Source organism: Cyclobacterium sp. SYSU L10401 (assembly GCF_010993705.1).
Taxonomy (GTDB): Bacteria; Bacteroidota; Bacteroidia; order Cytophagales; family Cyclobacteriaceae; genus Cyclobacterium.
On the sequence record NZ_WOFO01000012.1, the window covers coordinates 59,112 to 150,287 of the forward strand.

Below are 91,176 nucleotides of genomic sequence, written 5' to 3' on the forward strand. Positions count from 1 at the left end.
AAGTTTATCCCGACGGACGACCTGAGGAGACCAAGTCGGGGAACCCCAGCGGGATCACCAAGTTAGAAAAGGTTGCATAATAATATGCGATCTTTTTTTATTTAAATATTTCATGGGGTGAGAAGTTTATCCCGACGGACGACCTGAGGAGACCAAGTCGGGGAACCCCAGCGGGATCACCAAGTTAGAAAAGGTTGCATAATAATATGCGATCTTTTTTTTATTTAAATATTTCATGGGGTGAGAAGTTTATCCCGACGGGCGACCTGAGGAGACCAAGTCGGGGAACCCCAGCGGGATCACCAAGTTAGAAAAGGTTGCATAATAATATGCGATCTTTTTTTTATTTAAATATTTCATGGGGTGAGAAGTTTATCCCGACGGGCGACCTGAGGAGACCAAGTCGGGGAACCCCAGTGGGAGGACATGCCGTTTAGAAAATGTCCCTTAGGACATTTTTAGGCTTGGGCCAGGATGCAGGGCAGGTCTGTAATTATTTTTAACCTTGTTCTTCGGAGCAAAGTTTTCTTGATTTAAGCAATTTGACTGGGCGAGAAGTTTATCCCGAAGCAGGGCTGCCCAGTGGGAGGATTCGGGAAGCCCGAGCGGGAGGACAAGCCGTATAGAAAATCTCCCTTAGGGCATTTTTAGGTTTGGGCCAGCATGCAGGGTGGGCCTGTATTTATTTAAAACCTTGTTCTTCGGAGCAAGGTTTTTGTATTTTTAACCAACTGTCTGAGAAGTTACTCCTTCATCACCTTAAAGGCATGCCGTTCACTCCCCGCCTGAACCTGTAGCAGGTACAATCCCTGTGGGAAATCGAAATCCATGACAAACTCCACTCCCTGCTGTTCCTTATTAAAATGGTTTTGCTGCCTTAGCCGACCTGAGCCATCCACTAGGCGTACATCCACTTCTCCCCGGTAACCATTGTTGATAAAGAGGGAAAGCCTTTCATTCACCGGATTGGGCCCAATGGCATAACCCGCCCTTCCGGCAAAGGTTTCATCCCCGGTACTGGAAACTACCACTACCCCCGATAGCCTGTTACACTGATCATCTATAACGGCTACCTGATAGGCTCCGCCATCTTCTACCATGTAGCTTCTTTCTGTGGCGCCTGCTATGACCTGACCATCCCTGTACCACTGATAAGCACTTGCAGGGATCCTGGAGCTCAACTGGGATCCATTGGCCACAATTTCCGGTCTTCTCAGGGAATTGGCAGTAATGGTGATATCCCTTTCATACCTGTTGACTCCACCAGGCCCGCCTATCTCAAGGGATACCCGGTAGGTCCTGGCGTTATTGAATATAAAAGTAGGATCAGAATCAGTAGAAGATCCAAAACCCCCAAAATCCCATTGGTAAGAGGTAATATTTCCTTCAGAGAGGTTCACGAATTCGGATAGCCCACCGGCACAGTTGAATACCACTTCAAAATTGGCCAATAAAACGTTTTCACAAGATATATTACTCCAATTGGCTGCGTTGGTTACCGTAGAAAGGGGATCCAGATTTATGACAGACTCACCCTGTAAATCTACATTTTGCACACTCAGTCCTTCGAAACAATATTTCTTGTAGGGCTCATGAGTCAAAGTAGCTTTACCCGGCGAACGGATAAGTGTCTGTGCGCCAACGGCATCCGCATGACTGATGTTTTCATTCACTATCAGGGACAAGCCATCGGCAAGAATCAACTCTGCCCCGGTCCCCAGATTCAGGGAATTCACTGCGGTCATGTCCTGGTTTATTTGCGTTGCGCCATTTAGCTCGAGATTACGGATGGTACCGGATGCATTTACCTCCAAAATTCCACCTGCATTTACCAGACTTTGTATCTCGGAGGCGGAAAAATCTTCATAAACGCCATTTTCCCCTGAAAACACCATGTTCAGGGACTCTTCTATGATGGCACCCGGATCAGCCCTAAAGCCTTCTTCAAATTCCAGTCTGGACAAGCCTCCACGTAATCTGGTCCCTTCAGACAGGGTAATTTCATTCACAAGCAGTCTCTCCATACCAAATTCTACGTCAGCACTGCTGATTTCCAGCAAATCTATACCGGGCATGGAAAGTACCCTCCACCTGCCTTCATCAAACCAGACATTAATTTCTGAAAAGTCCAGTTGCCCAAAGTCAAGTATATTTTCATTTTGATCCCTACCTTCGAAGTGGATCAGGCCATTTCTTACATTGGTGAGGTTGTTGCTGGACCTGAAGCCATTCCTGATCAATAGTTCATTTTGGTTTAAATCCAAAACCAACGGTTCCTGGCCAAAAATATTCAGGCTAAAAACATCTGTGTTTCTGGACAGGTTGATGGTTTGGCCTGCCACAGATCGGTCTATCACCACCCGGGTCCCTTCGTCAGGTATTAAATTGGCACTGGGTCCATTGCTGTTTTCAGACCAGTTACTGGGATTATCCCAATCCCCATCGCTGCCTATCCAATACAGCGTGCTGGATTGTCCATCTGACACTCCGGCTGAAAAAACCAGACTAAACGGCTGTTGTCCATGGGTTAATTCTCCCTTATGACTGACCTGCACGGTATACCGCTGTGGTGTCGGGCTATCTATGGAGACCTGCTCCACATTGTCCCTGAAATTATCCACACTATTGCTGGCGATGGCACTGGAACCATCATTGGGGTTTAAGGTCCAGGGAAAAAAGGTGTTTCCATTTTCGTCAATTATCCTCAAGTCCAGGTCATTTACCAACATCAAATTGGTGGGATTTACACTGGGTGACGGAGAAGTCCCGGCCGGGTCGGTCCAGGCGATGGTAGCTTTTACGGGGTCCACCCCATTGGAAATAAATTCAAATTCATAGGTCTCTCCCTCCCGAAGGTTTAGCTCCCGGATGATTTTCGAACTACCATCCTCATCAATGATCATTTCGGCCGCAGCTTCTGTATCCAGCAGCCCCCATCCAAACATGTAATCAGGGCCAGGGTTCATTCCTGCTTCTTTCGCCGTTTGGATGCTCAGTGCTTTCAGTGTTGCAGAATGCATGTACCTGCCAGCATTTCTATCATTGAACAATTCCTGAAGCAGCAATAAGGAACCTGATACGTTGGGTGCGGCCATGGAAGTACCACTCAGCGAGGCATAGCTGTCAGCCCCATTTTCGCTGAGCACTGCCGAGGAGAATACATTAACCCCCATTCCGACAAGGTCGGGTTTGATTCTCCCATCATCTACGGGTCCCCAACTGGAAAAGGAGCTCATGGCTATATCTGAAGGATCGGTGTATTCACCCTGCATACCAACCGCCCCAATGGTAAGGCTGTTTTTGGCCACACCTTCAGGACCGATAGAATCATCCGGCCCGTCAGCATCCCTTGATCCATCACCCACATCGGACCGGTCATTTCCTGCTGCCCAAACAATGGTATAAAAAGGTTTGGCAAAGGCCAGTTCATCTATTTGCCTGGATTTATTCGTGTAGAATCCAAACCTGTAATCCTCACTTGAACTGATGCTTTCATTTCCTGCCCAGCTCCAGTTATTGTTGCTGTCGCGGAACCAGCCCATCAAAAAACCATAAGAATGGTTGGAGATGAGATGCCCTTCAGGGTTTAGGTCTGGATCATAGCTGTTTTGGGTCATTTTGGAAATATCGGCATCCCAATTAAAGGCCCAACCGGTGGCTTCATTTGCCATACCCCGGGCATTACGGTTGTTTCCTGCTGCCAGAATGGTACCTGTGACATGGGTGGCATGGTTACTGATTTCCTCCGTCGATCCATCAATCTGGGTGACCCTGTTACCAAATTCATTGTGAGTAGCTTTGGGCCTGGTCTGATCGTAGATACCAATGACCATATCTGCACCTGCCAGGTTCAGGTTTAAATTCCCTCCCGCCTGTAAAGCACTGGTACCAGTGGCTGCAGCAGCATTTACATTATGTGTTGTGTAGTAAACCGGATGGTTTTCCTCATCCAGGTATTGGAATACAGCGACTCTTTCCCGGGAAAGGTTCATGGTGAGCGGAATTCCCAGCTCCTCAGCCAGGACTGATTTTTCTTCAGGTTTTAAGCTATATTGCCTGACATTATCCTGTAGCCTCTGGAATACTTCTGATCTGACTTTCTGCATTCCTCCCTGAGGTACCTGGGCAAATCCCACTTTTGCAACCAAAAGAAGGATGACCAAAAGAACATTTTCTTTCATCCGATTTCTACCATTTGTTCAGGAGCTGGTAATCCAGGTAATTTTTCCTGGACCCTGCTCAAATTCTCTTTATTCTATCACCCTTGTCAGGGTCGTAACACCACTTTCTTCTGCTTCTTCATTCCTCCAATTGATCCTAATGGTGCCATCCTCGTTTACCCTTCCCGTACCATTGAAAGTATCGTCTCCAAAGACCAGGTCAGGTTGATCCGTAATGGTTATTTCACCGCACAACTCGGTAAACACCGCTGGGTTATCTTCTGCTCCGAACACCTGAGAATAAACCCCGCCCGTGATATCAGAAATCCTATAGGTAAATGGCTCCAATTCGGTAATCACCACCTGATAATTTACGGTTCCTCCGGTACCTACGGTAACCGTACTGTATTCTCCGGCCAAATCAGAAGGACAAGATAACCTGATCTCTAGGGTCAATTGGTTGTAATTGGTGCTGATTTTCATATCACCGGCATCCAATATGGTCAAGGTCAGGTTGGGGGATTCTTCCGTGCCCAGATTTCCGGTAAGAATTTCCAGGGGCATGTCCACAAAACTGCTGTTGGCAGGAATGGTGACCTCATTGTCTACCAAACGGTAATGCACCCCTGCTATGGCCGTGGATTCCGGGTCTACTCCTACCAAAATGGTAACCGGTTCTGACAATTGCTGACCAACCAGGTTTAACCTTACCACTTCCTGGTCTACCTGGTTATCATTGGTCTTGGTCATGATCTTACGGATGGTACCATTTGGTCTCGATGCATCTTCAAATTCAACTTCCAAACCTTCCCAAACGATATTGAACCCGGATTCCTCCATACAAGCTGATAGCCACAGGGAGGAAAAAACCACCAAGACCAAAACAATTATTTTTTTCAATGCTTCCATATTTAATATCCCGGGTTTTGCTCAAGGTTTTCGTTTAACTGAATCTGCTCCAACGGAAGGTTTCCCAGAATCCTGTAATCTGTGTAGGGTACTTCCAGAAATTCTCCATGCTTACTGATATCCCTCCCGTTTCTTTTCAAATCGAAAAACCGATGTCCTTCCAAGGCAAATTCCAGTCTTCTTTCCAATAAGATCCGATTTAGCAACGCCTCCCCCGAAAGGAGATTGTCAATGGCTCCCAGGCCCCTTTTGGAACGAAGGGCATTGATGTCTTCCCTGGCCCCGGCAGGGTTGCGCTGATACCTGGCTTCGGCCCTGATCAGGTACAATTCCGCTGCCCGGATTACCGGAATATTTTCCAGAAAATCACCCTTATAACCCGTCCATTTTCTGCTGGCATATACCGGACCCTCAATCCCTTCCCTTGTCGTTTCTCTCCAACAATTCCTTCTGACATCCCCTTCCTCATAGGCGGAAATCAATTCATTGGATGCCCCAATGATAAATTGAGCAGCCGGTTCATTATCTGCAACCAGTGAATTGAGGGAATTGTTAACCCCATCTACACTGCTCCAATCCACCTGCCTGAGTTCAAGCTCAAACAGGGACTCAGGGTGGGGTGCCCTGGAAAAACCCTGTACATACTGACCGGCCTCCGACAAACCGTCCCCGTTGGTTCTAAGGCCCAGGAAGTCCATGGCAGAAGTGGCTGCGGCCTCCGCCTCTTCCATGCGATTCCAATACAGGTAAAGCCTGGCCAGCAAGGTCAATGCTGCCCCTGCATTGGCATAATAGACCCCTTCCGAGCCTATGGGGACAGCCCCTACCAGGGGTATCGCTTCTAGTAAATCACTTTCAATCTGCTGGTAAACCTCCTCCACTGTAGACCTGGTTCTGAAATCGGCATCTGAGGCTACCAATGTGGGGGTCAATCGCAAAATTGGCCCCAGGTTAAATCCATCAACCTCCCTCCCTGGCTCATATCCGTATACCCGGCAAAGGTCAAAATAAAACAATGCCCGCATAAAATAGGCATCCCCTTTGATAAAGGACTTTTCCTGTTCTTCTCCTGAGACAGTTTCATCATCTATACTTTCAATGATGAGGTTAGCATCGTTGATGCCTCCATAGACCACACTGTTCCAAATGGCGATGTGATCCCGGTCTCCATTGGATTCTTCTCCCTGATACCTCCCTGTATTGGCTACAATCCTTAAGTTATCAGCCAATATTTCTGGAGCAATCATCATTGTTTGCCCATAATAACTGAAGCTTGTCGCCCGGTTATACATGGAATTGGCCACAGATTGAAAGCCAGAGACATCATTAAAAGCTACCTCTGGAGTAAGACTTTGTCTGGGCGTGGTATTCAGGTCTGTACAGGAAAACACTGGTAAAGCAAGCAAACCTGAATAAAGTATGTATTTTCTGATCATCTTCATCTCTCTCTTTATCAAAATGTAAGGTTGATACCTGCAGTAATTTGTCTTCCTATCGGATAGGTACCATAGGTATCTCCAATGGAATTTACTTCCGGATCCAGACCATTGTATTTTGTGAGTGTCCACAGGTTTAATCCCTGTACGAATACATTCATTTCATCTATTCTTGCCTTGGAAAGCAAGGTGGTGGGCAGGTTATAATTGAGGGTGATTTGCTTTAGCCGGATATAGCTCCCGTCTGAGATTTGTTTGGTAGAAAACTGCTGGTATCCGGAATGCCCCGGGATTCTTCCACCTTCATAGGGCTTGGGAACATTCGTGATCTGTCCGGGCGTTCTCCAGAAATAAAGCTGATCGGTGGTTTGGTTGTCCTGCCCTATGGATCCCGCTTGTGCCATGTTGTACAAATCCTGATTGAATGCCAGGTTTCCGTACTGATACTGGAAAAACACTTCCAAACTTACCGGTCCATAGGATAGCGTATTGGAAAGGCCACCATAATTCCAGGGCAATGCACTTCCTATGTATTTCTGATCATCGTCACTGAGCAGGTAAGTATATTCACCGTTTTCATCGAAGTACATGGGAGCACCATTGGCTGGATTGACCCCAGCATACTCATAGGCATAATAAAAATCTATGGGTTTTCCTACGATCAGGTCGTTGCCCAGGCGATCCAGGCCTTCGTATAGCTCCAGAAGTTCATTGGAAAATATAGAAGTATTGAAAGCAGTGGTCCAACGAAACTTGCCATAGATCAGATTAGTGGTCTGCAAGTCAAAGTCTATCCCCTGATTCCTCACCTTCCCGGTGTTTCTGGTAATTGACCCGAATCCTGAATCTATGGGTAATTGGGTTTCAAAAAGCAATTTGCGGGAATCCTTTCGCCAAACATCCACTGTAGCAATGATCCGCCCATTAAAAAAAGTACCATCCACCCCAAAGTTCATGGAAACCGACTCCTCCCAGGTCAATTGGTCATTCCCCAACTGCACAAAACGCAAAGCTCCTCCTCCCAGATACTGTCCGGCGGAACCAACCAGGGTTCTGGATTCGAAGTTGCCTATGTTGGAGTTTCCTGTAATCCCATAAGAGGCCCTTATCCTCAGGTTATCCACCCATAAAGCGTTCTCCATAAAGCGCTCTGATGAAATCCTCCAGCCCGCAGATACGGCTCCAAAATTACCCCAGCGGGTATTGGTTCCAAACCTGGACGAGCCATCCCGCCTGATGGTCAAATCAAAGGTATATTTGTCATCATAATCATATTTGGCCTGACCAAAAAAACCGGACCTGATGTATTCCGTGTAGAAGCCACCCACCTGAAAAGGTTGAGCCGCATTCTGCAAATACCTTAATACCGGGTTGGGAAACCCCCTTCCCGTGGCAGAGGTGTTTTCCTGGGTTTCCATCTTGTACTCGTATCCCAGGATACCGGATAAGGTATGGATATCATCAAATTTTTTGTTCACATTGAAATTGGCGTTGGCATTGGAATTGACAATCCTCCGGTCTGTGAACGTGGAAGAGCCGCCATAGCTGGCAAAGGCAGGAATGGTGGAAGGCCGGTTGTTTTCGTCCCGATTGTCAGAAAAGTCAATGCCTCCAAAAGCAGTAAAACCCAGCCAGGGCAAAAATTTGTAATTCAATTGCAAATTGGAAACCGACTGATAACTGGTCCCTTTTCTAAGCTCCTGCCTTACTCCCTGAACAATGTTATATCCAAAAAGATGTTCGGAGGGATATTCTGCGAAACTACCATCTTCATTGTAAATGGGAACATTTGGCCGGGAAACATATCCTGCCACAAAAGGGCTGTTGACAAAATTACCCCGGTCAATGGCGCCATTGGTTATCTGCCTGGATAGTGACAAGTTGGCATTTATACTGAACCTGTCGTTTACCCGATGGGAAAGGTTCATCCTTCCAGTGGTTCGGGAATAATCGGACATGATGATTTGGCCCTGCTGATAGGTGTGAGAACCGGATATGAAAAACTGGGTACCTGCATCACCTCCTGACAGGGAAACGTCATAGACACTCATTCTCCCATCCCGGAACAACTCTCCCAGCCAGTCTGAATTCTGTATGCCTGTGTCGGAAGGACTCCCAAAAATATTTTCTGCATCTTGAGGGTTAAGTCCCGCATTGATATATGCCTGCCTTTTGATAGAAGCCAGTTGATTTGAATTCATCACATCATAGAAGCCCAAAGGCTGCACCAATCCTTCCTGTGCAGAAACCCTTACTTTCGTCTGGCCCTGCTTTCCCCTCTTGGTGGTGATCAGGACCACCCCATTGGCCGCCTGCGCGCCATAGATAGAAGCAGCGGCTGCATCTTTAAACACCTCTATGGACTCTATATCGTTGGGATTGATGGAGGCAAGTGCATTCTGAGGTCCCTGACCTGATAATCCACCGGAGGCTACCTGTACGCCATCCACGATATATAAAGGCTGGGTACCCGCATTGATGGAACCTACACCTCTGATTTGGACGTTTAAAGTGCCTCCCGGCTGGCCCGAACCTGAGGTCACCTGCACACCGGCAACCCTACCCTGCATGGCCCTGTCAAAGGATTGCATGGGAAGATCCTGGAATATTTCTCCTTTGACGGAGGCAATCGCCCCGGTGACTTCCCTCCTGGTCTGGTCGCCATAGGAGGTGACTACCACTTCATCCAGGGCGGTAATATCCGGGCTCAAAATTACATTGATGTTGTTTCGGTTTCCTATGGTTACCTCCTGAGGCTGTAATCCCACAAAGCGGAAAATCAAGGTGTTTTCTCCTTCGAGTACCTCAATCTGGTAATTCCCGTCTATGTCTGTAACCGTTCCCGTGTTGGTCCCCTTTACCAAGACCGTCACTCCTGGGATAGGCAATCCGGCTTCTTCATCGGTAACAGTACCGGTTATTGTCCTGCTTTGTGCCAGGGCCCAGGTGGACAGGGAAAGTAAAATCAATACCAGTGGTAGGGCTTTATTCATAAATTTGATTTGAAGTTAACAATCAATCAATTTTATACAAATTCTGTGGATATTCCAATCAATGGCAGGAAGTAAAGCGGATGATCTTGGATTTCCAACAAATTATAAACGCTTTAAAACCAATTCAGTTTATGCAAATCGGATATTTCTGAAGGAAACTATTGGATAACAACTTCAATCCTTCGATTGTATGACCTGTTTTCCTCTGTATCATTGGGGCGGAGAGGGGATGAAGAACCTTCTCCACTGGTGTCAATTCTTTCCCCAGGTATTCCTGAATCAATCAGAAATGCCCTGACTTTTTCCGCTCTTCTTCTGCTAAGGGACACATTATAGGTGTCATTGCCCACATTATCAGTGTGCCCTGCAATCAAAATGGATACTGCAGGATGATCTTCCAAAAATTTCACCAGCCGCTTAAGCGAACTGATGGAAGCAGGTTTAAGGCTGGTTTCATCAAAATCAAAAAATACATTCTCGAATACAAAATAATTTCCGGAGGCGATGGGTTCCAGATAGACTTCCAGGTTTTTTCTGTTCTTCAAACTATCACGATCCACATTGAAAATCTTAGGCATAAATCCCTTTTTTTCTACATACAGACCTGAAAAAGCCTTGTCCGGATAGATCATGGTGAAAGCCCCGCTTTGTCCATCCGCATTAAATCTGTATAAAGTGCTATCCGTGTCCAGGTCTACAAGAGAAAGTATAGCATCTACAGGTTCACCGGTTTCCTCATTGACTACCTTTCCTTCGGTCACGATTATTTTTTCACCCAGATCGATCTCCTGCGGAAAATCAAATCTATACAAATAAGAACTATCCACCCTTCCCGATAAGTAACTGTTTTCCGTGTAATAGGCATAATCCTTTTGTGCAGCAATAAACAGGGCTACCTGATCCTTTTGGTCGTTTATGGGATAACCCAGGTTTTCTGGCTTTTCAAACCCTCCGGTCCCATACCTGCTCAAAAAAATGTCCTTTCCCCCGTATCCTTCATGTCCGTCTGAGGCAAAGAAAAGGACTGTATTGTTAAAAAACACAAATGGAGAGACTTCATTTCCACTGGTATTCACCTCATCTCCAACATTTTTTGCCTCCGACCACTGGCCATCTGCATGGCTTTCGGTATACCAAATGTCGTTTTCCCCCTCTCCCCCTGGGCGATTGGAAGAAAAAAACAAGGTACTGCCATCGGCAGAAAGGGAGGGTTGTGAATCCCAAAACCTGGAATTGACATTTTTCCCCATGTTCTCCGGTTTCTGCCAGGTACCGTTAACTTTTGCTGTAAGGTAAAGATCACAGCTTCCAAAGGAATCCGGGGTATCGCAGGAAGTAAAGATCAGGAGGTTACCATCCGCAGAAATGGTGCAGGTACCCTCGTTGTAGCGGGTATTAATCATCACCGATATGGGTTCAGGAATGGTCCACTTCCCATCCTCCGAATTGGAAAAATAAATGTCTTCGTGGTCTCTGGGAGCTATTCCATCCCTTTTGGTGAAAAAAATCCGCTGTCCATCGGCTGTCAACACCGGAAAATACTGTAACCTGAATTGATTGAGAGGAGCGGCCAACTTTTCTTTGTTCAGCTTTAATGGGTTATTGATTCCTTCCGCAATGAGCTCAAGTTGGCGCTGCTTCTTCTGATAAGCGTCTGAAGACAGGAATTCAGGAGTGAAATAACCCTTATGCTCCTCCACCACATCCAATGCTTGCTGAAAATCCCCCATTTGCAGGTGTATCTGTCCCTGCAACCAACCCATTTTCCCTCTAAAAAAATCACTATCCTTGATGGCAAGCCGACTTTGCCCCATTTTTATTACCTCCAAGGCCTCGGTAGCCTGACCACTGCTCAGCAAAACCTGGGCGTGCCGAATATACGCTTCATAAAAATCCTTGCTTCTGGAATAGGCCTCCCGGAATTTCTCCCTCGCTTCGGCTAATTGCTTCCTTTGAAGAAAACCCTCTCCTTCTTCAAAATACCTGATGGCCCGCTTGTCGATAATGGAATATTCCTGAGCCATCCCCTGTACACAGGCAGCAACCAATAGCAAACAAAGCAACACCAACCTCAACATATCTTTCTAGGGTATTTCCATGTATTTATGGGTTTGCAATGAAACCCTCCAGGAAGGATTTTCTTTAACAAATTCGATGATTAAAGGGGTCATCTTTGCTGCCCTGGACCATTCAGGCTGCAGCAGCAGGTGGCATTTATCCTGGACCAATGCGGCATGTTTCAAGGCAAAATCAAAGTCACTTTTATGGTTAATGATCACTTTCATTTCATCGGCGCGTTCATAAATACCCAGATCCGGAGCTTTAAACTTCTTGGGTGAAAAACAGATCCAGTCCAGACTTCCGGATAAGGGATAAACCCCAGAGGTCTCCAAGTTGATTTGGAACCCCTTTTGTTTCAGCAGTCTGGTAAGCAAGCTTAAATCATACATCATGGGCTCTCCACCCGTTATCACAGCCAATCTTGAAGGATAGGACGCTGCTTCTTCCACTATCTTTTCCACCGGAACCAAAGGCCAATTGCCTGCCTCCCAGGAGGATTTTACATCACACCAGACACAACCCACATCGCATCCACCCAGGCGGATAAAGTAGGCGGATTGTCCTGAAAATATTCCTTCTCCCTGAATGGTATAAAAGGCCTCCATTAAAGGCAAAAGCTGCCCTTTCTGAACCAATTGCTGTTCTTCTTTCATAATTTTTGATTGAGCGGGTTATTGAACCGCTGGTTTACAATAAATTAAACGCTAAACTCAGGGATAAATTTCTCCCTTTGCCGCCAAAAGCGTATTATATAATAGCGAAGCAATGGTCATCGGCCCTACTCCCCCTGGTACCGGTGTGATGGCTGAAGCCTTTTCGGCAACTTCATCGAAAACCACATCGCCTACCAGTCGGTAACCGCTTTTCTTGCTGTCGTCTGCGATACGGTGTATGCCCACATCTATCACCACTGCACCGGGCTTTACCATATCCCCAGTCACAAATCCAGCTTTTCCAATGGCCACGATCAGGATGTCTGCACTGGCGGCGATTTCTTTGAGGTTTTGGGTGCGGCTATGGGTGAGCGTTACCGTACAATTGCCCGGATAATCATTCCTGCCCATCAATATACTCATAGGAGACCCTACAATGTGACTCCTGCCGATCACCACGCAATGCTTACCCGACGTTTCTAATTCATACCGCTTCAGTAACTCTACAATGCCATTGGGAGTGGCAGAAATATAGGCCGGCCAGCCAAGCGTCATCCTTCCTACATTTGCCGGAGTAAAGCCATCTACGTCTTTTTTAGGTTTAATCTCTGCGGTAACCTTATCCACAGCTATGTGCTTTGGTAGCGGCAACTGTACAATTAATCCGTGGATACCAGGGTTATCATTGATTTTCCGGATCTCCCTGAGCAATGCCTCCTCGGACACCTCTGCACCCAGCCGTACCAGGGTGGACTTAAAACCAACCTGCTCACAGGCCTTTACTTTTGCCGCAACGTAGGTCTGGCTGGCGCCATCCTCGCCCACCAATATGGCAGCTAAATGAGGAGGTTTTTTACCTTCCCCCGTCATTTGGGCTACCTCTGCGGCTATTTCTTCCTTTATGGTAGCCGAAATTTTTTTTCCGTCGATTTTAACAAATCCGTTCTTTTGTTCCATAAGTATTTTTTTCAAAAGCAGTTCCGGAATCAGGTGACCCGGGTTAATTGAACAGGTGTAAAAAAAAGAGTTGCTAGTCTAATTTCAACACGGCCATAAAGGCTTCCTGAGGCACTTCCACATTGCCTACCTGCCGCATCCGTTTTTTTCCTTTTTTCTGCTTTTCCAATAATTTCCTTTTCCGTGAAATATCACCTCCATAGCATTTTGCCAATACATTTTTCCGCAAGGCTTTAACCGTCTCACGGGCAATTACTTTCGTTCCAATGGCGGCCTGAATGGCGATTTCAAACATTTGCCTGGGCACCAGCTCTTTCAGTTTTTCGCAGAGTCGTTTTCCCCATTCGTAGGCCTTGTCCCGGTGAACAATCGCTGAAAGGGCATCCACAGGTTCTCCATTGAGCATGACATCTAATCGAACCATGTGCGACTGCCTGAAGCCGATCAGTTCATAATCCAGGGAGGCATAACCTCTGGAAATGGTTTTGAGTTTGTCAAAAAAGTCAAAGACAATTTCCACCAGGGGCATATCGAAGGTCAATTCCACCCTGTCGGAGGTCAGGTAGACCTGATTTTTGATCTGCCCCCGCTTGTCCATACAGAGCTGGATCACCGGTCCTATATAATCTGCTGCCGTGATGATGGCTGCTTTTACATACGGCTCCTCAATGTGCTTGAATAAATTGGGCTCAGGCATATCTGAAGGAGCGTTGACAAAGCGGTATTCATCGTTGTTCATCAATGCCCGGAACTGAACCGAGGGAACAGTGGTGATCACCGTCATGTCAAATTCCCGTTCGAGCCGTTCCTGAATGATTTCCATGTGCAGCATTCCCAGAAAGCCGCAGCGAAAGCCAAATCCCAGTGCTGCAGAAGTCTCCGGCTCCCAAACCAGGGAGGCATCATTCAGCTGGAGTTTTTCCATAGAAGCCCTCAGTTCTTCAAAATCGGTAGTCTCCACAGGATATATACCTGCAAATACCATGGGTTTTACATTTTCAAATCCCTGAACCGTCTTGCTGCAAGGCCGTTTTACGTGAGTAATGGTGTCCCCTACTTTTACCTCCTTGGCCACTTTGATACCGGAGACCAGGTAGCCTACATTACCGGCCTTCAGTTGCTGCTGGGGTTTTTGCTGTATGCCCAAAATTCCAATTTCATCGGCATGATATTCCTTTCCGGTATTGACGAACTTGATCCGGTCTCCTTTGTTGATGGTCCCGTTGAAAATCCGGAACAACACTTCCACTCCCCTGAAGGGGTTGTACACGGAGTCAAATATCATGGCTTGCAGCGGTCCCTCTTCATCCCCCTTGGGGGCCGGTACTTTTTCCACCACCGCATTGAGGATGTCTTCGATGCCTATCCCTTCCTTTCCGGATGCCAGAATGATGTCTTCCCTATCGCAGCCTATCATTTCCATGACCTCATCGGCCACCACCTCCGGCTGGGCACCGGGCAGGTCAATTTTATTCAATACCGGAATGATCTCCAGGTCATGCCCTATGGCCAGGTAAAGGTTGGATATGGTCTGGGCTTCAATTCCCTGGGAAGCATCCACTATCAATAAGGCTCCTTCACAGGCAGCAATAGAGCGGGAAACTTCATAAGAAAAGTCCACATGTCCGGGCGTATCAATCAGATTGAGGGTATATTCTTCTCCCTTGTAGGGATATTTCATTTGGATGGCATGAGACTTAATGGTAATCCCCCGCTCTCTTTCCAGGTCCATACTATCCAATAGCTGGTCCTGCATCTCCCTATCCGTCACGGTATTGGTAAATTGCAGGAGCCGGTCTGCCAGTGTACTTTTGCCATGGTCTATATGGGCAATGATACAGAAATTTCTTATTTTTTGCATGTTCATACTGGGTGCAAAATTAGTAAATCCCCGGCGTTTTTATAGGTTTTGATGATTTTAATTAGAAGTAGGCCTTTCTATTGGTTCACCGCCCATTTACACTGATTTTCACAGATTTTTTCTGATATCTCTAAACTGCGAATAACTGACCCTTATTCTGTGATTTATCTGTGCAAATCAGTTGTGCAACTTTTTTCACCACAGATTTTCCTGGTATATATCGCATAATCTGCAGTGGGACCATTTTGAAGGTTGGATTTGTTTATAGAATCGCAGATATTTGGGATATATTGCAAGCTGGTCGGTGAAAATGACCCTTTTTGGGCCGTGCAGTTGGCTCCCCATCCATTTGGAGGAAGGTAGAGGAATCACCGCTCATAAGAAGAAATACGGGAGTTTAATGAATAGAAATGCTTTTCTGTGTGTGGCAGTCGGACTGTTATTTTGTGGCAGCCTGCTTTCGGGGTCGATTCCCAAAGACCCGCCCAAAAGGGGAAAGGTAACCGTCTCTCCCAACCGCACGCTCAATTGGGAAGATTTTAAAGAGGTGGAAGTCATCCGCGGCAAAAGCAGTATCAATGCCATTTGCCTCAGCACCTGCGAGGTGGAGATCCTGAAGCTGCATACCTATCCCGACCACCTAAAGCTGGAAATCAACGCCAAAATCCACCTTCAGAAGGACCTGTCTCAAGTAAGCCGGGATTTTCTGAGCCGCTCGGACGAGTCCACAAAAAAACAGGTTTTACACCACGAGAACGGTCATTTTGCCATTGCCCAGATCATCGGTTACCGAATCGTCCGGGATGTGAACGGCCATGCATTCGATCCCAGCCAGTACAAAACCCAACTTAACGGGATCATCCGGGAAAATTTCAAAAACTGGAAAAGACTGGATTCCCAGTACGATGCCCAAACCACCAAACCCAATAATGCCGAGGCTCAAAAACGCTGGGATGAATTTTTCACATCGGAGCTGCTGGAACTACGGCAGGCAATCTACCCTTAAGCATGAAATCCATCGCAGAAAAAAAGAAAAACGAGCACCTGATCGAATACATCCTGTACCTGTATCGCATGGAAGACCTTATCCGTGTCTATCAGTTTAACATGGAAGATCTGGAGCAGTATGTATTGACGCACAAAAACGTAAGTCCCCGGGATCGGGCGGAAAGCAAAGCCTGGCTGGAAAGATTGGCCGATGGCATGAAACGGGCCGGAATAGAGGAAAAGGGGCACTTACCCGAAGTGCAAGCCCTGGTAGATCGGCTGGCAAAATTCCACTGGAAATTACTCAAAACGGACCCGGTTTACCTGTCCCTGCACCGCAAAGCCCAGCCACACTTACTCACGCTGCTTTCCGACCTAAACGATGAAAACCCAGGCCACGAAATTCAGATTTTTATACACACCCTCTATGGATTGTTGCTGAGCAAATTAAACGGTAAAAAAGCCCCCGAATCCGTTGAAGCCGCCGCCGCCCGGTTTGGAGAAGTGCTTTCCTACCTGGATGCGCAGTTTAGAGCTTCTGAACAGGCCTGATACCAGGCCTACTGCCCGCCATCCCAGTACTCGTACACACTGTGGTAGCAGTCGTTTGCCTGCACGTGATCCAGGAAGGACTGGTAAAAAGGATGACTGCCGATGGTGGCGCTATCCCCCAATACGATGAGTTTCCGCTTTGCCCGGGTAAGCGCCACGTTCATCCTTCGGGTATTGCTCAAAAAACCGATTTCTCCCTGGGGATTGGAGCGGGTGAGGCTGATCAGCATGATGTCCTTTTCCTGGCCCTGAAAGCCATCTACCGTACTTATCGTTATGCGATCGCCCAATTGTTTCAAATAAAGCCAGGTTGTGTCCTCATTGAGCATTTCCCTGAGCAGGTTTACCTGGGCCCTGTAGGGAGCTATGACACCTATATTCCAGGGCTCATTTTCTACCATGCCCGGCCCCATCCTTTTCAGCAGGTTTTTCAATAGCCGCAGCGCCATGATGGCTTCCTCCTTGTTGCTGATACTAAAGGTTTCCTTGTCCTGATATTCCATAAAACCGCTTCCTGCGGTGTCAATGTACTCCATTACCGCTTCATCCGCCTGGAGGTAATGCGATCTGGTATTTTCAGCCGCCTTGAGTGCTCCCCCATAAAAAGTACTGTTCGAAAAACCCATGATGGTTTCCGGCATGCGGTATTGAAGGTCTAGCATATGGGAAGAGAGTGGGTTGCGGGCAATGGCCTTCTCAAAAAGGGTCACCTGTAATCCCTCAAAGGCTTCCCTGGATTTTATGGTGGGTGGCAGCTGACAATGATCCCCCGCCATCACCACTTTTTCGGCTTGCAGGATCGGTATCCATGTAGCAGGCTCTAACCCCTGCGCAGCTTCATCCAAAAATACAACAGGGAAATTTCTACCTTTCAGTAAGGATGAAGCTGCCCCCACCAAGGTACAGGCAATCACCTGACTGCTTTCTAATACCGTCTGCACCATGTAATCGTATAACTGTCTGGCTTCTCCAAAACAACGGTTGGCTTCATTCATTTCCATCTTTCTTTTTTCCCTTTCGGCAGGGCCAAAATTCCTTTTGAATTTCTTCGCCTTTCTTCTGGCTTCTTCACCGGTTTTTTTGAGCTTTTTATAATCTTTGTAGGCCGGATGTGCCAGCACCTTGGCATCCAGGGTTTGCTGGAAAATACCATCCTCCACCCTCGCAGGATGCCCCATCCTAAGTACCTGTACCCCCTCTGCCAGGAGCTTTTCCACCAATACATCTACAGCAGCATTACTTGGCGCACAAACCATAACCTGGGCATGGTACCGGAGGGTAGTAACAATACCCTGAACCAGGGTGGTGGTCTTACCGGTTCCGGGGGGGCCATGTACAATGGCGAGGTCCTTTGACCGGTGCATCAGTGCCAATGCCTGATTCTGGCTTTCATTTAGCCCTTCTACCTGTACCTCGTCCATTTTTGATATGGCCGCATTTTCCTTTCCCAACAATACATCTCTGAGATAGGCCAGCCGGTTGTTTTCTGCCTGAAGCACATTTTCCATGGCTGCACTCATGACCTTATAGGAGGTTTCATCAAACATCAGGTCCAATCCCAATTTCCCCTCATTGATCCAGTCTGGCAAATGGCCGGCATTCAAACTAAGGGTCATTTGATTTCTATGGACATGGTTTACCACTCCATTTACAAAACTGGCCCGAAGGTTGTTCTCCACGTTGTTGGAAAAAAGACAAATGGATTTTCCAGATTGAAACCTGTGGTTATCCTGTGCTTCATGAACACTTACTTCTATTATCAGCTGTTCGGAAAAAGTATATTTTACCTTTACCAAATTCACTGGGTACCAACACATTCCGGAAGCAATTTTGTCTTTGATGGATTTGCTATAGGTAAGTTGACGAAACTGCCTGCGATCTTCTTCCCATTCCTGTTGTAAAAGTTTGCTGGTATATGCTATTTCTTCTTTTATATTTGCCATTGGTATTTTCTTTTTCACAGGGCCAAGATTAGGAAAAACATTTCTATTTACTATCAAAACAGCCTAAAGACCGCATGAATTTTCTTGCACATGCTTATTTATCATTTGATCAACCCAAAATACTGGTCGGTAATTTTATCGGAGATTTTGTCAGGGGCAATCTGGATCGTCAATTCGAAAAAGATATCGTGAAGGGTATATTGCTACACCGGGAGATTGATTCGTTTACCGATAGCCACCCATTGGTAAAAGAAGCACAAAGCCTGCTCAAACCGGTATTTAAAAGATATGCCATGGTGATTACGGATATGTATTTTGATTATTTCCTGGCAAAAAACTGGCAGGAGTATGATGATCGGAGTCTTGAAAGCTTTGCGCAATGGGTTTATGAAGTAGTAAGGTCCCACAAAGAAATACTTCCGGAAAAATTTCAATATCCCTTTAAATACATGCAGAAAGAAAACTGGCTGGTGGCTTACGGAACCATGGAAGGGCTTCAGCGTTCTTTTACGGGGCTGTCCTACCGCACGGCCTTTGACTCCAAAATGGAAAAAGCTCCGGGCTTTCTTAGACTACATCACGAAGAATTTGAGCAATATTTCAAACCATTTTTCCAGGAATTGATTAATTTTTCAAAAAACAAATTAAACCAAATTTCCCTAAAAGATGGTAAGTTGTAAACCTAAAAAAAGCACCTATTTAAGCCTGGGGCTGGTAGTTGTGATACTTTTTTCCGGATTGAGTTTTCTTCTGTACGACTTCTATGCCAACAGAGATTTCCCCTTTTGGTTTTACCTGCTGGGAAGCTCCATCGTAACAGTCGTTTTATTGCTGGTACTGGTAAAAATGATGGCCGGCTTTAAATTTCTGGCAGCAGGAAAAGACAAAATAGAAATATGGCTTCCCCTTAAAGGACAAAGGAGAAAATATGCTGTAATGGACATTCTGGCGTGGCAGGAGGAAGAAGTAAAAGCCAACCAACGGGTTTTCAAGCAACTGATATTGGTTTTTTCAGATAAATACTCCTTTTCTATCAGCAACCATGAGCACCTGGGCTATGATGGATTAAAAAAATATTTGGTAAAGAAAGTATCCAAAAAACGGGTGAAGGGCTAAGCCCCCTATCACCGGTGATACCTTAATCAGGGATGCCAATCAAAACTGTGCATTTCTTCCAGACAGGCCTTAAGCAATTTAATGCTTGCTGCCACATCAGACTTATGGGCCATTTCGATCACCTGATGGAGGTGTCTGGTGGGTATGGAAATGGCACCTGCTATGGCACCCTGTTTGCCCATACGCTGCACTCCTGCGGTATCCGTACCGCCAGCCGTAAGAATTTCTGTCTGAAAAGGAATGTTATTTTTGGAGGCTGTTTGCTTCATAAAGGCTACCATGCGGTAATCGCAAATGGCGGAGGAATCCATGATCTTTATGGCAGTCCCTTTGCCCAGTTCGGTGATCTTTTCATGGGCTGCTGCTCCCGGTAAATCGAAAGCAATGGTAGTGTCCAGGGCTATACCAAAATCCGGGTCTATGTGGTGTGCAGACACCTGGGCTCCTCTAATTCCCACTTCTTCCTGAACAGTAAAGGTAGCGTACACATCGAAAGCCGGGGATTCTAATTCTCTGAGTGTTTCCAGTAATATAAAAACTGCGATTCGATTGTCAATGGATTTGCAATTGACACAGTCACCCATTTCTATCAAGGCTCTTTCTCTGGTGACCGGATCTCCCACCTGCACCCATTTTTCCACCTCTTCCTTATCCATCCCCAGATCAATGAAATAATCGGTAAGTTTGGGAAGCTTGGTTTTTTCTTCCTGGGTCATCACATGGATGGGTTTACTTCCCATCACGCCTACCAGGTCTTTTTTTCCATGAATAATTACCCGCTGAGCTGTTAGGGTTTTGGGGTCAAATCCTCCCAGGGGGTGAAACCTTAAAAATCCTTTATCGTCAATATGGGTAACAATAAATCCAATTTCATCCATATGGGCAGCCACCATGACTTTTTTATTGTCAGGGTTATTTTTGCCCTTCTTAATGGCGATGACATTTCCCAAATTATCTACCGAAACTTCATCTGCGAGGTCTCTGACCTTCATCAATATAAAATCACGGATTTTCTTTTCAAATCCCGGTGCTCCGGGCAATTCACAAATCTGTTTTAATAAAGCGATATCAATCATGAAAATGTGATGTTTTTTGTATTTTCGGCTAATAAGCCCTGATTACTTTTCCCTCCATGTAGTTAACAAAGGCCTTATTGACTACACGGATACCCCCATCAGTAGGAAAATCACCTGTAAAATACCAGTCACCCCTATGGGCAGGACAGGAAAGTTGGAGGTTTTGAACGGTCTGATAAATCACATGCACATCGGCTTCGATCTTTTCAGAGGTAATAATTTGTGCGATTTTATTGGATATTTCCTGATCTGAAAACGGAGCATATATTTCGTTCACAAAGTTGACCTGAGCATCGGGTTCGGCAAGGCATTTTTCATAAACCTCCTCCAAAACGTACTCCATTTCCCTTTCTTTCAGTAAAGCTACTGCTGCCCGAAAAGCAATAAAATCCTTCATCCTGGACATGTCTATGCCATAGCAGTCCGGAAATCTGATCTGGGGTGCTGACGAAACAATGATGATCCTTTTGGGTTTGAGTTTATCCAGGGTAGTCAGGATACTTTTCTCCAGGGTGGTCCCCCGCACGATACTGTCATCTATTACTACAATGGTATCCACACCGGAGCGAATCACTTCGTAGGTGGTGTCATAGACATTAGAAACCATCACATCCCTGTCGGAGTCATTGGTAATGAAAGTTCTGAGTTTGACATCTTTACTCACCAGTTTTTCTACTCTCGGACGGAAATTCAACAAGTCCTCCAAGTCCTCCAGGTGTGGCTTTCCTTCAATAAGAATCTCGCGTCTTTTGGCACTCAGATAATCCTCCAGTCCTTCGATCATTCCATAATAAGCAGTTTCCGCAGTATTGGGAATATAGGAAAAGACCGTGTTTTTCAAGTCAAAATCAATGGCCTTGAGAATTTGGGGCACCAGCGCCCGGCCTAGATTTTTCCTTTCTTTGTAAATATCCGGGTCAGTTCCTCTGGAGAAATAAATCCGCTCAAAACTACAGGATTTTTTCTCTCTGGGAGGAATGATTTCGTGCTCACCAAAGGAGCCGTCTTTGTTGAAAATCAGTGCATTGCCGGGCTGAATTTCTTTTATCTGCTGGTAGTCTATGTTGAATGCTGTTTTGATAGGCGGTTTTTCTGATGCTACCACAATAATTTCATCATCTGCATAGTAATAGGCCGGTCGTATACCGGTAGGATCTCTGACCACAAATCCTGCCCCATTACCGATCAATCCTGCCATGGCATATCCCCCATCGAAATCCCTGCAGCTTCTTCTCAGGATTCTGGCCACATCCAGTTCCTGTTCTATGATTTCCGTGATTTCCCGGTTGGTAAAATGTCCTTTATACTTATCAAAAATGCGTTGGTTTTCTTCGTCCAGAAAGTGTCCGATTTTTTCCATGACCGTAACGGTATCTGTCTTCTCTTTGGGGTGCTGCCCCAGCTTCACCAGATTATCAAAAAGTTCTTCCACATTGGTCATATTGAAGTTACCTGCCATGACCAGGTTTCGACTTCGCCAGTTGTTTTGCTTCAAAAACGGGTGACAGGTTTCTATGCTGTTCTGCCCATGGGTCCCATACCGGAGATGCCCAAGCCATACTTCTCCGGTAAAAGCGGCGTTATCCTTGATCCATGCAGCGTTTAAAAGATCCTCCTCGGTACCGGTCTTCTTGGCCTTTTTGTATTTTTTATTTATTTTCTGAAATATTTTTGTGACTGCTTCTGATTCCACCGACCTGTACCTGCTGATGTATCGTGTCCCGGGAGGGGTATTGATTTTGATATTAGCCAGGCCTGCACCATCTTGGCCCCGGTTGATCTGTTTTTGCATCAACACATACAGTCTGTTCGCAGCATAGAAGGGCGTTTGGTACTTATCAATGTAGTATTGTAACGGTTTCCTTAGCCGGATTAGGGCAATCCCACATTCGTGTTTGATCTCGTCACTCATAAGTATTAGCGGGGTAAATTAAGTTACAAAGTTAATTCTTTTTTCAGGAATAAAACCCTGTATGCCACCAAACTTAAGCAAAGGAGAAAAAAAGGACCGGAGCGGGTAATAGCCGGAAATTGGAAAGAAAACCGTCAAAAGCTATTCCCATAAGGGGTACTTTTGAAGTTTGATTTGTTTGCCAAAGAATAATTTGGTTGTTTCCTCAAATGAAACAGTGTAATCGGAAACCAGAAATTGATCCTCACGACCCGAAACTTTCTTTGCCAAAAGCTGGTGGTATCCCAGAAAGGAAGCTACAGACCCGGCAACTGTTTCGGAGGCATCTATCAGGTCTATCTTGTTTTTATAAAAAGCCTGAATTTGTGTTTTTATCAGGGGGTAATGGGTACAAGCCAACACAAGCGCCTGAATATCTCTCAACACTGGTTGGGAAAGATAGGAAGCAATGATGTCATTGCTGATGTTCTCCTTATGAAAACCCTCCTCAATCATCGGAGCCAATAAGGGTGTAGCCAGGGACTTGAGGACGATTCCTTCACCTAAATCATTGATTTTCTGCAAGTACACCCCGGAGCTAACGGTTTGCTTGGTACCAATCAAACCCACTTGCTGGCCGGGATGAACTTCCCTGAGGTAATGAACTACCGGGTCAATGACATTGAAAACGTGCGCTTTTGAAGCCACATAGGCTTTTACCAATTCAAATGCTGCTGCTGAAGCAGAATTACAGGCAATTAAAATCAACTTGCAATTTTCCTTGATCAGTACATCTGCTATTTTAACCGAGTAGGCCTGGATGGCTGCTGTACTCTTATCCCCGTAAGGTAAATGGGCTGTATCCCCAAAATAAATAATCTGCTCATCTGGGAGCAGCTTTTTTACCTCCTTTGCTACTGTGAGGCCTCCTATCCCGCTGTCAAAGATTCCTATAGGTGCCTGTGCCTTTATACCCATTGATTGCTCATTACGAAACGAAAAAAGATTTTTTACCGGTTATGACAGATAAAACCCCCGGATTCACGCACCCGGGGGTATGCAAGCGAAGCGTTTAAAGTTAATAATAAGACAAAGTTAATAAAGTTTTCTGAAGCCACAATAGTTACCGATTATACGCAATTTGGGTATTTTCTACCCAAAGTATTTGCGATTTTGATGTCAGGGTGAATCATTTAATGGTGGCACAGTTACTGCGGATTAATTCATCAAACGGTTGTGTTATGAAAGGCAATTTAAATACATTTACAGGTGGAATCATGGGATGCTTTATTTGTGTCCTCATTTTTTATTTTAGCGTCCCCTTGAAGAATTTAGAAGGGGATTTCAACAACTATCCCGTCCAAAGCCACGTATACGAAACTAAAGGCACTGATACAGTATTCATTGCCGCCCAGGAATTACCGCCTACTGTCAAACAGGTAATTCAAACTGATAGTCTCATCAATGATTTAAAAATCACTGTTGTGAAAAAAATATCCCAGAAGAATGACGATTACTATGACGTCTGCTTTCTGGACACGGACAACTTCAACATCATGGTTTTATATGATAAAAATGGTGGTGTTATTCTCCAGTAGATAGATCAGAAATACAGCTAAGCCAACGATTACCAAAAAGCACTGATTGTGAAATCGGTGCTTTTATTTTATATTTATTCTATTAACACTTGTTTGGATAAAATACATGGCAAAAATTCTCTTGATAGAAGACGACCTTACTTACTCAAAAATCATAAAAAATTTTTTGGAAAAAAACGGGTATGAGGTATTGAGCAGTACGAAAGTCACCGATGGATTGAGTCATTTTGAAAAACACGAAATAGCCCTTACCATAACAGATTACCGGCTTCCGGATGGAACTGGCATGGATGTTTTGGACAAAATCATACACGATTACCCTGATACTCCAGTGATTCTGATCACCAATTATTCAGACATTCGTACCGCTGTAAAATCGATGAAGATGGGAGCATTCGAGTACATTACAAAACCTATCAATCCAGACGAGCTGCTTCTCACCGTACAACAAGCACTAAAAAAAGATTCGGAAAGTAAGGAGGGGGATAAAAAACCCAAAAAAGCAAAAAGTCCAGGCACTTCTTCTGAATTGGACTACCAGATCGGGCAGAGTAAGGAGGCACAACAAATTGAAGCACACATAGAGCTGGTGGCACCAACTGATCTAAGCATCATCGTCTTGGGAGAAAGTGGCACGGGCAAAGAGTATATTTCGAAAAGGATCCACCTGAAATCCAAAAGGTCAGAAGGGCCTTTCGTTGCAGTAGATTGCGGGGCTTTATCTAAAGAATTGGCAGGCAGTGAGCTCTTTGGGCATGTCAAAGGGGCTTTTACAGGAGCCATTGACCATAAGACAGGGCATTTTGAAAATGCTAACGGTGGCACCATACTGCTTGATGAAATCGGCAATCTCAGCTACGATATTCAGATCAAATTGCTCCGTGCCATACAGGAAAGACGGATCCGTAAAATCGGGGGCAATAAAGACATTGCCATTGACGTCAGGATCATAGCCGCCACCAATGATGATTTACAGGAACTTGCCAGATCAGGGCAATTCAGAGAGGACCTTTTTCACAGGCTGAATGAATTTAGCCTTAAGGCACAGCCACTGCGGGAAAGAAAAGAGGATCTCCTTTTTTTTGCACGCCTTTTCATGGAAAAAAGCAATGCCAGTCTGGAAAAAAATGTGGCCGGATTCAGCCCTGAAGTAGAAAAAATCTTGTTGCAATACCATTGGCCGGGAAACCTCCGGGAGTTGAAAAATATCATCCGCAGAGCTGTTTTACTTACCGGTGAAGGATTGATTCAAGCTGATGTTATTCCCACGGAGCTTCTGGATAGTGAGCCTTTCCAACCTGCAGATATACATTCTGCCAAAGACTTGAAATCATCCTTCGAAGAACAGGAGAAATTGCTGATTATCAAGACCCTGGAAGAATTAAAATTCAATAAATCAAAAACAGCAAAAGTACTGAATATGGATAGAAAAACCCTTTACAATAAGCTTGAAAAATATGGACTGGACTAATCGGCAAAGGCATATCCAAACCTTTGGGCCAATTCTTCCAGTAAGCCATTTATTTTCTCGGTCAGGTTCCAGACTTTTTCCTGAACCCCCTCCGTCCTTCCCTCTTTGAGATCCAACTCAATACTTCTGGCCAGGTTCCTTTCCTTGAATTTCAGCTGCCCCAGTCTACTGGAAAGCTGGTGAGCTATGGCTTGTACCTTTTGGAAATCTCCCTCATCTGTAGCCTTATTAATTCTGATTAAATCCAGTCCTGTCTGGGTATAAAAGCCTTCCAGAATTTCTTTCAATAAATGCTCATCACCCATGCAAAATTTCTTGATTTCGGTGAGGTCATATTCCCCTGAATCGGGCTCGGGGGATTTGGCTGTTGGTAAATATTGCTTACCGGCCTTTACCGAAGGCATTTCCTTTTTGTACGACTTTAGTGATGAAGCTATTTTCTCTACCAATTCAGCTTCATTAAAGGGTTTTAATAAGAGCCCGTCAAAACCAAACTTAATTAAACTTTCCTTTTCCCTGGCAAAAACATTGGCAGTCATGGCCAAAATAGGAACACCCTTGTACTTTGGATTTGCTCTTAATTGGTCATAGACCTGATAACCGTCTACCTCCGGCATTTGAATATCCAATAATATCAGATCGAAATCTTCCTCTTTAAAATTATTTTTGAAATCCACTCCTCCTGAATGGGTGATAATATCAGCACCCAAGCCATCCAGCAAAATCTTTACAAACTTCAACCCCATTTCGTCATCATCGATCAATAAAATGCGGAGTCCTTCAATACGCTCCAACCTGGCAGCAGGTATGGGCGATTCCTCCTTCTTCTCCAGTAAGGTGGATGGCAAAGAAACAGTCATGGTAGTACCGTTTCCAGGTTCACTCTTTACTTTAATTTGTCCCTCCTGCAGGTCAACCAGTCTTTTGATAATGGCCATCCCAAGACCTGTGCCTCCATATTTTCTGGAAACGCTGCCATCACCCTGATTAAATTCCTTGAATAAATTTCGCTGCAAATCCGCAGACATGCCCATACCGGAGTCTATCACCTGTAAGATAAGATCGCCCTTTTTCTCAAAATAAACCCTGACCAATACCTTACCCTTTTCGGTAAACTTCACTGCGTTGGAGAGGAGGTTATTCATAATTTGGTTGATTCTCAAATCATCCCCCAATAAAAATTTATTTACGGGCAATAGGACTGAAAAATCAAGTTGAAGGCCTTTTTCTTGTGCTTTTTGCTTATAAGATGAATGGAGGTTTCTGAAGAATAGGTCCGGATTGATGATTCCTTTTTGAATTTTAATCTTTCCTGCTTCCAGTTTTGAAAAATCCAGGATATCATTGACAATACCCAAAAGTGTACCCGAAGCGAGCTGTATCATCCGCACGTATTCCTGCTGGTCAGGATCCAGGGAAGTTTTAGCAATGGCATCGTTGTAACCCTTGATTACATGCAAGGGATTTCTGATCTCGTGACTCATACTTGCCAAAAAATCCTGCTTGGTTTTGGCCAGGTTATCTGATCTTTTCTTGGCCTCTGCAAGTTTGGTTTGATAGGATTCTGATTTCTTTATCTCTTTGATAATACTGAAAATAAATCCGGAAGACCCAATCACACCCACAATAATCAACAGCCCAAGTAAGAGTGAAAGCTTGTAGGTAAGTTGGTAGGCAGATTGATTCTCCGCTTCGGATTTCAGCAAGGCTTCTTTCTGCAATGAAGAGACAATATGTTGGATATTGATGATAAGGGCACGGTTTTTTTCATTCAGTTCCTGTTCAAGCTCGCTTAATCGGGAACGAAGAAATTGCTCTTCATTGTTAATGTCCAGGACCATTTGCCTCACGGCATAAATGATAGAGTCTGAGCTGGAAAGGGTATGATTATCCACCTGGTTGATCCTATTAAGGTTTAGCCGAAGCATGCCCAGGATTTTTTCCATATCTTCCTTCCCCGCCCCGGCCAGTACATCTCCAAAGTCCTCCTGCTTTTTGGGTTGGATCGGTTTTACTTCAGTTTTGTCGCTTTTCTCTCTGGATGGAGGATTGATACCTATCCGTATCTTACCCAAACTTTGGAGCCGGCTCAATTCCTCTTTTCTTTTTATTTTTCTTTCGATATTGTAGAGGGCTTCTTTGCTAAAGTTCCTGTTGTAGAGGTTGGCTTTTACGTCCTGTAAACCCTTATATACGACCATCAATTCATTGACACTGTAGTTGATCCGCTTAATCTGCCCCATTTCAGCAGTGTCTGCAGCCATTCCCTCCAATTTTCTGATTTCTTCCTGGATTCGATTGTAGTAGTCCAGATTTTGGCTGGAATCTTCCTCTGCAAAAACACTACGGGATTTGTCAAGCTGATAAATGTCAGCCAGTAATTCATTCAAATTTCTAAGCTTTTCGTTGGGTTCGGAAAGGGACTCTACTGATTCGAGTAATTGCGTTACACTATAATAAGTAATGGCTCCAGCTCCTACAATCAGGCATATCGCCAGAAAAAAGCCAAGGATTACTTTTATTCTCGCATTGAATCTCATAGACATGGCTATTTTAAAAGGTTACTATCAACCTTGGTTGGATTTCAGGACTTAAATGTAACCATAAATTACAGGTTTTTATATATAACCTGTTGTGAATGAACTTGATTTATAAACCATTATTTCCCTCACCAGGGTATTAAAAACGCATGCGGTAGCTAAATTCTTGAATTGATTCAGTCGATTTCTACGGATACCTGATGAGAAATGGTTTCAAACACATGATAAATGGCATAATAAGTGACAGGAACGGAAACTACCAAACCTATGCCAAAAAGCAATGCCCCTGCCATATTGATGACCGCTAAAAATAATCCGAAGATGAAAAATTTCAACCATTGTTTGTGAATAATCTTCCGGCTGTACTCCAGTGATTTCCAGAAATCCAAACCAAAGAAAATGCTGATAATTATCCCAAACATATAAGCCACCAACAGGTAAATGCCCGGTAAAATCAAAGCAAGAATACCCAGGACTGTCAAAAACTGTCCAACAATCCAAACCAAAATAACCGGTATATAGTAGCCAAAACCCTTAAAGAAATCAGGATAATTTACCGGCTCTCTTTGGCTAACCTTATTGGCCACCAAATAAAATCCGGCAAATAAGGGGCCTGCCAGAAACAATGAAAACACAAATAAAAAATCAGGTGCATACAGCATAAATAAGAACTGAAGCGAAAGGATCAGCAAAGTAAAGGAAATTGAATAAAGGCTTACCTTTTGGTAAGTATCCCAAGCTTTGATGAAGGCTTCTCTGATGTCAAATTCGTAATTCCCGGCTGTTAAGAGTTCCAGATGTCTTTTGTCCATTGTGCGATTTCCCTAATTAACCCAAACAAAATTACCTGGTAATTGCCTCTAAAATGTCATGCTTGGTGATGATGTGTACCCGGTGTGCCTCATCCCTTACCAAAACGGCCTTTTCTTTTTCCACCATGGAAGAAAGCACATCCAGGGTGCTATCCAAAGCAACAAAATGCATGGAATCTTCCATCACCTGATCCACGGTGGCATCTTTCATTTCAGGGTTTTCAATTATTTTTAAGAGCAGTTTATTGTCTGTCAGGCTACCTACCACCTGTCCGTCCTCCATTACCGGAATCTGAGATACGCTATTTTCATTCATGATGCCTATGGCGTGCCTGACTTTATCTTTTTTACGAACTACCACCAGTTGGTATTCCTCACTCCTGGCGTTGACAATGTCCCTGGCCGAGCCAAAGGTTTTATTTTCCATAAAACCATGATTTCTCATCCAGTCGTCATTGTAAACCTTACCCAGGTACCTGGTACCGTGGTCAGGCAGCAAAATCACCATTACATCCCCTTTTTTCAGGTTTTCTTTGGCATATTCCAATGCACCGTGCACAGCAGATCCACAAGACCAGCCCACAAATAGTCCCTCTTCCCTGGAAAGCCTACGGGTCATCACAGCAGCATCCTTATCTGTCACCTTGATAAAATGGTCTATAACCGAGAAATCAACATTTTTGGGTAAGATGTCCTCTCCAATACCCTCTGTCAGGTAGGGATAAATTTCATTCTCATCAAATTCTCCGGTTTCCTTGTACTTCTTAAATACCGAGCCATAGGTATCTATACCCACGGAAACCAAACCATCAAACTTTTCTTTGAGGAATTTGGCAGTACCTGACATAGACCCGCCGGTACCTACCCCTGCAGCAAAATGCGTCACGGTTCCTTCCGTATCCCGCCAGATTTCAGGGCCTGTAGTTTCATAATGTGCCTTCCAGTTGGAAAGGTTGTCATATTGGTTGGGGTAAAATGAGTTAGGAATATCCTCATTCAGTTTCCTGGCCACGGCATAATAGGATCGGGGATCATCCGGCGACACATTCGTCGGACATACGATCACCTCCGCTCCCACAGCTTTCAGAATGTCTATTTTTTCTTTGGATTGCTTGTCGGCCATGGTAAAGATACATTTGTACCCTTTAGCAATACCTGCCAAAGCCAGTCCCATCCCTGTGTTGCCACTGGTGCCTTCTATGATTGTTCCACCCGGCTTCAAAATACCGGCTTTTTCGGCATCCTCTACCATTTTTATGGCCATCCGGTCTTTCATCGAATTTCCCGGATTAAAATATTCGACCTTTACCAATATTTCACCAGCGATGCCTTTGTTCAGCTTGTTGAGCCGAACCAATGGTGTATTGCCTATCGTTTCAATAATGGAGTTATAAATCATGAATTCTTCTTAAAGCAATTTAACATAAATGAGCTGTCTAACAGAAGCCTGAGCCACTTACCCTAAAGGGTGAAACGTTGGAATCCTAAATTCCTTTATTTCACCCCTAACTTATTTGACACCCGCCAGCAGGTAAAGGACTGCCATTCTAATGGCAACTCCATTTTCGACTTGTTGTAAGATGATCGCATTGTCTGAATCAGCCACATCTGAATTAAGTTCCACACCTCGATTGATCGGGCCTGGGTGCATGATGACGATTTCCTTGTCCAGGCGATTCAATAGCTTTTTATTGATTCCAAAATAAAGGGCATATTCTCTCAGAGATGGAAAATATTTGATTTGCTGTCTTTCTAGTTGAATGCGCAAGACATTTGCCACATCACACCATTGAAGGGCTTTAAAGACATCCTGCTCTACCTTTACTCCCAGTTCCGCAATATGTTTGGGCATCAGGGTCACAGGTCCGCAGACCATCACCTCAGCTCCCAATTTTTGAAGGCAAAATATATTGGATAGTGCCACCCTGGAATGAAGAATGTCACCAATAATGGCTACTTTTTTTCCTGCCACTTCACCCAATTTCTCCCGAATGGAAAATGCATCCAGCAAGGCCTGCGTGGGATGTTCATGGGTCCCATCACCCGCATTGATAATATTGGCCCGTATATGTCTGGAAAGAAAGTGAGGAGCCCCTGGGCTAAAATGCCTCATGACTACCATGTCCACCTTCATGGCCAGGATATTATTTACCGTATCGATCAGGGTTTCTCCCTTCTTCACAGAGCTACTTCCTGAAGCAAAATTGACTACATCGGCAGATAGTCTCTTTTCTGCCAATTCAAATGACAATTTGGTCCTGGTTGAATTTTCAAAAAACACATTGGCAATGGTGATGTCTCTGAGGGAGGGCACCTTTTTTATAGGGCGATTCAATACCTCCTTAAAATTATCTGCCGTTTCAAAAATTAGTTGAATGTCTGCTTCAGTGAGGCCTTTGATTCCTAACAAATGTCTGGTGCTGAGCTGCTGCATGGGCATTAATTACTTTCTTTTTCAGTGATCCATATGGCGTCCTCCGGAAATCCCTGAGATTGCCACTCTACACTTACATATTGGCTTTCCAGGGTATTCACCTGCCTCCCGTAATAATTCGGTCTGATCGGGAAATCCCTGGTGTATTTTCTGTCAATCAACACCATCAATTCCACCTTTAGCGGCCTGCCATACGCTATCATGGCATCCATGGCTGCCCTCACAGACCGACCTTTATACAATACATCATCTACCAAAATGACTTTCTTGTTTTCAATCAAAAAATTTATTTTAGTCTCGTTGGCTCTGAGGGGAATGTCCCTGCGCCTGAAATCATCCCTGTGAAAAGTCGCATCTAAATAGCCATACTTCAGGTGGAGCTGCCTGATTTCCTGCATGCGCTGAACGATCCTATCCAGCACCAAAGCTCCTCTGGGTTGAAGACCTAAAAGCACGGTATTATCAAAATCATCGTGGTTTTCGATCAATTGGTGACAAAACCTGCTGATGATGATGGATATCTGGGTCTGATCAAGAACAAGTCTTTTTTGCATGATTAAACTTTGAGGCAAATATATAAATAATTTATTTGGACGAGGCCGACCTAAATGAAATCATCGACTTTTATTTTAGTGAAAAAATTTACCTCTCTGCTTTTTGCTTTACCATCTTCCCCCTGATAGCGTATCCTTTGTTTTCCACTTAACAGGTAATAATCAGCGTACCACCATAGCAACTGAAGGCTGTCTTCCCGGGTATCGGCAATGCGTTCGTTTTCGTTGATGAGTTCAATCTCAAAAGGCTCATTTTCCATGACCACTTCTCCCCGCTTGATTTGGCTGAGGAGGATTTCCGTTTCATCCAAGTACATGTAAAAAAGATTGTCCCCGCTAAAACTCATTTCACCGAATTTTACCGGCTCTCTTTTACTGGCATTATCCAGATTCAGGGTATTGTCCCAAACGATATTTCCTTCCTCATCCAATAAAATAAATTGTGCTGCCAGATACTTGTACTGGTTGGTTACCTGATTGCTCCTGAATCTGGGATCCATCCACAGTGGATTATACATGCCACTGTAGCCCCCCATCATGGGATTCAAACGGTAAAAATTACTGGCATACATGCCATCTCTGGGTATAGACCTGGAAGTTGAAGAAATAAAATGATCATTATAAATTAAATAATAACCATCTGAAGCATTGATTTCCCGGGTTACCACTACATTCCTGATGGGGATATTTTTTTCTCTGTTGAGTTGTCTTTCCACTTTTTTCAACCTTCTCTCCCTGGTTTTTTCAGGCAAATAATTGTAAAAGTTTTCAAAATCAGATACGGAATAAAACTTGTTTTCATACTCCCCAAACTCGTTGATTTTGGAAAAGTACAAGCCCTGGTAAGCTTCCTTCTTTCGCAATCCGTAGGGTCCGATAAGCGCCTGTTTGTAATTGTAGGAGGAGGTAAGCAGTCCTTCTACAATTTCCATGGAAGGGTCTTCAAGATCATCAATCTTAACTTCCCTCAACTTGTTGCCATCCATATCAAAAGTCAGGATGGATACAATTTTCTTCTTGTAAAAATCCCGCCTGCTCATGACCACATCAAAAACATTGAGGTCAGGATCTTTTCTCATTTGCAATATTTTGGCATCTTTCTCGAATAAACCCGGAACGGTAACCACCTCCTTACTGGGTATATCCAAAATCTGTATCACCGGTCTGAAATCATACTTGCCCATGAAAACAGCCTTTTTATTGAAAACCAAAAAATCCTGCAGTTCCATCTCCAAAATGCTAGTGAGCGACATTTCACTTAACGATTCATCTTCCAGATTAATCTCAAAAATCGCTTTTTCAGGGTTATACTGAGAACCCTTATTAAACAGAACATACAGGAAATCCTCATCCAAATCAAACCCTACCAATTCATGAAAATCCTCCAATTTAATTTGCCTGGCTGAATCTGCTTCTAACTGAAAGTCGGACTGCAGGTATTCGAAAATGTTTTTAACCCCATAGGTGGTTTCAGACTTCATCCGAAAAGCAACCATACCATCCTGTCTGGGCAGCACAAAAAAATCGTCCTCTGACCAATTTGTTTCCACTTCCAGTCTCTGGGTAAATTGAACCTGACTGTAAATGGCACCAAAAAAGAAGCTTAAAGCCAAAGTGAACACTAAGGTCTTGTTAATCATATCTGAGGCGTTTTTAATGAATTTTTGCTTTCCCTAGTCTTAAGGAAAAGCGGGAATTGGATAAATGAGATCAAACCATTAAGCTGGAAATAATCCCCAACGGATTTATGGGTAAAACATCGGCAAATAAAACTTCCGGCAATGATTATTGGTGATGGTTTTACCAGTTTCTTTTTTCTTTCCCGGCCAGGAAATGTTGGTTTAAAATATTCAGTCAATCCAAACAGAATACTCCTAAATGTATTAAAGTAAACAAAATCCAAACCTGCTAAATTCCTTCGTGCAGTAAATTTTTCCATCTGATGCATCCGCATTGGGCATGGGTAACTTTCTCCATTTTCCATGGGGAAATAAAAATATTTACCTCTTCTTATTGTAGGAGTAGTGAATCTCAGTTTTTGCATTGCCAGCATAAGATAAGGCGAATGATTTTATTTTAAAACAAATATTATGGACATTTGTCCTGTAGTCACAACAACGCAACCTGCCTTGGATAACAAACAAATAGTAAGTGTTTTAAAATTGACCATGCAGCTCATGGAGTTGCATGAAGAAAATGCTTTTAAAATAAGAGGCTACCAATCAGCCATCAATAGCATAGAAAGGGAGGGCAAGCCCCTTGCTGACCTTGACCTTACGCAACTTCAGGAATTTTCAGGGATCGGAAAGAGCATTGCGGAAGGCATTGTTACCATCCGGGAAACGGGAACACATCCCCCATTGGAAAAACTGCTGGAGAAAACCCCACAGGGTATCCTGGAAATAATGGAAATCAAAGGATTGGGGCCCAAAAAAATCAAAGTCCTTTGGCAGGAGCTGGAGATCACCTCCACCCATGAACTTATGGAAGCCTGTCAGTCAGGTCAGGTGGCTAAAATCAAAGGTTTTGGCGAAAAAACCCAGGAAAGTATCCTGCAGGCACTGGAATACAGGGCTTCCAATAAGGGAAAATGGTTGTATGCCGATGTGGAAGTACTGGGAGAGGAATTGCAGGCTGAATTGGAAAAATTAGAGGACAGGGAGTGGATTGGCGCAGTAGGCCCCTACGGCAGAATGTCTGAAATCGTGGACAGCATTTCATTTCTGATCGGAACTGATCAAGCCCAATCTACCCTAAAAAAGATCAATGATTTGGATGGTTGGGAGCAGGAGGCGGCTTCGTCAAGCCCTTACAGGTGGCAGGGGTATTGGAAAGGTGAAGACATCCCTGTAATTATTTTTCTGAGCACAAAGGCTAATTTTCTGAGGCAAAAACTTCTTAAAACATCAAGTTCGATGCACCTACAAGCTCCGGTTGACGGAGGGCAAACCCTGGGGCAACATTTTTATCTGGCTGGTTTTACTTCTGAGCAGGATGCCTATGAAAAAGCTGGATTTTCGTACCTTCCAGCCCCTTTGCGGGAAGGAAATGGTGAACTGGAATGGATAAAATCTCATGCAATCAGCGAATTATTAACGGTAGATGACCTTACAGGTCCGCTACACAATCATTCTACGTACAGCGATGGCAGGCATAGCTTGAAAGAGATGGCCGAATATTGCCGGGACGCAGGCTTTTCCTACCTGGGCATTGCTGACCACAGCAAATCAGCCTTCTATGCCAATGGCCTGGATGAAGACCGAATCCTGCAGCAGCACAAAGAAATAGATACCCTCAATGAGGCCCTTGCACCATTTCGTATCTTCAAAGGCATAGAAAGTGACATACTTATTGATGGCAGCCTGGATTATTCAACAGATGTACTGGCTTCCTTTGACTATATCGTGGCTTCCATTCACTCAGGTCTGAATATGGATATCAATAAAGCGACTGCAAGGCTCATCAGGGCCATTCAGCATCCATTTACGACCATTTTGGGGCACCCGACTGGCAGACTACTGCTTCGGAGAGAAGGCTATCCCATAGATCACCGCGCTGTGATTAATGCCTGTGCAGCATATAAAGTAGTGATTGAAATCAATGCCAACCCCTGGCGATTGGACCTGGACTGGCGCTGGGTGAGATATGCCATGGACAAAGGGGTATTGCTGTCTATCAATCCTGATGCCCATGAGAAAAAAGGCTTTGCTGACATGAAGTATGGTGTCATCGCCGGTAGAAAAGGGGGACTGACGAAGGACATGACCCTGAATACAAAAACTACCGAAGAACTGGCTCAGTATTTTGAATCCCGAAAAAATAAAATCCAATGAATTGGAAAGAAATGAACGTGGATAGCTTGCTTCAGAAATCCTTCCTATTTGGATTGGCGGGTATAGTAAGTTGTATGGTCCCACTAATTACGTTGGCTATGCAATGGGGAGAGAACAGGTATATTCATTTATTTACTGGGCTGGGGCTGGCATTGCAATTGTTTGGATTGAGTTTGTCCGTATTGGTACTGAGAAGGAAGAAGATAGGAGATATACAAAAAGAGAAAGCCAAAAAAATGGTTTTGGTCCTTGCTGTAGCCCTGTTGTTTTTTATTTTGGTATAGATGATAAAAACCCTAACCCAGGTCAGTTGCTTGGTTTTGGTATTACTCGCACCATGCTGCCAGTATAAACCCGCTGACTTTGATTGGAAAGAAGGAGACATACTGTTTCAGGATGGCGATTGTGGTGAGTTTTGTGAGGCCATCAGAAAAGTAACTTCCGGCTATGATGGCCACCACTTCTCTCACAATGGCATAGTCCTAAAGGAAAACGGAAGATGGATGGTAATAGAGGCCATCAGGGATGGGGTTATCCTGACTCCCCTGGACACTTTTTTAAATCGCCACCTAACTGCGGATGGAAACCCGAAAGTGCATGTTGGCCGTTTGAGGCATCCCTATAGGGAATTGATACCGGAAGCTTTGGAATACAGCAAATCTTTACTGGGTAAACCTTATGACATGGCTTTCGATATGAGCAATGAGGCCTACTATTGCTCAGAACTTATTCATTTTAGTTTCAAAAAAGCCAACAAGGGTATTGGCATTTTCAAAACGCCGCCCATGACATTCCTTGACCCGGAAACAGCTGAGGTATTTCCTGTGTGGAAAAAGCATTTTGAAAACCTATCCTTGCCTGTTCCCGAGGGAAAACCAGGACTTAACCCGGGAGGAATGACCCAAGATCCTATCATTGAAATGATTTTTAATTTTGAATCTCCGTAAGTTTGGTGGAAAATTTTGGACAAAATACTCCAAAGCCTTAACTTGTATTGACAAACTAACCTGATAAACCCTGAATGAATCGAAGAGCATCGTTTAAAAAAATCCTGGCCGTGGTAGGTACCGGATTGGCAATCCCTGAAATCCTGGCCTCCCATCAATTCTCCCCAATAAAATCAAAGGCATCCCCGGGCCCACTTTATTTGTTCACCAAGGTCCTTCAGTGGCTACCCCTCCAGGAGGTTCCGGAAACGGTAAAATCCCTGGGGTTTGATGGAATTGACCTGCCGGTCCGGAAAAATGGTTTTTTCGACAAAGATGAAATTAAGGGTAAATTACCGGGTATCGTCCGTGCCAGTGAGAACCTAAATCTCAGTAGACCGGTGCTCACCACCGACATGAATGTGTATCAATTGAATGAAATGGATGAATTTTTAAGGATACTGGCCGGGGAAGGTATCCGGGATTACCGGATGGGATACCTTTCCTTCACCTCCAAAAACGTTTTAAAAGAGCTTCAAACCCTGAATGGCTCCATGAGAAAATTGGCTGAGTTACATGAAAAACACGGGGTCAACGGGCATTACCAAAACCATGCTGGCAAAAGGGTCGGTGGCTCTGTTTGGGAAATTCACCACCTACTCGAAGGCATACAGCCCAAACATATAGGTATTCAATTTGACCTGCGCCATGCGACTGTGGAAGGATATCAATCTCATGAAAATGCCTACCAGCTGATTGCAGAAAAAATCAGAAGTTTTGACCTGAAAGATTTCGTTTGGGGAAATCCTGATGGGAAAGGTGACAAGCCTGTAAATGTACCCATGGGAGAAGGACATGTTAATTTCAGCTTACTGAAAGAACACCCGGGTTTTAACGGAACACTTCCTAAAATACTTCATGTAGAATATGATCTGGGAGGTGCGGAGCATGGACATGCCCGTCCTTCCGTAAAAAGCAATGAGATCCTTTCTGCCATTGAAAAAGATGTCGAAGTGTGCCGGTCCCTGATGTCCTGAATTTACAGTTAGGTCAAAGCTTTGTCCAGCAATCGTTTCGCTTTAGGAGAATGAGACATGGAAAGGGCTTTCTCCTTGCCTTTGTCTGACATCTTGTTCCAGGTTTTCTGAAGTATGCCTACCAGTTTTGATTCTTCATCCTCATGTTTGGAAATGAAGTCTTGAAAATAATATTTCAAAAAAACCAAACAGATTACATCTTCCAAAGCCTGCGTATCGGGGTCAGTTTTTAGCCTTTTTTTGTTTAAAAGGTCCTCCACTTTTTTAATTTCTGCTGTGGAATAACCATTTCTCTCCATGATTTCCCCGGCCAGTTCACCATGAAATTGTTTGAGCCTGGTCCTCCAGAGCAAATATCCCTTTCTGTCCATGGGGTAATCTTCCCTGGGAATGGCCCAGCGTTTGATATGCTGGCTCCTGGCAGCCAGGCGGAGCAACTCATTCGAATCCGGATAGGTTTCCATCAGCATTTCAGACATACGGATACCATAAATCAACTCTTTCGCAATAGGTTTTTCATTTACCAACTCTTTATGGGGATCCTCTGCGTTGACGGCATCAAAATCTGAAATTGTAATCTTGAACCGCTCTTTCAAATTATCAGTCATTGGTTTCCTTTTTTTGAATAATTAAATGTAGTAAAATAAATGGCAATACCAGGTATTACACAGTGGAACCCTTGATCTTGCAAAAGGAAAAATATAAACTGATACAGGGAGGTTCTTTAATTTATTTACGACATCAAGTGCGGGGAAATACCATTACTAACTCCATTCTGATTATGCGCCGGCCAGGTTAAATGAAGCTTTCTCGTGCATCTTTAAGAAATTTGTTTAATTTTGCACCAATTTAGCCAAATGTAAAGCACTTCAAAAAACCTCAACATGCCAAAAGACAGTAGCATCAAACATGTCCTTATTATCGGAAGCGGTCCAATCGTGATCGGACAGGCCTGTGAATTTGATTACGCAGGATCACAAGCAGCAAGATCTCTAAGGGAAGAAGGCATCATTGTAACCTTGATCAATTCAAATCCCGCCACCATCATGACCGATCCGGTAACGGCAGACAATGTGTACTTGTTACCCCTGGAGAAAAAATCCATTGTCCAGATTTTGAAAGAACATCCGGATATTGATTGTGTATTGCCCACCATGGGAGGTCAGACGGCATTAAATCTGGCCATTGATTGTGACAAAGCCGGTATTTGGGAAAAATTCAATACCCGCATGATTGGTGTAGACATTGACGCCATTGAAACGGCAGAAAACAGGGAAAAATTCAAAGCCCTGATGGGAAAGTTAGACGTAGAAGTATGTATCGGGCGTACAGCTACCTCCTTTTTGCAGGGCAAGGAAATCGCACAGGAGATAGGTTTTCCGCTGGTGATCAGACCATCCTACACTTTGGGAGGAACCGGCGGGGGATTTGTAGACGGACCGGACAATTTTGAAAAGGCGCTGAGTGCTGGCTTACAGGCCTCCCCCACCCATGAGGTGCTCATCGAGCAAAGTATTTTGGGATGGAAAGAATATGAGCTGGAAGTATTGCGGGACAATATCGGCAACATGGTGGTCATATGTTCTATTGAGAACTTTGATCCTATGGGGGTACATACGGGAGATTCCATTACCGTGGCCCCGGCAATGACACTTCCAGACACGGTTTATCAGAAAATGAGAAACATGGCCATCCGGATGATGAATGGTATCGGCAATTTCGCTGGCGGATGTAATGTACAATTTGCCGTGAGCCCCGATAACCAAACCATTATTGGTGTAGAGATCAACCCCCGGGTATCGCGCTCCTCTGCTCTGGCCTCTAAAGCCACAGGATATCCAATTGCCAAGGTGGCTGCCAAATTAGCTGCGGGCTATAACCTGGATGAGTTGAAAAACTCCATCACCGGCAATACCTCGGCTTACTTTGAGCCAGCCATTGATTATGTGATTGTCAAAATCCCCAGATGGAACTTTGATAAATTTAAAGGTTCTGACAGGAAACTGGGGCTATCCATGAAAGCTGTTGGCGAAGTAATGGGCATTGGCAGAAATTTTCAAGAGGCCTTGCAAAAAGCTTGTCAATCCCTGGAAATCAAAAGAAATGGATTGGGTGCGGATGGCAAAGAGCTCAAAAACCAGGAAGAAATATTGTATAGCCTGGCCAACCCCAGTTGGAACAGGCTTTTTCATATATATGATGCCTTCAAACTAGGGATTTCATTCCGAACCATTCAGGACCTGACCAAAATTGACAAATGGTTTCTCAAGCAGATTGAAGAATTGGTCCGTTTGGATATTACGCTGGCCAACGAAACGCTGGAAAGCATTAGTTTTGACCTGATGAAGAAAGCCAAGCACAAAGGCTATGCGGACCGGCAAATAGCCCATTTGTTGGGTTGTCTGGAAAGTGAGGTTTTTTATAAAAGAAGGGACGAAATGGGGATCAAAAGGGTATTTAAATTGGTGGATACCTGTGCGGCTGAGTTTGAAGCTAAAACCCCTTACTTTTTTTCCAGTTTCGGGGATGAAAATGAATCTTTGGTCTCTGACCGAAAAAAAGTGGTAGTTCTGGGATCAGGCCCCAACCGTGTCGGACAGGGTATAGAGTTTGATTATTCCTGTGTACATGGTGTATTGGCCGCCAAGGAGTGTGGATACGAAACCATCATGATCAATTGCAACCCTGAAACGGTTTCTACGGATTTTGATATCGCAGACAAGCTCTATTTTGAACCTGTTTTCTGGGAACACATTTATGAGATTATACTCCACGAAAATCCCATTGGGGTAATTGTTCAATTAGGCGGGCAAACAGCTTTGAAGTTGGCGGAAAAACTGGACAAATACAATATTCCCATATTGGGAACCAGCTTCAGGGCATTGGACCTGGCTGAAGACAGGGGCAGTTTTTCTACCTTACTTAAAGAAAACAACATCCCCTATCCGGAATTTGGCACCATTCACAGTACGGATGAGGCATTGGAACTCTGCAAAACCATAGGCTTTCCTCTTCTCGTCAGACCTTCTTATGTATTGGGCGGGCAGGGAATGAAAATCGTTATTAATGAAAAAGAACTGGAACAACATGTAGTAGATGTTCTGCGTGATATCCCCAATAATGAAATTTTGCTGGATCACTTTCTAGAAGGTGCCATAGAAGCTGAAGCTGACGCCATCTGCGATGGTGAGCATGTCTACATCATCGGAATCATGCAACATATTGAACCGGCAGGTATCCATTCTGGGGATTCATATGCTGTGCTCCCTCCCTATAATCTTGGAGATCTGGTCATACGACAGATAGAAACCTTTACAGAGAAAATTGCGCTGGCATTGGAAACCAAAGGCTTGATCAACATACAGTTCGCCATCAAAAACGATAAGGTGTATATCATTGAAGCCAATCCCAGGGCTTCCCGAACAGTCCCATTTATCTGTAAGGCTTATCAGGAGCCCTATGTCAATTATGCCACCAAAGTAATGCTCGGAGAGAAAAAGGTCAGGGACTTTAATTTTGCCCCCGTCAAAAAGGGCTATGCCATCAAAGAACCTGTTTTTTCTTTCCATAAATTCCCGAATGTCAACAAAGAATTAGGGCCTGAAATGAAATCTACGGGAGAAGCCATCTATTTTATCGATGACTTAATGGATGATTATTTTCTCAAGATTTTTGCTGAAAGAAACCTTTACCTCAGCAGGTAAGCCTCATTAAATTCCTTTGACCCGGTCCCCTGAAGCAGGACCGGGTTGTTTTTACCCATTCCGTTTGGGATCAATCCAATTGGTTTTTATATAATTTTTCCCTTAATATTGAATGGTAGAAAGGAATTTTCCGTTAGAAAAATAGGTTGGTATTTAATCAGCGACCAGTTTCAGTGTATTTTCAAAATTGATCACCATGATTTTAAAAATAATTATTTTCTTTATTGCTTTGGGTTGGATATTCTCCAGTTTGGTCCGGTACTTTTTGAATAGCAAACTCAAAAAGTTTGCCGATCAGGTTCAGGAAGCCCAAAGAGAAGAAGCCCGGAAAAGGAACAAGCCTAAAGATGGAAATGTGAATGTTGATTTTGTTCCCGGAAAAGGTAAAAAAGGTTCTTCCGGCAACATATCCGGTGGTGACTATATTGACTATGAAGAAGTTAAAGACTAAATTTTCGATAATAATTTATTTTTTTAATACCTGCATCCCAAAATTTCCTTAATCCATTTTTTTTCATAGCTTTAGGTTTATAACCCTAAAGATGAGGCCATTTATTGCCATATTGCTATTATTTTGTTTCGTTGTCTATCATTTTGGATACCATTTATTTCATAAGGTTTACCAGAATCAAATAGAAAAAAATTGGTCTGAGAGGGTCTTTCAGGAAGACTTTATCGAAAAAAAGGTCATGAAAATCCCCATGAAACTGCCTTATTCCTTTGAAGAGGAAGGATTTCAATTGACCAATATTCCATTTACCAAAGATGGTAAAGCCTACAGGGCCATTCAAAAACGCTTCAGAGATGACACCTTTGAATTGGTATATGTTCCCGACATGGCCAGAATTAAATTAGAGATCAATACCCGGCAATGGATCCTCTCATTGATACCGGCTGCACATTCAAGTGCTGAGCAGGACCATATTATTTCCCAATCCTCCATTAAAGACTATATCAAACCTATATTTCGATTCCTACCCCTTCAACCATTAACCGAATTCATGGATTGGAATAAATTTTTTATCTTATTCTGGATAGAAACCATCCTGCCTTTCCCCACTCCTCCCCCCAGGTTGGTATAACAAAATATCGTCGAAATTATAAGTAGCATGATCTCTCCATACAGATCCTGCCTTCCTTTTCCCCTGCCTTTGATGAAAAAAAGTGACAACATCGGCTTTCCAACGAGGGGGCATGCTGCCGACTCTATGGTATCATCAATAGTCTGCTCATCTTCCATCGAATGGTGGCAACCTCTTGCTATCCTTTATTTCGGGATAAAAAGCCATTTCAAAATGCTGGGTAGCATGGGCGAAACAGCTTAATCTATCCTGGAGCAAGTCCCTGTAAATGGGTAAAAAAGAGGTCTGAATGGATGAATTATCAATATCTAACCTCCTGGGTGTTATCATAGCTAATCACAAGGCATATAAAAAGTAATTGGAAAATAAATCTCCGAAGAAATCAATCATTTAAACAACTAACCAATGAACCGTATATACAAATTGACTCTATTATCAGTACTGCTTTCCGGAATAATTCTGGAAAACCACCTGAATGCCCAGGGCTGTGTCGCCATTCGGCAGTTTTCAGGAGTAGGAAATGCCCTGAATCAAGGTGAACTGCTTCAAAAAGGCGACTGGAACTTGGTCAGTAATTACCGCTATTTCAGGTCTTTCAGGCACTTTAAGGGAACGCATAAAGAACCAGACAGAATCGCCAATAACACCGAGGTAATCAACTGGTCACATGCAGTGGATTTTAATATTAGCTATGCTTTCAACAACCAATTATATGGGGCCCTTTCCTTACCATTTGTCTATAATGAAAGGAGCTCTCTTTACGAACATGGCAGAACAGAAAGACATGTAAGTTATTCCCAGGGAATAGCAGACATGAGAGTTGGCTTGGGGTATTGGTTGTTTAAAGGCGAAAGTGCAAAAAACGGCAATATGGCATTTGGCCTCAACCTAAAACTCCCCACTGGAAATTATGACGCCCATAGCACTTTCTTCAATGTCGGTCCTGAAGGAGCGCCTGAAAGGCGGCCAGTGGATCAATCCATCCAACCCGGAGATGGGGGAATAGGGATGATCGTCGATATGCAGGGATTGCGATTTCTGGGAAAAGAATTTGTCCTGTTTTACGATGGATTTTACCTGATCAATCCCAGAGAGACCAATGGTACCAGAACATTTCGGGAGACGTTAAGCCCCATCCTATCCAATGAGTCCGTTATGGCAGTACCAGACCAGTTCGCTTTAAGAGCAGGGGTTTTCAAATCCCTGTTTGTACACGGCTTGGGTCTTTCCCTTGGTGGAAGGATTGAGGGCATTCCTGTAAAAGACTTAATCGGAGGAAATGAAGGCTTTAGAAGGCCTGGTTATGTGATATCCTTCGAGCCGGGTATCAGTTACATGATCAATAATTTCACCATTAACGTCAATGTGCCGGTAGCTTTGCACCGCAACCGTACCAGAAGTGTGACGGATATAGCGGCCAGCACCCCTGACAATTTCCGCCATGGGGATGCTGCATTTGCAGATTACCTGTTGAATGTAGGTCTGGCCTGGAGGATCGTCAAAAAAGAAACGCCGGTTTTCAATGAATTTTAATCATCTTCCCGCCCTATCAATCAGGGCGGGAATTTTATCTCCCCCCATTGGCCCGGAGGTCATTCCTGCAATTCTCATCCAGTTCGGGCACGGAATTCTGCATAAAATTGAGTACGTTACTGGTTTCCACTGCCCAAAACATCAAACAATCCTCATTGTCACAATGGAATTTATGATCTTCATCCGAGGCTTCGTGAGGAGTCACCATTTCACTTCCCACATTCACCAACCCTAAAAGGTGTCCCAGTTCGTGCAGGGCCACCGTAGCTTCCAGGTTTCCCCTGCCCGGCCTTCTGAATCCTCCGGAATTTTCAGCTATTCGTTTTCCAAAAAGTGCCATGCTGGTATTTCGGTAAGCAGCGCCAATGGTAAAATATTCCTCCTCATTTTGCCTGAAATAGCCATCTACAACCAGTAAAAAAACTGAAACAGTATCGCCCTCGTTGTAACTTTCCCGATAACGGTTTTCCAGTTCAGAAAGATGTGCGGTAGTATAAAACTCCTCTCCCTCTGCGGGTATTTCTTTTTCGATAACATGGATTCCATCAGGTTTCAGGGTAAGGTCCTGCAGGAAATTCGTCATCTCATCCATCATAAAATTCGTAGGCCGGAACCCCTCCATATAAGCAATTTCAATTTCCATGGCCGTAAACCGGTCGTCAGAGAGTAAAAAATTGGCGGATTTTCCCACATCCCATCTCGCAGCGCCCACTCCCACAAAGGGATCTTCTCTCATCGGTTCTTCACAGGCGAAAACCAAAAAGGCTAGAATTGGTAAAAATAATAATCTCTGAAATGTACCTTTCATGTGTCGTAATTGCTTCTTAATGGTCATGATCTATCTCTCACCCAAGGTTCAATAGCGCGTCCCGATCGTCCATCGAGAGAACCTCAAATTAATTCCCTCCAAGTAGTTGTCGGGCCTATCAGGGCATCTCTCTGTGGTTCGCCTCCCTCACCCCTGCCTGGTAGGCAGACTCGACTTTATGTGAAAAGAATTTAAACAGTAACAAAGACAGGCATCGGATATAAAATAAACCTGAACGTTTTAACGACAAAACCTTCCAGATGCATACATGGTTTCGAAAAAACTCTAAATTCATGACCCATACCCATTCAAAAGTAGTTTAATATTGGTTAAAAAATGACTATCAAATTATACTAAATTGCCGTAAATTTTGTTTTCAAAGTAACTGATTCAAATTTTCATTTTAAATCCCAGCACATGAAAAAAGTATGGATTATTATCTTTCTATTGAGCTTTGGACAATTGAATGCGCAGGTATTGTCGATTGGACCTAAGTTAGGCGTTTCTCAGGGCGATGTCAGCGTTACAGATGGCTTTAAAGGAGAAGATTCCATGATGGGTTACCATGTCGGAGCCTTTGTCAGGGTAAATTTACCAGTCATCTACTTGCAACCTGAAGTTTTATATACCAATACAGGTGGGTCTTTTTCAGACAACACCTTCAATTATGACGTCAATTTTGACCGGTTAGATGTCCCATTAATGATAGGAATGAAGTTAGGAGGGCTTTTCAGGCTGCAAGCCGGGCCAGTAGCCAGTTACCTGATCAACGGAGACATGACTGCTGACAATGGTACCAGACAAAAAATTATTCCTCCCACGGAAGAATTTACTTTTGGATACCAGGCAGGAGTAGGTTTTGATATAGGAAATTTCCTGATGGATTTAAAATACGAAGGAGCACTGACCAACTCGGTCAACAATTTCGGACAGGTCCCCACCGATCAAAGACAAAATCAGCTTATCCTTTCCTTGGGATTCAACCTTTTTTAGCACCCTCACCAAAGAGATCCACCATTAGTTGATTACCATTAATTAACGGTGGCATTATTTCCCTTATTAAGCCATTTCTTTTACTTCTGTTTCTTTGGTAAGGCTTTTTCTCGCTAGAATGATCAAAGCAAAAGAAAGCACAAATAAAATGGCAGCAATGACAGACAAAACATAGGCATCTTTCTGATAATTCTGCCAGGCAAATAAGCCCAGGGAACTAAGGGTTACCGTAAACATGAAAAACATGGGAATGGTAACAAAAGTAGGATTGATTTTCTTCTTGATTAACCAAACCGAAATGGTCAACAATGCCAGGGCTGCCAAAAGTTGGTTGGCAGAACCGAAAATTGGCCAAAGGGTAGCAAAACCTCCGCTTCCCAGGAGCAAAACAGAAAGTACCACTACTACGCTGGTAGAGAGGTACCTGTTTTGGGATAATTTTTTACCAATGGGTTGTTCCACATCCTCAAAATATTCTTGCAGGGTAAATCTTGCCAGTCTGGTACAAGTATCCAGCGTAGTCAATGCAAATGCTGACACGGTCAAAGCCACAAAGCCGATGGCAAATGGTTCGGAAACACCCATCGAGGAAATGATGTTACCCAAGCCATCTGCAAATAATGGCACAGGTCCTTCCTCCCCAAGTCTGGACAAATAATCAGTCCTGCTCAGAACGACTACTGCACCCACTGAAATAATCGCCAAAAAAGATTCTATCAACATGCCCCCAAACCCAACTAATTTGGCGTCTCCTTCCCTATCGATTTGTTTGGAAGTGGTGCCGGATGCTACCAGGGAGTGAAAGCCACTAATGGCCCCACAGGCTATGGTCACAAAAAGTACAGGAAACAGGTAGCCTAGATTCTCATCTGTAACATGTATATCCGTATCCATTACTATGGTAGGATTAGCTACAAAAACACCCACTATAGCGGCCAGAATCAACCCATAAAGCAGGAAACTGTTGAGGTAATCTCTGGGTTGCAACAACATGGATACAGGGGTAACGGAAGCAATAAAGGCATAAATCAACAGTATATAAATCCAGGTTTGATAATTCAACACAAAAGGGATTTGCATTCCCAGGTACACAAAATAATACATGACAGCAACGCCTACGATTGAAGCGATCAGGAAGGCACTTTTCTTATGTCCCGTCATTTTAGTAATAAACCCAAAAACCACTGCCAATCCAATGAACAAAATAGAGGCTGAAGCTACCCCCGGATTACTGATAAAGGTTTTGGCAATAATATCTGCAAATACTGCAATGATCAGAATCAGGGTAGAAAAGCTGAAAAGAATAAACAATCTTTTTCCTTTTTTCCCAATATTGTTTTGAATGATAACCCCGATGGATTTACCATCATTTCTCAGGGAGGCCACCATACTCCCGAGGTCATGTACGGCTCCAAAGAAGATTCCACCAATTAAGATCCATATAACTGCAGGAATCCAGCCGAAAGTAATGGCAATAATCGGTCCCACTATGGGTCCTGCACCTGCAATGGAGGCAAAATGATGCCCCAGCACAACAATCGGCTTGCTTGGCACATAATCCACCCCATCTTTTAGCCGATGGGAAGGCGTAATGTTATCATTATTGATTTTAAACTTTTTGAAAACAAATTTCCCATAAATAAAATAGGCGCCTGTCAGAATGATGGCTGAAAAAACAAATAAGTAGGTGAGCTGCATGACATGGTTTTAAGTTAATGTTTAAAGATAATGAGAAAATTGATTTCATCAGAAATAAACCCTAATTTAAAAAATTATCAGGGTCTGGCATACTCCTCCCCGTTAAAAAAAGGGCATTTTAATATCTAGTACAATTTTCCCTTCAAAACCATCAAAAATTAAAGCATGGAAAGAGAAACCATCATTTTTATTGGCATAGCACTGGGATTATTGGTCTTCAGCCATATTTTTCTTTGGCTATTTTTTCCAAAACTGGCCAGGCTGGTTTACCGACCTGCTACTGAAAAAGGAAAAAATTCCATGAGGAAATTTTCCAATGCACTAAAATGGGGGCTGTTTTTTGCAGTATTCCCAATCATCGAACCCTTTTTCTCACCTCCTGATCTGGACCACCTGGGCCGAAAACCCTTCTTTATAGTACTTGCCATAATCACCTTCTCCTGGATTATCATTGAGCTGTCCAATGTATTGCGATATGCCTTTTTGGAGAATTTCAATTCCAATAAGGAGGATAACCTCAGAGAAAGGCGGTTGCTTACCCAGGTAGCTTTTATCAGAAAACTTTTCATCATAATCGTAGTCATCATCGCCTTTTCGGCTATATTGATGAATTTTGAATCTGCCCGAAAAATAGGAGCTGGATTGCTGACCTCAGCCGGGATTGTGGGCATCATCGTCGGTTTGGCCGCACAAAAATCAATCGCCAATTTATTGGCTGGATTCCAAATTGCCTTTACCCAGCCTATAAGAATCGATGATGTGGTGGTGGTAGAGGACGAATGGGGAAAAATAGAAGAAATCAATCTCACCTATGTGGTCGTCAGGATTTGGGACCAGAGAAGGCTGGTATTACCCATCAACTATTTTATTGAGAAACCATTCCAGAATTGGACCAGAACTACCGCCGACATATGGGGGACGGTATTTATGTATGTTGATCACACCATTCCCGTTGAAAATTTAAAAATTAAGCTTAAAGAAATATTGGATAACAGTACTTTATGGGATAAAAAGGTACAGGTACTTCAGGTGACTGATTACACAGAAAAAACCATAGAGATTCGCTGCCTGATGAGCGCCAGGGATAGCCCTACTGCCTTTGACCTCAGGTGTTTGGTTAGGGAAAAGATGTTGGAATACCTCCAGCAAAATTACCCGGGATCCTTACCCAAATCCCGGGTTTTGCTATCTCAGGAAGCAGAAAAAAAATAATGGGAGAAATCTTATTCTGAAGGAGAATGCAGATTTTGGTTTTATTTAACGGATAATACCCATAAATTTGTAATCCCAAATGACTTTTGGGCTAATTTAAACAAAACTTTATGGCTTGGTTTAAAAGGAAAGATGCCGGGATCAAAACCTCCACAGAGGAAAAAAAAGATACTCCTGACGGATTGTGGTACAAGACCCCAAAAGGAAACATCATCCATACCCGGGAACTGAAAAACAACTCCTATGTCTGCCCGGATGATGATTATCATGTAAAAATAGGATCCAAAGAATATTTTGAAATCCTCTTTGATGATAATCAATTCAAAGAACTGGACAAAGAAATGACCTCTGGAGATCCACTGAATTTTGTGGATAGCAAACCCTACACTACTAGAATCAAAGACACCATTGCCAAAACAAACCTCAAGGATGCCGCTCGCACAGGAGTAGGTAAAATCAATGGCCTGGATATCATCATTACCTGTATGGATTTCAACTTCATAGGTGGATCCATGGGATCAGTGGTAGGAGAAAAAATTTCAAGGGCCATCGACTACGCCCTTAAAAACAAAATTCCTTTCCTGATGATATCCAAATCAGGAGGGGCGAGAATGATGGAAGCTGGATTTAGTCTGATGCAAATGGCTAAAACTTCGGCTAAACTGGCTTTACTAGATGAAGCAGGAATTCCCTACATTTCGCTGATGACAGACCCGACTACAGGGGGTGTAACGGCTTCTTACGCCATGCTGGGAGATTTTAATATTGCTGAACCGGGAGCATTGATAGGCTTTGCCGGTCCGCGGGTGATCAGGGAAACCATCGGTAAAGACCTACCCAAGGGATTTCAAAGTTCTGAATTTGTTTTGGAACATGGATTTCTGGATTTTATCATCGACCGTCGTCAGTTGAAAAACAGAATGTATACTTTACTAAACTTATTGCGCAATTAAGCAGTTAATAAGCTTGAATAGGTGGATTAAAATATTCTCATATTGCGGTGGATTTGTTGAAATATAAATATATTTGTACCGATCAATCACCGATTAAACATACTGATAAAAAATAAAATTTATTAAATGACTTCAGTAATCATAACTTCGATAGTAGCTTTCACCATTATTATTTTGCTACTGGTATTTGTCCTTCTTTTTGCGCAATCCAAACTGGTGGCTTCGGGAGACGTTAAAATCATCATCAACGGGGACGAAAAAAACCCACTGGTGGCTTCTGCCGGATCTACTTTGCTATCTACACTGGGAAATAAAAAAATATTTCTCCCATCAGCCTGTGGGGGCGGAGGTACCTGTGCCATGTGCAAATGCACCATTGAAGAAGGCGGGGGTGAAGTTTTACCCACCGAGGAGGGTCACCTCAGCAGGGCGGAAAAACAGAATAATGTCAGGCTTTCCTGTCAGGTAAAGGTGAAGAATGACATGAAAATCCGGATTCCTGAAGAAATATTCGGTATTAAGAAATGGGAATGCGAAGTAATTTCCAATTACAATGTATCCACTTTTATTAAGGAATTTAAGGTTAAACTTCCTGAAGGAGAAATACTGGATTTCGAGCCAGGAGGATACATACAGATTGATGTGCCGCAGGTAGTCGTCAACTTTAAAGACATGGATATCACACCCCATCCGGAATTGGAACATCCGGAGGATGTTTACCAAAGCGACTGGGATAAATTTGGCTTGTGGGATTTGGTAATGAAAAATGACGAAGAATTATTCAGGGCTTACTCCATGGCCAATCATCCAGCTGAAGGAAACATTGTCATGTTGACCATCCGAATAGCTACCCCACCTTGGGATAGGGCTAATAATAAATGGATGGATGTCAATCCGGGAGTTTGTTCTTCCTATGTTTTCTCTAGAAAGCCAGGTGACAAGGTCACCATATCCGGACCATACGGTGAATTCCACATCAATCCTACGCAAAGAGAAATGATTTATATTGGAGGTGGCGCAGGAATGGCACCCCTTAGATCACATTTATTTCACTTATTCCATACTGAAAAAACAGACCGGAAAGTATCCTACTGGTATGGTGGTCGGTCTAAAAAAGAATTGTTTTATACCCCGCATTTCAGGGAGATAGAAAAAGAGTTTCCTAACTTTAATTTTCATATTGGCCTCTCAGAACCGTTGCCTGAGGATAACTGGAAAGTTAAGAAATCTCTGGACGACAAAGAAGGAGACGGTTATGTAGGCTTCATTCATCAGGTACTCTATGACAATTACCTGAAAGACATTGAAGAGCCGGATGAGATAGAATATTACCTATGTGGTCCTCCACTGATGAATTCGGCAGTTTTGAAAATGCTGGATGATATGGGAGTCCCCAACGAAAATATCAGATTTGATGATTTCGGAGGATAAATGAAATTGTGTCCCGTTAATTTTTAACGGGACTTTTTTTATGCTTGAATTTTCAATAAATTTGATTTTAAAATTTTAATGATGATTCATGGATCTTGAGGCATTTTTCGAACCCATACCGCCAACTATCTTAAATGAAGAATACGGTCACAATGCATTTTTTTATCATATCCATTGTCATGGGGAGGGCTTTCCAGAAATAAAAGGCATTCAGATTGCACTGATAGGGGTAGACGAATATAGGGGCGCAGCAGCTGATCACCTGGAAAATTCCCCACTTACTACCAGTCAAATCAGAAAAAAGCTTTATCCACTTAAAAAAGGCCAAAACAACTACAGCATTGCGGATTTAGGCAACCTAAAAGTCGGGGAAAACAGGGAAGAAACCCTTGCACTGATCAGCTCAATTGGTGAATTTTTATTGAAAATGGAAGTGCTTCCCGTTTTTTTGGGTGGCAGCCATGACCTGGACATGGGGCAATACCTTTCTTACCAAAACATGAAAAAACTCGTAAGCCTGCTTACAGTAGATGCTAAGATGGATATGGAGGATAAGGGTAAACCGATGGATCTTCACTCTCAGGACATCATATTAAACAAGCCCAACTATATGTTTAACTATTGCCATCTGGCCTATCAGAGCTTTCTGACAGATCCGGAATTGGTTACTACATTGGAAAAGCTTTATTTTGACCATGTGAGGTTGGGGCAACTCAGGGATAGTTTTAAAGAGGTAGAACCATTGATCCGAAATACGGACCTCCTGAGTTTTGATGTTTGTTCCATACATGCATCGGATGCACCAGGAGCCATAGAAGCCCAGCCATTCGGGCTCAGTGCAGAGGAAGCTTGCCAGATATGCTGGTTTGCAGGGATGAATGAAAAGTTAAGTTCGATGGGAATTTATGGCTACCATGCCAAATTGGATGATGCCCGGTTCAAAACGGCCTCCGTAATAGCTACCATGGTTTGGTACTTTATTGAAGGTTTTTATCAAAGGAAAGACAGTTTATCCTTTAAAAGCAGTGATTACATCAAATATACTGTATCTTTAGACTCTAAACCTTCTATTTTATATTTCTACAAAAGCAAGTTAAGTGGCAAGTGGTGGATGGAAATTCCCAGCAATAAAAATGAAAAATTCAAAAGGGACACCATCATTCCCTGCAGTTATCAGGATTACCTTACGGCCCAACAGGGAGAAATCCCTGAAAGGTGGGTCAACTCCCAACTGAAACTATATTGATGAATTGCAGCCGCTAGCCCGCTGTGTGGAACCTTTGTTATTTGGTCAAATATGATTACCATTTCAAAAAACCAACTGGCCCTGAGAAACGGGCAAGATAAACCTGAGATCTGGATCGCCTTCCAGGGAAAAATCTATGACCTTGCTGGCTCAAGGCTTTGGAAATCGGGCAGACATTATGAACATTGGGCCGGCCAGGATTTGACAGAAGAATTGAAAAGTGCTCCCCATACGGCCCATGTATTTGATAAATTTGAACCTATAGGCTACCTGAAATAAATGATTCTTATCGCAGACAGTGGTTCGAGCAAAACCGATTGGCGGGCAATCCGAAAGGATGGAAATATCTCCCAGTTCAGGACGATTGGGTTCAACCCCTATTATCAGACCCGGGAGGATATGATATTGGGCCTGAATAACCCTCATTTATTGGCATTAAAGCACCAGGTAGAGCAAGTTTATTTTTATGGATCCGGATGCACCTCAGATACCAACAAAGCATCTGTCATGCAGGCCATCCACAGTATCTTTCCACTCACCGAAGTACATGTCGATCACGACCTGATGGCCTCTGCCAGAGCCACCTGCGGACACAGCGCCGGAATTGCCTGTATTTTGGGTACAGGATCCAACAGCGGTGATTATGATGGGGAAAACATCACTTCCAGCAGGCCTTCGCCTGGTTATTTATTGGGAGACGAGGGAGGTGGGGCTTATATTGGCAAGCACTTTCTTCAGGATTTCATCTATGATGACATGCCTGAGGAGATACGCAGGGAACTGATCCGGGTATATAACCTATCCATATTTGAGATCCAGGACAATGTGTACAAAAAGCCCTTTCCCAACCGATATATGGCTGGGTTTTGTCAGTTTATTTCACAGCATAAATCTGATCCCTATTGCTATAATTTGATATACAATGCTTTCAGGGATTTTTTCCACAGACATGTGATGAGATATGAAGATTATCTAAACAAACCCGTGAATTTTGTGGGGTCCATAGCTTATTTTAACCATGACATCCTGAGAAAGGCCGGAAAGGATTTTCACATACAAATCAATACCATCATTGAAACGCCAATAGCAGGATTGACATTATATCATCAAGAAAAAATATGAGTACTACCGAAAGCTCCTCTTACTACGATCACCTGGAAAAAATGTCCGTAAGTGAATTGCTGACCAATATGAATAAGGAGGATCAAAGTGTTCCTTTGGCGGTAAGTAAAGCTTTGCCACAGCTGGAGGCATTGATAGCTGCCATTGTGCCAAGAATGGAAAAAGGAGGCCGCTTATTTTACATTGGAGCCGGTACAAGCGGAAGATTGGGTATTCTGGATGCTTCCGAATGCCCGCCTACCTATGGAGTGCCGCACGACATGGTAATAGGTATCATTGCAGGTGGAGACCATGCCATCAGAAAGGCAGTGGAAAATGCAGAAGATGACCAGCATCAGGCATGGAAAGACATTCAGTCATTTGGATTCAACGCACAGGACACCATCATTGGCATCGCTGCTTCTGGCACCACCCCCTATGTAATTGGAGGAGTGAAGGCAGCTGAATCGGCCGGCTTGCTCACAGGTTGCATCACTTGTAATCCGGATAGCCCTCTGGCAGCAGCCGTAAGGCTTCCGGTTGAAGTAGTGGTAGGACCTGAATTTGTGACGGGAAGTACCAGAATGAAATCCGGTACAGCGCAAAAACTATGTCTCAACATGATCTCTACCAGTGTCATGATTAAATTAGGGAAGGTCAAGGGAAATAAAATGGTAGATATGCAGCTGTCCAATAAAAAACTGGTGGATAGAGGGACAAAGATGATCATGGAAGCTACAGGCTTGCCAGAAGGAGAAGCCAGCGACTTGCTGCAAAGGTATGGATCCGTCAGAAATGCAGTAGCAGCCTATGAGCAATCCCAAAACCCCTAAGGCTGTCAAATATAACCTTCATCGATTTTTTTTGCATCATTTACGAATTTTCTAAATTCACCTTCCTCTCCAAGTTTACAGATCAACAGCACATTTTCGCTATCACTGACCAGGTAATTTTTCAGGCCCTGAATAACTACCAGTTTGTCCTGGGGTAGCTTAATGAAGCAATTTTCGGTATCATAAAGCAATGCGTTCCCCTTGACTGAGTTTCGTTCTCTGTCCTTTTCAGAGATTTCATAAAGATTTTGCCAGGAGCCCAAATCCGACCAGCCAAAATCCCCCAATACCATGAACACCTCATCGGACCTTTCGAGAATCCCATGGTCTATGGATATGTTTTTGATCAGACTGTAGGCTTTGTTCAGAAAAAGGTGCTCCTTTTCAGTACAAAAGTAAATTTCCCCTTCATCAAAAACTTCAGCCATTTCCGGCAGGTGTTTTTCAAATGCATTGATGATGCTTTCATTTCTCCAGACAAATGTTCCCGAATTCCAGACGAAATCACCACTTTCAAGAAACGTTGCCGCCAGGGATTCGTCAGGCTTTTCGGTGAATGTTTTTACCTTTTTAACCGGGTTTTCATTTTCCGGAAAATACTGAATGTAACCATAGCTGGTATCTGCCCTATTTGGCCTGATCCCAATGGTTACCAGATTCCCTATTGGTGAAGCACCGTTCATGGCCAGGTCAATGGCTTCAAAAAAAGCTTTTTCATTAAAAATTAACTGATCAGATGGACTGATCAATACCTTGGCATTTGGATTCAGTTTCTTGATTTTGTAGCTGGCAAGGGCGATAGATGCTGCCGTATTGCGTCTTAATGGTTCTACCAGAATTTGATTGTCCGGTATCTCAGGCAACTGCTCTTTCACCAATGAAACATATCTTTTATTGGTGACTACTATAAATTGATATGCGGCGAAGGAAAATCTTAACCTATCAAATGTCATTTGAAGCAAGGACCTTCCGGTACCTAATAAATCCAAAAACTGCTTGGGTTTGTGATGCCTGCTAAAAGGCCAGAACTTTATACCCAGACCTCCTGCCAGAATAACAACATACTTGTCCTTCACTTCCATAATTATACAATTCCTTCCTTCATCAAATCATGAATATGAATAAATCCAACGACCTCATCAGCTTCTTTTACCACCAATTGCGTAATATTAAAATCTCTCATCATTCCCAGCGCTTTAACTGCATACTCATCCACAGGTATGGTTTTCGGATCCCTTATCATGATTTCAACTGCTTTAATCCTGCTCAAATCAGGATCCCGCTGAAGCATTCTTCTCAGGTCTCCATCTGTAATGATACCCAGCAGCTGATTTTTGGCATCCACCACCGCTGTCGCTCCAAGTCGTTTACTACTGATTTCTACAATCACATCTTTCAATGAGGCATTTTCCGAAATAATGGGAAGTAAAGCCTGATCCATAACATCCCCTACCTTCAGGTAAAGCTGCCTGCCCAATGTACCTCCTGGGTGAAACCTGGCAAAAGATTCGGCAGAAAACCCTCTGGCTGAAAGCAAGCAGACAGCCAGCGCATCTCCCATGGCCATTTGAGCAGTAGTACTGGTCGTAGGGGCCAGATTATTCGGACAGGCTTCTTCTGCTACACCCGCATACAAAACGTAATCTGCCTGTTTGGCCAGATAACTGGATTCATTACCGACCAAAGCTATCAGTTTGTTTCCTGATTGTTTGAGCAGGGGAATGAGCACCTTAATTTCCGGAGTATTACCACTTTTGGATACGCATATTACAAAATCTTCTTTTTTAATCATACCTAAATCACCATGAATTGCATCGGCAGCATGCATAAATAAAGAAGGAGTTCCTGTGGAATTGAGCGTAGCCACAATTTTATTGGAAATGATGGCACTTTTGCCGATTCCGGTAACCACCACCCTACCCGAGTGCTGCAAAATATCTTCCACACAAGCTTCAAAATCTTCTCCTATGAAGGGTATCAGATTTATAAGTGCATCCGCCTCGTTTTGCAGTACATTTTTTGCCGTGGTTTTAATATTTTTTAGTAAATTCAATTTTACAGTTGTTAATTGTTAATTTTGTATAAAGGTAGGAAAGTTTTACCTTAAACTTTAATGATTGACAAAGAGCAACTCATTAAACTATTTACCTAGTGGATAACGCAGTAAAAGAAAATCTGAAAAATATTTTTGGTTTCAATCAGTTCAGAGGGAACCAACAATTCATAGTAGAAAATATACTTAAGGGGAAAAACACTTTTGTTATAATGCCTACAGGGGCAGGGAAATCCCTTTGCTACCAATTGCCGGCTGTTTCAAAAAAAGGGACTGCCATCGTCATTTCTCCTTTGATTGCCCTGATGAAAAATCAGGTTGACCAGCTGAACAGTTTTGGGATCAATGCCCACTTCCTTAATTCAACCCTGAGCAAATCTGAATCCAACAGGGTAAAGGGGGAAGTTACCGCAGGTCTCACCAAGCTGCTTTACGTGGCCCCCGAGTCGCTGACCAAAGAAGAAAATGTCCAGTTTTTAAAAAATGCGGATATCAGTTTCGTTGCCATTGATGAAGCCCATTGCATTTCTGAATGGGGGCACGATTTCAGGCCAGAGTACCGGAAGATAAAATCTATCATCGCACAAATCGGAGAAAAACTTCCAGTCATTGCGCTTACTGCCACCGCTACACCGAAGGTACAGCAGGATATACAACGGAATCTTCAAATGGAAGAGGCAGACTTGTTCAAGTCTTCCTTTAACAGGACCAACCTCTATTATGAGGTACGGCCGAAAATGAAGAATGATACCAAAAAAGAAATCATCAAATACATCAAGTCCCAAAAAGGTAAATCGGGTATCATCTACTGCCTGAGCAGGAAAAAAGTAACAGAAATAGCTGACCTTCTCAAAGTAAATGGAATCAATGCCGCCCCCTACCACGCTGGACTTGACGGGCATGTGAGGGTGAAAAATCAAGATGATTTTCTCAATGAAGAAGTGGATGTCATTGTGGCTACCATCGCTTTCGGAATGGGCATAGACAAACCCGATGTGAGGTATGTCATCCATTACGACGTTCCCAAGTCCCTTGAAGGTTATTATCAGGAAACAGGAAGAGCCGGAAGGGACGGTTTGGAAGGCCATTGTCTGATGTTTTACCGATATGAAGACATCGTAAAACTGGAGAAATTCAATAAAGATAAACCTGTCAATGAGCGAGAAAATGCCAAGGTTCTGCTCCAGGAGATGGCTGCCTATGCAGAAAGTTCCGTTTGCAGGAGAAGGTTTTTACTTCATTATTTTGGGGAAAATCTGGGCAAAGACTGTGGCTTTTGCGACAATTGTAAAAAGTCAAAAGAAACCTTTGATGGTCAGGATGACATCCTTACAGTAATCAAAGCTGTAAAGGAGACCAACCAAAGGTTCAGTATGGATCATATCGTCAGCATGATCAGAGGGGAAAAAGATGATTACATAGAAAGCTATGACCATGATAAACTTTCCACCTTTGGACAAGGTAAAGACAAAGATACCATCCATTGGAAGACGGTAATTCGTCAAACCATGATTTACGGTTTGCTGGATAAAGACATTGAAAATTATGGTGTGCTTTTGTTGTCTGATAAAAGTGAATCTTATTTGAAGGAACCATATCCTATAAAGATCAGTAAAAATCATAATTTTGAGGAAATGGCTGAAAGTATATCTTCTGAAGAGTTGAGCAACATGGGCAAGGCCTATGATGAAAAGCTTTTTGAACTTCTGAAAGCAGAACGAAAAAAAGTAGCAAAAGTCAAAAACCTTCCCCCTTATGTGATCTTCCAAGACCCTTCGCTGGAGGAAATGGCCACTGTCTATCCTACCTCAAAAGAGGAGCTGGCCCAAATCAATGGTGTAGGCATGGGAAAAGTGGCTAAATTTGGCGCTTCCTTCTTAAGGTTAATCGAAAAATATGTAGAAGAAAATGAGATTATCACAGCCTCTGACGTTGTAGTAAAAACTTCAGGAACCCGGTCAAAAGTAAAAATCACGATCATTCAGCAAATAGACCGAAAGATTGACCTTGACGAAATTGCCAATAACCTGAATATCAGCATGAGTGAATTGCTGCACGAAATAGAGCAAATCATTTACAGCGGCACAAAATTAAATATCAATTATTACATACAGAATATCATGGATGATGAAAGAGAAGACATTCTCCATGATTATTTTATGACGGCCGATACTGACAAAATACGGGAAGCCATGGCGGAATTGGAAGAAGATGATTTTTCTGAGGAGGAAGTAAGGGTTTACCGGATAAAATTTATTTCAGATCACGCCAACTAAAAGAAATACTACAAATGAACATATTGCTCATTGGAAGCGGTGGCAGAGAACACGCCTTTGCCTGGAAAATAAATCAAAGTAAACATTGTAAAAAATTATGGATTGCTCCGGGAAATGCCGGAACACAGGACCTGGGAGAAAACATCCCCCTATCGGTAAATGATTTTGATGGAATTAAAGCTTTTTGCATCAAAAATGACGTCAGTTTACTTGTAGTTGGACCTGAAGAACCATTGGTAAAAGGATTAAGAGACTTTTTGGCGCTGGACTCCAAAACTGCCTCCTTGCCCATAGTAGGTCCAGGAAAAGCCGGTGCTCAGCTGGAAGGAAGCAAGGATTTTTCAAAGGCCTTTATGAATCAATATGGTATTCCTACGGCCACCCATGCCACCTTCACCCAAGCTTCTTTTCAGGAAGGTATAGCGTATTTAAAACAACAAAAACTTCCTATTGTCCTTAAAGCTGATGGACTGGCAGCTGGGAAGGGGGTTTTGATATGCCACAGTCTGGAGGATGCTGAAGAAAGCTTTAAGGATATGCTTCTGGGAAAAAAATTTGGGGAGGCCTCGACGAAGGTTGTGATTGAAACCTTCCTCCATGGCATTGAGCTTTCCGTATTTGTTGCAACAGACGGAGAAAGCTATAAAATCCTACCGGAAGCCAAGGATTACAAAAGAATTGGAGAGCAGGATACGGGACCAAATACCGGCGGAATGGGTGCCGTTAGCCCGGTACCTTTTGCAGACCCTGCCTTCATGAAAAAAGTGGAAGAAAAAATAATTCAACCTACCGTTCGCGGATTAAAAAATTCCGGAATTGATTTCAGAGGCTTCCTCTTTATTGGACTCATGAACATGGAAGGAGAGCCTTATGTTATCGAATACAATGTCAGAATGGGAGATCCGGAAACACAGGCAGTGTTGCCTCGTATTGAAAGTGACTTTGTCTCCCTGCTTCACGCCATTGCAGTTAAGGATTTAAAGAATTATAGTTTAAAGACTGCTGACACCAGGTCTGCAACGGTAGTAATGGTAGCCGGCGGGTATCCGGATACCTATGAAAAAGGCAAGGTCATTTCTGGTTTGGAAAAAAATGATCTCAAACAGGCCATCACCTTTCATGCGGGCACCAAAGCAATCCATCCTGAAACCATCGTCACCAATGGTGGCCGGGTATTGGGAATCACAGGATTAGGAAATACAATTGAGGATGCCATAAAGCATGCCTACGAAAGAGTAAACCAGATCAATTGGGAAAAAGTAAATTACCGGAAGGATATCGGACAGGACATACTCCATTCCGGGGATTGAAAACCCATTTTCACGAGGAGGAAACTCCCTTAAATATAGATGAATTATGTCAGGATGTACAAATTGTAGCACCGGAACGACTGCTGTCGGCGGCTGTCAGAATAATGGCAGTTGTGGTACCAGCGATTGCAATAAAATGAATGCTTTTGATTGGTTATCCCATATGGGCATACCGGAAATAGATAAATTTGATATCGTAGAAATTAAATTTAAGGGAGGAAGAAAGGACTATTTCAGAAATTCAGGACTTTTGCCTCTTACCACGGGCGACCCGGTGGTGGTGGATGTACCCAATGGTCACCATATCGGATACGTATCCCTCCAGGGTGAGCTGGTAAGGCTGCAGATGCAAAAAAGGAAAATCAAAAATGATGACAATATCCTTAGCATTTACAGGATCGCCACTCCAAAAGACCTGGAAAAATGGCAGGAAGCCAAAAACCGGGAAATCCCTACCATATACAGAAGCAAACAAATCATTGAAGAATTAAAGTTGGGGATGAAACTATCTGATGTGGAATATCAGGCAGATAATTCCAAAGCCACTTTTTACTATTCAGCAGATGACAGGGTGGATTTCAGGGAACTGATCAAGTTATTGGCCTCAGAGTTTAAAATACGGGTGGAAATGAGGCAAATTAGCCTCAGACAAGAAGCGGGTCGATTGGGCGGTATTGGAGTTTGTGGGAGGGAGCTTTGCTGCTCTACCTGGATACATGATTTTAAAAGCGTAACCACTTCAGCAGCCCGGTATCAGAACCTATCCCTGAATCCAAGTAAATTGTCCGGCCAATGCGGTCGGTTGAAATGTTGCCTGAATTTTGAATTGGATAGCTACCTGAGTGCACTGGAAGATATCCCAAACGTAGAGAAGCCCCTCTTGACAGAAGCTGGTCCTGCCAAGCTCCAGAAAACAGATATTTTCAGACGCCTCATGTGGTTCAGCTACAATGATGACAACAACTGGCACTCTATAGATTGTGACAGGGTCAAAATGATCATTGAGCAAAATGAGAAGGGCATTACTCCTTTTAACCTAAAACAGGACAAAGCATTTGAAGGAGAATTTGATCAAAGCAAGAACAATCAGGACCTGGAATTACTGGACAAGAAATTTGCGCAATCCAAAAGAAAAAAGAAACGCAAACCGAAATCGAGAAAACCTAACATGAATGCGGGCGATTCGGGGGCAGCCAGACCGGAACAGCAACAGCAGGAAAAAAGGGGCAGAAATCAAAGAAACAACAAAAACCAGAAAAGGGGAAATAAAAATCAAAACCAAAAGGATAATCCATCCCAATTCCAAGCTGACAATCCTCAAAAGGGACCTATAGGCAAAAATGAGGGCGCACCAAACAAAAGGAGAAGACCCAATCGAAACCGGAATCAAAAGAATCATCCAAATAAAGGGCAGTCTGATGATAAATAAAAGTCCGACTGCATATTTGTGCCTTCTGGGCAACATACTACTTCTGGCTGCCTGTAACGGGGACAGGTTATATGAATCATTTGAAGATTTCCCCGGCCAGGAATGGGTGGTGTCTGATACCGTTTCTTTTCCGGTAGACTCATTATCTTCCGATTATTCAAAAATCTTATCTGTAGGCATCAGGTACAATGACAGCTACGAATACCATAACTTGTACCTGCGCTTTCTTCTCATGGATAGCCTTGAAAATGTATTGGTGGATTCTCTGGTCAACCTGCAATTGTTTGACCCCAAATCAGGGCAACCTTTGGGTTCGGGCTTTGGAAACAGAAGGACCTTATACGACACCTTACCTGCGAGAGAACTCCCTGCACCAGCCAAAGTACAATTTATCCAATACATGAGAAAAGACACCCTGGAAGGCATTGAATCGATTGGCCTAAAAATAGCTGCAGAAAGGGACTAAACCCGAAATATGCATTTGGAATTTCATTGCAAACTGAAATTACTTCAAAATCAGTCAATCGTTGCAGTTTTCAACTTCACCATAGCGGTGCTAGTTTCCAAACTGCCTTATTTTCTTGCAATTTCAGCCTTCATAACGAAACCTAATACTCAATCAGGTTTAAAAGTACCTAAAGAAACCTGGAAATTTCTTTTTACCTTAGAAGAGGAAAGGGAATTTCTATGTCCCTGACTTTTCTACCTTATTGAAATTTCCTTGCGCTATTTTGGTTTGCAACAAATCCTCCCTGTCCAACCAATACTGCCTGCTAAACAAAAAAACAATGTTCCAGTTTCTGGCGGTCAACAACTGCGGGTGATATACAAAAGCCTCCTTTGCTGTTTTGGAAGCAAAAAATCTTTGATCATCAGTCAAAATTGCAGCCAGGGCTTTGCCATTTTCCTTCACCTCCAAATCCATCACCTTAACATAGGGATTTTCTCCCACTTCATGGTTGCCATAGGTTCCCAGTAGCCTGTCTTTCAATGACCAATTATTATCAAACCCTTGTACTTTCAGGACAGACTTTTCAGGGCTTTTTCCCTCCTGTATTGCAGCAGCATAAGCAATGTATTCGCACAACAACCTGATCCCTGGATTTTTCAGGTGCTTCTCCTTAAAATCGCTCTCCAACAGACTTGTAATCAAAATACTTTCTTTTCTTGCCCTTGTAACGGCTACATTCAATCGGTTTTCTCCTCCCTTTCTTGACAGAAGCCCAAAATTGGCCGTAAACCTTCCTTCCGGATTCCTGGCGTAGCCCACAGAAAAGACCACCCTGTCAAATTCATCTCCCTGTACATTTTCTATGTTTTTTACCTTTATATATTTGTCCTTTCTGAGGTTATCATCCTCCTCCAACAAGGTAAGGATCAAAATCATCTGGTAATAATTAAACGTAATGACCCCCAGAGAATCTGATGGATGCTTGGCTCTTAGTTTAATCAGCTGTGTCAATACCTCCTTTGCCTCAACAAGGTTCGTCTGGTTTTCCCAAACCCCATCCGTTGAAATCATTTTAACACCTTGCTCGTTGCTATTCAATACTTTCCTATCGGGCAACATGTAAAGCCGTTCCTCATAGAAATGTACATTCGAAAAATGGATCAAGGGCAGGGTTGCGCTCCTGTAGTGGGTACTGAGGTGAAAAGTAGGGAAAAATTTACCGGCCATGTCCAATAAGGCGTCAATTTCCAACTCCATTTTTTCTTCCTCTGATTGAATTCTTGTCTGGTACAAATCATAGGGCTGAAGTTGCTGGCTGTCCCCTGCAATGAGCACTTGTTTTCCACGCATCATCATGGGCAGCCCCCTTTCGAAATAACATTGGCTGGCCTCATCAAAAATAACCAGATCGAAGTCCTGTTCCAGCGGGAAGAGGGCCGATGCCGTCTCCGGAGAAGCCAACCAGCAGGGCACCAATCTGAATATTTCATCTTTATAATAGGCGATTAATTTTTTGACCGACCAGATTTGCTTTTTTTTACTTACCTGGTGAGCCAGTTCCCGGTAAGTAATGAGATTGTTCAGGCGGTTGTATTCCAATTGATGGCATACCTCCTCCCTCAGTCGCATTTCTACAATAAAACGGGCCGTCTTGAGCTTTTCTTCAACAGAAAATTCAAAATCAGAGATGTAACTTTTTATTTGAGGACCATAGATTTCTTTCAAAACCGGATATTTTGCCTCTAAATGCCCCACCCAACTGACCTTCAAGCTGGATAGAAATATTTGCCGTAGGCTGGAAAAATCCCTGTCAGGAAAGGTATCAATGATTTTTTCGGCAACCTTTCTTTCGACTTCATTCATCTGGCTTCTGAGCCGGTCAAATCTTATCAACTCATCCACCTCTCTGATAAGATTTTGACTGACTTCCTGCAGTTTCCCCTCATCTGGTGAACTCAGCAAATGTTTGATCTGAATCTCACTGAGATATTTCCTCCAATTGGAAAAATGGTCTTCCACCCAGTCATTGATTACGGTAACCCCCTCCAGGAGAGATTGAAAATGGCCGTAGGAAAATTGCGGCTTGTAAAAATAAGAGGCTAAAACTCCCAAATCATGCATGATAAACCGGGCCTTCAATGCCTTCACCAGGACGCCGGCCATCTGATTGAACGAATGAATCGTAAATGGCTTTTCAGGCAGTTCAATCCAGGTCTTTTGTGCCAGAAGGGTATACTGGTGATTTAAATTCATTCTGTTTTCCAGCCTTTGAATCAATATCCTGATATCCTCCTTATTTTTCTTTAAGCCATTTTGTTCCAGCAGGGAAATGACTTCCCCATACTTTTTAATATCCAGACTGACTGCCACCTTACCATACCAGGACTCCATTTTCTTTGCAGCCTGAACAGCCTTTCTCAAAACTCCCTCTACCTCATGATCTCCGATATTCCATTCTATTCCCTCTTCTGCAAATAACTTACGTACCATATCTACTTTACTTTCCAGCCATAAATGGTCAAGTGAAGCAGGATCATGCGCCATGAAAATTTTGAATTTTTCATAAATCTCCGGACTATTGATGCTTTGCATCAAATCCTCAATCTTATCTTTTTGTTGGAAGGATTGATAAATCAGGCTATATTCAAAAGTATCGGCCAACATGGTATCCAGGTCTTTCTTGGCCGTAAGTTTGACGGAGGAAAGTTCCTGAAAAGTATCCGCTACCCTCTTATAAGCTTCGGGTCCGAATACAGAAAAATCTACCCGGTGAAGCCAAAACGAAGATGCCACCTGGAACTTGCTAAAGAAAAATTGGTACTGTTCGAAATTTGCCAGAAAACGATCCAGGTCATCCAATCTAAAAGACCGGTAAAACTGCGTCATGTCGACCCCCTCTTCTCCATAATCTGAAGTAAGATAGAGTTCTTTTGCAGGTACTCCGCAATCAGTCACATCAAAAAGTGCTTCTTTATATTCTTCAAAAAAATCTGTATACTTCTCAATATTCCTGCACATTTGCCCAAAATTCCGCTCCAGTTGAATGGCATCCAGGGAACGATTGAGGCTTTGATAATTATCCAGGGAACTGATTTGGTGGTCTATTTTCTTGTAAAGCTCTTTTCTATCTCCCCGGTAATCATGAACCAGGGCGGAGAAATTTGCCATTCCCTGAGCAGATAAGCGTTGGTACACCACATCCAGGGCCGCCCTTTTTTGAGAAACAACCAATACTTTTTTACCCCTGGAGGTAAAATCTGCGACTAAATTACAAATCAATTGGGATTTTCCGGTACCAGGTGGTCCCTGGACGACACAAGACTGCCCGGATTTTACATGTTTGATCACCTCTTCCTGGTTTGCATCCATTGGAAAGGTATTGTAAAGGTTGCTCTCCAGGCTTTGTCTGCTCGGCTCAGACACTTTTCCGAAGCAATCAGCAAACAATTCTTCCAGGTTCTCCTGAGTGGCTTGTCTGATCAGTTGCTCATAGTCATCCATCAGAAAGGAGTTTTTTTGGGAAAACTGCCCTAAAAGCGCATAAGGCTGAAGCCGCAGCAATCCCGTTTCAGAATAATTCTCCAAATCATCCTTACTCAAATCGGGGAAAAACTCCAGTTTATCCTGGTAAATCTCTCTATTAAAATTTAATTCAACCTGATTTTTCAGGTAATGATACAGGTCTGTTCGAAACCCCATGGGCTCTTTGCTGAAATCCTCCATGGAGAGTTCCAGCCATTCTTTGTCAAAAGGTCTTCCGAGTGCCTGGCTGTAAGCCAGAAGGAAGGAAGGGTTTAGGAAGGGAAGCTCCCCGATGCTCTTTCTCAAATACCAGGTTTTGTCCTCCAGTACCAATTCGACCGGAAAAAATATCAAGGGACACCGTATCAATTGTTCATTCAGTAATTTACCCTCTACAAAAGGCCAGCCTACAAATAAACTTTTTTCTCCTGTTTCTTCAATAGCGAAACGGACATGATGTTGCAAACGCTTTAGTCTGGTAGAAAGTTGATTAACATTCTTGTCCCTTGAGTCCAGCTCCTGAATCAAGGGAATATTTCTTTTCCTTCCCAGCAATTCATTGATATAAAAAAAGGAAGGGTGATTGTTCAAAAAATGAAAGTCCTTTAAATCAATCATCTGGCTTTGAATGATTTTCGGGAGAAAAATAGACCGATTATTGGAAGAAAGATCCACCAAACGGTTTAAATAAACCTTAAAAATATCTTTTAGCATGAAATATTACTTAAAAGGTGAGTCTTTTTCCTTAGCCATGTGGTTATAGACCACCTGGTCCATTATTCCAGGTACCCATTTATTCAAAAATGAAGCCAGTTTGCCCTGGCGGGTGAGAATAAGGTCTCTCTTTCTTTTCCGAAGGGACTTCAGTATGGCTGCTGCCACTTCATCTGCCGTCATCATCTTCTCCTCATCCCTGGGAGATTCATTTTGTGTACTTCCATCTGCCAGCAGGGCATTATTCCGAATATTGGAGGCGGTAAATCCCGGGCATACCACCAGTACATGGACGCCTAATTTCATCAGTTCTGTCCTCAGGGATTCAAAAAAACCATTCATAGCAAATTTACTAGCTGTATAGGCCGTTCTGGCAGGAGTACCCCTGAAACCATTAATGGAGGAAATACCAATGATGGCACCCTTGTTTGTTATGATGTCATCCATGCAATATTTAGTAGCATAAACGGTACCCCAAAAATTGATATCCATGACCCTATGGAAAACTTTCAAATCCAAATTTCTGAATAGGGCACGCATGCTGATACCGGCATTATTGATCAAGATATCTATTCTGCCAAACTTTTCCCTTACATCTTGGGCCATTTTTTCATTTTGAACAGGATCCGCAGCATCACAAATTCCCCCGGCACAATTGATTCCCTCTTTCTGAAGCAGGACCAGAGTTTCATCCAATTTCACCTGGCTTCTACCTGTAATCCAAATCCTGGCTCCTGCTTGTCCAAAAACCCTGGCACATGCAGCACCAATGCCAGATGTGGCCCCAGTGATGACTACTACTTTGTCTTTTATTTCCATAGCTAATTTTTATCAAGTTATGCAAAAACCTGAAAGCATTCGGGACAAATTTAATCCCTTTGACCGAAAATCATTAATTTTGCAACCTATGTCAAGAAAAATGAAGAATAAGGTCCTTCAAAGGCTGAAAATAGAAAGAATAGCAAGCGAAGGCAAATGCGTGGGACACCATGAAGGAAAAGTAGTATTTGTAAGCAATGTGGCACCTGGTGACATAGTGGATGTACGGGTAACCAGGGGCAGGAGCAGCTACATGGAGGCTGAGGCCATTCAGATTCATGAATATTCTGAGAACAGAGTAAGCCCTTTTTGTGAACATTTTGGCACTTGCGGGGGCTGTAAATGGCAACACATTTCCTATGAACTTCAAATGAACTATAAAAGGCAACAGGTGGTGGATCAATTCCAAAGAATTGCCAAGGTTCCCTTACCGGAAGTGATGCCCATCATCGGTGCCAAAGATACCAGGTATTACCGCAATAAACTTGACTTTACCTTTTCCAATAACAGGTGGCTTACCCGGGAAGAAATTGATTCCGGAGAAAACCTTGAAAGAAATGCCCTGGGTTTTCATATCCCCAAAAGGTTTGACAAGATAGTTGACATCAACCATTGCTACCTGCAGGACGGTATTTCAAATGACATCAGGAATGAATTGAGAACTTTTGCCTTGCAGCAAAACCTGACTTTTTACGATATCATCCACCAAAACGGATTGCTCCGGAACCTCATCATCAGGAATACAGCCGATGGGCAAACCATGGTGATTGTACAATTTGGTGAAGATGATCCGGCCGGCATAGACCAAACCATGCGCTTCCTTAACGAGCGGTTTCCCGAAATCACCTCCCTGCTATACATTGTAAACCTGAAAAAGAATGAGACCTTTCTGGATCAGGACATCCATACTTTTGCCGGAAAAGAATACATTGAGGAAAGCATGGAAGGACTGAAATTTAAAATCAGGCCCAAATCGTTCTATCAAACCAATTCTCTTCAGGCCTACCGTTTGTACCAGGTAGCACGGGAATTTGCAGGACTGACCGGGGAGGAAACGGTTTACGACCTCTACACGGGTACCGGTACCATCGCTAACTTTGTCGCAGGAAAGGCCAAACAGGTGATTGGCATTGAATATGTGGAGCCTGCGATAGAGGATGCCAGAGAAAATGCCCGTCACAACCAGCTTACCAACACCTTGTTTTATGCCGGAGACATGAAGGAAGTGTTAACTGAGGATTTTGTCAGTCAGCATCAAAAACCCGACGTAATCATTACCGACCCTCCAAGAGCGGGCATGCACGAAGACGTGATCCAAATGCTCCTGAAATTGTCGCCTCCTAAAATCGTATATGTCAGTTGCAACCCTGCCACTCAGGCCAGAGATGTGGCCCTGCTTTCGGAAAAATACCAGGTAAAGCGCATACAGCCTGTGGACATGTTTCCACAGACCTATCATGTAGAAAATGTAGTATTACTAGAATTGAATGAGCAATGATGATAAGCAACGAAAATGACCCGGAACTAAACGGAAAATACCTGGGGACTATCAGCAGTGATTTTATAAAAATTTGTGAAACCCTTAAAGAAGCTTCCTATCAGGTGAGAAAAAGAGGTTTTTCAGATTATCCCATTTTTCCCATCAGCAAAACAGAGCAACCCATAGGGAAGCTTTTCCTCAGCAAGGATGAAAAACCCATTGATTGGAATTACTACATCACCTACCTGGATGAATTTCTTCAAAGAAAACTTATCAAGGAAGATGCATTGGAACAGTTTAAGGCTACTTATAAAGATCCGGATGAGTTTTGTTGCCTTTTCGTAGTGGATGAAACCTTTACCAATTTCCTTTACATCCCCTACCCCAATGAATGACCAAAACAAGGGAATAAAAGCCTGCTGATTGTACTTGACCGTTAAAAATGCTGCCAACCTTGAGCATTGAGGGGCACTGCTGCTCCACTTTTGGTAATCAGTACCTTACCCTCCTCCTGAGCAGTCACGTGCCCTATGAAATGAATATCCGGATGCTTCTCCAGGAGATTAAAATCCTTTTGATCTATGGTAAATAAAAGTTCATAATCTTCTCCGCCATTCAACACACAGGTAATGGGATCCATATTAAACTCCAGGGCTGTATCGTAAGTTTGCTTATCGATGGGAAGCTTGTCTTCATAAATGGCAACCCCGACCCCGGAAGCTTTGCTAATATGGAAAAGCTCTGACGCCAATCCATCCGAAATATCCATCATACTGGTAGGAACCAGGTTTAATTCTTTAAACTCGTGTATAATATCCATTCTGGCATCGGGCCTGAGTTGCCTGCCTGTGATATAGGGGTATTTGTCAAGCTGAGGCTGCATTTTGGGATCTGAAAGAAATACCTGTTTTTCCCGTTCCAAAACCTGAAGCCCCATAAAAGCTCCACCAAGATCCCCTGTTGCACAAATAATATCATTCACCTTCGCTCCGGAACGGTAGCTGATTTCTTCCTTTGTTGCTTCTCCTATGGCCGTGACCCCAATGATTAAACCAGATCTGGAAGCGGTGGTATCTCCACCGACCACATCAAGGTTATAATGCGTAGCGGCCAGATTGATTCCTTCATAGAAGGCTTCCACTGCTTCAATTGAAAACCTGTTGGATAGGCCCAGGCTTATGGTGACCTGCTTGGGAACAGCATTCATGGCCGCCACATCACTGACATTAACTGCAATGGCTTTAAATCCCAGGTGCTTTAAGGGGGTGTAAGACAAATCAAAATGAACTCCTTCCAGCAACATATCTGTAGTCACCACACGCACCATATCCGTAGGGGCCAGCACCGCTGCATCATCACCTATCCCCTTTAGGGAACTGGCATGTTTCAGGTGGATATGCTTACTTATCTGATCAATAAGTCCAAATTCTCCAAGCGTTCCTATCTCTGTTCTTTTTTCCTTATCCATAAGCATTCTTATCCTGACACAATTCCACCAATACACCATTGGTTGATTTTGGATGCAAAAATACAATTAATTTGTTATCCGCACCATCCTTTGCCTCCTCATTCAAAAAAGCAAAACCATCACCTTTTAATCTTTCCACCTCTTCCTGGATGTTTTCAACAGCAAAAGCCAGGTGGTGAATACCTTCCTTTTTTTGCGCTAAAAACCTGGCTATGGGGCTATCATGGGCAGTGGCCTGCAACAGTTCCACCTTGACGTCCCCCACCTGAAAAAAGGACACCTTTACTTTTTCTCCTGCTACCATTTCCTGTTTATATGCCTCTTTACCCAATAATTTTTCAAAAATCTGATTGGATACCGTCAGGTCCTCCACTGCTATGCCAATATGTTCAATTTTCATCATGATTTTACTATCTTTGTTTGGTGATCCATTAAATATAATGGAATTAATTTTCAACCTTATTGGTTTAAAAAGGTATTGAGCAAGTCATAAATTAAAAATTGAAAAGATATGATCATCGTTTCAGAAAAAGCCAGGGATCGTATCCTTGAATTGAGACAGGAAGAAAACAGGAACACGGAAGAAAATATCAGGGTATCTGTGAAAGGTGGGGGTTGTTCAGGATTAATGTACGATTTGGGATTTGACAACAGCACCTCAGAAACAGACCATGTTTTTGAAGACAAAGGAGTCAAAATAATTGTGGACAGAAAAAGCCTGTTGTACCTGGCAGGTACTACATTGGAATTCAGTGACGGATTAAACGGCAAAGGTTTTCAATTTGTCAATCCCAATGCTTCCAGAACCTGCGGTTGTGGAGAAAGCTTTTCTATCTGAATTCCAGGGAATATTGTTAAGATTCCAGACCGTGTGAAACTTGTCTGCGGTCCGGAATTTTTATTTTCTTTTCACAGACCTGGTCCAACCTAATCAGGAAGCCTTTCCTGCTATCGCTTCAGATTTACTTCAAAAACGCCTCCTTTATTTGAACAATGAAAATTCTTTTAATTGAGGATCAATTAGAACTTTCGGACAATATCACGGAGTTTCTGGCATCAGTTGGAATTTCCTGCGAAGCCTGTAGCAATTGCTTTGATGCTCAGGATAAGTTGCTGGTCAACACCTACGACAGTATCGTCCTGGATATCATGCTTCCGGATGGAAGCGGGCTGGAACTCATTGATTTGATCAAAAAAAACCAAACCAAAAGTAACATCCTCATTATTTCTGCCAAGGGCTCGCTAGGGGATAAGATCGAAGGCCTGGAATTAGGCGCAGATGATTACCTTACCAAACCCTTTCACCTGGCTGAATTACATGCCCGGCTAAAAGCCCTTTACCGTAGAAACCAACTGGATGGGTCAGATGTCCTTACCTTTAAGGAAATTCAGGTTAATCCCGAAAATTTACAAGCTCTGATCAACCAGACACTGCTAGACCTGACCAAAAAAGAATTTGACCTGCTACTTTTCTTCCTGACCAACAAAGACAGGGTACTAGGCAGGCAAGCGATTGTGCAACACTTATGGGGAGATTATACCGATGACCTGGCCAACTTTGACTTTGTCTACCAGCACATCAAAAACCTTAGAAAAAAAATCTGTCAGGCGGGAGGAAAAGATTACATCGAAACAGTCTATGGTATAGGCTATAAATTTAACACCTCTCCAGAAAAATGAAATTAATCAATCAATTTACCATTTGGTATCTTGGGATATCCATCATTGTCTTTTTAATCGGAGGCCTGCTAATTTTCTATAAACTGGAATCCGAAATCGATTTCGAACAAGGTAAGGAGCTGGAAAGGCAATTAGACCGGTATGCCAAAAAAATGGAGACGCTGGAAAATCCCGGCTTGCTTAGCAAAGATCGATTGGAAATCAAAGAATTGCCTTCAGACCAAGCCATGATTTCATTCCATTCCGGAGATACATTGGCCTGGCATGAACCCCTGGAACAGGTAGAGAGACAAGTCAAAGCCGGAAAATCCTATCTGGTCAATGGGAGGCATTTTTACATGTCTACCTACAATATCATGATTGAATCAGATGACATCACGGAAACCGTGGTACAATCCATGGTTGCTATTTTTATTATGCTCTTGATTTTTATCGCAGTGACCAGTCGATTGGTTTCAAAGAAAATCCTGCAACCTTTTCACCAAAGTCTTGAGAATATTAAAAACTTCAATTTTAAAGATAACCAACCTTTGGAATTTGAACCCACCAAGACAGAGGAATTTGAAAAGCTGCACGATTTTCTAAATAAAATGTCCACCAGGCTTTTAAGTGACTATAAGGTTGTGAAGGAATTTTCTGAGAACCTGTCCCATGAAATCCAGACGCCCATCGCTGTAGCATCTGGTAAACTCGAACTCCTACTCAATAGCCCTATCAACAAGCAGCAGGCCAACTGGATAGCGGCAGCCTATAATGCCAATGAAAAAATGACTAAAATCGTTAATTCGCTGGCCACTTTAGCCAAATTGGAAAATCAGGAATTTGAAGGCTCCCAGTCCATAGAACTATCTCAGCTGATTTCAAACTGCCTCAAGGAATATGAGGAGCTGATGAGCATCAAAAACATTGCCCTCCATCAACAATTAACTCCTTCTGTAAAAATTGATATGCATCCCAATATGGCTGAAATGCTCATCAATAACTTGCTAAGCAATGCCATCAAACACAATGAAAGTCCAGGCTACATCCACTTGGAGGTCAATTATAAGTACCTGAAAATCAAAAATAAAGGAGCAAAACCTATAGGGAATGTAGCAGAATACCTGAAAAGATTCAAAAAGGGAAATCCATTGAGCGAGTCAATTGGTTTAGGCCTGTCTATCGTCCAACAAATCTGTAGGATTCATGGTTACCTATTGGATTACACATTTATCAATGAGGAGCATCAGATTACCATACAACTTCAAAATTGATTCAAATTGTCTTCCTAAACTTGTAGCGAATCGAAAACAGATATGAAACCAACTAAATTATTTTCCATTTTATTTTTCCTGGCTAATTTATGCTTTGCATACACAGGATATAGCCAAAGCGATACCTTTACCCTTAAGGGGAAACTTACAGCCAATGACAGCAAAGATCCGCTTTCTTTTGTTCAGGTAGCCTTATATAAACCGGGAGAAAGTAGGCCCGTAGTTTTTTCAGACTCCGATGACGACGGAAACTTTTCCATCAATGCCGGCAGAGGAGAATACCTTTTGAGGTTTTTCTTAATTGGTTATAATGAAAAAGAAATCGAAATTAATCTGGATAGCAACCAAAATCTGGAAACCATAGAATTAATTTCAGAAAACCAGGATTTGGAAGAAGTAGTGGTGCAATCCTCTAAATTTCCGATCAGATCTGACGCTGAAGGACTCACCATTAATCCCAGCCAAAACCTTTCTAACCTGGGAGGAACATTGCTTGACATTTTGAGAAACACACCCTCGGTAAGTGTTTCTGAAGATGGCGCCATCACTCTTAGAGGAAGCTCGGGAACAAATATTTTAATCAATGGAAGGAATTCTTCTTTAACCCAAAACCTGGACCAGATTCCGGCCAGTGCGATCGAACAAATTAAAATCATCAATAACCCCAATGCCAGGTATGACGCCGAGGCCGAGGCTGGGGTCATAGATATTGTGCTTAAGAAAGGGGAAAACCTCGGAACGCATGGCAACGGGGAGCTTACTTACGGTACAAGGGGAAGAACGAATGCTGGAGTTAATATCAACCACCGTACTTTAAAATACAACGTTTTTGCGGGTTACAATTTCAGAAGGTGGAGATCAATAGGAGAAAGAAGGACAGAGCGGGAAATATTTGAAGATGAGGAAACCTTGCTTCAGAACACCAACTCCACCAGTGAAAATATTGGCCATAACCTTAATTTTGGAGCCGATTACTATTTTGGAAATAATATCATCAGCTACGAAGGTTTTTTCCAAACCAGTGATGATAGCCAAATAAATACACTCTATTCAGAGCTTAGGGAAAATGAAACCAACGACCTGGTTTTGGAATATGTCAGGAGAAATAGGGAAACAGAAGCTGACGATGGCTTTGATAATGCCATTATTTATGAAAGAACCTTTGATAACAAAGACAAAACTTTTAAAGTAATCGCAAGTAATTCCTACCGAAACCAGTATAAGATCCAGAATATTGACATTTTCCGAAATACCCTGGAACCAATTGATGAAAACCTGAATGGAATGGAAAGGGCTTTTACAGATGAAAAACGTTACGTATCCATATTTCAGGCAGATTTTACCAGTCCGTTATCTTCAGATGCCAAAATTGAAGCTGGAGTTAAATCCAATATCAGAAAGTTTGACAATGATTATATTTACACCCGCTTTCAGGAAAACATCCAGGATTTTGTAGAAGACAGTAATGTGAGCAACCGGTTTATTTATCAGGATCAAATACATGCAGGTTACTTTATTTACTCAAACTCCTCTCCCAAATTTGATTATACAGTAGGTTTAAGAGGAGAATACACCTTTGTGGACACCTTTTTAGAAAATACAGGTGAGTCCAACCAGCAAGAATATTTTAATCTTTTCCCCAGCCTTCAAACATTGTACAAAATCAATGAGGAAAATTCCCTTAAATTATCCTACAGCAGAAGAATCGATCGTCCCACTGCCTGGAGATTGAATCCATTCCCTGATATTACAGATTCATTGAGTGTCCGAAGGGGAAACCCGGACTTACAACCAGAATTGATTCATTCCCTGGAATTTGGCCATCTTGCAAATTTTGAAAATTCCAGCCTTACCACCAATTTGTTTTACCGGCATGTGAATGGGCAGTTGGATTTTGTCACCATCGTTGAAGACGGAATCTCCTATTCACAACCATCCAACCTGAACACGGCTGAATCTTACGGAATTGAGTTTATAGGTATCACCGACATTACCCCCTGGTGGAATATCAATGGAAGTGTCACTGCCTTTCAAATCAGAGTCGATGGTTCAAATATAGGTGAAGAGTTTGTCAATCAAGGATTTGCCTGGAACACCAAACTAATGAATAGCTTCACCCTTCCGAAAGGATTTAGCTTCCAGTTGGTAGGAAACTATGAGTCTGCAGAAATAGAGGCTCAGGGCAGAGACCTTTCCCAATACTATATAGATGCAAACGTTCAGAAAAGTTTCTGGGATAATAAAGGAGCACTTTCCGTGAGTTTTAGAGATATTTTTGATACCCGAAGGTTTGCGGGCAACAGCCTGACAAACACTTTCAGACAATCTTTTTATGCCAAAAGAGAGACGAGGTTTGTGATGGTAAGTGCAAAATACCGGTTTTAATCACCTATAGGTTAATTTTCAAATTGAAAAGCCTGGTAATACATACCAGGCTTTTTTTTATCCCATTTTGAGCAAATCGACATTTATTTTTTTTGATAAGGGGGTGTTTTTAAACCAAATTACAGGTTTTGAGGTTTTTTATATTATTGTCCAATTTTATTTTACCTTTGTGGATAACTTAGAATAAGCTGATGGAGTAAACGCCATCAAATTTGAATCGAGCTAATACACCCAACATTACCTCTAATTCATTAAAAACCTAATCTTTATTAGTATGCAAAGAAGTTTACTCATTGTAATGATGATGTTATTGGCATGGCCAATGACAGGATGGACCCAGAGTAGAACCGTAACCGGACAAGTGATATCCGGAGAGGACAACCTAACCCTGCCTGGTGTCAATGTTAGTATAAAAAATACCAATAGGGGAACGGTAACCGATATTGATGGAACCTACAGCATATCTGCTTCCAGCGGGGAAACCTTGATCTATTCCTACATTGGCTTTATTCCTCAGGAAGTAGAAGTAGGGAACCAAAATACCATTGACATTACACTCCAACCCGACGCCCAAACCTTAGGTGAGGTAGTGGTAGTAGGATATGGTAGCGTAACCCGGGGCGACCTTACCGGAAATGTGGCTTCCCTTAAAGGTTCGGAAATTGCCAATGTTCCGGTGCCTTCTTTCCAGGAGGCCCTTCAGGGGCGAATGTCTGGAGTATTTGTGGAATCTTCCAGTGGTAAAGTGGGCGAAGGCGTTAAAATCAGGGTAAGGGGGACTTCATCTATTTCCGGCGGAAATGAACCCTTATATGTGATTGATGGAATTCCCGTCACTTCATCAGGTACCATAGGAAAAAGCAACCCATTGGCAGACATCAACTTTAATGACATCGAGTCTTTCGAGGTTTTAAAGGATGCTTCTGCAGCAGCGATATATGGTGCCAGGGCCTCCAATGGTGTGGTATTGATCACCACCAAAAGCGGCACCTCCGGTAAGACCAAATTTAATGTGGGCATTCAAAGAGGGATCAGTAGCCCTACCCGAAGGAATGAATTCCTTAACTCCGCCCAATACATTGAGTTGATGCGAGAGTCAGGATACAACAATGACCTGGCAAATGGACTGGACCCAATCAATAATCCCGCAGACTACGAAGACTCAGACCTTGAATTTGTGGAGGGTCGTCTGGACAGGTATGCAGGCCATACAGATTGGCGAGATGGTGCCGTAGATACTGACTGGCAGGAACAGGCTTTTAACCCTGATGCCGGTGTCACCAATGTGAATTTCTCGGCCAGTGGAGGAGATGAAAAAACCAGGTTTTATTTTTCTACTTCTTATGACAAGCAGGATGGAATCATGATCCGGAATAACTTTGAGAGGATTTCAGGAAGGTTGAATTTAGACCATAAAGTTTCAGATCGCTTTACATTAGGTGCCAATTTTAGTTTGGCCAGGACCGAAACCACGCGTTTGCCGGAAGACAACCAATTTAATAATCCCATTCAGTTGGTAGCCTTGGCCCCTATCACCCCTATTCGAGATGAAAACGGCGTGTTAAACGACCGCCCTACTACCACCTACTATAACAACCTGATCGATTCTGAGAACGCTAACTGGCTGTCTACCAGCTACAGAAATATCAACAGTATCTTTGGAGAATATGAATTTACCGAAAACCTTAAATTCAGGTCAGATTTTGCAGTAGACATCATCAACCAAAGTGACGAACGCTTTTTCGGATCCAGAACCATCACCGGACAGGGGACCAATGGTTATGGAACATCCAGATGGGTAAGGGTTTTCAACTACAACACCAACAACTACTTCACCTATAGCAATACCTTTTCTGACAGGCATCAGTTGGAGGCAGTAGCCGGTATGTCCTTTCAAAAATCAGAGGACAATTACACCCGTGTAGACGGACAGGAATTCCCCCTCGACGATCTAAAAACCCTCGAGTCTGCTGCTGAAATTGTGGAAGGTACTTCTACATTTACTGATTTCTCCTTCCTTTCTTACTTTTCGAGAATCAATTACAAGCTGGATGATAAATACCTCATGACAGTAAGTGCCCGTTACGATGCCTCTTCCCGGTTTGGCGAAAATAATAAATACGGCTTTTTCCCTGCCGGGTCACTGGGCTGGATTGTCACTGAGGAAGGATTTTTAAAAGGATCTGAAGGGTTAAGCTTGTTGAAATTAAGAACATCTTATGGATTAACCGGTAATGCGGAAATAGGTAATTTTGATCACCTTGGATTGTTTGGTCCTGTTTCTTATGGACTTCAACCAGGTTTGGAACCTACCCAGATCCCAAACCCGAACCTGACCTGGGAAACCACCGCTCAATTTAATTTGGGGATTGAGTTTGGTTTCTTTAATGATAGAATTACCGGTGAACTGGATTACTACGACAAGCAAACCAGTGATTTATTGCTCCTGGTACCTGTTCCAGGCACCACGGGTTTTGCTACCCAAAGACAAAATATCGGTAAAATGCAGAATTACGGTTTTGAAGTGGTGCTGAACTCCGCCAATTATGCAGACCAAAACTTTAGCTGGAATACATCCTTTAATTTTGCCCGAAATATCAACCGGGTACGGGAACTTGCCGAAGGTCAGAATTCCATTCCTCCCTCCTCTTCCCGGTTTTTGAATGGAATTTTCATTGGGGAATCGATCGGGGTGTTTTACGGACCAAGATATGCCGGAGTAGATCCTAACAATGGGGATGCCCTGTATTACAGCAATGAGCAACAGACAGAAACAACGAGCGACTACAACGAAGCGGCACGAATGGTGGTAGGAGACCCCAATCCGGATTTCATTGCAGGAATTACCAACAATATTACCTATAAAAATTTAGAGCTGTCTTTTCTTTTTCAGGGAGTATTTGGAAACGAAATCTACGAAGGAGGCGGTGGTTTTTATGCAGCCAATGGGGATTGGTTTGACAACAGCACAGCAATCCAGTTTAACAGGTGGCAAGAACCAGGAGACATTACCAACATCCCTCAGGCCAGACTGGGCGAATGTAATGGTTGTAATGCTTCCAGCCGGTATATTTCCGATGGAAGCTATGTGCGCTTGAAAACGCTTTCCCTTGGATATAACCTGCCTTCCTCCTTAATAGACAAGATGAGGGTCAGCAGTGCCAGAATTTACTTGATGGCGCAAAACCTGCTCACCTTTACCAACTATATGGGATGGGATCCGGAAGTAAATGCAGATTACCTGGGAAGTACTACTTCGGATTCCAATGTTTTCCAGGGCAATGATTTTTATTCGGCCCCTCAAGCAAAAACTTTCTCCTTAGGTCTTAATATAGGATTTTAAAACAGAGAACAATGAAATTCAAAAACATACAATTTTCGATTATCTTAAGTACAATCGTGTTCTTTTCTTCATGTGAAGATCAGCTGGACCTGACTCCTGCCCAAAGTGTGGATCAGGAAATCGCCTTAAACAGTGATGCCAATATCAAAAGGGTTTTGATAGGTGCCTATGCCAATATGAGGCATGAGGATTTTTGGGGTGGAAGATCCATTTTATATGCAGAAATGCTCAGCGCCAATAATGAGATCCGTTGGGAAGGAACATTTAACCAACCACGGGAGGTATTCAATAAAAGTATCTTTACCAACAATTCATTCATTACCAATACCTGGCTCAGATCCTACAGTGCCATTAATGTGGTCAACAATATATTGGACGTGATCGACCTGGTGGATGAGGCCGACAGGGACAGGGTTATGGGAGAAGCTTTATTTATCAGAGGGGCGATCTATTTCGAATTAGCCAAACTTTACGGGATGCCCTATGTATCCGGTAATACCAATACCAATCTGGCTGTTCCACTGGTATTAAGTCCTACAAGGGAAGTATCAGCAGCAGATTTGCTTCCCCGGAATTCTGTAGAAGAAGTGTACCAACAGGCATTGACAGACCTGGAAACCGCAGAAGAGTTACTTCCTGCTACCAATGGCTTTTTCGCCAGAAACTATGTGGCTTCGGCTTTGCTTTCCAGAATATATTTACAAATGGAACGCTTCGCAGATGCCCGGGATGCTGCCGATCGGAGCATTACCATTGCCACAGCAAATGGAAAATCCTTATTGGATAATTACATGTCAGCTTTTAACAATGAGGCAGATACCCAGGAAGATTTGTTTGCCATACAGGTAAACCCCCAGGATCCTGCCAATAACATGCACCTTTTTTATTCTACGCCGGATTTCGGCGGTAGAGACGGAGATGTCACCATTCTGGATGCCCATATCAACCAATACGAGGAGCGCGATGAAAGACTGGAACAATTTGTAGAAAGAGCCGGGGAAATACGAACAGATAAATGGAGAGACCAATTCCGAAATGTCAAAGTAATCCGACTGGCAGAAATGTACCTTACACGGGCTGAAACCAATTTCCGGGAAGGAACATCAGTAGGGGCCACTCCATTGGAAGACATCAACCTGATTCGAACAAGGGTGAACCTACCAGAAAAAAACAGCCTGACCCTTGAAGAAATTCTGATGGAAAGGAAGCTGGAGCTTGCCCATGAAGGTCATTTTATCCACGATGTAAAAAGGACCAGAGGGGAAATTCAGGACAACAACAGCAATGACCTGCAATACGATTATGATGACCCCAGATTAGTCCTTCCCATTCCGCAAAGGGAAATGGATGCCAATCCCGAACTGGTACAAAACCCCGGCTACGGAGGGTAAAATAATCCTGAATCCATAAAGATCACTTCATTTCTGAAGTGGTCTTTTTTTATGGCCTTTTCAGGAAATTTCAGCACATTGATTACCTTTAGGCTTTCAAAATCCCCCTAATCACAAAACCTATGCAGGATCCGATCAAAAAAATCACACTGAATGATGTCCACGAATCTCTGGGAGCCAAAATGGTGCCTTTTGCAGGCTATAGCATGCCTGTAAGGTATAGCTCAGATATTGCCGAGCACCTGCTGGTCAGGGAAAAGGTAGGGGTATTTGATGTTTCCCACATGGGGGAATTTTTAATAAAGGGACCTCATGCCCTGGAGCTGATTCAAAAAGTTACTACCAATGATGCCTCTAAGCTTTCTATAGGACAAGCCCAGTATTCCTGCCTGCCCAATGAAACGGGAGGCATTGTAGATGATCTGCTGGTCTACAGGATGGAGGAATCCACTTACATGCTGGTAGTCAATGCCTCCAACATAATTAAAGACTGGAAATGGATCACAGCCCATAATGTCATGAATGCTGAGATGGAGAATATTTCTGATGAGACCTCTCTTTTTGCAGTTCAAGGTCCACTGGCCCTGCAGACCCTTGCACCCCTCACTGAAATTAACCTGGCTGGAATCCCTTTTTATCATTTCAAATCAGGAACCCTTGCCGGCGTGGATGAAGTGCTCATCTCGGCCACAGGCTACACCGGTGCCGGAGGATTTGAAATATATGTAAAAAATAAAGATGCAAAGATAGTTTGGGACGCTATATTTGGAGCTGGCGAAGGTTTGGGCATACAACCCATAGGGCTTGGTGCCAGGGACACCCTTAGGTTGGAAATGGGCTATTGCCTCTATGGCAATGACATTACAGATGAAACCTCTCCCATAGAAGCCGGCTTGGGTTGGATTACCAAATTTAACAAAGACTTCATCAACCATTCGGCTTTAAAAGCGCAAAAGGAGAATGGGGTCAAACGAAAACTGGTTGGTTTTAAGTTAAAGGAAAAAGGTATTCCAAGAGCACATTATCCCATAGTGAATAGCACTGGCAGCCCGATCGGAGAGGTGACTTCTGGAAGTATTTCTCCAAGTATGGGCATCGGCATTGGCCTCGGATACGTGGACATTGCCTATGCCAAACCCGGTACGCCAATTGCCATTTCGGTAAGAAAGAAAAATATACAAGCTATGGTTGAGAAACTCCCCTTACTCAAGAAATGAGAACAATAGAAACCTGCATCAGCCCCGAGCTGATCCACTTACACCAGATAAAGGGCAAAACAGTGGTAGTCGTGGATATCTTCAGAGCAAGCTCCACCATGGTTACCGCCCTTGCCAATGGGGTATCCTGTATCCTGCCCGTAAAAGACCTGGAGCAATGCCGGGCCTACAAAAACCAGGGATGGAAAATTGCGGGAGAAAGAAATGGGCAACAGGCGGAAGGATTTGATCTTGGAAACAGCCCTCTGGTTTATTTAAACTGGCAATTTTCCGGTGAAAAGATAGCCATGACCACCACGAATGGTACAAGGGCCATTTCGCTTGTCCAAAATGAGGCTTCGGAAATACTCATTGGTGCCTTTCTCAACATCACTGCCCTGGTCAATTATTTGGAGACCACACAAAAGGACGTACTGGTGGTTTGTGCTGGTTGGAAAGGAAAGTTCAATATTGAGGACGCACTATTTGCAGGGGCTTTGTCACTGGCATTGGGATGGGAGCATGAATGTGATGCCACAATGGCCATGGAAGCGGTGTTTCAAAATGCCGGGAGAGATTTAAGCAACTTTCTGCAAAAAGCCTCCCATGCCAAAAGACTTCAAAATCACCACCTGGAAAGAGACATTGAGTTTTGCCTGAGTCTGAATCAGTATGAGGAAGTAGTCTTCCTGGAAAAAAATGTACTCAAGCTAAAATAAAAAAACCGTTCCCAGATGGAAACGGTTCTTTTAGGATTTTTCTTTTACATTTCCGGCAAAATCACCGAATCAATCACATGTACCATTCCATTGGTAGCTTCAATATCTGCAGCTGTTACTGTAGCTTCATTAATCATGGCTTTCCCATCAGCCAGCATCACTTTTATTTTTTGTCCCTGGACTGTTTCTACTTCCATTCCATTCTCAAGATCAGAGGCTTTAATATTTCCTGGAACTACATGATAGGTGAGGATCTTAACCAACTGATCCTTATTCTCAGGCTTCAATAAGTTTTCGACTGTCCCGGCAGGTAATTTGGCAAAGGCATCATTAGTCGGTGCGAAAACAGTAAAAGGGCCATCTCCTTTCAATACGTCTACCAGTCCACCTGCTTTAACTGCGGCAACCAAAGTAGACAGGAAATCTGTGCCAGCAGCAAGATCGACAATGTCTTTGTCAGCTGCTTTTTTCACAGGCTTTTTTTCATCATCATTGGCAAAAACCGTTGCGGACAACATCAATGCCATTACGAATACACTCATTAATTTTTTCATGGTAAGTTGATTTATTTGTTACAACTAGGAAACCAAAAATAAAACAGAATGTTCATAAGTATTTTTATAAAAAACCAAAATAAAAATCTGACATACACAATTTACACGTACATCATCAACTAATGGGTATTCAATCCAAAAAGAAAAATTGCCTGCCAATAATTATTTTAAAAAAACCAATGAATTCCTGTAGCATTGGAAAAGGATTTCACCGATTGACCAAGCCGAGGAACACCTATGAAAATAGCAAGAGACATTGAATTTTTTTCATTCTTTTCCGATAACAAGTCCAGGAACCAGCAATAGCCATACACAAAAAATACGAACAAGTCCTTGTAGGGGAATTAACCGGGGTCTATTCAAGAATTTCTTTGAGTCGCTGTAATCCCTCTTCAAAATCATTCCCAATCAGGTTTTCCATGTCCATAAAAGCCAGCATGGCATTCATAGGATAATCCATACGCCCTTCAAATCCCCATATCACCTTGGTTTGGCCTGAATGGAGCTCCTCAAATTCCATATAGGCCCTGTCGGAAGCTTCAAAAGGCTCCTTAAACCGCAGTGCATAATCGATTCGCTTTCCTTCATTGATACCAATAATTTCCTGCTCTCCCACCCCGACATCTGGATTTTCACTCTCCCAGGCAGCAATAAACCCAACCTGCCCATCTGAGCCGGTATAAGTCTTTTTCATAGATGGATCTCTTAATGACCAGGTAGAGAAATTATCCTGGTTTCTTAACATCCTGACATAGCCATACACTTCCTCATGAGGTTTATTGATTATAACTTCTCGTTTGACAGCATAATCTTTTGGCAGGAACAAAGCCGCTACCAAGGGGATGGCAATCAAGACCAATAGGATGATCAAAATGATTTTTAACACTTTCATTGCTTCTATATTTAGGTCAGAAAAAGAGAAGTAATAAGTAACTGTAAATCAAACAAATATAAAAAAATACCTTGTATTAATTCCAAATTGACCCCAACAATATATTAGCTTTTTTTATGGGCCAGGTAATCTCCTGAAGAGATGGGAATCATATGATCAATATAACCCGTATGTAAATAAACCCAGGCTTTCAATGGATGTCCATTAACTAAGTTTACAAGCATTAGTTTTCTTTCAAAAGTCACCCCCGTCTCCAACACTTCACCCAGCCCTTCATAATCATCCAAAATAGACAACAGGTCGCTATTTTCAGTAAAGGCATACACATCGCCAAATACCTGCTGATCTTGTTTTGCAGAAGTGACTGCGACAGGATACGGCCCCAGGTCAAACAGTAAACCTGGAATATGACCTGTCCCAAGATAATCTGCTTCTTCTTCCAAAAATTTACCCATTGGATGTTTAAAACCCTTTCTCAAGGTACCGTAAACAAATAAATTTGTCCGTCCGGCCATTATACCTACTTTTGATGCCGGTTGATCAATACTTCCATCACTTCTTCCAATTCATATCCTTTGGCTTCCAGTAAAACCAAATAGTGAAACAAAAGGTCTGCGGCTTCCCCGATAAATAAATCCTTATTGTTGTCCTTGGCTTCAATAACAATTTCGACTGCCTCCTCTCCCACTTTCTGAGCCACTTTATTGATTCCTGCAGCAAACAGGGATGAGGTATATGATTTATTAGAGGGCTTGTTTTTCCGCTCTTTGATGACCTTTCTCAACTCATCAATAAAAAAAGTTTTACTGTGATTTTCATGGGCAAAACAGGTGTCATCACCTTTGTGACAAACCGGCCCTTTGGGGTTTACCTGAATCAAAAGTGTATCGGCATCACAGTCCAATTCCACCTTTTTAATCATTAAAAAATTGCCTGAAGTCTCCCCTTTGGTCCAAAGCCTTTGTTTGGTCCGGCTGAAAAAGGTCACTTTTCCACTTTCCAAAGATTTATCCAGTGCCTGTTTATTCATGTAACCCAACATGAGCACCTCTTTGGTGTTTATATCCTGAATGATGGCCGGAACCAGGCCATTTACCTTTTCAAAATCAATAGTCAAATTATCCATCATTTTTATCAATAGCATCTTACAACAGGTAACTGCCCTGTTTACTTTCTGAACATTACGTTTTACAGTCTTATACTAATCCCTTCAGCCTGCAGGTATTTTTTCAACTCGGGAATAGGGATCTCTTTAAAATGAAAAATACTCGCTGCCAACGCCGCATCTGCTTTTCCAGCATTAAATACATCCTTGAAATGTTGCATATTACCTGCTCCACCTGAAGCGATGACAGGAATACTTAGCATGGAAGAAATCTCTCCGGTAATTTCATTGGCAAAACCGTTTTTTACACCATCGTGGTCCATTGAGGTTAGCAGTATTTCTCCAGCTCCTCTCTCAGCAACCTCTTTGGCCCATTTTTGGGTTTGAATAAGAGTAGGCTTACGACCTCCATGGGTATGCACAAAATCTACTCCATCCAAACTTTTGGTATCAATGGCTACCACTATACACTGACTCCCAAACTCCCTTGCCATCTCATCAACAATTCCTGGTTTTTTTACTGCGGCAGAGTTGATGCTGATTTTGTCTGCACCGGCATTCAGCAATGCCTTTATATCATCTACTGTTGAGATACCTCCCCCTACAGTAAAAGGAATGTTCACTGTTTTGGCCACCTTGGTAACCAACGCTACCAGCGTTTTCCGCTTTTCTACAGTAGCCGTAATATCCAGAAACACCAGTTCATCCGCTCCTTCGTCTGCATAAATCTTACCCAGCTCTACGGGATCCCCGGCATCCCTCAACTCTACAAAATTTACGCCTTTAACGGTCCGCCCCTCTTTAATATCCAAACAGGGTATGATTCTCTTTGTCAACATATTATTTCTGAATAAAAGTACTGAGTTCCGCTAATGAAATCTTTCCTTCATAAAATGCCTTCCCAATAATGGTACCATGTACTCCCACTTTCTCCAATTCCTCCAGGTCCTGCATGGTAGCTACACCCCCACTGGCAATCAGATTTATACCCGGGATCTCCTCTATAATTTCCTTATACAGGTCCAAAGAGGGGCCCTGAAGCAAGCCATCTTTGGCTACATCGGTACAAATCACATATTGTATTCCTTTCTCATGATAATCTTTGATGAAGTCGATCAAGTCCATAGCAGTAGTTTCCTGCCAACCAGAAATGGCTATTTTCCGGTCCCTGGCATCTGCTCCCAATATCAAGCGATCGCCTCCATAGGTATGGAGCCACTGGGTAAATAAATCCGGATTCTTGACAGCAATACTACCCCCAGTAACTTGCCTGGCCCCTAAATGAAATGCCAGGGAAATATCTGCATCAGATTGTACGCCTCCCCCGAAATCTACCTTCAGGGAAGTCGCCTGGCAAATGCCTTTCAGCACATCTTTGTTTACTATCCTTTTTACTTTTGCCCCGTCCAGGTCTACCAGGTGCAACCTTTGAATCCCTGCCGCTTCAAACTTTTTGGCTACCTCTACCGGATCGGAAGCGTACTCCTTTTTTTGATGGTAGTCTCCCTGGGTTAGTCGCACACATTTTCCATCGATGATATCAATTGCCGGAATGATTTCCATTATAAATTCAGAAAATTGGTTAAAATTTTTTCTCCTGCCAAACTACTTTTTTCAGGATGAGCCTGAATGGCATAATAATTATCCCGCTGCAACAAAGCTGAAAAATCCTCTATGTAGTGAGAAGTCGCAATGGTAAATGCAGGATCAACCGTTGCGTAGTAACTGTGCACATAATATACATAAGCCGATTCATCCAAGCCTGCCAACAAGGGAGATTGTAGGTTTTGTAAATTGTTCCACCCTATATGGGGTACCTTATCCAGGGGTGGGAATTTCTTCACCTGAATTGGAAATATCCCCAGGCATTGGGTGTCATATTCTTCAGAAAACTCACAGAGCAGTTGCAAGCCCAGACAAATGCCAAAAAAAGGCTGCTCCAATGATTTGATCAATTGATCCAATTTCCTTTCCTTGAGGTATTGCATGGCAGTACTTGCTTCACCCTGGCCTGGAAAGATGACTTTATCGGCTTTTTGTATGGTTTCCCAATCATCTGTCAAGGTAGCATTGGCTCCCAACCTCTCCATGGCATACAGCACCGACTGCACATTGCCTGCATTGTATTTGATTACGGCTACTTCCATTTATATTTGTGCCCGGTGGGCGAATTTGGTTTTTGTTAAGCGTCCGCTAAATTACAGCATTTAGCGTTAGGGGCGAAAGTTTAACCCGAAATATGCATTAGGAAATGACAACTTTAAACAGTTACTTTTGAAAATAAAAACAAACGACTACTTCAACCAACCTTGAAAAATCGCCTGGCACTGATCATTTCCCGACTGGCACACCCCATAAGCCTGATTCTTATATTTATGGCCTATACTTTTTTTAACTTACACGAGCCATGGAAGGCTACCTGGACCCTTACAGCTATAATTGTCATTGGCATTTTACCCTTTGTCATATGGAATCAAAGCAGAACCAAAAAAGGAATCTATACCAATTTTGATGTCTCTGTGAGAAGGGACAGGTATTCCATGTTTGCACTGATACTGGCACTTACCCTTTTGGTCATCCTATTCATCTTATTCAGTAATCAACCCTGGCCGGTACTGGCAGGAAGCCTGGTTTTGCTTCTATTGGTGGTGGTTTCGTTTGTATTGAATTTCTGGTTGAAAGTATCCCTACACATGGCCGTAGCTGGCTATGTTGCCCTGGGATTTTGGCAAATTCATTACCTGCCGGCCATCTTGCTATTCATGGCCATTCCCTTTATTGCCTGGTCCAGAAAACAACTGGGCAGGCACCAAAACGATGAATTAATAGTAGGTGGATTAATTGGCCTTGCTTCTGGTATCCTTTTGCTAATGATTTCCTGAAATGGATGAAACAAACCGAGAACAGGGAATACCTGTTCTCTAAAACAAAAATAACTGAGAATAAATTTACGATAAAAAGTCAGGCTATGATGGGGCAAATTCACCTTCGCCAAAAAGGTTTTTCATTTTACGACCGAAAGGTTAGTTTAGGAGATTATTTTTAAATTCTATTTTAAAACCAAGTAAAAATCCAGTAATTTTAAAAATTATTAATCAATAAAAACATGATGAGTAAAAAATTTCAATTAACCATACTAATCCTATTGACCTTTTTCTTTTCAGGTGAGGTGATACATGCTCAGGAGATGACAGCAATACAGGGGAGGTGGAACCTAACCGTTGACATGGACGGACAGGAAGCCCCTTCCTGGCTGGAAGTCAAATTATCCGGCATCCGAACTTTGGTAGGATATTTCGTAGCCCACAACGGCAGTGCCAGGCCGATTAGCAGGGTGAATTACCAAAATGGTACAATCAGCTTCTCTATTCCTCCCCAATGGGACGATTCAGATAGAGACATGGTATTTGAAGGGAAATTGGATGGAGAACAATTGACCGGAACCATCACCAGCAGTATGGGGAAAAAACACAGCTTTACCGGAGAAAAGGCTCCCCTAATGATCCGTGAAAACCCACCAAAATGGGGGAAAACAATTGAGCTTTTCAATGGGAAAAATCTGGTTGGATGGCATGCCGACAAGGAACAGAACCAATGGGAAGTTATTAATGGTGTTTTAACCAGCAAAACAGCCGGAGCCAACCTTATTTCTGACCAGGAATTTGAAGATTTTAAGCTACACGTAGAGTTTCGCTACCCGGAGGGTAGTAACAGCGGCGTGTACCTTAGAGGTAGATACGAAGTGCAAATTGAAGACAACAAAGGAACACCTCCTTCTTCCATTTATTTTGGAGGCGTTTATGGATTTCTAACGCCAAACGAGATGGCTGTAAAATCTCCAGGAGTCTGGCAAACCTTTGATATTACCCTGATAGGCCGCAGGGTCACCATCGTTGCAAACGGTAAAGAAGTCATTTGCGACCAGATTATTCCCGGCATTACCGGAGGAGCTCTGGACAGCCATGAAGGACAACCTGGACCACTGATGTTGCAGGGTGACCACGGTGCCATTGAATTCCGGAAAATAGAGATTACTCCGGCCAGATAACAATCTATCTCCCTACCACAAAAAAGCCAACATCCTTCACATTGAAAGGTGTTGGCTTTTTTGTGGTCTCCGATTACCTGGCTGATCTACCGGAAAGTTTAATTCATGGGCCAGTGGGGCATGACCAAATTGTTTTCGGGATGCAATCAAACAGCGTTGACAAACTTCAGGGATAGAGCGAAAAAAATATGGGCACCTTTCCCCATTAAGTAAAACTAATTTTCAAATGTGTCGTAAGAAACCATATTAGGGATAATATGACCTCCATGTCAAAATTAATGAAAGCTTCTACGGGTTTTGTCCTGGCTATTTTAGTAGTCTTTCAATATCATTTTTTTATGAGTTTTTCAGGGGCAACTGATCCTCTAAATGTAGCAGGTTCTGTCCGTACCATTTCTTTTAATCCGGCCTACGAAGATCTGACTAACCCAATTGCCCTGATAAATGAGGGGCTACAGACTCAAAACCATTTACCAAAAAATATTTTTGAATTTGGGGACCATTTGGTTTTTTCATTTTCCCAAATATTATTCCAATTCGATGATTGTATCAATAATGTGTTCTTAAATGCCCAGGCTGTAGTGATCAGGTTTGGTATCAGGGAAGCATTATTCCCCAGTCATTATTTTTGGTAGTTCTTGTTTTTCATTCACTCCTCCTCAAAAATTTGTGGCAGGAAAACCCTTTGCCTTAACTGGTAGGGCCATTTTTTTCAAAAAATTCACCCGGCAGCTCACTATCTGATCCTGCCAAAACACAAGAACATCATGTTTGATTTAGATATCATCACACTATCAATGGCAATGGTGGCCATCATAGCCTTTATTATGCCTTTTTACCTCAACAATAAAAAGGAAAAAGCCAGGGTTGCATTGGCAGAAAAACTCCTGGCTGATTTTGAAAAAAACCAACAACTGCATATACAAGTGAAAGACCTGTGGAGAAATAAATACTTCATTGGAATGGATCCCAAAAAAGGGAAGCTTATTTATTCAGAAGACATCCATTCCTGTTCGCCTGTCTTGATTGATTTACTCTTGATTAATAATGTGCGGATCAAAGAGGAATCCCATAAAGTGGCAAGCCCAACATCGAGCAGAAAGGTGATCGACAAACTGGAGTTGTTGTTTTATTCGGAAAAGGCTGAGCTGGTCCATACCATAGAATTTTATGATGGGGAAACATTTTCTGACCTCCTTGGAGAAACCATTCTGATAAAGAAATGGGAAACGGAAATAATTGCTTCCATTCATCAACAAGCCAAAATGGCCCTTGTCAAATGAAAATAATAACCAAAGAGGAGCTGGCCAATTTCAGGTATCCCAAACGAGAAGTTTTATCTGATCCAGTTGAAGTGAATATAAGGAATATGGATTTGGAGAGAGCCATGCAATTGGGAAATTTGGAGCACGGAAAAGTGAAAATCACCTTTCTCGACCAATACCATAATCCCTTTCAAGTAGAAACAACTATTTGGGCGGTTACAGAGGATGTTGTATGTTTAAAAGGCAACCTCTTTATCCCTAAATGTGTGATCATTAAAATAGGTTGATTCCCAAAAAATCAGGAGAGGGTGTCTTCATTTGGACATTCCTCTCTACTTTTTCGAACAGGTGTAAAATTATTTTACATTTCCTTTACTAAAAACTGACCATGGAAATATTTCTTCTCACCGAAACCTGGATTGCACTGCTAACCCTTACCTTCCTGGAAATAATACTGGGCGTAGACAACATCATATTTATATCCATCATTTCGAACAAACTGCCCAGAAACCAGCAAGCCAAAGCCAGAAACCTGGGATTGGGCTTTGCCTTACTTTTTAGAATTGCCCTTCTGTTGGGTATTTCCATTATCATCCAATTCACCCAACCCCTTATTTCTATTTTTGGGTTTAACTTAAGTGGCAAAGATTTGATTTTAGCTTTGGGTGGACTTTTTTTGTTGTTCAAATCCACTATGGAGATCCACCATAAAATGGAAGGAAAGGCAGAAGAGGTGAAACCCAATTCGGCAAAACAAATGTCGGAAGTAATCTTTCAAATCATCCTTTTGGATATTATTTTTTCCTTCGACAGTATCCTGACAGCAGTAGGCCTGGTAGATGAAATCATTTTAATGATCATAGCCGTGGTAGTAGCTTTGGGCATCATGATGGCTTTTGCAGGGGCCATTAGCAGATTTGTAAATAAAAACCCTACCCTACAGGTACTGGCCCTAGCCTTTTTGATTTTGATTGGGTTCATGCTTTTGGTTGAAGGATTCCATGTGGAGGTACCAAAAGGTTATATCTACTTTACGGTATTCTTTTCTTTGGGAACAGAACTGATTAACATGAGAGTCAGGCGAAATGCAGACAAAAGAAAGGTAAAACTTAACCCCAGGATAATAGAAAAGGATGTTAAATAACATTCTCATTCCCAGGTGAATTTAATACACTTTCTGTCGTCTACCCCTGAAAGACCTTACAGATATAAAATAGAAACCTTTTGCTTACTTTGCCTTTATATATTTAAAAAAAAAGAACCACATAAGCAAAATAAGAGCATGGAAGGGGTTACGACATATTTATGTGTCCTTATATGTCTTATATGGTAAAAAAAGGTAACCACATAAGGCATAGAAGAACATATAAGGGGTTTTTGCATTGATCCTCAAATTAAATCTGTGCTATCTGTGGTGTCTTTCGGATCC

77 protein-coding genes are annotated in these 91,176 nt (G+C 43.0%); 42 read left to right on the plus strand and 35 right to left on the minus strand.

Annotated features, from left to right (window positions below):
* Window positions 1-743: 743 nt before the first annotated feature.
* From GL182_RS21340 to lepA, 8 genes are all read right to left on the minus strand, one after another.
* Window positions 744-4,181: a S8 family serine peptidase gene (locus GL182_RS21340; protein WP_163381825.1), complete on the minus strand. Its 3,438-nt coding sequence runs from the start codon at window positions 4,179-4,181 to the stop codon at window positions 744-746.
* 69 nt (window positions 4,182-4,250) lie between these two features.
* A complete protein-coding gene (locus GL182_RS21345; protein ID WP_163381826.1) occupies window positions 4,251-5,069 on the minus strand; it encodes a DUF4843 domain-containing protein in 819 nt (272 codons plus the stop codon).
* 2 nt (window positions 5,070-5,071) lie between these two features.
* On the minus strand, window positions 5,072-6,511 hold the full coding sequence (locus tag GL182_RS21350; RefSeq protein WP_163381827.1) for a RagB/SusD family nutrient uptake outer membrane protein: 1,440 nt from the start codon (window positions 6,509-6,511) through the stop codon (window positions 5,072-5,074).
* A gap of 11 nt (window positions 6,512-6,522) precedes the next feature.
* Entirely contained in the window at window positions 6,523-9,498 is a 2,976-nt protein-coding gene (locus tag GL182_RS21355; protein ID WP_163381828.1) for a SusC/RagA family TonB-linked outer membrane protein, read from the minus strand.
* A 158-nt stretch (window positions 9,499-9,656) separates the two neighbouring features.
* Window positions 9,657-11,576 carry an OmpA family protein gene (locus tag GL182_RS21360; protein WP_163381829.1) on the minus strand — a complete coding sequence of 640 codons (1,920 nt, stop codon included), beginning with the start codon at window positions 11,574-11,576 and terminating at the stop codon, window positions 9,657-9,659.
* Window positions 11,577-11,582: 6 nt separating this feature from the next.
* On the minus strand, window positions 11,583-12,212 hold the full coding sequence (locus GL182_RS21365) for a 7-carboxy-7-deazaguanine synthase QueE (protein WP_163381830.1): 630 nt from the start codon (window positions 12,210-12,212) through the stop codon (window positions 11,583-11,585).
* Between the two features lie 57 nt (window positions 12,213-12,269).
* Entirely contained in the window at window positions 12,270-13,169 is a 900-nt protein-coding gene (locus tag GL182_RS21370) for a bifunctional 5,10-methylenetetrahydrofolate dehydrogenase/5,10-methenyltetrahydrofolate cyclohydrolase (protein WP_163381831.1), read from the minus strand.
* Window positions 13,170-13,242: 73 nt separating this feature from the next.
* Entirely contained in the window at window positions 13,243-15,036 is a 1,794-nt protein-coding gene (gene lepA, locus GL182_RS21375) for a translation elongation factor 4 (RefSeq protein WP_163381832.1), read from the minus strand.
* 394 nt (window positions 15,037-15,430) lie between these two features.
* Between lepA and GL182_RS21380 the strand changes: the two genes are divergently transcribed.
* On the plus strand, window positions 15,431-16,036 hold the full coding sequence (locus GL182_RS21380) for a hypothetical protein (RefSeq protein ID WP_240469921.1): 606 nt from the start codon (window positions 15,431-15,433) through the stop codon (window positions 16,034-16,036).
* Between the two features lie 2 nt (window positions 16,037-16,038).
* Complete coding sequence (locus GL182_RS21385; RefSeq protein ID WP_163381833.1) at window positions 16,039-16,569, plus strand: DUF4924 family protein; 531 nt, start codon at window positions 16,039-16,041, stop codon at window positions 16,567-16,569.
* Between the two features lie 8 nt (window positions 16,570-16,577).
* Here the strand turns inward: GL182_RS21385 and GL182_RS21390 are convergent, their stop codons facing one another.
* Complete coding sequence (locus GL182_RS21390; protein ID WP_163381834.1) at window positions 16,578-18,512, minus strand: AAA domain-containing protein; 1,935 nt, start codon at window positions 18,510-18,512, stop codon at window positions 16,578-16,580.
* A gap of 74 nt (window positions 18,513-18,586) precedes the next feature.
* On the opposite strand from GL182_RS21390, the gene GL182_RS21395 reads away from it, so the two are divergent.
* Both GL182_RS21395 and GL182_RS21400 read left to right on the plus strand, forming a co-directional pair.
* Window positions 18,587-19,192, plus strand: a complete 606-nt coding sequence (locus GL182_RS21395) for an ACP phosphodiesterase (protein ID WP_163381835.1) — start codon at window positions 18,587-18,589, stop codon at window positions 19,190-19,192.
* Window positions 19,179-19,628 carry a hypothetical protein gene (locus GL182_RS21400; protein WP_163381836.1) on the plus strand — a complete coding sequence of 150 codons (450 nt, stop codon included), beginning with the start codon at window positions 19,179-19,181 and terminating at the stop codon, window positions 19,626-19,628. Before GL182_RS21395 ends, GL182_RS21400 begins: the two co-directional genes overlap by 14 nt.
* 26 nt (window positions 19,629-19,654) lie before the next feature.
* Here the strand turns inward: GL182_RS21400 and GL182_RS21405 are convergent, their stop codons facing one another.
* The 3 genes from GL182_RS21405 to murI all read right to left on the minus strand — a co-directional run bounded on the left by GL182_RS21405 (window position 19,655) and on the right by murI (window position 23,573).
* Window positions 19,655-20,704 carry a M42 family metallopeptidase gene (locus tag GL182_RS21405; RefSeq protein ID WP_163381837.1) on the minus strand — a complete coding sequence of 350 codons (1,050 nt, stop codon included), beginning with the start codon at window positions 20,702-20,704 and terminating at the stop codon, window positions 19,655-19,657.
* A gap of 28 nt (window positions 20,705-20,732) precedes the next feature.
* Complete coding sequence (locus GL182_RS21410; protein ID WP_163381838.1) at window positions 20,733-22,616, minus strand: amidophosphoribosyltransferase; 1,884 nt, start codon at window positions 22,614-22,616, stop codon at window positions 20,733-20,735.
* A gap of 141 nt (window positions 22,617-22,757) precedes the next feature.
* Window positions 22,758-23,573, minus strand: a complete 816-nt coding sequence (murI, locus tag GL182_RS21415) for a glutamate racemase (RefSeq protein ID WP_163381839.1) — start codon at window positions 23,571-23,573, stop codon at window positions 22,758-22,760.
* Between the two features lie 263 nt (window positions 23,574-23,836).
* Here murI and GL182_RS21420 point away from each other — a divergent pair, with 263 nt between their 5' ends.
* Both GL182_RS21420 and GL182_RS21425 read left to right on the plus strand, forming a co-directional pair.
* Window positions 23,837-24,193: a hypothetical protein gene (locus tag GL182_RS21420; RefSeq protein WP_163381840.1), complete on the plus strand. Its 357-nt coding sequence runs from the start codon at window positions 23,837-23,839 to the stop codon at window positions 24,191-24,193.
* Between the two features lie 106 nt (window positions 24,194-24,299).
* Window positions 24,300-25,664, plus strand: coding sequence for a sigma-54-dependent transcriptional regulator (locus GL182_RS21425; protein ID WP_163381841.1), 1,365 nt, complete (start codon window positions 24,300-24,302; stop codon window positions 25,662-25,664).
* Here the strand turns inward: GL182_RS21425 and GL182_RS21430 are convergent.
* From GL182_RS21430 to GL182_RS21460, 7 genes are all read right to left on the minus strand, one after another.
* Entirely contained in the window at window positions 25,661-28,204 is a 2,544-nt protein-coding gene (locus tag GL182_RS21430; protein ID WP_163381842.1) for an ATP-binding protein, read from the minus strand. The genes GL182_RS21425 and GL182_RS21430 overlap by 4 nt on opposite strands.
* Window positions 28,205-28,380: 176 nt before the next feature.
* Window positions 28,381-29,016 (minus strand): hypothetical protein, encoded by a 636-nt coding sequence (locus tag GL182_RS21435; RefSeq protein WP_163381843.1) that lies wholly within the window; start codon window positions 29,014-29,016, stop codon window positions 28,381-28,383.
* Window positions 29,017-29,047: 31 nt separating this feature from the next.
* Window positions 29,048-30,415, minus strand: a complete 1,368-nt coding sequence (locus GL182_RS21440; RefSeq protein ID WP_163381844.1) for a cystathionine beta-synthase — start codon at window positions 30,413-30,415, stop codon at window positions 29,048-29,050.
* 111 nt (window positions 30,416-30,526) lie between these two features.
* Entirely contained in the window at window positions 30,527-31,450 is a 924-nt protein-coding gene (locus GL182_RS21445; RefSeq protein WP_163381845.1) for an aspartate carbamoyltransferase catalytic subunit, read from the minus strand.
* A 5-nt stretch (window positions 31,451-31,455) separates the two neighbouring features.
* Window positions 31,456-32,004 carry a bifunctional pyr operon transcriptional regulator/uracil phosphoribosyltransferase PyrR gene (gene pyrR / locus GL182_RS21450; protein ID WP_163381846.1) on the minus strand — a complete coding sequence of 183 codons (549 nt, stop codon included), beginning with the start codon at window positions 32,002-32,004 and terminating at the stop codon, window positions 31,456-31,458.
* 50 nt (window positions 32,005-32,054) lie between these two features.
* Entirely contained in the window at window positions 32,055-33,644 is a 1,590-nt protein-coding gene (locus GL182_RS21455; RefSeq protein ID WP_163381847.1) for a transcriptional regulator, read from the minus strand.
* Window positions 33,641-34,048 (minus strand): hypothetical protein, encoded by a 408-nt coding sequence (locus tag GL182_RS21460; protein ID WP_205603704.1) that lies wholly within the window; start codon window positions 34,046-34,048, stop codon window positions 33,641-33,643. Before GL182_RS21460 ends, GL182_RS21455 begins: the two co-directional genes overlap by 4 nt.
* A gap of 46 nt (window positions 34,049-34,094) precedes the next feature.
* Here GL182_RS21460 and GL182_RS21465 point away from each other — a divergent pair, with 46 nt between their 5' ends.
* The 4 genes from GL182_RS21465 (at window position 34,095) to GL182_RS21480 (ending at window position 37,800) form a co-directional block, all read left to right on the plus strand.
* Window positions 34,095-35,837: a helix-hairpin-helix domain-containing protein gene (locus GL182_RS21465; protein WP_163381849.1), complete on the plus strand. Its 1,743-nt coding sequence runs from the start codon at window positions 34,095-34,097 to the stop codon at window positions 35,835-35,837.
* The gene (locus tag GL182_RS21470; RefSeq protein ID WP_163381850.1) at window positions 35,834-36,121 is read left to right on the plus strand and encodes a hypothetical protein; all 288 of its coding nucleotides are present in this window, start codon (window positions 35,834-35,836) and stop codon (window positions 36,119-36,121) included. The genes GL182_RS21465 and GL182_RS21470 overlap by 4 nt, the downstream gene beginning before the upstream one ends.
* On the plus strand, window positions 36,122-36,784 hold the full coding sequence (locus GL182_RS21475) for a YiiX/YebB-like N1pC/P60 family cysteine hydrolase (protein WP_163381851.1): 663 nt from the start codon (window positions 36,122-36,124) through the stop codon (window positions 36,782-36,784).
* A gap of 74 nt (window positions 36,785-36,858) precedes the next feature.
* Entirely contained in the window at window positions 36,859-37,800 is a 942-nt protein-coding gene (locus GL182_RS21480; RefSeq protein ID WP_163381852.1) for a sugar phosphate isomerase/epimerase family protein, read from the plus strand.
* Window positions 37,801-37,808: 8 nt separating this feature from the next.
* Here the strand turns inward: GL182_RS21480 and GL182_RS21485 are convergent, their stop codons facing one another.
* Window positions 37,809-38,408, minus strand: a complete 600-nt coding sequence (locus tag GL182_RS21485) for a DUF4202 domain-containing protein (protein WP_163381853.1) — start codon at window positions 38,406-38,408, stop codon at window positions 37,809-37,811.
* A gap of 276 nt (window positions 38,409-38,684) precedes the next feature.
* On the opposite strand from GL182_RS21485, the gene carB reads away from it, so the two are divergent.
* The 4 genes from carB to GL182_RS21505 all read left to right on the plus strand — a co-directional run bounded on the left by carB (window position 38,685) and on the right by GL182_RS21505 (window position 44,119).
* Window positions 38,685-41,504 (plus strand): carbamoyl-phosphate synthase large subunit, encoded by a 2,820-nt coding sequence (carB, locus tag GL182_RS21490; RefSeq protein ID WP_163381854.1) that lies wholly within the window; start codon window positions 38,685-38,687, stop codon window positions 41,502-41,504.
* Between the two features lie 196 nt (window positions 41,505-41,700).
* Window positions 41,701-41,955, plus strand: coding sequence for a DUF4834 domain-containing protein (locus GL182_RS21495; RefSeq protein ID WP_163381855.1), 255 nt, complete (start codon window positions 41,701-41,703; stop codon window positions 41,953-41,955).
* A gap of 91 nt (window positions 41,956-42,046) precedes the next feature.
* Window positions 42,047-42,586, plus strand: coding sequence for a hypothetical protein (locus tag GL182_RS21500; RefSeq protein ID WP_163381856.1), 540 nt, complete (start codon window positions 42,047-42,049; stop codon window positions 42,584-42,586).
* Window positions 42,587-42,991: 405 nt separating this feature from the next.
* A complete protein-coding gene (locus GL182_RS21505; protein ID WP_163381857.1) occupies window positions 42,992-44,119 on the plus strand; it encodes a hypothetical protein in 1,128 nt (375 codons plus the stop codon).
* A 34-nt stretch (window positions 44,120-44,153) separates the two neighbouring features.
* Here the strand turns inward: GL182_RS21505 and GL182_RS21510 are convergent, their stop codons facing one another.
* Entirely contained in the window at window positions 44,154-44,927 is a 774-nt protein-coding gene (locus GL182_RS21510; RefSeq protein WP_163381858.1) for a hypothetical protein, read from the minus strand.
* A 417-nt stretch (window positions 44,928-45,344) separates the two neighbouring features.
* On the opposite strand from GL182_RS21510, the gene GL182_RS21515 reads away from it, so the two are divergent.
* Window positions 45,345-45,920, plus strand: a complete 576-nt coding sequence (locus tag GL182_RS21515) for a porin family protein (protein ID WP_163381859.1) — start codon at window positions 45,345-45,347, stop codon at window positions 45,918-45,920.
* A gap of 66 nt (window positions 45,921-45,986) precedes the next feature.
* Here the strand turns inward: GL182_RS21515 and GL182_RS21520 are convergent, their stop codons facing one another.
* Window positions 45,987-47,618, minus strand: a complete 1,632-nt coding sequence (locus tag GL182_RS21520; protein WP_163381860.1) for a carbon starvation protein A — start codon at window positions 47,616-47,618, stop codon at window positions 45,987-45,989.
* A gap of 165 nt (window positions 47,619-47,783) precedes the next feature.
* Here GL182_RS21520 and GL182_RS21525 point away from each other — a divergent pair, with 165 nt between their 5' ends.
* The 7 genes from GL182_RS21525 to murQ all read left to right on the plus strand — a co-directional run bounded on the left by GL182_RS21525 (window position 47,784) and on the right by murQ (window position 54,394).
* Window positions 47,784-48,830: a mechanosensitive ion channel family protein gene (locus tag GL182_RS21525; RefSeq protein WP_163381861.1), complete on the plus strand. Its 1,047-nt coding sequence runs from the start codon at window positions 47,784-47,786 to the stop codon at window positions 48,828-48,830.
* Between the two features lie 110 nt (window positions 48,831-48,940).
* Window positions 48,941-49,783, plus strand: a complete 843-nt coding sequence (gene accD / locus GL182_RS21530) for an acetyl-CoA carboxylase, carboxyltransferase subunit beta (protein WP_163381862.1) — start codon at window positions 48,941-48,943, stop codon at window positions 49,781-49,783.
* A gap of 126 nt (window positions 49,784-49,909) precedes the next feature.
* On the plus strand, window positions 49,910-51,214 hold the full coding sequence (gene nqrF / locus GL182_RS21535; protein ID WP_163381863.1) for an NADH:ubiquinone reductase (Na(+)-transporting) subunit F: 1,305 nt from the start codon (window positions 49,910-49,912) through the stop codon (window positions 51,212-51,214).
* 88 nt (window positions 51,215-51,302) lie between these two features.
* Window positions 51,303-52,460 (plus strand): formimidoylglutamase, encoded by a 1,158-nt coding sequence (locus GL182_RS21540; RefSeq protein WP_163381864.1) that lies wholly within the window; start codon window positions 51,303-51,305, stop codon window positions 52,458-52,460.
* Between the two features lie 51 nt (window positions 52,461-52,511).
* Window positions 52,512-52,739 (plus strand): cytochrome b5 domain-containing protein, encoded by a 228-nt coding sequence (locus tag GL182_RS21545; protein ID WP_163381865.1) that lies wholly within the window; start codon window positions 52,512-52,514, stop codon window positions 52,737-52,739.
* On the plus strand, window positions 52,740-53,582 hold the full coding sequence (locus GL182_RS21550) for an N-acetylglucosamine kinase (protein WP_163381866.1): 843 nt from the start codon (window positions 52,740-52,742) through the stop codon (window positions 53,580-53,582).
* Window positions 53,579-54,394: an N-acetylmuramic acid 6-phosphate etherase gene (gene murQ / locus GL182_RS21555; RefSeq protein ID WP_163381867.1), complete on the plus strand. Its 816-nt coding sequence runs from the start codon at window positions 53,579-53,581 to the stop codon at window positions 54,392-54,394. Before GL182_RS21550 ends, murQ begins: the two co-directional genes overlap by 4 nt.
* Window positions 54,395-54,399: 5 nt before the next feature.
* Here the strand turns inward: murQ and GL182_RS21560 are convergent, their stop codons facing one another.
* Both GL182_RS21560 and GL182_RS21565 read right to left on the minus strand, forming a co-directional pair.
* Complete coding sequence (locus GL182_RS21560) at window positions 54,400-55,476, minus strand: mannose-1-phosphate guanylyltransferase (RefSeq protein ID WP_163381868.1); 1,077 nt, start codon at window positions 55,474-55,476, stop codon at window positions 54,400-54,402.
* 2 nt (window positions 55,477-55,478) lie between these two features.
* Window positions 55,479-56,447: an SIS domain-containing protein gene (locus tag GL182_RS21565; RefSeq protein WP_163381869.1), complete on the minus strand. Its 969-nt coding sequence runs from the start codon at window positions 56,445-56,447 to the stop codon at window positions 55,479-55,481.
* 98 nt (window positions 56,448-56,545) lie between these two features.
* Here GL182_RS21565 and recQ point away from each other — a divergent pair, with 98 nt between their 5' ends.
* Genes recQ through GL182_RS21585 form a run of 4 tightly spaced genes read left to right on the plus strand, consistent with a single transcriptional unit; the run spans window position 56,546 to window position 61,928 of the window.
* Window positions 56,546-58,723 carry a DNA helicase RecQ gene (gene recQ, locus GL182_RS21570; RefSeq protein WP_163381870.1) on the plus strand — a complete coding sequence of 726 codons (2,178 nt, stop codon included), beginning with the start codon at window positions 56,546-56,548 and terminating at the stop codon, window positions 58,721-58,723.
* Window positions 58,724-58,737: 14 nt separating this feature from the next.
* The gene (gene purD / locus GL182_RS21575; RefSeq protein WP_163381871.1) at window positions 58,738-60,033 is read left to right on the plus strand and encodes a phosphoribosylamine--glycine ligase; all 1,296 of its coding nucleotides are present in this window, start codon (window positions 58,738-58,740) and stop codon (window positions 60,031-60,033) included.
* Window positions 60,034-60,079: 46 nt separating this feature from the next.
* Complete coding sequence (locus GL182_RS21580; protein ID WP_163381872.1) at window positions 60,080-61,462, plus strand: stage 0 sporulation family protein; 1,383 nt, start codon at window positions 60,080-60,082, stop codon at window positions 61,460-61,462.
* Complete coding sequence (locus GL182_RS21585; RefSeq protein WP_163381873.1) at window positions 61,452-61,928, plus strand: gliding motility lipoprotein GldH; 477 nt, start codon at window positions 61,452-61,454, stop codon at window positions 61,926-61,928. The genes GL182_RS21580 and GL182_RS21585 overlap by 11 nt, the downstream gene beginning before the upstream one ends.
* A gap of 219 nt (window positions 61,929-62,147) precedes the next feature.
* Here GL182_RS21585 and GL182_RS21590 read toward each other — a convergent pair whose 3' ends face one another.
* Both GL182_RS21590 and GL182_RS21595 read right to left on the minus strand, forming a co-directional pair.
* Window positions 62,148-66,149: an AAA domain-containing protein gene (locus GL182_RS21590; protein WP_163381874.1), complete on the minus strand. Its 4,002-nt coding sequence runs from the start codon at window positions 66,147-66,149 to the stop codon at window positions 62,148-62,150.
* Between the two features lie 6 nt (window positions 66,150-66,155).
* A complete protein-coding gene (locus GL182_RS21595; protein ID WP_163381875.1) occupies window positions 66,156-66,968 on the minus strand; it encodes an SDR family oxidoreductase in 813 nt (270 codons plus the stop codon).
* Window positions 66,969-67,056: 88 nt separating this feature from the next.
* Between GL182_RS21595 and rlmD the strand changes: the two genes are divergently transcribed.
* Both rlmD and GL182_RS21605 read left to right on the plus strand, forming a co-directional pair.
* Window positions 67,057-68,466 (plus strand): 23S rRNA (uracil(1939)-C(5))-methyltransferase RlmD, encoded by a 1,410-nt coding sequence (gene rlmD / locus GL182_RS21600; protein ID WP_163381876.1) that lies wholly within the window; start codon window positions 67,057-67,059, stop codon window positions 68,464-68,466.
* The gene (locus tag GL182_RS21605; RefSeq protein ID WP_163381903.1) at window positions 68,466-68,843 is read left to right on the plus strand and encodes a hypothetical protein; all 378 of its coding nucleotides are present in this window, start codon (window positions 68,466-68,468) and stop codon (window positions 68,841-68,843) included. The genes rlmD and GL182_RS21605 overlap by 1 nt, the downstream gene beginning before the upstream one ends.
* Before the next feature lie 41 nt (window positions 68,844-68,884).
* Here GL182_RS21605 and thiL read toward each other — a convergent pair whose 3' ends face one another.
* Window positions 68,885-69,916, minus strand: coding sequence for a thiamine-phosphate kinase (gene thiL, locus GL182_RS21610; protein ID WP_163381877.1), 1,032 nt, complete (start codon window positions 69,914-69,916; stop codon window positions 68,885-68,887).
* Window positions 69,909-70,319 (minus strand): methylmalonyl-CoA epimerase, encoded by a 411-nt coding sequence (mce, locus tag GL182_RS21615; RefSeq protein ID WP_163381878.1) that lies wholly within the window; start codon window positions 70,317-70,319, stop codon window positions 69,909-69,911. Before mce ends, thiL begins: the two co-directional genes overlap by 8 nt.
* A 108-nt stretch (window positions 70,320-70,427) precedes the next feature.
* On the opposite strand from mce, the gene GL182_RS21620 reads away from it, so the two are divergent.
* From GL182_RS21620 to GL182_RS21655, 8 genes are all read left to right on the plus strand, one after another.
* On the plus strand, window positions 70,428-70,754 hold the full coding sequence (locus tag GL182_RS21620) for a HesB/IscA family protein (protein ID WP_163381879.1): 327 nt from the start codon (window positions 70,428-70,430) through the stop codon (window positions 70,752-70,754).
* Between the two features lie 155 nt (window positions 70,755-70,909).
* Entirely contained in the window at window positions 70,910-71,596 is a 687-nt protein-coding gene (locus tag GL182_RS21625) for a response regulator transcription factor (protein WP_163381880.1), read from the plus strand.
* Window positions 71,593-72,849 (plus strand): sensor histidine kinase, encoded by a 1,257-nt coding sequence (locus GL182_RS21630; protein WP_163381881.1) that lies wholly within the window; start codon window positions 71,593-71,595, stop codon window positions 72,847-72,849. The genes GL182_RS21625 and GL182_RS21630 overlap by 4 nt, the downstream gene beginning before the upstream one ends.
* Before the next feature lie 42 nt (window positions 72,850-72,891).
* Complete coding sequence (locus GL182_RS21635; RefSeq protein ID WP_163381882.1) at window positions 72,892-75,234, plus strand: TonB-dependent receptor domain-containing protein; 2,343 nt, start codon at window positions 72,892-72,894, stop codon at window positions 75,232-75,234.
* Between the two features lie 274 nt (window positions 75,235-75,508).
* Entirely contained in the window at window positions 75,509-78,577 is a 3,069-nt protein-coding gene (locus tag GL182_RS21640; RefSeq protein WP_163381883.1) for a SusC/RagA family TonB-linked outer membrane protein, read from the plus strand.
* A gap of 11 nt (window positions 78,578-78,588) precedes the next feature.
* Window positions 78,589-79,968, plus strand: a complete 1,380-nt coding sequence (locus GL182_RS21645) for a RagB/SusD family nutrient uptake outer membrane protein (RefSeq protein ID WP_163381884.1) — start codon at window positions 78,589-78,591, stop codon at window positions 79,966-79,968.
* A 122-nt stretch (window positions 79,969-80,090) separates the two neighbouring features.
* Complete coding sequence (gene gcvT / locus GL182_RS21650; protein WP_163381885.1) at window positions 80,091-81,185, plus strand: glycine cleavage system aminomethyltransferase GcvT; 1,095 nt, start codon at window positions 80,091-80,093, stop codon at window positions 81,183-81,185.
* Window positions 81,182-81,883 (plus strand): 2-phosphosulfolactate phosphatase, encoded by a 702-nt coding sequence (locus GL182_RS21655; RefSeq protein ID WP_163381886.1) that lies wholly within the window; start codon window positions 81,182-81,184, stop codon window positions 81,881-81,883. Before gcvT ends, GL182_RS21655 begins: the two co-directional genes overlap by 4 nt.
* Before the next feature lie 44 nt (window positions 81,884-81,927).
* Here GL182_RS21655 and GL182_RS21660 read toward each other — a convergent pair whose 3' ends face one another.
* The 7 genes from GL182_RS21660 to hisH all read right to left on the minus strand — a co-directional run bounded on the left by GL182_RS21660 (window position 81,928) and on the right by hisH (window position 86,581).
* The gene (locus GL182_RS21660; RefSeq protein WP_163381887.1) at window positions 81,928-82,437 is read right to left on the minus strand and encodes a fasciclin domain-containing protein; all 510 of its coding nucleotides are present in this window, start codon (window positions 82,435-82,437) and stop codon (window positions 81,928-81,930) included.
* Window positions 82,438-82,792: 355 nt separating this feature from the next.
* The gene (locus GL182_RS21665; protein WP_163381888.1) at window positions 82,793-83,329 is read right to left on the minus strand and encodes an SRPBCC family protein; all 537 of its coding nucleotides are present in this window, start codon (window positions 83,327-83,329) and stop codon (window positions 82,793-82,795) included.
* A 104-nt stretch (window positions 83,330-83,433) separates the two neighbouring features.
* Window positions 83,434-83,844: a gamma-glutamylcyclotransferase gene (locus GL182_RS21670; RefSeq protein WP_163381889.1), complete on the minus strand. Its 411-nt coding sequence runs from the start codon at window positions 83,842-83,844 to the stop codon at window positions 83,434-83,436.
* A 5-nt stretch (window positions 83,845-83,849) separates the two neighbouring features.
* Complete coding sequence (gene hisIE / locus GL182_RS21675; RefSeq protein ID WP_163381904.1) at window positions 83,850-84,455, minus strand: bifunctional phosphoribosyl-AMP cyclohydrolase/phosphoribosyl-ATP diphosphatase HisIE; 606 nt, start codon at window positions 84,453-84,455, stop codon at window positions 83,850-83,852.
* Between the two features lie 62 nt (window positions 84,456-84,517).
* On the minus strand, window positions 84,518-85,273 hold the full coding sequence (hisF, locus tag GL182_RS21680) for an imidazole glycerol phosphate synthase subunit HisF (RefSeq protein ID WP_163381890.1): 756 nt from the start codon (window positions 85,271-85,273) through the stop codon (window positions 84,518-84,520).
* Between the two features lies 1 nt (window position 85,274).
* The gene (gene hisA, locus GL182_RS21685) at window positions 85,275-85,997 is read right to left on the minus strand and encodes a 1-(5-phosphoribosyl)-5-[(5-phosphoribosylamino)methylideneamino]imidazole-4-carboxamide isomerase (RefSeq protein ID WP_163381891.1); all 723 of its coding nucleotides are present in this window, start codon (window positions 85,995-85,997) and stop codon (window positions 85,275-85,277) included.
* The gene (gene hisH / locus GL182_RS21690) at window positions 85,997-86,581 is read right to left on the minus strand and encodes an imidazole glycerol phosphate synthase subunit HisH (RefSeq protein WP_163381892.1); all 585 of its coding nucleotides are present in this window, start codon (window positions 86,579-86,581) and stop codon (window positions 85,997-85,999) included. Before hisH ends, hisA begins: the two co-directional genes overlap by 1 nt.
* 162 nt (window positions 86,582-86,743) lie before the next feature.
* On the opposite strand from hisH, the gene GL182_RS21695 reads away from it, so the two are divergent.
* From GL182_RS21695 to GL182_RS21720, 6 genes are all read left to right on the plus strand, one after another.
* Entirely contained in the window at window positions 86,744-87,316 is a 573-nt protein-coding gene (locus GL182_RS21695) for a hypothetical protein (RefSeq protein ID WP_163381893.1), read from the plus strand.
* Between the two features lie 224 nt (window positions 87,317-87,540).
* Window positions 87,541-88,482, plus strand: a complete 942-nt coding sequence (locus tag GL182_RS21700; RefSeq protein ID WP_205603705.1) for a DUF1080 domain-containing protein — start codon at window positions 87,541-87,543, stop codon at window positions 88,480-88,482.
* 266 nt (window positions 88,483-88,748) lie between these two features.
* Complete coding sequence (locus GL182_RS21705; protein ID WP_163381894.1) at window positions 88,749-89,117, plus strand: hypothetical protein; 369 nt, start codon at window positions 88,749-88,751, stop codon at window positions 89,115-89,117.
* Window positions 89,118-89,249: 132 nt separating this feature from the next.
* The gene (locus GL182_RS21710) at window positions 89,250-89,765 is read left to right on the plus strand and encodes a hypothetical protein (RefSeq protein WP_163381895.1); all 516 of its coding nucleotides are present in this window, start codon (window positions 89,250-89,252) and stop codon (window positions 89,763-89,765) included.
* On the plus strand, window positions 89,762-90,034 hold the full coding sequence (locus tag GL182_RS21715; RefSeq protein ID WP_163381896.1) for a hypothetical protein: 273 nt from the start codon (window positions 89,762-89,764) through the stop codon (window positions 90,032-90,034). The genes GL182_RS21710 and GL182_RS21715 overlap by 4 nt, the downstream gene beginning before the upstream one ends.
* 101 nt (window positions 90,035-90,135) lie before the next feature.
* A complete protein-coding gene (locus GL182_RS21720) occupies window positions 90,136-90,891 on the plus strand; it encodes a TerC family protein (RefSeq protein ID WP_163381897.1) in 756 nt (251 codons plus the stop codon).
* Window positions 90,892-91,176 lie beyond the last annotated feature (285 nt).

Bases quoted from the DNA above. Each gene is read 5' to 3' on its own strand.
- lepA (WP_163381832.1), bottom strand. From the start codon at position 15,036: ATGAACATGCAAAAAATAAGAAATTTCTGTATCATTGCCCATATAGAC.
- GL182_RS21400 (WP_163381836.1), top strand. From the start codon at position 19,179: ATGGTAAGTTGTAAACCTAAAAAAAGCACCTATTTAAGCCTGGGGCTG.
- murI (WP_163381839.1), bottom strand. From the start codon at position 23,573: ATGGGTATAAAGGCACAGGCACCTATAGGAATCTTTGACAGCGGGATA.
- GL182_RS21540 (WP_163381864.1), top strand. From the start codon at position 51,303: ATGGATCTTGAGGCATTTTTCGAACCCATACCGCCAACTATCTTAAAT.
- purD (WP_163381871.1), top strand. From the start codon at position 58,738: ATGAACATATTGCTCATTGGAAGCGGTGGCAGAGAACACGCCTTTGCC.
- GL182_RS21360 (WP_163381829.1), bottom strand. From the start codon at position 11,576: ATGTTGAGGTTGGTGTTGCTTTGTTTGCTATTGGTTGCTGCCTGTGTA.
- GL182_RS21475 (WP_163381851.1), top strand. From the start codon at position 36,122: ATGATAAAAACCCTAACCCAGGTCAGTTGCTTGGTTTTGGTATTACTC.
- GL182_RS21560 (WP_163381868.1), bottom strand. From the start codon at position 55,476: ATGGAAGTGAAGGACAAGTATGTTGTTATTCTGGCAGGAGGTCTGGGT.
- GL182_RS21720 (WP_163381897.1), top strand. From the start codon at position 90,136: ATGGAAATATTTCTTCTCACCGAAACCTGGATTGCACTGCTAACCCTT.
- murQ (WP_163381867.1), top strand. From the start codon at position 53,579: ATGAGTACTACCGAAAGCTCCTCTTACTACGATCACCTGGAAAAAATG.
- gcvT (WP_163381885.1), top strand. From the start codon at position 80,091: ATGCAGGATCCGATCAAAAAAATCACACTGAATGATGTCCACGAATCT.
- GL182_RS21355 (WP_163381828.1), bottom strand. From the start codon at position 9,498: ATGAATAAAGCCCTACCACTGGTATTGATTTTACTTTCCCTGTCCACC.
- GL182_RS21370 (WP_163381831.1), bottom strand. From the start codon at position 13,169: ATGGAACAAAAGAACGGATTTGTTAAAATCGACGGAAAAAAAATTTCG.
- GL182_RS21595 (WP_163381875.1), bottom strand. From the start codon at position 66,968: ATGGAAATAAAAGACAAAGTAGTAGTCATCACTGGGGCCACATCTGGC.
- carB (WP_163381854.1), top strand. From the start codon at position 38,685: ATGCCAAAAGACAGTAGCATCAAACATGTCCTTATTATCGGAAGCGGT.
- GL182_RS21420 (WP_163381840.1), top strand. From the start codon at position 23,837: ATGAAAGGCAATTTAAATACATTTACAGGTGGAATCATGGGATGCTTT.
- GL182_RS21380 (WP_240469921.1), top strand. From the start codon at position 15,431: ATGAATAGAAATGCTTTTCTGTGTGTGGCAGTCGGACTGTTATTTTGT.
- GL182_RS21580 (WP_163381872.1), top strand. From the start codon at position 60,080: ATGTCAGGATGTACAAATTGTAGCACCGGAACGACTGCTGTCGGCGGC.
- GL182_RS21350 (WP_163381827.1), bottom strand. From the start codon at position 6,511: ATGAAGATGATCAGAAAATACATACTTTATTCAGGTTTGCTTGCTTTA.
- GL182_RS21430 (WP_163381842.1), bottom strand. From the start codon at position 28,204: ATGAGATTCAATGCGAGAATAAAAGTAATCCTTGGCTTTTTTCTGGCG.
- GL182_RS21700 (WP_205603705.1), top strand. From the start codon at position 87,541: ATGATGAGTAAAAAATTTCAATTAACCATACTAATCCTATTGACCTTT.
- GL182_RS21665 (WP_163381888.1), bottom strand. From the start codon at position 83,329: ATGAAAGTGTTAAAAATCATTTTGATCATCCTATTGGTCTTGATTGCC.
- hisA (WP_163381891.1), bottom strand. From the start codon at position 85,997: ATGGAAATCATTCCGGCAATTGATATCATCGATGGAAAATGTGTGCGA.
- nqrF (WP_163381863.1), top strand. From the start codon at position 49,910: ATGACTTCAGTAATCATAACTTCGATAGTAGCTTTCACCATTATTATT.
- GL182_RS21710 (WP_163381895.1), top strand. From the start codon at position 89,250: ATGTTTGATTTAGATATCATCACACTATCAATGGCAATGGTGGCCATC.
- GL182_RS21635 (WP_163381882.1), top strand. From the start codon at position 72,892: ATGAAACCAACTAAATTATTTTCCATTTTATTTTTCCTGGCTAATTTA.
- GL182_RS21505 (WP_163381857.1), top strand. From the start codon at position 42,992: ATGAACCGTATATACAAATTGACTCTATTATCAGTACTGCTTTCCGGA.
- GL182_RS21395 (WP_163381835.1), top strand. From the start codon at position 18,587: ATGAATTTTCTTGCACATGCTTATTTATCATTTGATCAACCCAAAATA.
- GL182_RS21345 (WP_163381826.1), bottom strand. From the start codon at position 5,069: ATGGAAGCATTGAAAAAAATAATTGTTTTGGTCTTGGTGGTTTTTTCC.
- GL182_RS21440 (WP_163381844.1), bottom strand. From the start codon at position 30,415: ATGATTTATAACTCCATTATTGAAACGATAGGCAATACACCATTGGTT.
- GL182_RS21520 (WP_163381860.1), bottom strand. From the start codon at position 47,618: ATGCAGCTCACCTACTTATTTGTTTTTTCAGCCATCATTCTGACAGGC.
- GL182_RS21655 (WP_163381886.1), top strand. From the start codon at position 81,182: ATGAGAACAATAGAAACCTGCATCAGCCCCGAGCTGATCCACTTACAC.
- GL182_RS21385 (WP_163381833.1), top strand. From the start codon at position 16,039: ATGAAATCCATCGCAGAAAAAAAGAAAAACGAGCACCTGATCGAATAC.
- accD (WP_163381862.1), top strand. From the start codon at position 48,941: ATGGCTTGGTTTAAAAGGAAAGATGCCGGGATCAAAACCTCCACAGAG.
- GL182_RS21405 (WP_163381837.1), bottom strand. From the start codon at position 20,704: ATGATTGATATCGCTTTATTAAAACAGATTTGTGAATTGCCCGGAGCA.
- GL182_RS21495 (WP_163381855.1), top strand. From the start codon at position 41,701: ATGATTTTAAAAATAATTATTTTCTTTATTGCTTTGGGTTGGATATTC.
- GL182_RS21590 (WP_163381874.1), bottom strand. From the start codon at position 66,149: ATGCTAAAAGATATTTTTAAGGTTTATTTAAACCGTTTGGTGGATCTT.
- GL182_RS21620 (WP_163381879.1), top strand. From the start codon at position 70,428: ATGATCATCGTTTCAGAAAAAGCCAGGGATCGTATCCTTGAATTGAGA.
- GL182_RS21550 (WP_163381866.1), top strand. From the start codon at position 52,740: ATGATTCTTATCGCAGACAGTGGTTCGAGCAAAACCGATTGGCGGGCA.
- hisIE (WP_163381904.1), bottom strand. From the start codon at position 84,455: ATGGATAATTTGACTATTGATTTTGAAAAGGTAAATGGCCTGGTTCCG.
- GL182_RS21390 (WP_163381834.1), bottom strand. From the start codon at position 18,512: ATGGCAAATATAAAAGAAGAAATAGCATATACCAGCAAACTTTTACAA.
- GL182_RS21585 (WP_163381873.1), top strand. From the start codon at position 61,452: ATGATAAATAAAAGTCCGACTGCATATTTGTGCCTTCTGGGCAACATA.
- GL182_RS21660 (WP_163381887.1), bottom strand. From the start codon at position 82,437: ATGAAAAAATTAATGAGTGTATTCGTAATGGCATTGATGTTGTCCGCA.
- GL182_RS21670 (WP_163381889.1), bottom strand. From the start codon at position 83,844: ATGGCCGGACGGACAAATTTATTTGTTTACGGTACCTTGAGAAAGGGT.
- GL182_RS21465 (WP_163381849.1), top strand. From the start codon at position 34,095: ATGGACATTTGTCCTGTAGTCACAACAACGCAACCTGCCTTGGATAAC.
- GL182_RS21510 (WP_163381858.1), bottom strand. From the start codon at position 44,927: ATGAAAGGTACATTTCAGAGATTATTATTTTTACCAATTCTAGCCTTT.
- GL182_RS21435 (WP_163381843.1), bottom strand. From the start codon at position 29,016: ATGGACAAAAGACATCTGGAACTCTTAACAGCCGGGAATTACGAATTT.
- GL182_RS21470 (WP_163381850.1), top strand. From the start codon at position 35,834: ATGAATTGGAAAGAAATGAACGTGGATAGCTTGCTTCAGAAATCCTTC.
- GL182_RS21705 (WP_163381894.1), top strand. From the start codon at position 88,749: ATGTCAAAATTAATGAAAGCTTCTACGGGTTTTGTCCTGGCTATTTTA.
- GL182_RS21500 (WP_163381856.1), top strand. From the start codon at position 42,047: ATGAGGCCATTTATTGCCATATTGCTATTATTTTGTTTCGTTGTCTAT.
- GL182_RS21605 (WP_163381903.1), top strand. From the start codon at position 68,466: ATGATAAGCAACGAAAATGACCCGGAACTAAACGGAAAATACCTGGGG.
- GL182_RS21455 (WP_163381847.1), bottom strand. From the start codon at position 33,644: ATGATTAACAAGACCTTAGTGTTCACTTTGGCTTTAAGCTTCTTTTTT.
- GL182_RS21365 (WP_163381830.1), bottom strand. From the start codon at position 12,212: ATGAAAGAAGAACAGCAATTGGTTCAGAAAGGGCAGCTTTTGCCTTTA.
- thiL (WP_163381877.1), bottom strand. From the start codon at position 69,916: ATGGATAAGGAAAAAAGAACAGAGATAGGAACGCTTGGAGAATTTGGA.
- rlmD (WP_163381876.1), top strand. From the start codon at position 67,057: ATGTCAAGAAAAATGAAGAATAAGGTCCTTCAAAGGCTGAAAATAGAA.
- GL182_RS21715 (WP_163381896.1), top strand. From the start codon at position 89,762: ATGAAAATAATAACCAAAGAGGAGCTGGCCAATTTCAGGTATCCCAAA.
- GL182_RS21630 (WP_163381881.1), top strand. From the start codon at position 71,593: ATGAAATTAATCAATCAATTTACCATTTGGTATCTTGGGATATCCATC.
- GL182_RS21525 (WP_163381861.1), top strand. From the start codon at position 47,784: ATGGAAAGAGAAACCATCATTTTTATTGGCATAGCACTGGGATTATTG.
- GL182_RS21425 (WP_163381841.1), top strand. From the start codon at position 24,300: ATGGCAAAAATTCTCTTGATAGAAGACGACCTTACTTACTCAAAAATC.
- GL182_RS21485 (WP_163381853.1), bottom strand. From the start codon at position 38,408: ATGACTGATAATTTGAAAGAGCGGTTCAAGATTACAATTTCAGATTTT.
- GL182_RS21410 (WP_163381838.1), bottom strand. From the start codon at position 22,616: ATGAGTGACGAGATCAAACACGAATGTGGGATTGCCCTAATCCGGCTA.
- GL182_RS21460 (WP_205603704.1), bottom strand. From the start codon at position 34,048: ATGCAAAAACTGAGATTCACTACTCCTACAATAAGAAGAGGTAAATAT.
- GL182_RS21645 (WP_163381884.1), top strand. From the start codon at position 78,589: ATGAAATTCAAAAACATACAATTTTCGATTATCTTAAGTACAATCGTG.
- GL182_RS21445 (WP_163381845.1), bottom strand. From the start codon at position 31,450: ATGCAGCAGCTCAGCACCAGACATTTGTTAGGAATCAAAGGCCTCACT.
- mce (WP_163381878.1), bottom strand. From the start codon at position 70,319: ATGATGAAAATTGAACATATTGGCATAGCAGTGGAGGACCTGACGGTA.
- GL182_RS21545 (WP_163381865.1), top strand. From the start codon at position 52,512: ATGATTACCATTTCAAAAAACCAACTGGCCCTGAGAAACGGGCAAGAT.
- hisF (WP_163381890.1), bottom strand. From the start codon at position 85,273: ATGTTGACAAAGAGAATCATACCCTGTTTGGATATTAAAGAGGGGCGG.
- pyrR (WP_163381846.1), bottom strand. From the start codon at position 32,004: ATGCAAAAAAGACTTGTTCTTGATCAGACCCAGATATCCATCATCATC.
- GL182_RS21625 (WP_163381880.1), top strand. From the start codon at position 70,910: ATGAAAATTCTTTTAATTGAGGATCAATTAGAACTTTCGGACAATATC.
- GL182_RS21340 (WP_163381825.1), bottom strand. From the start codon at position 4,181: ATGAAAGAAAATGTTCTTTTGGTCATCCTTCTTTTGGTTGCAAAAGTG.
- hisH (WP_163381892.1), bottom strand. From the start codon at position 86,581: ATGGAAGTAGCCGTAATCAAATACAATGCAGGCAATGTGCAGTCGGTG.
- GL182_RS21480 (WP_163381852.1), top strand. From the start codon at position 36,859: ATGAATCGAAGAGCATCGTTTAAAAAAATCCTGGCCGTGGTAGGTACC.
- GL182_RS21515 (WP_163381859.1), top strand. From the start codon at position 45,345: ATGAAAAAAGTATGGATTATTATCTTTCTATTGAGCTTTGGACAATTG.
- GL182_RS21640 (WP_163381883.1), top strand. From the start codon at position 75,509: ATGCAAAGAAGTTTACTCATTGTAATGATGATGTTATTGGCATGGCCA.